The organism is Sphingobacterium sp. UGAL515B_05 (assembly GCF_033097525.1).
In the GTDB taxonomy this organism is placed as follows: Bacteria; Bacteroidota; Bacteroidia; order Sphingobacteriales; family Sphingobacteriaceae; genus Sphingobacterium.
The window spans coordinates 4,381,980-4,497,322 of the sequence record NZ_CP109907.1; the positions used below are offsets into that span (position 1 = coordinate 4,381,980).

94 protein-coding genes, 4 tRNA genes and 2 riboswitches (2 of these 100 cut by a window edge) are annotated in these 115,343 nt (G+C 40.5%); of the genes, 45 read left to right on the plus strand and 53 right to left on the minus strand.

The genetic code is table 11. From position 1 onward, the window contains the following. A protein-coding gene (locus OK025_RS17955; RefSeq protein ID WP_317665860.1) for a c-type cytochrome domain-containing protein crosses the window boundary here: on the plus strand, positions 1-191 show its 3' end. The gene continues 1,222 nt to the left of window position 1, outside the view; the window shows 191 of its 1,413 coding nt (coding positions 1,223-1,413); the start codon falls outside the window, past its left edge; the stop codon is at positions 189-191. A 375-nt stretch (positions 192-566) separates the two neighbouring features. On the opposite strand, the gene OK025_RS17960 is transcribed toward OK025_RS17955, so the two are convergent. From OK025_RS17960 to OK025_RS17970, 3 genes are read right to left on the minus strand one after another with little or no spacing between them, the layout of a single operon-like run. Then, positions 567-1,865 carry an amylo-alpha-1,6-glucosidase gene (locus OK025_RS17960; RefSeq protein WP_317665862.1) on the minus strand — a complete coding sequence of 433 codons (1,299 nt, stop codon included), beginning with the start codon at positions 1,863-1,865 and terminating at the stop codon, positions 567-569. A gap of 30 nt (positions 1,866-1,895) precedes the next feature. After that, positions 1,896-3,650, minus strand: coding sequence for a class I mannose-6-phosphate isomerase (locus OK025_RS17965; protein ID WP_317665864.1), 1,755 nt, complete (start codon positions 3,648-3,650; stop codon positions 1,896-1,898). A 53-nt stretch (positions 3,651-3,703) separates the two neighbouring features. After that, complete coding sequence (locus OK025_RS17970; protein WP_317665866.1) at positions 3,704-5,041, minus strand: sugar porter family MFS transporter; 1,338 nt, start codon at positions 5,039-5,041, stop codon at positions 3,704-3,706. Between the two features lie 90 nt (positions 5,042-5,131). Here OK025_RS17970 and OK025_RS17975 point away from each other — a divergent pair, with 90 nt between their 5' ends. Further along, positions 5,132-5,869, plus strand: a complete 738-nt coding sequence (locus OK025_RS17975; RefSeq protein WP_232475551.1) for a GntR family transcriptional regulator — start codon at positions 5,132-5,134, stop codon at positions 5,867-5,869. 76 nt (positions 5,870-5,945) lie between these two features. On the opposite strand, the gene OK025_RS17980 is transcribed toward OK025_RS17975, so the two are convergent. Next, positions 5,946-7,178 carry a hypothetical protein gene (locus tag OK025_RS17980; RefSeq protein ID WP_317665869.1) on the minus strand — a complete coding sequence of 411 codons (1,233 nt, stop codon included), beginning with the start codon at positions 7,176-7,178 and terminating at the stop codon, positions 5,946-5,948. Between the two features lie 453 nt (positions 7,179-7,631). Here OK025_RS17980 and OK025_RS17985 point away from each other — a divergent pair, with 453 nt between their 5' ends. Then, positions 7,632-9,962, plus strand: a complete 2,331-nt coding sequence (locus tag OK025_RS17985) for a GH92 family glycosyl hydrolase (RefSeq protein ID WP_317665871.1) — start codon at positions 7,632-7,634, stop codon at positions 9,960-9,962. 65 nt (positions 9,963-10,027) lie between these two features. On the opposite strand, the gene OK025_RS17990 is transcribed toward OK025_RS17985, so the two are convergent. The 4 genes from OK025_RS17990 to OK025_RS18005 all read right to left on the minus strand — a co-directional run bounded on the left by OK025_RS17990 (position 10,028) and on the right by OK025_RS18005 (position 16,210). After that, positions 10,028-11,209: a homoserine dehydrogenase gene (locus tag OK025_RS17990; protein WP_317665873.1), complete on the minus strand. Its 1,182-nt coding sequence runs from the start codon at positions 11,207-11,209 to the stop codon at positions 10,028-10,030. 37 nt (positions 11,210-11,246) lie between these two features. Further along, positions 11,247-12,290: an alpha/beta fold hydrolase gene (locus OK025_RS17995; protein ID WP_317665875.1), complete on the minus strand. Its 1,044-nt coding sequence runs from the start codon at positions 12,288-12,290 to the stop codon at positions 11,247-11,249. A 33-nt stretch (positions 12,291-12,323) separates the two neighbouring features. Next, on the minus strand, positions 12,324-13,634 hold the full coding sequence (locus OK025_RS18000; RefSeq protein WP_075993185.1) for an O-acetylhomoserine aminocarboxypropyltransferase/cysteine synthase family protein: 1,311 nt from the start codon (positions 13,632-13,634) through the stop codon (positions 12,324-12,326). Positions 13,635-13,889: 255 nt separating this feature from the next. After that, a riboswitch (SAM riboswitch) is annotated at positions 13,890-14,002 on the minus strand. A gap of 180 nt (positions 14,003-14,182) precedes the next feature. Further along, positions 14,183-16,210 carry an FUSC family protein gene (locus tag OK025_RS18005; protein ID WP_317665876.1) on the minus strand — a complete coding sequence of 676 codons (2,028 nt, stop codon included), beginning with the start codon at positions 16,208-16,210 and terminating at the stop codon, positions 14,183-14,185. A gap of 342 nt (positions 16,211-16,552) precedes the next feature. Between OK025_RS18005 and OK025_RS18010 the strand changes: the two genes are divergently transcribed. After that, complete coding sequence (locus OK025_RS18010; RefSeq protein WP_317665877.1) at positions 16,553-19,003, plus strand: TonB-dependent receptor; 2,451 nt, start codon at positions 16,553-16,555, stop codon at positions 19,001-19,003. A gap of 106 nt (positions 19,004-19,109) precedes the next feature. Here OK025_RS18010 and OK025_RS18015 read toward each other — a convergent pair whose 3' ends face one another. Both OK025_RS18015 and OK025_RS18020 read right to left on the minus strand, forming a co-directional pair. Then, positions 19,110-21,299, minus strand: coding sequence for a glutamine synthetase III (locus tag OK025_RS18015; RefSeq protein ID WP_317665878.1), 2,190 nt, complete (start codon positions 21,297-21,299; stop codon positions 19,110-19,112). A gap of 175 nt (positions 21,300-21,474) precedes the next feature. Further along, a complete protein-coding gene (locus OK025_RS18020; RefSeq protein WP_317665880.1) occupies positions 21,475-24,294 on the minus strand; it encodes a prolyl oligopeptidase family serine peptidase in 2,820 nt (939 codons plus the stop codon). 94 nt (positions 24,295-24,388) lie between these two features. Between OK025_RS18020 and OK025_RS18025 the strand changes: the two genes are divergently transcribed. The 8 genes from OK025_RS18025 (at position 24,389) to OK025_RS18060 (ending at position 33,697) form a co-directional block, all read left to right on the plus strand. Next, a complete protein-coding gene (locus OK025_RS18025) occupies positions 24,389-25,126 on the plus strand; it encodes an SIMPL domain-containing protein (protein WP_317665881.1) in 738 nt (245 codons plus the stop codon). Between the two features lie 114 nt (positions 25,127-25,240). Continuing rightward, positions 25,241-25,320 (plus strand) — tRNA-Leu (locus OK025_RS18030). Positions 25,321-25,928: 608 nt separating this feature from the next. Beyond that, on the plus strand, positions 25,929-27,242 hold the full coding sequence (locus OK025_RS18035) for a PDZ domain-containing protein (RefSeq protein WP_317665882.1): 1,314 nt from the start codon (positions 25,929-25,931) through the stop codon (positions 27,240-27,242). Between the two features lie 523 nt (positions 27,243-27,765). Next, positions 27,766-29,157 carry an RtcB family protein gene (locus OK025_RS18040; protein ID WP_317665883.1) on the plus strand — a complete coding sequence of 464 codons (1,392 nt, stop codon included), beginning with the start codon at positions 27,766-27,768 and terminating at the stop codon, positions 29,155-29,157. Between the two features lie 4 nt (positions 29,158-29,161). Continuing rightward, positions 29,162-29,785: a peptide chain release factor H gene (gene prfH / locus OK025_RS18045; RefSeq protein WP_317665885.1), complete on the plus strand. Its 624-nt coding sequence runs from the start codon at positions 29,162-29,164 to the stop codon at positions 29,783-29,785. A gap of 299 nt (positions 29,786-30,084) precedes the next feature. Next, positions 30,085-30,960 (plus strand): methylisocitrate lyase, encoded by an 876-nt coding sequence (gene prpB / locus OK025_RS18050; protein WP_317665887.1) that lies wholly within the window; start codon positions 30,085-30,087, stop codon positions 30,958-30,960. Between the two features lie 10 nt (positions 30,961-30,970). Beyond that, the gene (gene prpC / locus OK025_RS18055) at positions 30,971-32,122 is read left to right on the plus strand and encodes a 2-methylcitrate synthase (RefSeq protein ID WP_317665889.1); all 1,152 of its coding nucleotides are present in this window, start codon (positions 30,971-30,973) and stop codon (positions 32,120-32,122) included. A 123-nt stretch (positions 32,123-32,245) separates the two neighbouring features. Beyond that, on the plus strand, positions 32,246-33,697 hold the full coding sequence (locus tag OK025_RS18060) for a bifunctional 2-methylcitrate dehydratase/aconitate hydratase (protein ID WP_317665891.1): 1,452 nt from the start codon (positions 32,246-32,248) through the stop codon (positions 33,695-33,697). A gap of 189 nt (positions 33,698-33,886) precedes the next feature. On the opposite strand, the gene OK025_RS18065 is transcribed toward OK025_RS18060, so the two are convergent. Both OK025_RS18065 and OK025_RS18070 read right to left on the minus strand, forming a co-directional pair. Beyond that, positions 33,887-35,998 (minus strand): 3-hydroxyacyl-CoA dehydrogenase NAD-binding domain-containing protein, encoded by a 2,112-nt coding sequence (locus OK025_RS18065; RefSeq protein ID WP_317665894.1) that lies wholly within the window; start codon positions 35,996-35,998, stop codon positions 33,887-33,889. A 30-nt stretch (positions 35,999-36,028) separates the two neighbouring features. Further along, positions 36,029-37,204: an acyl-CoA dehydrogenase family protein gene (locus OK025_RS18070; RefSeq protein ID WP_317665896.1), complete on the minus strand. Its 1,176-nt coding sequence runs from the start codon at positions 37,202-37,204 to the stop codon at positions 36,029-36,031. 321 nt (positions 37,205-37,525) lie between these two features. Between OK025_RS18070 and OK025_RS18075 the strand changes: the two genes are divergently transcribed. Further along, on the plus strand, positions 37,526-38,704 hold the full coding sequence (locus OK025_RS18075; protein ID WP_317665898.1) for a thiolase family protein: 1,179 nt from the start codon (positions 37,526-37,528) through the stop codon (positions 38,702-38,704). Between the two features lie 121 nt (positions 38,705-38,825). Here OK025_RS18075 and OK025_RS18080 read toward each other — a convergent pair whose 3' ends face one another. Further along, positions 38,826-39,044, minus strand: a complete 219-nt coding sequence (locus OK025_RS18080; protein WP_046672939.1) for a hypothetical protein — start codon at positions 39,042-39,044, stop codon at positions 38,826-38,828. Between the two features lie 301 nt (positions 39,045-39,345). Here OK025_RS18080 and OK025_RS18085 point away from each other — a divergent pair, with 301 nt between their 5' ends. The 3 genes from OK025_RS18085 (at position 39,346) to OK025_RS18095 (ending at position 43,244) form a co-directional block, all read left to right on the plus strand. Beyond that, positions 39,346-40,086 carry a histidine kinase gene (locus OK025_RS18085; RefSeq protein ID WP_317665903.1) on the plus strand — a complete coding sequence of 247 codons (741 nt, stop codon included), beginning with the start codon at positions 39,346-39,348 and terminating at the stop codon, positions 40,084-40,086. Next, positions 40,076-40,798: a LytR/AlgR family response regulator transcription factor gene (locus OK025_RS18090; protein ID WP_317665905.1), complete on the plus strand. Its 723-nt coding sequence runs from the start codon at positions 40,076-40,078 to the stop codon at positions 40,796-40,798. Before OK025_RS18085 ends, OK025_RS18090 begins: the two co-directional genes overlap by 11 nt. Before the next feature lie 178 nt (positions 40,799-40,976). Then, positions 40,977-43,244 (plus strand): cation:proton antiporter, encoded by a 2,268-nt coding sequence (locus OK025_RS18095; RefSeq protein WP_317665907.1) that lies wholly within the window; start codon positions 40,977-40,979, stop codon positions 43,242-43,244. A gap of 63 nt (positions 43,245-43,307) precedes the next feature. Here OK025_RS18095 and OK025_RS18100 read toward each other — a convergent pair whose 3' ends face one another. Further along, complete coding sequence (locus tag OK025_RS18100) at positions 43,308-44,432, minus strand: DEAD/DEAH box helicase (protein ID WP_317665909.1); 1,125 nt, start codon at positions 44,430-44,432, stop codon at positions 43,308-43,310. A 187-nt stretch (positions 44,433-44,619) separates the two neighbouring features. Beyond that, on the minus strand, positions 44,620-44,811 hold the full coding sequence (locus OK025_RS18105) for a cold-shock protein (RefSeq protein ID WP_046672944.1): 192 nt from the start codon (positions 44,809-44,811) through the stop codon (positions 44,620-44,622). A gap of 575 nt (positions 44,812-45,386) precedes the next feature. On the opposite strand from OK025_RS18105, the gene OK025_RS18110 reads away from it, so the two are divergent. After that, positions 45,387-46,670 (plus strand): Gfo/Idh/MocA family oxidoreductase, encoded by a 1,284-nt coding sequence (locus tag OK025_RS18110; RefSeq protein ID WP_317665911.1) that lies wholly within the window; start codon positions 45,387-45,389, stop codon positions 46,668-46,670. A gap of 73 nt (positions 46,671-46,743) precedes the next feature. Here OK025_RS18110 and OK025_RS18115 read toward each other — a convergent pair whose 3' ends face one another. Genes OK025_RS18115 through OK025_RS18125 form a run of 3 tightly spaced genes read right to left on the minus strand, consistent with a single transcriptional unit; the run spans position 46,744 to position 48,658 of the window. Next, on the minus strand, positions 46,744-47,370 hold the full coding sequence (locus OK025_RS18115; RefSeq protein WP_317665912.1) for an alpha/beta hydrolase: 627 nt from the start codon (positions 47,368-47,370) through the stop codon (positions 46,744-46,746). A gap of 23 nt (positions 47,371-47,393) precedes the next feature. After that, positions 47,394-47,750, minus strand: a complete 357-nt coding sequence (locus tag OK025_RS18120) for a GNAT family N-acetyltransferase (protein ID WP_333575029.1) — start codon at positions 47,748-47,750, stop codon at positions 47,394-47,396. After that, complete coding sequence (locus OK025_RS18125; protein ID WP_317665915.1) at positions 47,732-48,658, minus strand: ring-cleaving dioxygenase; 927 nt, start codon at positions 48,656-48,658, stop codon at positions 47,732-47,734. The genes OK025_RS18120 and OK025_RS18125 overlap by 19 nt, the downstream gene beginning before the upstream one ends. Before the next feature lie 365 nt (positions 48,659-49,023). On the opposite strand from OK025_RS18125, the gene OK025_RS18130 reads away from it, so the two are divergent. The 10 genes from OK025_RS18130 to OK025_RS18175 all read left to right on the plus strand — a co-directional run bounded on the left by OK025_RS18130 (position 49,024) and on the right by OK025_RS18175 (position 63,021). Then, positions 49,024-49,509 carry an ester cyclase gene (locus OK025_RS18130; RefSeq protein ID WP_317665916.1) on the plus strand — a complete coding sequence of 162 codons (486 nt, stop codon included), beginning with the start codon at positions 49,024-49,026 and terminating at the stop codon, positions 49,507-49,509. Between the two features lie 136 nt (positions 49,510-49,645). Further along, positions 49,646-50,470, plus strand: a complete 825-nt coding sequence (locus OK025_RS18135) for a glycoside hydrolase family 16 protein (protein ID WP_317665918.1) — start codon at positions 49,646-49,648, stop codon at positions 50,468-50,470. Between the two features lie 164 nt (positions 50,471-50,634). Continuing rightward, positions 50,635-51,213: an XRE family transcriptional regulator gene (locus tag OK025_RS18140; RefSeq protein WP_317665920.1), complete on the plus strand. Its 579-nt coding sequence runs from the start codon at positions 50,635-50,637 to the stop codon at positions 51,211-51,213. A gap of 184 nt (positions 51,214-51,397) precedes the next feature. Then, positions 51,398-52,738 (plus strand): DUF5690 family protein, encoded by a 1,341-nt coding sequence (locus tag OK025_RS18145; protein WP_317665922.1) that lies wholly within the window; start codon positions 51,398-51,400, stop codon positions 52,736-52,738. Positions 52,739-52,770: 32 nt separating this feature from the next. Continuing rightward, positions 52,771-53,925 carry a TIGR03364 family FAD-dependent oxidoreductase gene (locus OK025_RS18150; protein WP_317665923.1) on the plus strand — a complete coding sequence of 385 codons (1,155 nt, stop codon included), beginning with the start codon at positions 52,771-52,773 and terminating at the stop codon, positions 53,923-53,925. 321 nt (positions 53,926-54,246) lie between these two features. Further along, entirely contained in the window at positions 54,247-58,167 is a 3,921-nt protein-coding gene (locus OK025_RS18155; RefSeq protein ID WP_317665924.1) for a response regulator, read from the plus strand. 4 nt (positions 58,168-58,171) lie between these two features. Further along, a complete protein-coding gene (locus tag OK025_RS18160; RefSeq protein WP_075993157.1) occupies positions 58,172-58,528 on the plus strand; it encodes a response regulator transcription factor in 357 nt (118 codons plus the stop codon). A 9-nt stretch (positions 58,529-58,537) separates the two neighbouring features. Beyond that, entirely contained in the window at positions 58,538-59,605 is a 1,068-nt protein-coding gene (locus OK025_RS18165) for a hypothetical protein (RefSeq protein WP_317665927.1), read from the plus strand. Next, positions 59,599-60,867, plus strand: a complete 1,269-nt coding sequence (locus tag OK025_RS18170; protein ID WP_317665928.1) for a glycosyltransferase family 2 protein — start codon at positions 59,599-59,601, stop codon at positions 60,865-60,867. Before OK025_RS18165 ends, OK025_RS18170 begins: the two co-directional genes overlap by 7 nt. A gap of 123 nt (positions 60,868-60,990) precedes the next feature. After that, the gene (locus tag OK025_RS18175) at positions 60,991-63,021 is read left to right on the plus strand and encodes an LTA synthase family protein (RefSeq protein ID WP_317665929.1); all 2,031 of its coding nucleotides are present in this window, start codon (positions 60,991-60,993) and stop codon (positions 63,019-63,021) included. On the opposite strand, the gene OK025_RS18180 is transcribed toward OK025_RS18175, so the two are convergent. The 8 genes from OK025_RS18180 to thiS form a co-directional block, all read right to left on the minus strand. Further along, positions 63,018-64,259: a YaiO family outer membrane beta-barrel protein gene (locus OK025_RS18180; protein WP_236582820.1), complete on the minus strand. Its 1,242-nt coding sequence runs from the start codon at positions 64,257-64,259 to the stop codon at positions 63,018-63,020. The two genes, OK025_RS18175 and OK025_RS18180, sit on opposite strands and share 4 nt — an antisense overlap. Positions 64,260-64,405: 146 nt before the next feature. After that, a complete protein-coding gene (locus OK025_RS18185; protein WP_317665932.1) occupies positions 64,406-65,116 on the minus strand; it encodes a HesA/MoeB/ThiF family protein in 711 nt (236 codons plus the stop codon). A gap of 4 nt (positions 65,117-65,120) precedes the next feature. After that, positions 65,121-66,245, minus strand: coding sequence for a 2-iminoacetate synthase ThiH (thiH, locus tag OK025_RS18190; protein WP_317665934.1), 1,125 nt, complete (start codon positions 66,243-66,245; stop codon positions 65,121-65,123). Between the two features lie 10 nt (positions 66,246-66,255). Further along, the gene (locus tag OK025_RS18195; protein WP_317665935.1) at positions 66,256-67,026 is read right to left on the minus strand and encodes a thiazole synthase; all 771 of its coding nucleotides are present in this window, start codon (positions 67,024-67,026) and stop codon (positions 66,256-66,258) included. Further along, positions 67,023-67,655, minus strand: a complete 633-nt coding sequence (thiE, locus tag OK025_RS18200) for a thiamine phosphate synthase (RefSeq protein ID WP_317665937.1) — start codon at positions 67,653-67,655, stop codon at positions 67,023-67,025. The genes OK025_RS18195 and thiE overlap by 4 nt, the downstream gene beginning before the upstream one ends. Then, positions 67,601-68,218 carry a thiamine phosphate synthase gene (locus tag OK025_RS18205; protein ID WP_317665938.1) on the minus strand — a complete coding sequence of 206 codons (618 nt, stop codon included), beginning with the start codon at positions 68,216-68,218 and terminating at the stop codon, positions 67,601-67,603. Before OK025_RS18205 ends, thiE begins: the two co-directional genes overlap by 55 nt. Continuing rightward, entirely contained in the window at positions 68,215-70,029 is a 1,815-nt protein-coding gene (thiC, locus tag OK025_RS18210) for a phosphomethylpyrimidine synthase ThiC (RefSeq protein WP_317665939.1), read from the minus strand. The genes OK025_RS18205 and thiC overlap by 4 nt, the downstream gene beginning before the upstream one ends. 51 nt (positions 70,030-70,080) lie before the next feature. Further along, positions 70,081-70,287: a sulfur carrier protein ThiS gene (gene thiS, locus OK025_RS18215; protein ID WP_317665941.1), complete on the minus strand. Its 207-nt coding sequence runs from the start codon at positions 70,285-70,287 to the stop codon at positions 70,081-70,083. Between the two features lie 59 nt (positions 70,288-70,346). Then, positions 70,347-70,442, minus strand: a riboswitch (TPP riboswitch). Positions 70,443-70,602: 160 nt separating this feature from the next. Here thiS and OK025_RS18220 point away from each other — a divergent pair. Further along, positions 70,603-73,239: an alpha-L-rhamnosidase gene (locus tag OK025_RS18220; protein WP_317665943.1), complete on the plus strand. Its 2,637-nt coding sequence runs from the start codon at positions 70,603-70,605 to the stop codon at positions 73,237-73,239. Between the two features lie 63 nt (positions 73,240-73,302). Here OK025_RS18220 and OK025_RS18225 read toward each other — a convergent pair whose 3' ends face one another. Then, the gene (locus OK025_RS18225; protein WP_317665944.1) at positions 73,303-74,718 is read right to left on the minus strand and encodes a PLP-dependent aminotransferase family protein; all 1,416 of its coding nucleotides are present in this window, start codon (positions 74,716-74,718) and stop codon (positions 73,303-73,305) included. Positions 74,719-74,829: 111 nt separating this feature from the next. Between OK025_RS18225 and OK025_RS18230 the strand changes: the two genes are divergently transcribed. The 6 genes from OK025_RS18230 (at position 74,830) to OK025_RS18255 (ending at position 79,860) form a co-directional block, all read left to right on the plus strand. Then, positions 74,830-75,720, plus strand: coding sequence for a DMT family transporter (locus OK025_RS18230; RefSeq protein ID WP_317665946.1), 891 nt, complete (start codon positions 74,830-74,832; stop codon positions 75,718-75,720). Positions 75,721-75,858: 138 nt separating this feature from the next. Next, positions 75,859-76,470, plus strand: coding sequence for a GrpB family protein (locus tag OK025_RS18235; RefSeq protein WP_317665947.1), 612 nt, complete (start codon positions 75,859-75,861; stop codon positions 76,468-76,470). 124 nt (positions 76,471-76,594) lie between these two features. Continuing rightward, positions 76,595-77,449, plus strand: coding sequence for a GNAT family N-acetyltransferase (locus OK025_RS18240; protein WP_317665948.1), 855 nt, complete (start codon positions 76,595-76,597; stop codon positions 77,447-77,449). A gap of 288 nt (positions 77,450-77,737) precedes the next feature. Further along, positions 77,738-78,376, plus strand: coding sequence for a hypothetical protein (locus OK025_RS18245; protein ID WP_317665950.1), 639 nt, complete (start codon positions 77,738-77,740; stop codon positions 78,374-78,376). Positions 78,377-78,546: 170 nt separating this feature from the next. After that, positions 78,547-79,011, plus strand: a complete 465-nt coding sequence (locus OK025_RS18250) for an SRPBCC family protein (protein ID WP_317665951.1) — start codon at positions 78,547-78,549, stop codon at positions 79,009-79,011. A 78-nt stretch (positions 79,012-79,089) separates the two neighbouring features. Beyond that, positions 79,090-79,860, plus strand: a complete 771-nt coding sequence (locus tag OK025_RS18255) for a hypothetical protein (RefSeq protein ID WP_317665953.1) — start codon at positions 79,090-79,092, stop codon at positions 79,858-79,860. A gap of 90 nt (positions 79,861-79,950) precedes the next feature. On the opposite strand, the gene OK025_RS18260 is transcribed toward OK025_RS18255, so the two are convergent. Then, positions 79,951-81,048, minus strand: a complete 1,098-nt coding sequence (locus OK025_RS18260) for a serine hydrolase domain-containing protein (RefSeq protein ID WP_317665955.1) — start codon at positions 81,046-81,048, stop codon at positions 79,951-79,953. 323 nt (positions 81,049-81,371) lie between these two features. Here OK025_RS18260 and OK025_RS18265 point away from each other — a divergent pair, with 323 nt between their 5' ends. Both OK025_RS18265 and OK025_RS18270 read left to right on the plus strand, forming a co-directional pair. Further along, a complete protein-coding gene (locus OK025_RS18265; RefSeq protein WP_317665956.1) occupies positions 81,372-81,953 on the plus strand; it encodes a hypothetical protein in 582 nt (193 codons plus the stop codon). A gap of 74 nt (positions 81,954-82,027) precedes the next feature. Next, on the plus strand, positions 82,028-82,234 hold the full coding sequence (locus tag OK025_RS18270) for a hypothetical protein (protein WP_317665958.1): 207 nt from the start codon (positions 82,028-82,030) through the stop codon (positions 82,232-82,234). A 160-nt stretch (positions 82,235-82,394) separates the two neighbouring features. Here OK025_RS18270 and OK025_RS18275 read toward each other — a convergent pair whose 3' ends face one another. Beyond that, positions 82,395-82,943 (minus strand): dihydrofolate reductase family protein, encoded by a 549-nt coding sequence (locus OK025_RS18275; protein ID WP_317665960.1) that lies wholly within the window; start codon positions 82,941-82,943, stop codon positions 82,395-82,397. A 72-nt stretch (positions 82,944-83,015) separates the two neighbouring features. Next, positions 83,016-83,753 (minus strand): helix-turn-helix transcriptional regulator, encoded by a 738-nt coding sequence (locus OK025_RS18280; protein WP_317665962.1) that lies wholly within the window; start codon positions 83,751-83,753, stop codon positions 83,016-83,018. A 246-nt stretch (positions 83,754-83,999) separates the two neighbouring features. On the opposite strand from OK025_RS18280, the gene OK025_RS18285 reads away from it, so the two are divergent. After that, positions 84,000-84,551: a dihydrofolate reductase family protein gene (locus tag OK025_RS18285; RefSeq protein WP_317665963.1), complete on the plus strand. Its 552-nt coding sequence runs from the start codon at positions 84,000-84,002 to the stop codon at positions 84,549-84,551. 141 nt (positions 84,552-84,692) lie between these two features. Here the strand turns inward: OK025_RS18285 and OK025_RS18290 are convergent, their stop codons facing one another. After that, entirely contained in the window at positions 84,693-87,020 is a 2,328-nt protein-coding gene (locus tag OK025_RS18290; protein ID WP_317665965.1) for a GAF domain-containing protein, read from the minus strand. A 152-nt stretch (positions 87,021-87,172) separates the two neighbouring features. After that, positions 87,173-88,975 carry an IPT/TIG domain-containing protein gene (locus tag OK025_RS18295; RefSeq protein WP_317665967.1) on the minus strand — a complete coding sequence of 601 codons (1,803 nt, stop codon included), beginning with the start codon at positions 88,973-88,975 and terminating at the stop codon, positions 87,173-87,175. Positions 88,976-89,318: 343 nt separating this feature from the next. Here OK025_RS18295 and OK025_RS18300 point away from each other — a divergent pair, with 343 nt between their 5' ends. Next, entirely contained in the window at positions 89,319-90,080 is a 762-nt protein-coding gene (locus OK025_RS18300) for a helix-turn-helix transcriptional regulator (protein ID WP_317665968.1), read from the plus strand. Positions 90,081-90,245: 165 nt separating this feature from the next. On the opposite strand, the gene OK025_RS18305 is transcribed toward OK025_RS18300, so the two are convergent. From OK025_RS18305 to OK025_RS18325, 5 genes are all read right to left on the minus strand, one after another. Beyond that, positions 90,246-91,313: a serine hydrolase domain-containing protein gene (locus OK025_RS18305; RefSeq protein WP_317665970.1), complete on the minus strand. Its 1,068-nt coding sequence runs from the start codon at positions 91,311-91,313 to the stop codon at positions 90,246-90,248. Between the two features lie 190 nt (positions 91,314-91,503). Then, the gene (locus OK025_RS18310; protein WP_317665972.1) at positions 91,504-92,175 is read right to left on the minus strand and encodes a phosphatidate cytidylyltransferase; all 672 of its coding nucleotides are present in this window, start codon (positions 92,173-92,175) and stop codon (positions 91,504-91,506) included. A 10-nt stretch (positions 92,176-92,185) separates the two neighbouring features. Further along, positions 92,186-92,896 carry a phosphatidate cytidylyltransferase gene (locus OK025_RS18315; RefSeq protein WP_317665974.1) on the minus strand — a complete coding sequence of 237 codons (711 nt, stop codon included), beginning with the start codon at positions 92,894-92,896 and terminating at the stop codon, positions 92,186-92,188. Between the two features lie 2 nt (positions 92,897-92,898). Continuing rightward, positions 92,899-93,480, minus strand: coding sequence for a CDP-alcohol phosphatidyltransferase family protein (locus OK025_RS18320; RefSeq protein WP_317665976.1), 582 nt, complete (start codon positions 93,478-93,480; stop codon positions 92,899-92,901). A gap of 1 nt (position 93,481) precedes the next feature. Beyond that, positions 93,482-94,603, minus strand: coding sequence for a hydroxymethylglutaryl-CoA reductase (locus OK025_RS18325; RefSeq protein ID WP_317665977.1), 1,122 nt, complete (start codon positions 94,601-94,603; stop codon positions 93,482-93,484). Positions 94,604-94,725: 122 nt separating this feature from the next. On the opposite strand from OK025_RS18325, the gene OK025_RS18330 reads away from it, so the two are divergent. Both OK025_RS18330 and OK025_RS18335 read left to right on the plus strand, forming a co-directional pair. Then, positions 94,726-95,679, plus strand: coding sequence for a hypothetical protein (locus OK025_RS18330; protein WP_317665979.1), 954 nt, complete (start codon positions 94,726-94,728; stop codon positions 95,677-95,679). Positions 95,680-95,820: 141 nt separating this feature from the next. Continuing rightward, positions 95,821-96,417 carry an FMN-dependent NADH-azoreductase gene (locus OK025_RS18335; protein WP_317665980.1) on the plus strand — a complete coding sequence of 199 codons (597 nt, stop codon included), beginning with the start codon at positions 95,821-95,823 and terminating at the stop codon, positions 96,415-96,417. Positions 96,418-96,505: 88 nt separating this feature from the next. On the opposite strand, the gene OK025_RS18340 is transcribed toward OK025_RS18335, so the two are convergent. The 16 genes from OK025_RS18340 to pfkA form a co-directional block, all read right to left on the minus strand. Continuing rightward, a complete protein-coding gene (locus OK025_RS18340; RefSeq protein ID WP_317665982.1) occupies positions 96,506-97,741 on the minus strand; it encodes an RNA polymerase sigma factor in 1,236 nt (411 codons plus the stop codon). Between the two features lie 5 nt (positions 97,742-97,746). Beyond that, the gene (locus tag OK025_RS18345) at positions 97,747-98,085 is read right to left on the minus strand and encodes a YciI family protein (protein ID WP_317665984.1); all 339 of its coding nucleotides are present in this window, start codon (positions 98,083-98,085) and stop codon (positions 97,747-97,749) included. 123 nt (positions 98,086-98,208) lie between these two features. Further along, positions 98,209-99,138: an SWIM zinc finger family protein gene (locus tag OK025_RS18350; RefSeq protein ID WP_317665986.1), complete on the minus strand. Its 930-nt coding sequence runs from the start codon at positions 99,136-99,138 to the stop codon at positions 98,209-98,211. Then, positions 99,135-99,566 (minus strand): hypothetical protein, encoded by a 432-nt coding sequence (locus OK025_RS18355; protein WP_317665988.1) that lies wholly within the window; start codon positions 99,564-99,566, stop codon positions 99,135-99,137. Before OK025_RS18355 ends, OK025_RS18350 begins: the two co-directional genes overlap by 4 nt. Next, a complete protein-coding gene (locus OK025_RS18360) occupies positions 99,563-102,244 on the minus strand; it encodes a DUF6493 family protein (protein WP_317665989.1) in 2,682 nt (893 codons plus the stop codon). The genes OK025_RS18355 and OK025_RS18360 overlap by 4 nt, the downstream gene beginning before the upstream one ends. 74 nt (positions 102,245-102,318) lie before the next feature. Continuing rightward, positions 102,319-103,227, minus strand: a complete 909-nt coding sequence (locus OK025_RS18365) for an SMP-30/gluconolactonase/LRE family protein (RefSeq protein WP_317665990.1) — start codon at positions 103,225-103,227, stop codon at positions 102,319-102,321. Between the two features lie 45 nt (positions 103,228-103,272). Further along, positions 103,273-104,346 carry an ACR3 family arsenite efflux transporter gene (gene arsB / locus OK025_RS18370; RefSeq protein ID WP_317665992.1) on the minus strand — a complete coding sequence of 358 codons (1,074 nt, stop codon included), beginning with the start codon at positions 104,344-104,346 and terminating at the stop codon, positions 103,273-103,275. Between the two features lie 22 nt (positions 104,347-104,368). After that, the gene (locus OK025_RS18375; protein WP_075992911.1) at positions 104,369-104,788 is read right to left on the minus strand and encodes an arsenate reductase ArsC; all 420 of its coding nucleotides are present in this window, start codon (positions 104,786-104,788) and stop codon (positions 104,369-104,371) included. A gap of 15 nt (positions 104,789-104,803) precedes the next feature. Next, entirely contained in the window at positions 104,804-105,373 is a 570-nt protein-coding gene (locus OK025_RS18380) for a DUF6428 family protein (RefSeq protein ID WP_317665994.1), read from the minus strand. Between the two features lie 39 nt (positions 105,374-105,412). Next, a complete protein-coding gene (locus OK025_RS18385) occupies positions 105,413-105,742 on the minus strand; it encodes an ArsR/SmtB family transcription factor (RefSeq protein ID WP_075992909.1) in 330 nt (109 codons plus the stop codon). A 190-nt stretch (positions 105,743-105,932) separates the two neighbouring features. Then, positions 105,933-106,017 (minus strand) — tRNA-Leu (locus tag OK025_RS18390). Positions 106,018-106,022: 5 nt separating this feature from the next. Beyond that, positions 106,023-106,095, minus strand: a tRNA-Gly gene (locus OK025_RS18395). Between the two features lie 50 nt (positions 106,096-106,145). Further along, positions 106,146-106,221: transfer RNA gene (locus OK025_RS18400), tRNA-Phe, on the minus strand. A 175-nt stretch (positions 106,222-106,396) separates the two neighbouring features. Beyond that, positions 106,397-107,395: a type I glyceraldehyde-3-phosphate dehydrogenase gene (gene gap, locus OK025_RS18405; RefSeq protein ID WP_317665997.1), complete on the minus strand. Its 999-nt coding sequence runs from the start codon at positions 107,393-107,395 to the stop codon at positions 106,397-106,399. A 4-nt stretch (positions 107,396-107,399) separates the two neighbouring features. Further along, complete coding sequence (locus tag OK025_RS18410; RefSeq protein ID WP_075992907.1) at positions 107,400-108,251, minus strand: hypothetical protein; 852 nt, start codon at positions 108,249-108,251, stop codon at positions 107,400-107,402. Between the two features lie 17 nt (positions 108,252-108,268). Then, complete coding sequence (gene pfkA / locus OK025_RS18415) at positions 108,269-109,246, minus strand: 6-phosphofructokinase (protein WP_411567705.1); 978 nt, start codon at positions 109,244-109,246, stop codon at positions 108,269-108,271. A 185-nt stretch (positions 109,247-109,431) separates the two neighbouring features. Between pfkA and OK025_RS18420 the strand changes: the two genes are divergently transcribed. From OK025_RS18420 to OK025_RS18440, 5 genes are all read left to right on the plus strand, one after another. Then, positions 109,432-110,103, plus strand: coding sequence for an NUDIX hydrolase (locus tag OK025_RS18420; RefSeq protein ID WP_075992906.1), 672 nt, complete (start codon positions 109,432-109,434; stop codon positions 110,101-110,103). A gap of 169 nt (positions 110,104-110,272) precedes the next feature. Beyond that, entirely contained in the window at positions 110,273-110,872 is a 600-nt protein-coding gene (locus tag OK025_RS18425) for a TetR/AcrR family transcriptional regulator (RefSeq protein WP_088161779.1), read from the plus strand. Between the two features lie 28 nt (positions 110,873-110,900). Then, positions 110,901-112,217, plus strand: a complete 1,317-nt coding sequence (locus tag OK025_RS18430) for a TolC family protein (protein WP_286733216.1) — start codon at positions 110,901-110,903, stop codon at positions 112,215-112,217. Between the two features lie 14 nt (positions 112,218-112,231). Next, complete coding sequence (locus tag OK025_RS18435) at positions 112,232-113,287, plus strand: efflux RND transporter periplasmic adaptor subunit (RefSeq protein WP_317666001.1); 1,056 nt, start codon at positions 112,232-112,234, stop codon at positions 113,285-113,287. A 64-nt stretch (positions 113,288-113,351) separates the two neighbouring features. Continuing rightward, positions 113,352-115,343, plus strand: the 5' portion of a protein-coding gene (locus tag OK025_RS18440; protein WP_317666003.1) for an efflux RND transporter permease subunit. It continues 1,191 nt past the right edge of the window; only the first 1,992 of its 3,183 coding nucleotides appear in the window; the start codon lies at positions 113,352-113,354; the stop codon falls past the right edge of the window.

Below are 115,343 nucleotides of genomic sequence, written 5' to 3' on the forward strand. Positions count from 1 at the left end.
ATCTGACAGGCACAAAAGTTACATCAAAAGGTCTATCAAAACTGAACGAGCTTCCGAGTTTAAAGAACGTCTATCTTTATAAGACGGTAAATCAGGAAGTCGCCGCAATAAAGCAGTTGAATGCTAAGATTAAGGCAGATACCGGTAATTATAGTTTGCCTTTTATTGAAACCGATACAATTAGGTTTTAAGCTGTTATTGGACCTGTTGACTACACGATGAAAATCCGCGATCCAAATGGAATGCTCTTGTACAATTTAACGATTGAGCGAGAAGGACAAGTAATTTAAGGAAAATAAACAGGATATTTTAGCGGATAGGAAACGACTATACAAAGGAGAATGCGGAAAAGGTTTTAGCGTAATATAAAATAGGAATGCTAAGGTGACGATTTCAAATAAAACCTTCATGACTTCGTAGACACCAACAGCAATGAAAGCAAACTGAAGGTTCTTTCTGGCCAATAAGATTAGACACTTTCAGAAAAAATGCCCCCAGAAAGTGTCTAACTTTTTGGAGGCACTGCAAATTTCCTGCTGCTCTTTTTACATCGCGATAAGCTGTTTTTATTTCGTGCCAGCATGTTCTAGTAATTCGATAGCATCGTAAAGCACACCTGCTTCACCTCTAAAAGTTCCTGAACCTTCTGGTTTATTATCTTTTGTGTACCATTCATAAAAACCTTTATTTTTGATAACACGGGCAAGCATCGGCTGTATCTGTTCATAAGCTTCCTGTTGAAAACCATTTTTAACGAGCTGCTGAATCATACGCCCACCGAACCAGGTCCAGTCCCCACCATTTTGATAACCATACGGATACATGCCTTTGTTTTTAAATGAACCTGCAGGATAAGTTGGGTACACGGTAAGTCCAATTGTTGCCGCACCAGCGTCTTTTACATTTTTAATCATTTTATCCAATGAAACTTTTATTTGCTCTTTGCTGAGCAAATTCGCTTCAATAGCGATAGCTGTTCCACCATGATAATAGATTTGATTTTCATCAAAATCAGCCGCAAATGGAGAGCCTTTGATATAAATATGGGGAATAAACTTCTGGTTCTTTTCATCCCAAAGGTGTTTCATCGTATTACTTGCTACGGAAGCTCTGATTTTTCCCCATTTTTCTTTTTTCTCAGGAAGTAGATCCATGTAGTTATCAAGGGCGATCAAAAACATCGCATTGTCGTAGATGTCCAAAGCAATATGCGAATTTTCATCGAGATGGACACCCCAGTCATGCTCGGGTTGAACGTCGCCCCAATCAACCGTGGTTGCGCCCCAAAGTAAACCATAAGTATCATTATAACGTTTGTCCAATAAAAATTGCAAAGCATGTTCCATGCGATCCTTTACAGTTGCATCACCAATTTTTTCATTGAGAAAAGCCTTGTCTTTAGTTGCAACGATATATTTATGTACCGCTTGAATTAAAGAGGATTCCTGGTCTGTTTCAACGGTGTTTTTATGTGCAGCATAATCAGGAGCCAAGGTGCTGGTGATTGTGTAATAGTCCGATACGCCATTTTTTAAGCTGGACTTTTTGACAAAACCATCGGCAATATTACCATCAGAACCTTGTAGTTTAAAGAACAAAGCCAATTGATCTTTGATCTGTTCATGGGGATGTACTTTTGTTGCTAAGGTGATAAATGTATTGTAGTCTCTAATCCATACCTCACTGTATCCATCCCCCGCATTGAATCCGCTTTTGATGATGTTCGTAGCCATATCTTTGACAATATGGAAGCTGCTATCTTTTTGGATGCTGTCTTGTAAATTGTTCGTAGAAACTTTACCGCCAGCATGTTGGCAGGACAGTAATAGGAGCGATGAAGATAATGCAAAAAATATAGTTCTCATTGTGCTGTTTGTTTATAATAAATGGTTTAATTAACATTTGGATTCTTTGACAAAAGATTGGATAACCTTTGCCTTACCGTTTCCTAAATTACGCAATGTATAGGACCCAGCAGCAGCAGGAACGGCAAAAGTCTCGGCATAATGGAAGACTTTCTTCATGCCATTTGCCGTCGTCAGCTCAATTGCCTCACCCTCGACAAGCATCATGATATGACACTGTCCCTGCGTTTCAATCGAAACATCCTGATCGAATTCGTATCTAAAAACATCGTAGAAATGATCTTCATGCGTTGGCAAATGTATTCTTGTTGTTTGCGCATCAAGGACTTTTTCACTGGGCTGAGCTAGCAGTGTGTTTTTTACGACATCACCTTTCCGGCTAAAATTGAGGTTAGCGAATGCTCTATCAATATTTAATGGACGTGGTTTCCCATCTAAATCGGGACGCACCCAGTCGTACATTTTAAAGGTATAATTATAAGGTGTCGCACTGATTTCGAGTACGAGATTATTCACGCCGGAAGAATGTACGGTACCATGTGGAATCAAATATAACTGGTGTTTCTTGGATTCGAATTTTTGAACGTATTGCTCGATATCCATAGCTATTCCGCTTTGGAAGCTCTCTTCTAAAGCGGAGCGAAATTTGCCGGCATCAATTGTTTGCTGAAAGCCCAGATACACTTGTGCGTCCTCTTTTCTATCAACGATATAATATGATTCGTCCTGTGTGAAGTTTTCTCCAAATTCTGCTTTTGCATAAGCTGGACTAGGGTGGCATTGAATGGATAGGTTGCCGCCATCAAAGGTATCCAGGAAATTGAAGCGTATTGGAAATTCAACATCGAAACGTTGCTGTGCATGACCGAGTACATTGGCACTTTCTTGAAACATCAATTGATCGAATGAAATTTCGAGTATATGTCCATCTGCTTCGAGCAAAATACCATTTTCGGGGACAATCATTTCGAAGGACCACGCATAGTTTTTGACATCCTGATCGATGCCTGTAAGGTGCTCTTTCATCCACTGTCCACCCCATACTCCGGGTTCAAAAGTTGGTCGTACGCGGAAGTAATTTTGAGACATGGTTTGCAATGTATCGCGTAGATCCTTCCCCGTAATCCATGGTAAGGTGTGGGACGATTGTTGATCGGCAAGAATTTCGACACGGGACAGGATGGACCTTTTATGTCTATTCAATATTTCCCAGTCGACAAAATAGTAACGTTTGTAGGTTTCCTTTTGATTGGTTTGTGTTGAAGAGCCTAAATTTAAAGCTGTGCCCCCACGCATGCGTTGAATAAGCACATTTTTGGGCAGATCAATATACATCAGCTGACTAGACGTATCGACTAATGATGCTCCAGGACCATAAAAGACGGTATACTCAACTTGTTTTGAATCGGAGCTCGCTAGTATTGATTGAAAATCCGCTAGTTTTTCGGTATCAAAGTATTCAATGAGCTGAATACCGGTCTTTTTTCCGAACAATGGGTCGTTGCCGCCTAGGTAGGGAGAGACAATATCCTGGATGGCTGATTCCGATTTTAAAGCAGAATCCATCGCAATAAATCGTGCGGATACACCCTGTTTTTCAAATTCCTGCTTCAGGTTGGGGATGATTGTGTCCCAGTTAACACCTACAAAACCATCAATGCTATGTATATTATGTGTAATGAGATGTGCAACAAGATCTTGGTAAGAATTTGATAAGGATCCTTGAACTGGAAACGTTGGCGCGATTTCGTACTGAAAAGGTTTTGTTTGAGTATTAGAATACATATTGATGTAATTTTTTATTGCAAATGAATGATGTTGGAATAAATAGCCTTTGCTTACTTGTTTGTTGATTTTTTGTTGTGTTTTTCAATCCAGAATTTTTCGATCTCCTCCAAAGGTTTGCCCTTCGTTTCCGGAAGGAATCCCAGTACAACAAGGAATGCGATGGCACAGAAAAATGCAAACAACCAGAACGTATAGCGGGCGCCCCAGGAAGCGAGAAGAATGGGCGTTAGCTGTCCCACGATCGCATCGGAAATCCACATCACCATAATACTGATACCCATGGCACGAGCCCGGATGGCATTTGGGAAGATTTCGGCTGCGACGACAAATTTTAGTGGGCCAATGGAAAAAGCAAAGAAAAATAAGAAGGAAAGTATAGCGATAATCAATGCGATATTATTGACTTGACCTTGATTAAAAAGATAACCAGTAACCAGCAAACTCACGGTAGCACCTACAGTTCCCAAAAGATATAAGGGACGTCTCCCCCAATTATCAACCTTCCAGATTGCAAAGAAAGTAAATAGCACATTGGCAGCTCCAAAGAATAACTGGGCATGATAGGAGTTGTTTAATGAAATACCGGATTCAAGCAATATGCTCGGACCATAATAAACAATTGCGTTGATTCCACTGAGCTGTGAAAATAAAGGGAGGAATAAGCCCAATAAAAAAGCCTTGCGATAAATGGGAGAGAACAGATCACGTAGATTTCCTTTCGAGGAAACATGGCTGACCTCTTGTATATCCGATAGCCCTAATGCGACACTGATCGCTGCAACTTCAGTATTTCGTCCATTTTTAGAAAGCCAACGTGGACTTTCAGGAATAAAGTAAACACCGATACATAACAATAAAGCTGGTATTGCACCAACTAAAAACATAGTTCGCCACAGTTCATTTTGCTGGGCCGAACTATATTCAAGAATCAGGTAGTTGCTGATATAGGCAAATAGGATACCGAATGTAATAGCGAGCTGGTAACAGGTTACTGATCTTCCTCTAAATTTGCTTGGCGATATTTCCGCAAGATATAAGGGCACAACAATTGAGGCTATTCCAACACCAAGGCCCCCAATGCTTCTACTTGCAATCAATATGCTGTAAGAAGGACTGAATCCACAGCCAATTGCTGAGAATAAAAAAAGCAGGGCCGCAGTAATAAAGGCGGGTTTTCGGCCGTATTTATCTGTTAATGGTCCTGTGAAAAATACACCAACAATACAGCCTAGCAAGGCTGAACTGACGAAAACGCCCTCTTGAGCAGGAGATAGTCCGAAAAATTGCTTCACTAACGGCAAAGCACCTGCAATTACAGCCATATCGAAACCGAAAAGGAGTCCTCCAAGTGAAACGATACATAAAATGATGATAAATTTCTTTGACATCTGCGGTTTATATTAATATGTATATACATACAAACATATATCTATTTTTTTAATTATGCAAAAAATCTTATTTTAGCACAAGCAATCCAAATGATGAATTTAAAAATAGATCATAAAAGTCCTGTTCCGCTGCATATACAAGCTGAGAATTTGTTACGCGAATTAATTAAGCAGCCTGAATATATAGAGGGGAAATTATTACCCAATGAAATTGAATTAGCAAAAAGATTGGCAATTTCCCGTTCTACTTTGCGTTTAGCGATCAATAAACTGGTATATGAGGAGCTGCTCATTAGAAAGAAGGGGATAGGAACGAAGGTGGCTAGTTCTAAATTCAGTTCAAAATCCAAAAATTGGTTGAGTTTCTCACAAGAGATGAAAAATCGTGGGATTGAGGTGAAGAATTTTGAACTTCACGTCAGCTGGGTTGTTCCGGATAAAGCTGTTTCGAAGTTTTTTAATGTAGATGAGGATCAGAAGCTGTTAAAACTAGAACGTCTGAGAGGAAAGAAAGATGACCCATTTGTTTATTTTATCTCTTATTTCCATCCGCGTATAGGTTTAAACGGCGATGAAGATTTTAAGCGACCTTTATATGAAATCTTAGAAGCAGATTATCATGTCGTCGCAGATCTTTCTCAGGAAGAGTTGGATGCAATGGCTGCAAATAAATTTATAGCGGATAAATTGGAGATTAATATCGGTGATCCTATTTTGTCCCGCAAGCGGTTTGTATTTGACCAATCTGGAAAGCCAATTGAATATAATTTAGGGTTCTACCGTGCGGAAAGTTTTACCTATACTGTTGAAAGCAGAAGAGATTATTAAGTAATTCACTCATCCTATTATCCATTCAAAAAGGACGATAGGATGAGTGAATAGCTCATTTATTTATTCTTTTCTTTTAATGATTCTTTTCTACGGTAGATTCTGCCCAGCTTTCTAGGAGCGCTATTGCTTTATTGAGCACTCCTGCTGAACCTTTGAATTTCCCTGATCCGCTAGGGACATTATTTTGACCATACCATTCGTAAAATCCTTTGTTTTTCACAACGCGATCGATCATCGGTTGAAGTTCTGCATAGGCTTCTTGATAAAAGCCGTTTAAAACGAGCTGCTGGATCATCCGTCCGCCAAACCAAGTCCAGTCACCACCATTTTGGTATTGGTAAGGCTGAGCCATTCCTCCGATGAAAAATCCAACCGGATAGGTCGGGTATAAGGTCAATCCAATACTCGGCATGCCCGATAACCGGACGTTTTCCAGCATTTGCGTATTGACTGTTTTTATTTCTGAAGCGGAAAGTAACCCGGCTTCTATCGCGATGGCGGTACCTCCATGATAATGAATCGTATTTTCATCAAATCCTTTTGGGATAGGGGATGTTTTAGGGTAGAGATGAGGGATGAATTTTTGTTTTTTCTTATCCCATAGATGACGTCTGCTGTTTGTTTCGAGACTCTTTTTTAATCCCTTCCATTCTGTCACCTTCGGAGCGTTGGGCTGAATATCAATTAATGTCTGCAATGCAATAATAAACATCGCGTTGTCATAAATATCGATCGCCTCATTGGAGAGCTCATTCCAGTCACAACCAAAGCTATCGTTGGGTTGTACATCTCCCCAATCTGCGGTCATCGCACCCCAAAGCAATTGATACTTGTGGTTGAATCGTTCTCTTTTCAAATAATCCAACATGAGTTGGATTCGATCTTTGACGGAAATTCCACCGATAGACTCCTCCAGGATACTGTAATCCTTTGTTTTCAGGATATATTTACCAAGCAGTTGGATGAGTGAGGTTTCCTGGTCTGTTTCTACTGTATTTTTAAATCCAACATGGCCGGGCGCATTTTCTGAATAATAAGGTGTATCATCGTGCCAGGTAAAATCCTTTTTAAGGACATAGCCGTCTACCATTTCACCATTGGGCTGTTGCATCTGAAAGAATACTAAAATGGCCCCTCTAATGTCCGCTTGGGACCGCTCTTCCAAGGCGGTTTCAATAAATGTATTGAGGTCCCTGGCCCAAATTTGCGAGTACCCACTTCCCGCATTGAAACCTTCTTTGATGACCTCTCGGGCAAGGCTGTCGACATATTTTAAGTTTTGATCCGCTAGAATGCTTTTTGCCAACTTAAGTTGAGTTATACTGTCGGGTTTTATTTGTTGTGCTGATAGTTGGGGTCCGAGTAACAGAAGTATTAGACTAAAAAATGGGGTGTTTTTTTTCATTTTGGTTTTATTGTAATTAATTAGGCTTGACAAGTGTATCTGTCAATAATTTGTATCTATTTCAGGGTTAATTTTCATCTACTTCAGGGGTTTGATCGAAGATCAGCCGTCTGATTAGTATTTTTTTTGAATTTATTTACTGGTTATATTTTAGTATGTATGTACAATCAAAGTTATGGAAAAATGTCAGTATTTAAGCTTTAATAACGTTTTATTTGGTTAGTATTTAAAATTTTACAAATTTAGGCATTATAGTGAGGCCTTTCCCGTAGTTAAATCGCGTAAGAAAATAGAGCTCATGTTTATACATACTATATTTTTTTGTAAGTTTGCTGTAGAACCTAATTGAAAACAATGGTAAAGCGTATCATTTATTATTTTTGTAGTTTATTTGTAAGTACGACGGCTGTTTTTGCACAGCAGAAAACAGATTTAACCGTTTTTGTAAAACCTAATATTGGATCCGTTCATAGCCGGTATTTCTTTTATACACCAGCAGCAGTACCTTTTGGAATGGCTAAGCTAGCGCCGAGCACAAATGGAAGCTATGGGAACAAGTCAGGCTGGGAAGCTGTGGGGTACGATGATAGGCATGGGTCAATAGAAGGATTCGCTAATTTTCACGAATTCCAGGTAGGCGGAGTGGTATTTGCACCGTCCGTTGGAAAATTGAAGACAACTCCTGGTCAACTTGATCGTCCACAAAGCGGCTATCGTTCTGCTTTCGATAAGAAAGATGAGTTTGCTACTTCTGGCTATTACCGCGTCAAGTTAAAAGATTATAATATACTTGCGGAGCTCACTGCAACCAAGCGCGTCGGTTTTCATCGGTATACTTTCCCAAAAACGGAAGAAGCCAACCTTATTTTCGATATTGGCCATGTTATGGGGGAAAGTGGCCCGGTCGTTGATGCTGAAGTGAATTATGACAAACAGCACGTCTGGGGATATGTGGTTACCAATCCTGTATACGTACAAAAATATCAGCAGGGTGCTCATGTTAAGATGTTTTTCTTCGCGGAGATAAACAAACAGCCTAAATCTTTTGGAACATTTAGCGATTCCACGACTTTCGATCAACATAGCCGTATAAAAGGAAAGGGGGCCGGCGTGTTCCTGAAATTTGATACCCAAGTAGGGGAATCTATCGAAGTCAAGACCGGCTTGTCTTATACATCTGTGGAAAATGCACAACTGAATTTGCTTAACGAAGCAAAGGATATGTCGTTTGATACTGCAAAGAAAAATGCCTTGCAAACCTGGAATAGTGAACTGGGAAGAATTTTGGTGGAAGGGGGGAAAGTGGACGACCGCATTAAATTTTATACTGGATTGTATCATGCTTTACTTGGTCGTGGGCTTGCAAGCGACGTCAATGGTGCATATCCCAAAAATGATGGCTCGGTAGGGCAGATTGCTCTAAATAAACAGGGGCAACCTATTCATCATCATTATAATACCGATGCGATCTGGGGTGCATTTTGGAATTTGACACAGTTATGGTCCATTGCTTATCCGGACTATTACAACGACTGGATTCAGAGTCAATTGTTGGTCTATCGCGATGCCGGTTGGCTAGGAGACGGTATTGCCAACAGTAAATACGTTTCGGGTGTAGGGACTAATTTTACAGGTTTGGCAATTGCAGCGGCGTATAATGTGGGTATTCGTGACTATGATGTGAATCTTGCCTATGCTGCGGTGCGCAAAAATGAATTGGAAGGGAAAGACCGTCTGCCTGGAGCGGGGAAGTTAGATGTGGGCGTTTTTGTCCGTAAAGGTTATTCTCCGTATATAAAAGATGATAATGGCAGTCCCGAATTAATGACCAATGGATCTCCTTTTGGTGCTTCGCATACCTTGGAATATGCTTTTTCTGCCGGTGCAGCCGCACAATTTGCAAAATCATTGGGGCACCAAAAAGACTACATTAAATTTCAGGGATTATCCGATGGATGGCGTAATCTGTACGATACCACAACGAAGTTTATGCGACCAAAGGATAGTACTGGGCGATTTATTTCAAACTTTAACCCTTATGAACCATGGCGTGGATTTCAGGAGGGAAATGCTTGGCAGTATACCTTCTATGTTCCGCATGTCCCACAGGAATTGGTTAAACTGGTTGGAAAGGATCTGTTTAATCAGCGGTTGGATAGTATTTTTACGGTGTCGCAGAAGAATGTGTTTGGAGGTGGTACACAAATTGACGCTTTCGCAGGGATTGAAAGTCTTTATAATCATGGTAATCAACCGAACCTGCATATCTCTTGGCTGTTCTATTTTTCTGGTAGACCTGATTTAAGTCAGAAATGGGTACGGGCAATTTGCAATGAGTTTTATGGTAATGATGCAATACACGGTTATGGCTACGGACAAGACGAAGACCAAGGACAGCTTGGCGCATGGTATGTCTTGTCGAGTATCGGCCTATTCGACGTACGAAGTCTCACCACCGAGAAGCCCGCGCTTCAGATTGGCGCGCCACTTTTTGATCGGGTAACGATACAATTGCCGGAGAAATTAAGAAAAAATAAATTTATCATTCAGGTGAAGAAGGAGCAGGCCAATAGTTATATTATTGATCAGGTTCGGTTGAATAACCGCCTGTGGAAAGGTTGGCAGCTGCCTTTTGAACGTCTGGTAGAAGGTGGGATTTTAGACCTCAAGTTGAAAGGCAACTAAATTTAAGCAATAAAAAAATAGCCCCATTCGGGGCTATTTTCAAGGTAGGTTGGTTTGTTGATTGCCTACGCGATTTCAGCAATAAAATTGCCTTCTTGATCCAAATCGGCTTTGTGAGCTGCGATTTGTTGAAGATTAATATGTCCTATGACATATTTGAAATCTGGTGCGTAATATCGTTCTGTGATTTCACCGAAATTTAACTTTTCAATCAGTGCATCATCGGTGTATCTCAAATAAACCTTAATTAAATAATCTTGGCTATAATTTAATGTGCTGGATTCCAAATGTTTTTTGTATTCATAGCGGTATCCATAGCGAAGGGCAGCGATATCCGATAGCACAGCAGAGCCCGTCGGGTGGCCACCGGCTCCTTTACCATAGAAAAATTGTTCGTCTGCAAAGGCTGCTTTTACCAATACACCATTGTTCTCATTTTCTACATTATAAAGCATGCTGTCTTTGCCTACTAGGCGTGGTAATACGTAAAGTACAACTTTATTGCCGTCGATCTCTTTCGCTGTTGGTATCAATTTGATCTTGAGGTTCTTTTCTTTAGCAAAACGAATATCTTGCTGTCCCAATTTGTCTATACCAATATTAAAGACATCGTCTGGTTTGACATAGATCCCGTACGCATGGGAAGCAACAATACATACTTTAAATTTTGGGTCAAACCCACCGACATCAAGGGTTGGATCTGTCTCTGCAAAACCAAGTTCTTGCGCTTTCTTTAAAGCATCTGTATATTGCTGGTTTTCATTGAAAACTTTAGATAAAATATAGTTGGACGATCCATTAAAAATACCGCTGACAGAATGAAGTAATTCATTGTCATAGTACTCTTCTAAATTCCGTATAATGGGAATACTTCCGCAAACTGCACCTTCGTACAATAAACTGGTGCCATATTCATGTTGAATATCAACTAGCTCTTCCAAATGGCTGGCAATCATTTTTTTATTGGCAGATACCACATTTTTACCTGATTTCAAGGCACGAACAGTTAGTTGATAGGCTGCTTCGGCATCATCTATCAGTTCGACAACAGTATTAATGTCTGGGTCACCTAAAATTGTCTCCGCGTCGGTAGAAAATAGATCTGCTGGTAGCGAGCGTTTTTTATCACCGTTTTTAATGACAAATTTCTTGATCTCCAGATTAAGATTTTTGGTTTTGATGATATCGTAAAGACCTTGGCCTACAACACCAAACCCAAACATCCCTATTGTTAATTTATTACTCATATCTCTTCTTAAATTCTCTTATATGTATTTTATTCTCTTATACTAATTCGTTGATGTACACTTTTTGTTCCTGCAGAAAGCTGCTGATAATTTTAGTGAGTTTTTTTGTTTCGATCAAAAATCCATCGTGGCCATAGGTAGATTCAATCTCCTGGTAGTGGGCATTGGGAATATGTTGAGCGATAAATTGTTGCTCTTGTGGAGGAAACAACAAATCTGTATTGACGCTCAGCACTAAAGTTGGGCAGTCGATGCTCGCTAAAGCGGATTCGATAGATCGTCTTCCACGACCCAAATTATGGCTGTCCATTGCTTTGGTTAGGAAGTAATAGCTGTACGCATTATAGCGTTTCACCAATTTTTCACCCTGATAGTTTTGATAGGAGGATGCTTTATAATGATCGAGTTTTTCGTTATCATCCTCCTTTTGTGTGTTGGCATACGTTGTATAGTTGCGGTAAGACAACAGTGCCATAGCGCGTGCAACTTTTAAACCCTTAGCTCCGCCATCGGGATGATTGGCGTATAAGGTTCGATCAGTTGTAATGGCAAGACGTTGACTTTCATTGAATGCAATACCCCATGGTGAATGGACGGCATTTGTTCCAACGACGATTAGATGGTTGATGGCTATACTGTGCGATACGGCCCATTCCAATGCTTGTTGACCGCCCAATGAGCCCCCAATAAGGATCTCTATTTGTTTGATATCCAGGTGGTCTGCAAGAGATTGATGGGCTTTGACCAAATCCCTTACTGTAAATTCAGGAAAAGATAAGTAGTAAGGTTGTCCAGTAGCTGGGTTTATAGATAGCGGATTACTGCTATTATATGCTGATCCGATGACATTGGCGCAGATAATATAATAATCGTTTGAATCAAACAATTCACCTGTTCCAAAAAGACCTGACCACCAATCCAGTACATCCGCATTGGCCGTTAGTGCATGGCAAACCCAGATCACATTACTGCGATCTGCGTTGGGTTTGCCAAATGTTTCATAACTGATTTGTAAATCAGTAAGCTCTCTTCCATTTTCAAATACAAAAGGCTCCGGGTGCAGATAAATATGCTTACTCATTTTACGTTTACGTTTTAAGCCGAAAAAATCTGATTATTTAATTTTATCAAAAGCTTGTTGTAAATCAGCTTTGATGTCATCAATATGTTCTATTCCTACAGAAAGACGTAATAAACCTTTGAACACTCCAGCATTTGCCTGATCTTCATCACTCAATTGTTGGTGAGTAGTCGCTGCCGGATGGATAATCAATGACTTCGTATCACCAACATTGGCCAGGTGACTGATTAATTCTAAGCTGTCGATAAAGCTATTGGCCTTTTGTGCTGCGTCACCTTTGAGCTGAAAAGAAAGCACTGCTCCATAGCCATTTTTAAGGTATTTTTGTGCGTTAGCGAAACTCGGAGAGCTTTTTAAGCCCGGATAATTTACTTTTTCTACCTGTGGATGCGCCTCAAGCCATTTAGCTACCTCTAAAGTGTTGTCTACATGGCGTTGTACCCGCAAAGATAGGGTTTCAAGTCCTTGTAATAATAAGAATGAATTGAAAGGGGAGAGTGCTGGTCCGAAATCCCGAAGCCCTTCCACACGTGCCCGAATGGCAAATTGGATATTTCCAAACGGTCCGCCTTCACCGAAAACTTCGGAAAAAACTAAGCCATGATAGCCTTCAGATGGTTCGGAAAATTGCGGGTATTTTCCGTTGCCCCAATTATAGTTTCCGCCGTCGACGATGACACCGCCAATGCTTGTACCATGTCCACCGATCCATTTAGTAGCCGATTCTACCACCACATTTGCACCATACTCCAAAGGTTTAAATAAATAACCTCCAGCGCCAAAAGTATTATCGACGATTAACGGTAGGTCATATTTTTTCGCTACTGCAGCAATTTTCTCAAAGTCTGGAATATTGAAACTTGGGTTTCCAATTGTTTCAACATAGATGGCCTTTGTTTTATCATCAATGAGGGCTTCAATTTTATCTGCCTCGGCGTCCGTTGCAAATCGAGCTTCGATGCCCAGGCGTTTAAAAGAAACTTTAAACTGGTTGAATGTACCGCCGTATAAGTTGGATCCGGCAACAAAATTGTCACCACTTTCCAAGATATTATTTAATGCAATAAACTGTGCCGCCTGGCCAGATGCAACAGCAACAGCCGCGACTCCACCTTCCAGTGCCGCAATACGTTGTTCGAAAACATCCGTAGTAGGATTCATAATCCGTGTATAAATATTGCCGAACTGCTTTAATGCAAATAAGTTTGCGCCGTGTTCGGCATTTTCAAATACAAAGGATGTTGTTTGATATATAGGAACTGCTCTAGATCCCGTAGTAGGGTCAGCGACTTGGCCAGCGTGAACCTGAAGAGTTTCGAATTTTAAATTTTTGTTTGAAGACATAATATATCAGATTTTAAGGGTTCAAAAAGAAATTGTTAAGTAAAAAGAGAAGCATACACACCTCCTTGAAGGGTCTGTTAAATCTTTATCCAAGAAAAAGGAAATGATTTTTAACAAGCGTGGAAGTGCATATGCATACGCATTCGCATCAATACAGTGGTATGATGGCTTACACTTTCGCTTATCGTGCGGCTCACTTGTGTTGAACCTGAATTTTTAATGGACTTCAGTAGTTTAATAATCATTGTCTTATGTTATTTATATGCTCCAAAACGATATTGTTTTGGACAGGAATTGGCACCTTTTCAAACAAATTGAAGGTTGCCAGTGGGTCATTGAGCCAGTCTCTCGCCACTTCTTTATAAATCAAGACCTACTGATTAAGGGAGGTGTTGATTAGAATCTTCTTTCGAAGACGATACAAATATAAATTCTTTTTTTATTAAAGCAAAAGAAAAGCTATTTTTTAGTTAAAGGAATTTTGAATAACATACCGATTGGATCACATATTGTCCCATGAAACTAGATAAGTAACTGCCAATCGGGTATTATGATTTCTTTAAGTTGATCCGTTCTGCAATTTGATTTAAATCTGTTAAAAGAGGTTTAAGTGCATCAATTCTACTATGGATATCATACGTCAGGTGGTGATTCGTCTTTTTGTTTAACGATAGCGAAAGACCCACCAAATGGGAGTTGACCTGATAAGAGAGTGCCTGAAAATGGTGGATATGTGACCAATCCATCCATTTGTGTTCGGGTTCTTTTTTCATTTGATTGATAGCGTCTGAAAACAGGGCCATGGCAGTCTGTGCTTTTTTGCGAGCCAGTCGTATATCAAAGGAACTTTGTCTTTCGTCCGACAGACGGTTATTGATGATCTGGAAATAATGTTCGTTGTAAAGAGATACCTCTTTTGCCAGCTGAACCATGCCAGTGCTCTGGCGTACAGGTATCAAGAAATAACCTGCTATAGCCAAGAATGCTCCAATAAGTGTAAAAAGCATTCGGCTGCCTAAAATGAGATTGATATTGCCTTCAAACAAATTGAGCGCAATCACAATTCCCAAGGTAATAAAGATGACACTGACCATGTAATTAGATCGATTGAATAAAAAGAATCCGAAAAGACCTAATGCAGCTATGGTAAGAAGAGCCGGGAGAAAATGAATAGCAATTAAGCAGAATATGCCAACTATTATACCCGAGAATGTGCCTACAATACGCTCTATATTACGCTTTTTTGTCATTGAAAATGCTGGTCTGGCAACAATAGCGATCGTTAGTAAGATCCAATAGGTATATTTAAAATCCAAAAATAGAATACCAATCAATGCACCTGTTCCAAAAAGAAGAGCCATCCGAACGGCAAAGCGAAAAAGCGGGTTATTCAGATGGAGTTTACTTTTTAGATCAGCGAGATTGCGCAAAGGTCGATTGATAAATTGTTGGTACTCACTACAGTCAATCTTATCCTGGATTTCCTGATTTTGATAAAAAGCCACCTGAATTCGGTTGAGTACATCAATAATTGCTTCGATGTTGCTTATGATCGAACATAATATACTTTTTGCTTGACCGGCCTGCTCTTCTTGAATTTCTTTTAAATCCTGTAAGAGGGCATTAATTTTAAAGTTATTATGATATAATTGATGTGCATACCGAAACCTCTTGTTAGGTTGTGAAAAGCTATCAATTTCTAAAGCTAATAATTTGATTGTTTGACGAATTAAAGGGAGGCTGCCCGTATCTGCAAGGTTTTTGCGAATCGCATCATAGTCGTGATCGAGTGCAATAATTAACTCATGGAGGTCAATTAACCCATAAACTTGACTGAGCCAATAATTGCTTTTATGCCACTGTTGACTTATGATTTTTTTTTCTCGAAAAAGAAGGGACCTGATTTGTTCCTGTTGTTCGCTGATCTGGCCATGAATTTTGCCTACGCGACTGTACGTTATATTCAAAGGAATATCGGGATCGTAAGACTGAGATCGTATCAATAGAAATTGGGACAATCCATGAAAACCATTGGCCATCGCATGTTTTAGCGAGCGATAAGGTTGTATATAGGCCTGTAAAAGGCTAAAAAAGTAATATATAATGGATCCTGTTGTAATCTGTAAACTAACAGCAAAGGGCTGTTGTGGGGCCATTCCGATCACAAAACTCATGAGAATCAATGTCATGTTTCCAATTGCAGCATAACGAGCTCCAAAAATACCGTATAACGTACAGATAAAACCCGCCGCCGCTAGCAATATCACCAAGGGCCAATGATATGGAAATACAATCGCTGTAAACAATGAGGCAACAAAGAAGGTGGGGATGCAGACAAGAGCCGAAGAAAGTTTATCTTTTCTGTTTCCAGGAGGATCTGTGAGTGTTGTTAACAACGATCCGACACCGATTCCAATTGCCGTGCTCGCTTGCGCTCCCAATAAGTAGAGAGCTAAACTTGGGATGATACTGATGAAAACATTACGTAAAGCGTCTCCAGAATGCTCGCCTTGCATAAATCGTATCATTAGGATATAAATACGGTAGAGTCTTTTCTTCAAGGATACAGTGTTCATCAATCAGTTTACTAATTTTCTGTGCAAAAATACAAATATTATGCTTAATATTTTTTATATACAATTTATTTGTTTTGATTTTTGTTTATTTTTTGAATTTTTATTTTGATTCGATGTGCTTCTCTTGCGCTGTGCTTTTTGGAGATTCAAGATTAGCTGGGATAATTTACCGGCTTTAACATCGATCAGTGAGGGATATGGTTTACCGATGTTATTGGGTTGTCTACCGAGTAAATTGGACGATCGATCTATTTCCACTGGTGTAGGTGTAATGAATACACGAGGTTTGTTGTCATTATTATGAAGTTGACTATCTAATCGATAGCCTAAAGAAATTACATTATGAAACCACAAAAAATTAATTTGCTCTTATTTTCACTTGTTTTATTCCTGTTTTCTATGGGTAGGACTGTCTCTGCACAATCTGACGGAGGGAAATTACGTACAGTCGTTGTTGGAGAAAACAACCAGCCTATTGCGGCTGCAAATATTTCACTGTTTCGTAAGCCCAATGATATCTTGTTAAAAGGAACATTATCCAACGAAAATGGAGAAATTATGTTGTCTGCGATACCCGAAGGGAAGTACAGCCTACAGGTGTCCACGGTGGGTTACGCTATTTATCGTTCAGGGGAAATGGCGCTGAGTGCGGGCGATCTCAAGGTGCTGGATACGATTCGTTTACAGATGGAGACTAAAGTGCTGAGTGAGGCACAGGTGGTCGGAAAGAAACCATTGATTGAGAGTCATCTCGATAAAGTTGTCCTCAATGTGGAAAACAGTATTTTGGCGACAGGGAATAATGCATTGGAACTCTTGCAAAAGGTTCCAGGGGTAACTTTAGACAACAAAAAGATCAATTTGCGTGGAAAAAGTAATGTGATTATCATGATTGATGGTAAGCCGACCTATCTTTCTGCGGATGAAGTATCGCGATTATTGGAAAATACGGCTTCCAATGCAATAGCGTCGATCGAAGTGCTCACCAATCCACCCGCAAAATACGATGCGGCTGGGAATGCAGGGATTATTAATATTAAGACAAAGAAGAATACGCAATTTGGAAGTAATGTTAGTTTAAACCTCAATTTAGGGCAGGGTAAATATACAAAGGCGGATGGTGGTTTTCTAATAAACCATCGCAACAATTGGGTGAACTTATTCTCTTCCTATAACTACGCAAATACCTTAGGCTTTAATGATTTAGATATCGATAGGGCTGTAGATACCAAAAATGGAACGACTTTTTTCAATTCGGATTCTTATTCGAAATTCCGCTATCGAGGCCATAATTTCAAATTTGCGGCAGATTTTAACCTGGGAAAACAGGAGATCATTGGATTTGTGGTTAATGGTAATGTAAGCAATGGCCATTCAACACGCGAGGGAAGTAATCTGATCGCCTCTCAAAAAGGTAAGCTTGATTCGATTGTATTAGGAAGCAATTTGTCAGATTTTAAATACCATTACCTCACTTATAATCTTAACTACAAAAAGACATTTGATACTTTAGGGACTGAATTGACCGTTAACGGGGATTATTCATATTCGAAAAATAATGACAATAGCACCGTTGGAAACCGTTTTCTGGACGCAAATTGGGAGGAATTTAAATCACCGAATATTTTCCGAAATGATATGCTTTCTAAGACAAACATATTAGTTTTTAAAACTGATTTTGTGCATCCTTTTAATAAAACGACGAAACTTGAGGCGGGCTTAAAATATAGCCGCGTAAAAACAGATAATAATTTGTTGTATGAAGATCAGGATCAGCAAGGCGAGTTTGTGCAAAATAATGGTCAAAGTAATCAGTTTTTGTATAATGAAAATATAGCTGCAGCTTATTTCAGCCTAAATAAATCGTTCGGAAAGTTTTCCGTACAAACTGGACTGCGTGTTGAAAATACGAGCTCCATGGGAAATTCGGTGACGCTAGGGCAACAAACAAAACGGACCTATACCGATTTTTTTCCATCCATATTTGTACAGCAACAGATTAATGATAATCACAAGCTTGGTGCGAGTTATAGCAGACGTATTGACCGCCCTGATTATGGGTCATTGAATCCCTTTGTGTATTATTTGGATCAATACACGTATCAGTATGGCAACCCTTATTTAAATCCACAATATACTAATTCGTATGAAGTAAATTATACTTTTAAAGAACGCTATTTATTGAGTTTGGGCTACAAGAGGACCAACGATGCCATCACTCAGATCATAGAAAGCAATTCGGAGACCAAAGCTATTGCACAGACAGACCGAAACCTGGCTTATTTTGATTATTACAACATGAATGTCAATATACCAGTTAAGCTTTTTAAATGGTGGAGTATTTCTAACAATGCCAGCGCTTTTTATAATAAGTTTAGTTTTGATGAGCAGTCCGGAGCGCAACGCCAATTGGAAAAGTTATCGTTCCAGGTAAGTTCCAATCATGATATTCGAATTGGGGAAACAACAAACCTGGAGCTGACAGCTAATTATTTTTCGCCGGCAGTTTATGGGGTATTTAGTTTTCAGTCTTACTATGGTATCGATCTTGGTGCTGGAAAAACATTTCTTGACAAAAAATTGAATGTGAAGTTGGCTGTAAATGATGTGTTGAATACAAGAGGTCAGCGCAGATTGTCGAGTTATCAGGAAAATGGATACTATCGTATCCGCAATGGATATGATAGTCGGGTTATCCGATTGTCAGTTTCTTATCGTTTTGGTAATATGAATATTAAGTCAGTCAATAAGAAGGCTGGTAATAATGAGGAAGATAATCGGTTAAAAAAATAGGAGCTACTGTTGTGAGGGGAGATAAGGAGCGAGAGATAGCGAACGTTTCCCTAAAACACAAAGAGCCTGCGATATCGCAGGCTCTTTGTGTTTTAGGGAAGTTATCTTAACTTAAAAATAAGATCTCTCTCAATTTTGGAAGAGGCCATTTTTTGTCATCAACAATTTTCTCCAATTTGTTGACATGATAACGGATCACATCGAAATATGGTTTAACCGATTCATCGTAAGCGATTGATTTTTCGCGTACGTCATCAATTTGATTTGCTTTTTTACGTTCTTGACGCATTGCTTCAGCTTGCTCCAAGATGGTATTTACGTGTGTCGAAATACGTTCTACAAAGTTCAATTGAGAGCTGAATGCTGCCTGTGCTAGACCAAGGTCTTTTAATCCTTTGACGTTTTCAATCAATTCGTTTTGATAAATGAAACATGCAGGAGCAATTTGGTTGTTAACCATTTCTTCAATGACGCGCGCCTCAATCTGTAATTTTTTATAGAAGTTTTCAAGCAAGATTTCGTGGCGAGCTTCTGATTCACGTTTGGTATAAATACCTAATGATTCAAATAAAGCTAAAGATTCTTCTTTTACATAAACATCTAATGCTTTAGGTGTAGATTTGATGTTAGAAAGACCACGTGCTTCAGCTTCTTTTTCCCATTCTTCGCTATATCCATTGCCTTCAAAGCGGATAGCTTTTGAATCTTTGATGTATTTGCGGACAACATTTAAGATCGCAAGATCTTTTTTGGTGCCTTTTTTGATTTGTTTGTCTACTTCTGTTTTGAACTCGATCAATTGCGCTGCAACGATTGCATTCAACACGGTCATCGGTAGAGCCGAGTTTGCAGAAGAACCAACAGCGCGGAACTCAAACTTGTTACCTGTAAAAGCAAATGGCGAAGTACGGTTCCGGTCTGTATTGTCCAATTTTAATTCAGGAACTTTAGGAATACCATGCCATAAGTTTGCCTCTGCTTTTACTTTTTTAGCAACACGAGCAGATTCAACTTCTTCTAAAAGCTCATCCAATTGAGAGCCTAAGAAAATTGAAATAATTGCTGGCGGAGCCTCATTTGCACCTAGACGGTGATCGTTACTTGCACTAGCAATAGAAGCGCGCATTAAATCAGCATATTCATAAACAGCTTTAATGGTATTGACAAAGAAAGTCAAGAACATCAAATTGTTTTTAGGCGTTTTTCCAGGAGATAATAAATTTACACCGGTATTTGTGATTAAAGACCAGTTGTTGTGTTTACCAGATCCGTTGACACCGGAGTATGGTTTTTCATGCAACAATACTTTGAAGTTGTGTCTTAAAGCAACTTGTTCCATGAGATTCATCAACAATTGGTTGTGATCGATAGCCAGGTTGATTTCTTCGTACATTGGAGCACATTCAAATTGAGAAGGTGCAACTTCGTTGTGACGAGTCTTTAAAGGAATACCTAATTTTAACGCTTCATTTTCCAAATCCACCATGTAAGCTAATACGCGCTCTGGAATTGCACCAAAATAGTGGTCTTCCAATTGTTGGCCTTTTGCCGACATGTGGCCAAATAAGGTACGGCCAGTTAACTGAAGATCTGGACGAGCATTATATAAGGAAAGGTCAACCAAGAAATATTCCTGTTCAATACCAAGAGAAGCGTTTACTTTAGTGACCGATTTATCAAAATATTGAGCGACATCTGTAGCAGCTTTATCTACAGCGTTGATCGCTTTCAATAAAGGAGCTTTATAGTCTAATGATTCACCCGTATAGGAAACAAAAACCGTTGGGATACATAAAGTTTTACCAGCGCCTGTTTCGTAAATGAATGCAGGGGAAGATGGATCCCAGGCTGTATAACCTCTAGCTTCGAACGTATTACGGATACCACCATTTGGGAAAGAAGATGCATCGGGCTCTTGTTGAACCAGTGCGTCAGCTGTAAACTTTTCAATGGCTTCACCGTTTTCGTCTGGCTCAAAAAAAGCATCATGTTTTTCAGCAGTCGAACCTGTCAGCGGTTGAAACCAGTGTGTGTAATGAGAAACGCCGTGGTTAAGTGCCCAAGTTTTCATGGCCTGTGAAATGTGTTCAGCCAAATCTCTTGAAATAATCTGTCCCTCTTCAATGGATGCAACTAACTCCTTGTATGAATTTTTAGGAAGGTAGTCTTTCATTTTGTTTACGGAAAAAACATTCTTTCCGTAGATGTCAGTTGCTTTTTTAGTTTCAACTTTTTCAAATGAAGCAATTTGGCGTGAGCCTGCTGCTTCTACTGCTTTGAATCTTAGGTTCGACATTTGTATTTTGTAGTTAAATTACAGTTTTGTTGATTTTGTTTTTCAAAAATATTGTGTTTTTATTGAAAACTGAAATTTTTTTTGATGTTTTTTGTGAAATAATTCAAAAATTATGGTTTTTGGCCAATAAAAAAGGTGTGATTTGTATAAATCACACCTTTTTTATTGTTTTGTGTTATAATTCGAATCCCCAGTCTATTCCTTTTTCGGTGGCAGGTACTCCTTTCTTCATCCAGGCAGGAGCGGGGGCACCTTTTAGGAAATGATCGAAGAACTGCTGCTCGCGAATTTGTATATCCTTGCGGTTTTGTCGCAGCATGAGGTTATGTTCATCCCCGTTATAATTTAGCATCCATACGGGTTTGTTCAGTCGGCGCAATGCAGTAAACATTTCAATACCTTGATACCATGGCACAGCCCCGTCATTGTCATTGGCCATAATGACAACAGGAGTTTTAACTTTATCTAAATGGAATAAAGGTGAATTTTCGATATACAGTTCCGGAGCTTCCCATAGGGTTTTTCCGATGCGGCTTTGTGTATGTTCGTATTGGAATTGGCGCGACATACCGGTCTGCCAGCGTATTCCGCCATAGGCAGAGGTCATGTTGACAACAGGAGCGCCAGTCCACGCTGCAGCATACATATTGGTCCGCGTAATGAGGTGAGCAACTTGATAGCCGCCCCAACTTTGCCCCTGTATCCCCATCTTCGTGCTATCAACCCAGGCATTCTGAGCGAGGTATCTCATTCCGGAATTGATATATTCTTCAGCTGATTTACCCGGGTGCCCTGTTTTGTAGCTTATATTTGGTGCAAATACAAGGTATTCGTTGCTTACAAAATAGGGGATGTTCAAACGTGATGGTGTAGGGGCAGGAGGTTGATACGTATATAATCCATCGGAAAGCTTTTCATAGAAGTAAGCTATAATCGGATATTTTTTTGCAGGATCAAAATTTTCTGGTTTATAAAGAATTCCCTCTGCCTGATTTCCTTCAGGGGTTGTCCAGTGAACAAGCTCCGCTGTACCCCAATTGTAATTAGCCTGTTGCTGATTAATATTGGATAACTGTAATTCGTCTTTGAACTTGATGGTATTGGTGTAGATATTCGGCGAATTTATATAATCCTCTTTACTGTACAGTATCGTCTGTTGATCTGCTGATGAGCTGATATTCTTGAACGTTTTTGCCGCTACCAAAAGACTTTTTGGATCGTTATGCTGTCCCTTGAACTGGTAGAAACCAGATTCTTTGGTTTTATTGTCAAAAGAAGTTAGAAAACCACCCTTTTTATAGTCAAGTGTTGTGGCTTGTTCGCGATCTTCTTCTCTTTTTAAAGGCAAGTAGCGAAAAGTTGTTTGTGATGCAGCTCCATAGCCGTTGGTCAAGATGGATTTGCTGGAACCGTCCAAATTAAAATACCAGATATCATACCTCGAATTGACATAAATGCCTTTAAAGTCTGGACTCCATGCGGCCATTCCGTATCCTTGCGCGGAAGTAGGCATATCATTTTCCTCATCGGCAAAGGACGCCGGTATGCCGTCATTTAGCACTGTCTTTTTCTTTGAACTAACCTGATAGGAATTCCAGCTTCCTTTATCTTGGTCGAAATATACGATGTATTTTGCGTCAGGACTTAAGATTGCATTTCCCGAAAAGTTTGAAAGGATTAACTCTTTATTTCCTGTTTTTGTCGAAACCAGATAGATGTCGTCTCTTGTACTGCCTTCCCATTGACTTGCGATGCGCTTGCCAAAATCAGTGCGCGCTAAGATGTACTCTTCATTTCCGTCCGGTGTAAGTGCGGTGGAGTTAAATGTTTGGTCCGTCAGGGGTATAATGTTGCGGTTGTATTTGGGGTAAGTAACCGCTAAGAAGTTTCTTGCAAGGTCTTTCTTTAAATTGACCAACTGCATGGGTTGTAAATAATCGTCTTGCCAGTTCCAAACGTCTACTTTAGCATGTTCAAAATCAACCAAAGTGGTGTCTTTGACACGCGGTATTGGTGCTATGCCGAAAAATAACTTCTCTCCATTTTTGCTGAAACGGATATCACCATCCCCACTAACGGCCCAGTTTTTAGGTATACCATTGCTGGTTTTTGTTGCGAGGTATTGGGCTGTATCTATACCATTTGTATAGTAATACAAATTATAATTTTTCAGCAATGCCTTTTCATTGGAGAGATCCCCTAGGTAAGCGAGCTGATTGCCTGATTCATCAAATTTGAAATTTTTATAATTGCCTTTCCCATTTGATATTTTTTTGAGCTTTTTAGTTGCTATTTCGTAGAGGTAGACTCCGGAATCTTTTGACAGGCTATCTTTAGAATCTGTTTTTTTTGAAAAAACAATTTTTGATCCGTTTTTATTCCATTCGTATTGGTCTACGGATGAAAATTGTACCGAATCGCCGGAATTTAAATCATATAGAGCCAATGTTGCAACTGTTTTTTTCTTTTTATCGCTACTTTTCTTTGCTGTTGGGGCATCAGTGGCGGTTTTTGAATCAGATTTTTCATTTATTTCCTTGTCAAAAAGAAAAGAAACGAAATTGTTGTTTTGGTCTGCGATTTTGTAGGACTTTACCTGTGCAAATTTGACAAGGGATGAAGTCGTTAAATTGTAGATCGCCAATGAATCTTTTGGGAGTTCTTCCGCTTTCTTCTTTTTGATTTTGGCTTCGCGGGTTACGGCAAATGGCGCTTTCACCAAACTTAGCAGATGGTTTTCGGTATCTGTCAGTTTTCCATTATATCCGCGGGGAATTTGAATGAGTTCTTTGTTTTCTTTGGTTTTGAGAAAAAGCTGATTATCGCCTTCTTGTGGGACGACCTGAAACAGGACAAATTTTCCCGATTTACTGATATAGGGCGATGATACGCTTTGCCAACTATCATATACCGTATGATCCAATGGTTTCTTTTGTGCATGGGCAGCGAATGCTGCCAGAAAACAAAATGGAATACAGATACTTTTCTTATTCATATTTTAAACCTTTTTGTCGCAATTTATTCATAAAAAATAAATAAACATCGATTTTTTGGTATATTCATTGTTACGTAAACATAAAAAACTGGTTATGAAATCATCATCCGCTGTTATTATTTCGATTGTAATGGGCGCTGTGCTCTTGCTTTGTACCTGGATATTGGGTACAGCTTATCGCTATAAGTTTAAATCGACGCAGACAATCACTGTTAATGGTAATGCCAAAAAAGATTTCGAATCTGATCTAGTCAAATGGAGTGCTACTTTTAGCCGAAAGAATTATGAATTGAGTGCCGCTTCAGCACAATTGGCTACGGATCGTGATTTGGTGCGGGATTTTTTAGTGCAACAGGGGGTTAAAGCCGACGAGATCCGTTTCGAGGCCGTTAATATTGCCAAAGATTTCGAATATCATACAGATGGAAAGGGGAATGGTTATAATACTTTTTCCGGTTATACCTTATCGCAGGCCGTAAGTGTCGAATCAAAAGACTTAAATAAAGTAGACAATGCCTCACGAGAAATATCGACATTAATTTCCAAAGGGATAGAACTTAGCTCCAGCACCCCCAATTATTATTACTCTAAGCTAGAGGATCTGAAATTGGAACTTATTTCACAGGCTTCAAAAAATGCACATCAACGTGCAGACAATATTGCAAAGGAATCGAATGCCGGATTAGGTAATCTGGTAAAGGCCGATCTCGGAATTTTTCAGATAACAGGACAAAACGACAACGAAGAGTACTCTTCTGGCGGTGCATTTAATACAAGCTCGAGAAAAAAAACAGCTAATATCACGGTTAAAGCAAGTTTTTTGAGTAACTAATGAAAAATTATTCGACTGAATTTCAGTTCTATATTGGTTTTCCTTGAAAATTTGTTCAAAAAGTTTTCTCCTTTTCAATAAAAAACCTACTTTTGCATCATCCCAAACGGATATGCCCGGATGGCGGAATTGGTAGACGCGCTGGTCTCAAACACCAGTGGGAAACCGTGCCGGTTCGACTCCGGCTCCGGGTACTAAAAAGCCTCTTTACTTACAGTAAAGAGGCTTTTTTTGTGCGTCTATGTTGCATCTTACCTGAAGATTGCCACAAGTTCCGGATTATAACTGATCAAGGTAGGTACTAAAACAGATACATCCTAACATCAACTTATACGTAGTAACAATTTTCGATCAATTTTTAGACAGTGCTTGTTCAGTGATTATTCAGTTTGTACTGAATGATCACTGAACAAGCACTGAACGAGCACTGAATAAGCATTGTCTTAAGATCTAACTTGGTCACTATTTGATTCTAAGTTGCTGCAGCTATTGCTTGTTCTTTGGTGTTTCTTCGCTTATTGTAGCTACTTTCATTAGACCTTCCTCGGTATTCGTTTGCCGTTTCTTTGATGTTTCTTTGGTGTTTCTTTGTTTATTCTTTGGTATTTTAACGATAAAACAGCAATAAAACAGCAATAAAATAGCACAGAAACGGTAACGAAGGTGTAATCTTGAACCAGACTTGTAGATAAGAAAGATAAATTAACTACTGTCGAATTGGCAATAAGATGGGCTTTTTTTTATAAACTTTCTTTAATCTGAATTTTCTTGTTTAAATTGGAAATACCAAATATAAACTTGGATGAAAACAGTTTTTTTATCGCTGGCACTGTTGTGTTTTTTCATTACTAGGGGGCAAGTGGGGTTTGTCTTAAACGGAAAAAAGAATGTTAAAATTCCTTTTCTTTTCGTACATAATCTGGTCATCGTACCTGTGCAGGTGAATGGATATATGATGAACTTCCTGTTGGATACGGGGGTTAAAGAAACCATGATATTTGGGGAAACATTAAAGTCAATTGATAGTGCTGTTTTTGTTAATAAATTCCAGGGATTGGGTAGGGACGAGGGCCTAGATGGTTATCTATCCATACATAATCAGGTGAATATTGCTGGGGTATATGAAGATTTAGACCAACCGATCTATATTCTTCAAAATGCGCATATTGATATTTCTACAAGGATAGGAGTGGAAGTTAATGGAATTATGGGAAGTCGTTTTTTTGAAAACCAAATGATAGAAATGGATTTTCAAAAACATCGCATCACCTTATATCCTAAGGGTAACTTACCTAAGGGCCTCGAGAAGATGCAGCGTTTGCCACTCGACATTCTGAATAGCCGGCCTTATGTTTCTGTTGCTTTTAAACAGGGTGATGTTTCTATTGATGGTCGTGTATTGATCGATATGGGAAATAGCGATGCCTTAATGCTTATTCCTTCAAAGCTAAACAATTTTGATATTAAGCCTCCATTTATTGATGACTACATAGGGCAGGGGTTTAACGGTGAGATTTATGGAAAAAGAAATCGAATCCGATCGCTCGAACTTGGGCCGTTTGCAATGAACTACCCCTTGGTAGCCTATCCCGAATTGAGCTCGTTACAGCATGCAACATTTGTGAGCGAAAGAATAGGTTCCATTGGAAACGAGTTGTTACGCCGATTCAAGGTCGTATTCGATTATCCCAACAAGTCGATATATCTTCATAAGAATAAAGATTTTGATCGCTTTTATTATCTGAATATGAGTGGACTGGAAATTATCCATGATGGTATTAAATACGAAAAAGAAGAAATACCTGTCGTTCTGCAAAAGGATGGCGGTACCGAGGTAAGAATGGGTAATAGCGTGCAGTATCGCTTTGTACTTCGAAATATGTACAAAGTTGCGACTGTTCGTGATGGTTCACCTGCAGCAATCGCAGGACTACTGCCGGGAGATAAAGTTGTGAAGATCAACGGTCGATCTGCATCTTCATTTTCCCTGGAATCGATTCATAATCTTTTTAAATCAGAAGAGGGCAAGGATATGCGCTTTCGTGTGACAAGGGATGGAAATATACTTGACTTTAAATTTGTGTTAAAAGATCCACTGCCATTTAACTCGGATTAAATTTTAGCACATTTTTCTATTTTAAACTGAACTTACTTATATTTGCGCTTGATAATACTATTTTAATAATTTAAACACGAGAAGATATGTTGGTCGCTAGAATAATAACACAGCAAGCTTTTAAGGCAAATGGATTTGCCGAAAGCAATCTTCGTGCTTTTCGTCCTATTTAAGATACTCTTCAAAATAGGAGCGCATCGTGTTTGTTCAATCCGCTGGAGTGAATAATCAGGTCGCTTTACTTCTTTTGAAAACACCAATTTATACAGATGAAAAAGCCGAAGTTCATTCGGGCTTTTTAATTTTCCGGATTTTCGTTTCTATTTAGACAATCAAATCTCTTCAGGGCTGCAGCGTTTCTGAAAAACAGGTGCGTTCGACTCTTTAGGAGTAATTGACTGTGCATTAAGAAAAAATGCTTAATAGAATCGTAATCCCAAAAGAACATTCCCGAAATTTTTTCAAAAAGGCTGCCGATTTCCAAGAGGAAATTGATGGTTAATAATTAATATTTTTTATAAAAATGGGAAGTAAATTATCTGGGAAAGATCTCGTAAAAATAGGTTTTCCACAAAATAATATAGTTAATACAGCTTTAGGACTGATCACAAGATATCGAAAAAAAGAAAAGAAAGAAACCATCCTTCTTGAACTTACCGAGTTGTTAGAAGCTCCAGAGCGATTTATGGGGCATAATATATGGGGTAAAGTCTCCGAAGGCTTAATGCAACCCATAGAGATACGTATGCGGGAGCTTCAATCACATTGTGCTCCATTTAGCATATTTGGTGAAAATGAAATTGATGAGCAGGCAAAAAGACAGTTGTATGATGCACTGAGATTGCCTATTTCAAGACAAGGTGCACTTATGCCGGATGCACATACAGGTTATGGACTTCCCATAGGCGGGGTACTGGCCACAGAAAATGCCGTTATACCCTATGGTGTAGGCGTAGATATTGGTTGTCGGATGAGCCTGTCGATATTCGACTTACCAGGCAGTTATTTCAAAGGGAGGGAGTTCCAACTGAAAAATTTATTGAAGAAAAATACCAAATTTGGTTTAAATGACACACATCGTGATAAGCATGACCATGTTATTTTCAGTAAAACTGAATTTCAGGAAATCCCACTATTAAAATCCCTGTTGGGTAAAGCTTACAGGCAATTTGGGACTTCTGGTAGTGGGAATCACTTTGTCGAATTGGGCATTGTTGAGCTTCAAACGGTGCGGGAGGAATGGGGGATAAATCCAGGACAGTACTTGGGGATTTTATCCCATAGCGGCTCTCGAGGTTTGGGGGCGAATATCGCTAAGCATTACACAAGCCTTGCGGCGCAACAATGTCCATTACCACGTCATGTCCAACATTTGGCCTGGTTGGATTTAGCAAGCCAAGAAGGACAAGAATACTGGATGGCAATGAATTTGGCTGGAGAGTATGCCCAGGCCTGTCATGCGGACATCCACCGACGTCTGGCTAAAGCACTTGGCGGTAATCCTGTGGTAACGATCGAAAACCATCATAATTTCGCATGGAAGGAATTCGTGAATGGTGAGGAATGCATTGTTCATCGGAAGGGAGCAACACCTGCAGGCAAGGGCGTGCTGGGGGTGATTCCCGGCTCGATGACAGCACCAGGGTTCATTGTTGAGGGAACGGGAAACCCCTTAAGTTTACAGTCTGCATCCCATGGAGCTGGGCGTGTCATGTCGAGATCTGCCTGCAAAAATAATTTGACAAAAAGCGCTATGCTGAAAGATCTGGAAGCACATGGTGTGGAATTGATCGGCGGCGCGTTGGATGAATCACCACGTGCGTATAAAGATATTCATCGGGTGATGAAATTACAGCAGGAGTTGGTAACTGTTCTCGGAACGTTCAGTCCGAAGATTGTACGTATGGACAAATAAGGTTATGAAAGAAAGGTATTTACAAATTTCTTCAGGACGAGGTCCTAAGGAATGTAATATGGCCGTTAGGTTAGTAGTCGATAGAATCTCTTTTGAAGGGAGTAGAATAGGAGTTGAAGTTACGGAAATAGAAACAGAAGAAGTTGATGGACTTCCTTGTTCGTTAATCGTCAGATTGAGAGGAAAAGATATAGATCAATTGATTGATCATTGGATTGGTACAGTCTGTTGGGTGTGTAAAAGCCCTTTTCGTCCTTTACACAAACGGAAGAATTGGTTTGTCGAAGTTAAAACGTATCATCTGTGTGAAAAGGAAAAGGCGTTGGATGTGAAGGATGTATATTTCCAAACGATGCGAAGTAGCGGTGCAGGTGGACAGCATGTCAATAAAGTAAGTTCTGGCGTTAGAGCGACGCATGCTCCGACAGGAATAAGTGTTCAGGTGATGGATACGAGATCACAATTGCAGAATAAAGAGATCGCAATGCTGCGCTTGGCTGCACGTCTGCGGGATTTGGAAAGCGTTGAGTTAAATACGGCCAAAGAACAAAAATGGAAAAACCAAATCGAGGTGACTCGAGGACAGGCGAAACGGGTCTTTGTTGGACGTAATTTTGTCGAAAAATAATATTTCTTGAGCATTGGATCCCAATTGGCAATCCATGAAGTCAATTGGGTTTTGATAGGGGCTTTGAACCATAAGTTCAAGGCCCCTTGAATTAGGGGGTATGCTGGTTTTGTTTTTTAGCCGTATTTTCTTCTGTGATTTACCTTTAGTGTAGAAAATAATTTGCTTTATTGCGTTGATAATTCCTATCTTTAAGAGGAAGGGTCTAAAAAGGAGTTCTTCAGACTAAGTAAACTTAAGTAATGCTGTAGCCTGTATCTAGAGAAGGCTATAACGCTTGGAATTTCAAATTCGATATTATGATAAAATCCCCTGGCTTCCTTTTTAAGGAAGCGATCAAGAATGAAAAACCATTACAAATTGTTGGAGCGATTAATGCTAATCATGCGCTTTTGGCTGAACAGGCTGGTTTTAAAGCTATTTATCTTTCCGGAGGTGGTGTTGCAGCAGGTTCACTTGGAATTCCAGATCTTGGGATAATAACACTTCAGGATGTTTTGATTGATGTGGATCGCATTACAAATGTGTGTAAGCTTCCTTTGCTGGTGGATATTGATACTGGCTTCGGTCCTTCGGCATTCAATGTGGCACGTACAATAAAGTCTTTAATTAAAGTGGGCGCGGCGGCAGTTCACATGGAGGATCAGGTGGGGGCTAAACGTTGTGGTCACCGGCCTGGGAAAGAGCTCGTTTCTCGATCTGAAATGGTTGACCGCCTAAAGGCGGCGGTGGATGCACGAACGGATGAGCATTTTGCCATTGGTGCACGTACAGATGCACTTGCTTCTGAAGGCCTTGAACTTGCTTTGGAAAGAGCGGTGGCTTATAAAGAAGCTGGAGCGGACTTTATTTTTGCTGAAGCGGTACATCATCTGGAGCAATACGTTCAATTTAGTGCGGCAACTGGCCTTCCTGTTTTGGCGAATATCACCGAATTTGGACAAACACCGTTGTTTAGCCTAAATGAACTACGTCAAGCCGATGTTTCTATTGTCCTTTATCCGCTATCTGCTTTCCGCGCAGCTAATAAAGCGGCTACAAATGTTTATCGTCACATTCGGGAAGACGGTGGGCAGCTTAATGTGATCGACGACATGCAGACGAGAGCAGAGTTATACAGAAGTATCGATTATTATGCCTATGAAAATCGATTGGATCAATTGTTTAACAAATAATTATATTCAGATGGAAGAGACAAACAGCACAGGTTTTAAGCCCAAAAAAAGTGTAGCACTCTCTGGCGTAGCAGCTGGTAATACGGCTTTGAGCACTGTCGGAAAAAGTGGTAATGATCTGCATTATAGGGGCTATGATATTTTGGATCTGGCAAATCAGGCAAGTTTTGAAGAGGTCGCTTATTTACTTATTTATGGAAGTCTACCAACACAGGCCCAGCTCGTCAATTATCAAAGTCAGCTGATCAGTCAACGTGGTCTGCCTATTACTGTTCAACAGGTCCTCAAGCAATTGCCATCGACGGCACATGCCATGGATGTTTTACGGACTTATGTTTCTTTTTTCGGCAGTGTTTCGCCCGAGAAAGACAGTCATCCCGTTGCTGGTGCCCGTGACATTGCAACTCGCCTGATGGCTTCGATGGCCTCAGCACTGTTATACTGGTATCATTTTAGTCAGCATGGACGTGAGGTGCAGGTAGAGACAGCAGATGCAACGTTGGGCGGTCATTTTTTGCATCTGCTACACGGAAAATCGCCATCGTCTTCTTGGGTAAGAGCGATGCAGATTTCACTCAATTTATATGCCGAACATGAGTTTAATGCATCTACATTCACCGCTCGGGTAATTGCCGGTACAGGATCAGATATGTATTCCTGTATAGCAGGGGCAATAGGTGCGCTACGGGGGCCTAAGCATGGCGGAGCCAATGAGGTCGCTTTCGAAATTCAGAGTCGTTATGCAAATGCTGATGAGGCGGAAGCGGATATCCGGAAGCGATTGGCAAACAAAGAAGTCATTATTGGTTTTGGCCATCCTGTATACACAATCTCGGATCCAAGAAATCAAGTGATAAAACAAGTGGCAAAAGAGCTGTCGGAAGAAGCGGGCGACATGACGCTCTACCTGATCGCTGAGCGGTTAGAAAAAGTCATGTGGGAAGAAAAGAAAATGTTTCCGAACCTGGACTGGTATTCTGCAGTGTCCTATCATATTATGGGCATTCCAACGGAGATGTTTACGCCGTTATTTGTACTCTCACGTATTACTGGCTGGTCAGCGCATGTTTTCGAGCAGCGCCAGGATGGAAAAATTATCCGGCCAAGTGCAAATTATATTGGTCCTGAGGACAGACCTTTTGTACCAATTTCCGAACGGTAAATTTGGATCGGGAAAAGGCGTTAAAAGGTGCTTTTTGAACAGGGGGCTTTAAGGAAGAATTTAGCGCAGGAAAAAACGAATTATATTAATAAATAGAACGAGAGTCTTATACGAAATACACGAATGAGTTCAGCAATATCAAATGAAAGACCACAACCGGATCAGGTTTTAGTGGACATTGTGGACTATGTCCTAAATTATAAAATTGAGGAAAAGGTCGCTTGGAATACGGCGTTTTACTGCTTTCTTGACACAATAGGCTGCGGCTTGGAAGCATTAACCTATCCTGCCTGTACTAAATTGTTGGGGCCAGTTGTGGCTGGGACCATTGTGCCGAACGGTGCTCGGGTGCCGGGTACAGATTTTCAATTGGATCCCGTTCAGGCAGCATTCAATATCGGCACGATTGTTCGATGGTTGGATTTTAATGATACCTGGCTGGCAGCAGAATGGGGCCATCCATCCGATAATCTGGGGGGAATTTTAGCTGTGGCAGACTGGTTGAGCCGAACGAATATTGCGAATGGTCAAAAACCGCTGAAGGCTAGGACGGTACTCGAGGCGATGATTATGGCTCATGAGATACAAGGTGTTTTAGCACTTGAAAACTCGTTTAATAAAGTGGGGCTAGACCATGTTATTTTGGTGAAGGTAGCTTCAACAGCGGTCGTGGGTAGGCTCATTGGCCTCACAAGAGAAGAGCTGCTCAACGCGGTTTCTTTGGCTTTTGTCGATGGGCAAGCTTTACGCACTTACCGGCATGCACCAAATACCGGTAGCCGAAAATCTTGGGCAGCCGGCGATGCAACTTCGCGTGCTGTCCGATTGGCCTTGATCGCAAAAACTGGAGAAATGGGCTATCCATCTGTTTTGACAGCACCAGTTTGGGGATTTTATGATGTGTCTTTTAAGGGAAATCCATTTAAGTTTCAGCGGGGATATGGATCTTATGTGATGGAAAATATTCTTTTCAAAATTTCATTTCCCGCAGAATTCCATGCACAGACAGCAGCGGAAGCGGCTATGCAACTTCATCAACAACTGAAAGAATTTGGAAAAAGCAGTTCAGATATCGCCCGTGTAACCATTCGTACACATGAAGCTGCTATCCGGATTATTGATAAAAAGGGACCTTTACATAACCCTGCAGACCGTGATCATTGTATCCAATACATGGTGGCTGTTCCGTTGATCTTCGGCCGTTTGACGGCTGATGACTATGAAAACCATATCGCTTCGGATCCAAGAATTGATGCACTGCGCGATAAGATCTCCTGCGTGGAAGATGCTCAATTCACTGCTGACTATCACGACCCACAGAAACGTGCCATATCAAATGCTTTAACAATTGAACTGATTGACGGCACAATATTGCCTGAATTGGTCGTTGAATACCCGATAGGCCATCCTAGACGTAGGGCGGAGGGAATCCCTAAATTAATCGAAAAATACAAAACGAATCTTGCTCGGGTATTTTCCGAAAAACAGCAAAAGGAAATACTTACAGCTACTTTGGACTACGATACTTTTATCGAACAGGATGTTTCACAGCTGATGGATTTGTTTGTGCGCTAATGATATGGAGAGGACGGGGTGATCAAACTATTTGTTTGTCACCCCTGCTTTCGTTTCTATTACAGCGTTAACTACACCAAATATTCTTTTTGAGGTTGCAACCTTTTGTTTTTATGATTACCTGATACTTTAATGCACTTAAACAGCTCATGCACGCTTCTTTAGTCGAAAGAACATAGATTGGCTAATCTATCGCCAATTTGAGTCAAAACCACTATAAAATCTGAAATTCTTTTTTGCCAGTTCTCTTAAAGATTCTGGTATTTCCCATTGCTCACCTTTGGCCTGAAAGTCTTCGCATTCCGCAATGAAAATAGGAAGCGTTGTGCGGTCGATATGTCCAAATACGCCACCTGTATAGGATGCATACCCTACACCTAAAATAGAACCAATATCGCCATCGATGGGTTGATTGAGTACGCCTTCTGCGAGACACCGATAGCTGTCCAATGCCATGACATGCAACAACCGTTTCCGGATAATTGAAGGTGTTACATTTTCTTTTGCAGCTGCAATTACAGGGTTTTTCCAAATGGTTTTCTTTTTGGTTTCAATGTCATAATCGTAGAACCCGGCGCTTGATTTTTTTCCTTTTCTCCCTTGATCAACCATATCTTTGAGGTTATTGTAAGCGCGCTTTTGACTGGCATGAAGTTGTGGGAGTTGATCATAAACATGGAGCATCAATTCCAATGATATCTCATCCAATACTGCCAATGGGCCCACGGCAAATCCTGCAGCCATCGCTTCCTCTTCGACCAGTGTCGGTGAGATGCCTTCCAGTACCATTGTAATACCTTCGAGTAAATAATTGAAGAAAATACGCGAGGTGAAAAAGCCCGGACCATCCTGCACGACTATTGGAATTTTATTGAGGCGTAAAGCTGTGCTAAGTGCTTTCTCTAAGGTTTTTTGCTCAGTTTGTTTACCGCAGATGATTTCGACAAGGGGCATGCGGTCAACAGGGGAAAAGAAATGCATCCCTATAAAATTTTTAGGATCGTTGGTTGCTTTAGCAAGCTCAGTAATAGGCAATGAAGTGGTATTTGTAGCGAAAAAGCCATTTTCGTCTAAATAGGGTAGGCTTTCTTTTGTCACCTCAGCCTTTAGATGAAAATCTTCAAATACAGCTTCAATAATGCAGTCAGATCCATAAAGGTCATCGACTTGGTTAGTTGGTTTTATGCGTGCAAGCAATTGCTCCCGTTGTGATGGGGTCATGGCCCCTAAAGCCAGTAATTTTTCACAAACCTGGCTAGAATAAGCTTTGCCCCGTTCGGCTTGGGGAAGTGTAACGTCTTTTAAAGCAACTTCTATTCCTGCTCTGGCGGCCTCATAAGCAATTCCCGAGCCCATCATTCCGGCGCCCAGTATGCCTATTTTTTTTGGGCTATAGTCCCCAATATGTTTTATTCTGTTGGGTGATTTTGCCAATTGGACAGCGTAATGAAGTGTACGGACCATGCTGAGTGGCTCGGGGCGATTTAAGACTTGCAGGTATAAATTTGCTTCCTTTTCGGCGGCCTCAAACGGTGTACATAATAGTCTTCTTTGTAATAATTCAATAACTGCGTTTGTACCGGGGTATAAACCGCGTGCTTTTTTTTGGATGGTGAGAATTGCCTCGGGCGTCAATTCGTCCATTTGTTCTGTGTGATGGCCAGCATTGGTACTGGGTAGATTAAGTATCCAGTTTATTGCCAGTGATAGGCTATCGCTGGGATTCTGCGTCAATTCATTGATTAAGCCAAGTTTATGGGCTTCTTCACTGCTCAGAAGTTTGCTTTGTGTCAGCAGATTTAGGGCATTTTCAGTACCTATCAACGCTGGTAAATAGATCGTTGTACCAAAAGCTGTAAACAAACCATACTTACTCTCCGGAAAGCCAAACAGAAGTTTTTCGGAGGCAATACGACAATTAGACCACAGCATGGTCGCTAAGGCAATAGCTGTACAATTGTCTGAAACAAGAGATACAATGGGTTTTTTAAACGTTTCCCAATGCAATACTTTTGATGTAAGCTTGTATAAGTCCGAAGGTCTTGAGCGGCTTGAAGAAAACTGCTCAAATAATTGGGTATATTCGATTTTTTTGTCTTGAATCGGGCAGCTGTATACGACACCTATGGTATCTTCCCGTTCGAGAATGAACGTAACCAAATCAACAAATTGCGTGAGATAGTCTATAATATCCAACTGCTCGGGAGCTGCTGTCGATATAGGATGGATTGTAATGATGTGATGATTATCCTGTTCTACACGAAAGAGCGTGTGGGTCATATAAGATTTATTTTCATCCATTGTACTTGGTGATAATTTTTAAAAAGCTTTCTATTGTTTGGACTTTCCTGATTGATAAGTCACATGATCTATTGTCATTTTCGCGATAATTTCAAGCATGATTTCTGAGGTTCCCCCGATGATTGTGCCGACACGGACATCGCGATATAAACGTGCGATTTTATAATCTTCTGTAAACCCATAACCACCAAATAATTGGAGACATTGGTTTACAACATTGACGGCGAGCTCACTCGCTTGTAGCTTCGCTATGGAACATTCTTGGACAGCATATTCGTCTAGGTCCTGGAGATCACAACAATGGTAGACAAAGGCTTTCGTGGTAGCGATATCTGCTGCCATTTGTGCGATTCGGTGCCGTATTGTTTGAAATTCCTGGATTTTTTTTCCAAAGGCTTCACGTTGTGCGATATAATCAAGTGTATACTGAAATGCCGATTCTGCGGTAGCGAGACTATGAATAGCTGCGGTAAGCCTTTCCAATTGAAGTCCATCCATTAAATAGCGAAATCCTTCTCCCTCTAAGCCGATGAGATGAGAAATAGGGACTCGTACGTTATTAAACCCTAGCTCCGCAGTGTCAGAGGCGTGCCAGCCTAATTTATTGATTTTGCTTGACGAGACTCCAGTTGCATTTCTGTCAATAAGTAATAAGCTTATACCTTTTGTTCCCTGGTCAGAAGCAGTTTTGACTGCTGTAATAAAGAAATCACCATAATAACCGTTGGTAATAAATGTTTTAGATCCGTTGACAATATAAAAATCACCATCCCGGACAGCTGTTGTTTTGATTTGCTTTACGTCAGAACCAGCCCCGGGTTCAGTAATAGCAACAGCACTGACCATATCACCGGCAATAACCGGTTTAAGGTAGCGCACTTTCAGATCTTCTGATCCATATTTCAGTAGGTACGGAGCCGACATAAACTGAATGACAAGCGCCGAAATGGTAAATCCTCCAGAAAAACAATAGGATAATTCTTCGCAGAGTATTAAGGAATAATAAAAATCGAGTTCTAGTCCACCATACACTTCTGGGTAATTGAGTCCCATCAACCCCATATCACCCATTTTCTTCCACACATTTCGGTCGATCTCGCCCCGTTTTTCCCAATCATCGACGTAGGGTGTAATTTCTTTTCGAATAAATGTGCGAAGTGTATCGCGAAAAATCTGATGTTCAGCTGTAAACTTGATTGTCTGCATAATCGTTTATCTTGCTTTTGGTTATCTTATGTCAGGCGGTCTTTTGAATGACCGTCTAGTAGGATTTTATCTAAACGAATTTAACGAAAAGCCTTGGCTTTTTGCAAATTTTTATTCTTTATTTTTCGTTCAATTGGTTAAGTAGGGAAGTTTTTGCGCTATTTTTTTTCTATTTATTCTGTTTTGATGAAAAAAATAAAACCGACTTGTTGTGGGTTATCTGTTATATTTTTTATCTTTAAGATGAGGAAGGGTTGTTGGGGAATATGCTAGCGATAGGCCTTCAAAATTTTAGCAGAACAATTATAAACTTTTTATATCATGTCAAAGAGTGTATTTATCGTTGCAGCGAAACGCACACCAATTGGAAGTTTTGGGGGTGCCTTGTCATCTATTTCGGCGCCAAGTCTCGCGGCCCAGGTTGTTGGGGCTGTAGTTGATGAGGCGGGTATTTCCCGCGATATAGTGGATGAGATTATTATTGGTGCTGTTTTGCAAGCTGATTTGGGACAAGCGCCTGCCCGACAGGTAGCGCGGTTAGCAGGTTTGTCGGATCATACCGCTGCAACTACCCTTAATAAAGTATGTGCTAGTGGAATGAAAGCAATAGCTGTTGCTGCGCAAAGTATTCTATTGGGAGATGCTGATATAGTGATTGCTGGTGGGATGGAGAGCATGAGTAGGGTGCCATATTATACGAATAGTATGCGTTGGGGAGCCAAATTTGGAGCCCAGAGTCTGGTTGATGGTTTACAACGTGATGGTTTGAGCGATGCTTATTCGAATGATGCAATGGGAATGTTTGCAGAGTTGTGTGCCGAGAAATATCATATTGGCCGTGAAGCACAGGATGCTTATGCGATAAGTTCCTATAAAAGAAGCCTAGACGCGTGGCAAAAAAATAAGTTTTTAAACGAGGTTCAACCTATAACGATACAAAGTCGTAAAGGAGACGTCGTCGTTTCGCGGGACGAAGAGTTTTCGCAGGTCAATTTTGATAAGATACCCGAGCTTAAGCCTGCCTTTAAAAAAGAGGGGACTGTAACTGCCGCAAACGCATCGACAATAAGTGATGGGGCTGCTGCGGTGCTGCTCATGTCTGGCGAGAAATTGGAAGAGCTTGGACTTGTCCCCTTAGCAGAGATTATTGCTTATGCTGATGCTGAACAGGCTCCGGAATGGTTTACGACTACACCGAGTGTAGCCACAGAAAAGGTGTTAAAAAAAGCGGGATTGACACTAGAAGACATTGATTATTTTGAATATAATGAAGCTTTTTCCGTGGTGGCTTTGGTGAATGCACAAATTTTAGGTTTACCCATGAACAAAGTAAATGTTTATGGAGGAGCGGTATCTTTAGGGCATCCATTGGGATGTTCGGGCGCTAGAATTGTTGTAACACTCAGCAGCATATTAAGACAGGAGGGGGGATCAGTGGGACTGGCAGCGATATGTAATGGTGGCGGTGGTGCCTCGGCAATGATTATTAAGAAGATTTGATGCTTCTTCCAGATAAGATTGCTTTAATTTTATCTGGAAGAAGCTCAGGCTTATCGAATTCGGTTGTTTTTAACCACATAGCTTCCAGGGAACTTATTTAATGTGTTATCGAGTTGTCTATCTACTCTTCATATAGACGACTTGCTTCGACACCATGGAGTGCAAGCTCCGATTCGATTTCTGTCGGATTTAATCGAATACCTTCTATGGTTAACAGATTATAAATAGAATCCAAGTCGATTTTCCATTCGTGGATGCCATTCAGTTTTTCAACAGCTTGTTTAATTTTGTCTACAAGACTGGGGTGTTGTGCATTAGTTTCGAAAATGAGCTTTTCCATAGTGTTTCATATTAGGCCCGATTAAAAATCAGGCGGGTTTAACCAAAATAGCGTAGACAATCATTTGATCGGCTAATTACAATAGTCTCAATATAAGGATAATAATCTGAAATTAATGTTTTAAAGTGACTAAATTGTAATGAAACTGTTAATTTTTGTAATAAATAGATGGGAATTTCACAGTCGTGTATTTAGTCCGGGGACACTCAAATTTCATTTTATCGCAAACGATAAATGGTTTGGTCAGTCGGGTTTTCTGAAGCTGCTTTTTCGTTCATAATAAAATTTTAACTAAGTTTGGATGAACATGACGACTGAGATCTCGAATATAATCATTCTGTTATTGCTGACTATTGTTGCTGTAATATTGGCTTTGTACCTCTTCTTAAGACAAAAATACCGGAAACTTGAGGTAGAAAATAGACAACAAAAAGAGCTTTTTAATCGTATGGACAATCAAAAGATAGAACATTTTCATCGGGCTCAATTAAATCCGCATTTGCTTAAAAATTCGTTAAACGGAATACTTTCGCATGCTTATCAAACCTATTATACGATGGACAAATTGGCCATGGTGTTAGACTACGTTTTATACGAAAGTGAAGATGAACTTGTTTCACCGAAGGCTGAAATTGAATTTGCACGTAATCTTATTGAGATAAATAAAGTAAAACTGAGCCCCTTATTTGATATCCGCGTTAAATTTGACATTGATGAACTAAATAGTTCCTTGTTGAATACACCTTCATTGGTTCCTTTGATGTCTGTGGATTTAATTGAAAACGCATTTAAACATGCAGATTTCCATGGCCCTGATTCTTTTATTTCTATCATGCTGACCTTTAAGAATGGTTTGCTGGAGCTCATTGTAAGCAATCGAATTTCAAAACGTTCACCCCTACAAAAGGCCAAAAGTGGAATAGGCAGCAAAACTTTGGAAGAGCGGCTCATGTTGTACTATCCCGGTAGACATCAACTGCGGCGGTTTGTAGAAAACGATGTCTATACTGCCAACCTTCAAATCAGATTGTATGCGGATTGAAAGAAATTTGAAATGTATTCTTTTGGATGATGAAATACCAAGCTTGAGGTTTCTGAAAATGCTCTGTGAGCAAATTCCAGGGGTAGAGGTGGTGAAAACCTTTAATGAACCAGCAGCATTGTTGAGAGAATACCGTTCACTAAGTTTTGATTTTTGTATTCTGGATATTGAAATGCCGGAATTTAATGGATTTGATGTCGCCAGAGAACTCAAGGATTTTCCGATCGTGTTTTCTACCGCATATAAACAATATGCGAGCGATGCTTTTGATATTAATGCTGTAGATTACATGCGTAAACCACTTTCTCTGCAACGTCTTCAACAGGCCATTATGAAGGTGGAGCAGCTAATCAGCAAGCGAGCTGAAACTGTCCAGTTTGCGCAATTTAATACAAATAAAGGAAAAACAGTATTGTATTTCGAACAGATTAACTATGTGCAAATAGCTGAAGTAGACAGCCGCGATAAAACAGTTTATTTGGCAGATGGTTCGTTTATTTTATTGAAAAATATAAGCTTTGATAAGCTGATGGAGATCTTGCCTGAACAGGATTTTATCCGTATCAATAAAAAAGAAGTCATTGCAACCAAGATCGTCAAGTTTTTCTCCGCGGATGAAATTATAAGCAATTTGTCGGACGACCAAGATCTACCACTTCTTTTTAATTTGGGCGAATCGTACAAGAAAATGTTTTTCGAGAAATTCAGTTGATTACAAAATTCATTTGGTTCATTACATATTTTCGTAGACCTACCTGCTGAAAGGCATTAAAACTGCAACGGAATTATATTTTTGTTGAGACTGTATTTTATCTCCCCTTATTTATTTGAGTATTGGTCGGGGACTTAGTATGCTATTGTCATTATATTTATTTTAATTGCTATTGGAGATGAGGAAATATAGGAATACAATTTTCTACGTAATTTTGGTTGGTACATTACTTGCCGTAATGTATTGTGTGATTCATTTGGGGGCACTGCTGGAAGCTCCAGAGCTTCTGCGAGGGGAGAAAACAAGTCAAGGTGCCTGGAAGGATTTTACATCAACTTTATTCCATAGTCTGCAGCATCCGTTAGCGATATTATTGGCTCAAATCGTGACGATCATTATCGCGGCACGTATTATGGGCTGGATTTGCATTAAGATTAAGCAGCCTGTGGTAATCGGAGAGATGCTCGCCGGTATCATATTGGGACCATCATTGCTGGGGCTCTATTTTCCGGAATTTTCGCATACACTTTTTCCTGTAGAGTCGCTCAGTAATTTGCAGTTTTTAAGTCAAATTGGGCTGATCTTATTTATGTTTATCATTGGAATGGAGCTGGATCTGAATGTGCTGCGAAATAAAGCGCATGATGCCGTTGTCATTTCTCATGCAAGCATTGTGATCCCATTTACGTTGGGAATTTCATTGGCTTATTTTTTATATCTATTCCATCCACCTACAAATGTAGAGTTTCTATCCTATAGCTTGTTTATTGGTATTTCCATGAGTATCACCGCATTTCCTGTCCTTGCCAGAATTATACAGGAAAGAGGATTGCAAAAAAGTAAGCTAGGTGCAATGGCGATTACCTGCGCGGCTGCAGACGATATTACGGCTTGGTGTATACTCGCTGTCGTAATTGCAATCGTCAAAGCCGGTGATTTCGCCAGTGCGTTGTATACAATAGCGCTTGCTGTTGCTTATGTGCTCATTATGATTAAGATCGTGCGCCCATTTTTGATGCGCGTTGGAGAGGTGAAAGGGAGTAAGGAAGCTTTGAGTAAACCTGTTGTTGCTATTTTCTTTATTGTGCTGTTATTGTCTGCTTATGCAACCGAAGTAATCGGTATCCATGCGCTTTTTGGTGCATTTATGGCGGGAGCAATCATGCCCGAAGGAAGTCGATTCCGAACAGCATTCATCGAAAAAATCGAAGATGTCTCTACTTTGTTGTTGTTGCCTTTATTTTTTGTCTATACTGGACTGCGTACGCAGATCGGTCTACTTAATGATCCTCAGTTATGGATGATTACCGTTGGTATTATTTTGGTCGCGGTTATTGGGAAATTTGCCGGTAGTACATTGGCGGCGCGTTTTGTCGGTCAAAGCTGGAAAGATAGTTTGAGTATCGGCGCGTTAATGAATACACGGGGGTTGATGGAACTTATCGTCCTCAATATTGGATACGATCTTGGCGTTTTAAGTGCTGAATTATTTTCGATGATGGTCGTTATGGCCTTAGTGACCACCTTTATGACAGGGCCATCCTTAGATCTCATCAATTTTCTCTATCGACCAAAGAAGAGTTTATTACAGGAAGATCTCCAGGATAAATCAAAATTTAAGATTCTATTGTCTTTTGCGAAAAGTAATACCGGGATTTCACTGTTGTATCTGGCTGATGCATTAACCTTAAAATCAAAAAAGAATGCTGAAATTACAGCTTTACATATTGAACCTGCCAACGAATTACATCATTACGAAGTGGAAACTCAGGAGTTGGATAGTTTCCGTGAAATCAAGCAGGTAGCACAGCAGCTCGAGCAACCTATTCAGACAGTCTTTAAAATCTCCAGTGATATCGACAGTGAGATTGTTCAAACTTCCAACGAACGCAATCAGGACTTATTACTGTTGGGCGTTAGTGAATCAATTTATGAAGGAAGCTTACTGGGACGTTTTTTAGATTTTACTACCCGGATTGTGAATCCCGAAAAGTTATTCCATACGGTTACAAATGCCGAATCTCCTTTTATGACATTTGATAGAAATCAACAGATCAATGCCAAAGTGAACGCGATGGTAGGGATTTTGATTGATAAAGACTTTGTGAAGGCGAAGCGAGTGATTGTTCCCGTCGTCTTAAAAAATGATGAATTTCTGTGTGAAATGATAAAACGTCTGATTCAGCATTCAGATGCTCAGATCATAGTTTGGGATCTCAATCAAGTGCTGAAAACCAATGAAAGCTTCAAGGAGAAATTGAGGCAATTGGAACAGCTTGTTCCAAACCACCTTACAATAACGGAAAAAGAGTTAAACAGTGATACCTGGCAGGACCAGGACTTAATGTTGATCAGCCTGCCTAGCTGGAACAAAATTGTCAATAAAAAAGTACATTGGCTTCCTTTCACGCCATCTACACTGTTGATGGCGGATCGCAAACCATAAATAAAACGTAAAAAGCCCCTAAATCAATAATCTAGGGGCTTTTACTTAAGGTGTTATCAAGATCTATTTATTGATCTTTTCTATCTTGATTTTTAGTCCGATCAATTTTTCGATATCAGCCAAATACGGTCTTTCTTCTACATCGCAAAAAGAAATAGCTTTTCCTTCCTGACCAGCTCTTCCTGTTCTACCAATGCGATGGACATAGGTTTCCGGTACATTTGGGAGATCATAGTTGATGACAAGCGGTAGTTGTTCGATATCAATTCCTCTAGCCGCAATATCGGTAGCGATCAAAATTTTCAGATGACTGTCCTTAAATTCACCTAAAGCTTTTTGTCTTGCATTTTGCGATTTATTTCCGTGAATGGCTGCTGCTCTCAAGCCATTTTTTGCAAGCAGCTTAACGATCTTATCGGCACCATGTTTTGTTCTGGAGAAGACAATGGTGCGCTCATGCTTCAGCTTTTTTAAGAGGCTCGTCAATAATTTGATCTTTTCCTTCTTTTCAACAAAAAATACAGATTGATTTACTTTCTCGGCTGTTGAGCTTACCGGGGTGACGTCAACCTCAAAAGGCTTGTGTAATATGCCATGTGCAAATTTACGGATATTGGGTGGCATCGTTGCCGAGAAGAATAAGGTCTGTCTTTTTGAAGGAATTTTGGTCAGGATCTTTTTGATATCATGAATAAAGCCCATGTCCAACATATTGTCCGCCTCGTCCAATATCAAGATCTCGATTTTATCTAGAGAAACTATTTTTTGATTCATTAAATCCAGTAACCGGCCTGGGGTAGCAACAAGAATATCAACACCTTTTTTAATTTCTTTAACTTGCTTTTCTTGGCTTACGCCACCGAAAATAGTACAATAGTTTAGTTTTAGATATTTTCGGTATAAGTTGATATTGTCTCCAATTTGAATGGCCAGTTCACGCGTTGGTGTAAGGATCAAAGCCCTAATCGGCACGAGTTTACCAGGTGTCTTAGTTTCTTCAAGCCGTTGTAAAAGCGGAAGTGCAAAGGCGGCCGTTTTTCCGGTTCCCGTTTGTGCACAACCGATAAGATCGTTGCCTTGCAATACAATTGGAATGGCTTTTTGTTGAATTGCTGTAGGGTGTGTGTATCCTGTTTCTGTTATTGCTTTTAAAAGCGGAGCTATTAAACCGAGTTGTTTAAATTCCATAAATGGTATGTTCGAATTTGTCTTAAATAAAACCTCTGAGAATCCTTTTTATGCTTTTTATTTGAAAACTAAAAGTCTTCAACGGAAAAGTAAAAGATTGCTGAAAAATTGTAAAGGAAGAATAGGAAAAAGAAATGGGATAAGTCATTAAGAATTACCCCATTAACAAGAAAGTGTATTTTTTGGATTACGCCAATTTTACATTTGTAGCGCTGATCCCCTTTGGAGTTCTTTCTACATCATAAGTAACAACGTCGCCTTCAGATACTTGATTTTTAAGCGCAGAAACGTGTACGAAAACATCTGCACTACCATCCTCTGGTGTAATAAAACCAAAACCTTTAGTTTCATTGAAAAATTTAATTTTACCTGTATTCATTATTTTTAATTAAGTGCGACAAGGTAGGCATAATAAATGATTAATCTTTTATTTTTTTTTAATGAATTGTAAAATGTGGTGTGTAACTGAGCGTTTTTTTGAACGGGATATTGATTGAAACAGCGTTAGAAGGAGGAATTTATCGAACAAAAATGTATAATAAAACACGATCTCGCCAAGCAATGTAACATGGTCAACTCATGATGTTGTTATTAATGGTATTATTAATTATTTAGATAAATATTTTTTCTAAATGTTTGTTCTTAGTGAAATTAGTATTAACTTCAACCGCCCCTCCCAAGGGCATGTTTTTCATAGGTAGATGTATGGTCGAGTGATTCTAACTCGACCATTTTTTTCGTTTTTTTCATAGGGTTACGCTAGGTTTGTCTATATATATTTTACAATGCTTTTTGCGAGCACCTAAATTCATTTTTGTATTTTCATCGAAGCAATTTGTTTTTAATAATTAAGAAAGCAGTTCTTATTTAGGGTATTCATCCAAGCGTATGTATTCTATTCGTATTGAGAATTTAGATGATATCCAGTAAAAACAAAACTTAAACCAATATCCAATGAATAGAAAAGATTTTATCAAAACGTCTACTGTTTTAGCGGCATCATCATTTTTTTTTAATGCTAAAGGTTCAAACTTTTTAAATCAATCCATCCGGGTTGGATTAATTGGTGTAAATGGTATGGGCTGGTCTGATTTGAATGCATTGTTAAAGAATGATGGTTTGGTGTGTACTGCTCTTTGTGATGTGGATGAAAATATTCTTAAAAAAAGAGCTGAAGAACTTCAAAAAAGAAATATACAGGTCGAAACGTTTGTAGATTATAAGAAGATGCTCAATAGCTCGATTGTGGACGCGGTCATCATTGCCACACCCGATCATTGGCATTGCCTGCAAATGGTCGATGCCGTAAATGCTGGAAAGCATGTATATGTCGAAAAGCCCATCGGTAACTCCATTGTTGAATGTCAATTAATGGTTCAGGCAGCAAAAAAGAATAAGGCTATTGTTCAAGTCGGGCAATGGCAAAGAAGTCAGCAACATTTTAAGGACGCCATTGATTTTGTTCATTCCGGTAAATTGGGCAAAATAAGATTGGTAAAAGCTTGGTCTTATCAAGGGTGGAAAAGTGCTATTCCCATCGTGCCCGATGAACCGGTTCCCGCAGGTGTACATTATACGGAATGGCTAGGTCCGGCACAAAAAAGACCATTTAATTCGAATCGATTCCATTTTAATTTTCGATGGTTTTGGGACTATGCTGGAGGTTTGATGACAGATTGGGGCGTTCATATGTTGGATTATGCGTTACTTGGGATGAAGGTTTCCGATCCAAAATCTATTATGGCCTCTGGAGGTAAGTTTGCGTTCCCGGACGATGCTGGACAAACACCTGATACGATGACTGCTGTGTACGAGTTTGATGGCTTCAATATCCAATGGGAACATGCCAAAGGAATTGATCTCGGACCTTATAGCCGTAATCATGGCGTCGCATTTATTGGTAACAATGGTACGCTGGTCTTGAACAGGTCGGGCTGGGAGGTTATTCCAGAAAAAGGGAGGATGGAAGCGGTCACTATCCAACCTTCTTTAGATAATGGACTGGACAAACATATGGAAAATTTTGTAGCAGCAATTCGCCAACGTAATCCAGAAGTACTGCATGCACCAATTGAAGTGGGGGCGCATATTGCCATCTTTTCCCAGCTCGGAAATATTGCATTCAGGACTGGACAAAAACTCTACTGGGATAAAGATAAACAGCATTTCACCGATCAGAAAGCAAATAAATACTTAGCTTCGGTTTATCATAACGGCTATAAATACCCAAAAGTATAATGCCTTAAAATTGGTTGTTGATTAATCATTATAATCAACAACCAATGGATCACTGTTTACCAATGGATTATTTCTATATTCCTTGAAGAACGAATTCGTTTGCGAGATCGATCTCTTCGCGATTGATGGTGTGTCCCGCGTCTTGATATACCATGAGCTTTACATTGGCATTCATTTGTGCTAAGATGGATACCGTAGCTTCAACCCGCTCAAGAGGAACATGGAAATCGGGATCGCTCGTGCCAATAAAAATAGGCGTTTGTGCAAAGTCCCCCATGTAATTATCCCTGTTAATTTCTTCACCGATTACCCCACCTATAATTGCTATAGCCCCACCATAGCGCTGCGCATGCCGTGCAAGGTATTCTAGTGTTAAACAGGCACCCTGAGAAAATCCAAAAAAATAGATGTTTTCGGCGAGTATCCCACTCTTTAAAGCTAGTTTAACCGTATGATCGATCAGATCAATTGCGGAACTCAACCAGGGTTCGTTCTCTTGTACGGGAGCAATAAAAGAATAGGGATACCAAGTGTGATTTTTTGCCTGCGGTGCAAGTAGTGCAAAATTATCGACATGAAGATAGGATGACATGCCAAGGATGTCTTCTGCACTCCCCCCACGACCATGGATCATCACAATGGCTTTTTCTGCCTGTTCTAAATTTTTACCAGCTGTTTTAATATTTATTGAATGACTCATTTTATCCTTTCATGTAGGGTAATTTATACCGTTTTTTTAAACCAAACGTCTTGATATAGTTCTGGATGACGATGAAACTGCGCATTTACATAAGGGCATAATGGAACAATTTTCATGTTGTTTTCGCGCGCATGAGCTACCAATTTCTCGAGCAGTATTTTTGCAAATCCTCTTCCCTCATAGGCTTCGTCCACCTCTGTATGGTAAACAACGAGATTACCGTCAATGATAGCGATACTCATTAAGCCTGCTTTGCGTTCATCGGAGAATAATTGAAGCTCTCCACGTTGATTTTTGTCTAATACAATTTCAGTTCTTTCCATAACTTCCTTGTTTGTATAATGATGTTTATATATTTTAATTAATCGATTTTTGGCAATGTCTGTTCAATCTGCGAACGGTAGCTTTCATATTGCTTTGGCAATTTGAGTGCCGATCCTAAGCTGGATAGCGGTTCGTCTACCGTAAATCCGGGATTGTCCGTGGCGATTTCAAATAAGACACCACCAGGTTCACGAAAATAGAGTGAGAAAAAGTAATCTCGATCTATTTTTGGTGTGATATCTAACCCTGCTGAAAGTACCTTTTCACGATACTCCATCAAAACATTGTCGTCCTTTACCCGAAATGCGACATGATGATTTGTACCGGCTGCATTTTTGCCGTATGGCAGATTTTTATCCGCTATTATGTCAACAATGTTAGCCGTATCAATGCTATCCGTTGTTAACCTATAACGATTATCATGCTGTTGTTGGAGCGAATAACCCAAAATATCGGTCAATACTTTTAGCGTCGGATCTGCTTCTTTTAAAGAAAGCGTGATATTATGGAAGCCTTTTAGTGCATGTTCGCCATTGATGTCAGTCGTTGTCCATGCTTTTCTATCATCTTTCGTTTCAATAAACTGAAGCTGCAATCCATCGGGATCATTAAATGAAATTAGCTTCTCTCCAAAAATTTCACTTTCCTGTAAACTAATCTGATGTTCCCCTAAGCGATTTTTCCAAAAATCCAAACTCCCTTGAGGTACGGCATAGCCAATATGAGTCGCCATTCCTGCTCCTGCGGTACCTTTTCCGATACCTTCCCAGGGGAAAAAAGTGAGGATCGTTCCTGGTTCGCCCTGTTCATTGCCGAAGTAGAAGTGGTATGTGCCGGGGTCGTCGAAATTAACTGTTTTTTTGACAAGGCGTACACCCAATACTTTCGTGTAAAAATCGAGATTTCGCTTTGCATTGTCTGCTATCGCAGTAATGTGGTGTAACCCTAATATTTTATTTTCCATATCTGATAATTTTATTTTCTTAACTAATGTAAAGTTACGCCGACCAACAGGGAATTTTATTGAACTAGATTAATAAAAGCAATAATGGCAATTTTGTTTTTTAGGGAATAGTAATTTTCGAAAATATATAAAAAAACACCTGAAGTTGGGGACTTCAGGTGTTTAACCTAACCAATTATTAACCTAAATTTATGAAATGTATATTCTGAATATTATACTATTAACAGTAAATCCAATTATCATGCCAATATTTAATAGTGTAAATGAACTCAGATAAAAGCCTTATATATGGTATAATTTCGGTAAATTGGATTGTACTAATGTGAGGTGGGAATCGAAGACTTCAATTAAAAATAGATTAAAAGATGAAAAATAGAACAATAGTTAAGGTCATGACTTTCTCTGTTTTATTGCTAACGCTGGGCTGTCAGCAGCCACAGACAAATGAATCAAAGGAGGCTGCACAAAAACAACTTGACGAAAACAAAGAGAATAAAAGAATCGTTTTAGATTTTTATCAGCAAATGTTTGGTGATAAGGATGTTTCTGCAGTTGATAAGTACATTTCTCCCGGATATATCCAACATAATCCCTCTGTTGCGGATGGAGCAGCAGCATTTAAGCTCGCTGCGGCGAAATGGTTTGAAGGGCAGCCTAAAACGAAGATTGATGTGCAACACATTGCTTCGGATGGAGATTTGGTCTTCATACACCTAAAGAATAAGAATCCAGATGGTCGTCTTAAATCAACTATTGATATCTTCAGGCTAGAAAAAGGTAAAATTGTGGAGCATTGGGATGCACAGCAAGATGTTCCTAAAAATGCAGCAAACGCACATCCTATGTTTTAAGGATAGTAAAAAATTACATTTCCTTTTTCCGTTGCGTTTTAGTCCCTCTTAATTGTTCGGGAAGCTGTCAGGTATGGTAAATTATATATACATTTAGACCTAAATCATTTTTCTGAGCAAACCATTAATTTTAATCATGAAAAGAGTCTTAGGCCTAAGTTGTTTTTATCTGTTGTTTTCTGCATGTAGTGTTCATTATAGTCCCAAAGATCATCCTTATGTATATGTGCAAAAGAAAGATCGAGAGATTAAGGAATGGAAGCTGGTATGGGAAGAGCACTTTAATTCCCCTAAGCTAGACAGTAGTAAATGGTCCCGGATTCCAGCAGGCGGAGCCGACTGGAATCGACACATGAGTACAGATGACGCCTGTTTTGGATGGGAAAATGGAGAGTTGATTCTTAAAGGAATTAAAAATACAGACAAAAATAGAGATTCAAGACCATTTTTGACAGGTGGGATATGGAGTAAGGGAAAGTTTGCTTTTCAGTACGGACGCATAGAAATCCGAGCTAAACTTGGAAGTGCAAAAGGGGCATGGCCTGCCATGTGGATGCTGGCGGAGTTAGATAAGTATGGGAAGTATCCGAGAAACGGCGAAATCGATATTATGGAACATCTTAATTTTGATCATATCATTTACCAGACAACACATTCATACTATACCTTAGATCTGGGGCAAAAGGAGAATCCTAAACATTTTGGTACCGCTTCGATCAAATCAGAGGAGTACAATACATATGGTATAAGCTGGTATCCCGATCGTATTGTATTTCAGGTGAATGGAGTTGATACCTTTACTTATCCAAGGGTTAATGGAGTAGACCCCACTCAGTGGCCTTATGATCAACCCTTTTATCTATTGATTGATCAACAGTTGGGCGGGAGCTGGGTTGGTGAGGTAAATCAAGACCAGCTGCCCGTTGAGATGCGTGTCGACTGGGTTAAAGTTTACCAATAGTGCTCCACCAATTCTCGGAAGGGTAAAAGATGAAAATGATCGCCGACTATTGAACTGCAGTTTTCTGATAACAATGAAAAATTACCATTTATAGATGACCTATGATTAAGTGATAAAAACTTAATATACACGACATAGGAAAAATGTTTACTTTTGGCCAAATTATGGAAGATAATACGATATTCAAGATTAGCAATAAGATTAAGGAAATTCGAAAAGAAAAAGGAATTACCATACAGGAAGTTGCTGATAGAGCGGGGGTAAGCAAGGGACTTATTTCGCAGATTGAAAATAACAGAACAATACCCTCCTTACTCGTATTGATTAATATCATCAATGCACTGAATATTGATCTTAATGAGTTTTTTAAAGATTTTAATTCTGAATTGGATTCAGGCCCAGTGGTCGTTCGGAAAAAAGATACTTATAGTCCGTTTGAAAAAGAGTCGGCGATTGGTTTCCATTATAAAAGGATTTTTACATCTGCGATGGATAGTTCGACCATGGACATTGTTCTTTTGGAGTTGCTTCCAGATGCACAGCGACCAATGGTTGAGACCGAAGCTTATGAATATAAATATATCATTAGCGGACAGGTTGAGTACATCTTCAATGATCAAATAATTAGCTTAGAAGAGGGCGATTCGATCTTTTTTAATGGGCGATTGTCACATACACCGCGTAATGTTGGAAGTGAAAAGGCCGTCATGCTAATTGTATACTTTTTTGAAAATAAGAAATAGAGGACAACATGTTAATTGTCAGAGCATCATTGAATCATTCAGTGATGCTTTTTTTATTTTATACTTTTCGTATCGCAAAGGGATGCTTATATTTGTTTATAAATACTTAACAAAAGTTTAGTCTTGTGTTAATTTCCAAAATTTACTTTTGATTGCGGACAATGAGGTCTGTTAACAAGTTTAAATGATGGAGTTAAACCAACGAATAAAAAGACGCATAAATAGACTGGATGAGAAATCTGTGGCTATTGTTTTGGCTGTAACAGCATTTTTATGTTACACGAGTATGTATTCATTTAGAAAGTCATTTACGGCATCTGCTTTTGCAGATGATACTATTTTTGGTGTCGATTATAAAGTCTGTATGGTGGTCATTCAAATGCTGGGGTATTTGTTGTCCAAGTTTTATGGCATTAAATTTATCTCTGAAAGTAAACAGCGAAATAGAGGGCGGTATTTAATCGGTTTGATTTGTATTTCATGGATAGGGCTTTTGGCATTTGCAGTTTGTCCGAGACCTTGGAATGTTGTCTTTCTTTTTATCAATGGTTTTCCATTGGGAATGGTTTGGGGCTTGGTATTTAGTTATTTAGAAGGAAGGCGGTTTACAGAGATTATGGGGGCAGTGATGTCTGTGAGCTTGATTTTCGCGTCAGGACTGATAAAAACGGTTGGGCGGTGGTTGATGTCTTCTTTTCATATTGATGAGTTTTGGATGCCATTTTTGACAGGTTTACTTTTTTTTCTACCCTTTGTTTTGTGTGTATGGATATTGGAAAATGCTCCAGGGCCAACAGAAGAGGACAAGAAGCTACGGACGGAGCGCATTGCGATGGATAGTAAAATGCGAAAACACTTTTTTAAAACCTTTATGCCGGGTATCGTTTTGACTATTATCGTTTACACCATGCTTACTATTTTACGTGATGTACGCGATAATTTTGAGGTTGAAATCTGGCAGATGTTACATGTGAAAGGGGCGGGCATTTTTGCAAAAGTTGATGGGACTATCTCCTTGATTGTACTGCTGCTGGTAAGTTGTCTAATCATGGTTAAAAATAATCTTAAAGCATTTAAGTTGATCCACTATATGATCATTATAGGTTTTCTGACTGCAGGTATTTCTACCTATTTGTTTACGAAACAATGGATTGACGGTTTAAGTTGGATGTTGCTTGTCGGTTTGGGCTTGTATATGGCATACATTCCTTACAATGCCATATTTTTTGAGCGAATGATCGCAACATATCGTATGAAAAGTAATATTGGTTTTGTTATGTATATGGCTGACTCAATCGGTTATTTGGGTAGTTTTCTGATATTGGTAAACAAAGAATTTATGCCAAATTCTGTTACTTGGGGAAATTACTTTATTCAATTGGTCTTTTTAGCCTCTATTATCGGCGCTATTTTGGGTATCTTCTCTCTACTCTATTTTATTCGAAAAAAAGAACAGATGAAAGGAAGTGATGATGAATTGTTGGCCCCTTGGCATACCACAAAAGGAGAAGTGCAAATTAGTTAACTATACTTTTTTATGATATTCTATTTATAAAGATGAAAACAAATACATATGATTTAATTATTGTTGGGGGCGGGATTTTAGGGACCTTTCATGCCTATCATGCGTTACAAATGGGATTACGCGTGCTCCAACTCGAAAAAGATAATTTCCCCGTGGGATCTACTGTTCGTAATTTCGGACAGGTAGTGCCATCGGGGATGGCCGGAGAATGGTTTGATTATGGTGTACGAGGACTTGAAATATATCAATCCATTCAGCGGGAGATGGATATATCTGTTAGAAATAACGGCAGCATCTATATTGCTTCGGATAGTGATGAAGTTCAGGTGCTTCACGAGCTGTCTAAGCACTATCAGGGAAAAGGATATGATCATGAACTTTGGTCAAAGGAACAGGTTTTATTGAAATATCCCGTAATGAATGCTGATTATGTTAAAGAGGCTATCTTTTTTCCGCAGGAACTCAGTGTAGAACCCGAGTTAATGATTAGACAGCTGCATATTTATATGCAAAATAAGTTTGTGGACTATACGTTGAAATACGATACGACAATTGTGGCCTGCGAGGATAAAAATGATGCTGTTGTTGTCACGAGCAGTACGCTAGAAAACTTTGAAGGGAAAAAATTGCTTATCTGCAATGGATACGAGTTTAAAATTTTATATCGTTCCTTGTTTGATAATAGCGGGCTTGAAATTAGCAAGCTGCAAATGATGCGTACAAAGCCTTTGGCTCATATTCATCTTCCCGGGAATATCTTAACTGGGTTGACCATTCGTCGATACGAGAGTTTTGAAGAATATTGCCCGTCGTTTCAGACAATTCCAATGCCTGATCACTATCAGGAGCTACGCAATTATGGAATTCATATCCTATTTAAACAGGCCACGGATGGTAGTATTATTATTGGTGATTCGCATGAATATGCAGCGGGCAACAGACTGGATGAACTGGGCTTCTCCGTAAGTTCCTATATCAATGAATTGATGATTGCGGAAGCCAACCGTATCCTGCCAATGGAGCGTAGCTGGATTTCATCTTCCTGGGCAGGTTATTATTCGCAGCACAAAGATCATATTCTTGAAATCGACGTTAGCCCAAGAATACATGTTAGAACCGGTATTGGAGGGAAGGGAATGACCGCAAGTGCTGGCTATGCCGAGCAGAGTATTGAAAAACTTTTTTAATTTAACCCTATTAAATAGCCCCGCTACCACATCTAGCGGGGCTATTTCGTTTTTAAGCTATTTATTTGATCAGTTTGTACAGACTTCCTAAAACGTACAGTTGTCTTTCTTAATAAGGTCAAGCTTTATAAAATTCAATTAGTAAATAACTAAATTATAAAAAGGATCTCTGGTAAATCTTTTTATTGCATCAACTAATTGACCAGTTGTTTGTTCTTTATAAAACATTATCTGATCAATATTTCCTTATTGTTTAGGCGTTAAACAATGTTTTTATTAACTTCACGGTCACAATAAACCAGATCTAAATATTAGAAGTGAATGGCAAATAATGTTTTTCCTGAAAATGAGTTAAGAAGGATAGAAAAATTAAAGTCCTATGAGTTAATGGGACTCGGGAAAGACCCTGAGCTGGATGTTTTTGCGCAGGCAGCCTGTCTGATTACAGATTGCCCTGCAGCTTTAATTGCCATGATGGAAGAAGAAACACAACGTATTCAAAGTTGTGTTGGGATGGAGCTGGATACCGTTGAAAGGAAGAATACGGTCTGTCAGTACACCATAATGAGCAAGGAGGTCCTTGTTATTGAAGATACTTTTGAAGATCCACGCTCGTCTTCCAATCCATTGATTCGCGAAGGAAATATCCGTTTTTATGCCGGAGTTCCTCTTTTGGATGATGATGGCGATGCTCTTGGAACAATCTGTGTCATTGATTTCCATCCGAAAAAGCTTTCGGATAAGCAAAAAGACTCGTTGGAGGAGCTAGGCAAGGCGGTGACCAAAATATTATTGGGAAAAAAACGAAAAGTACAGGCTGGTTATTTCTCCGAAATTTTTCACTTGACGAACAATATTATTTGTGTATTGGATGAGACACGAAAGGTAAAAGAAGTTAACCCTGCATTTAGTAAAGTCTTGGGATTGTCCAGATCGAATAGTTTAGGCAAATCTATTTTTACATTATTGGGAGACACTGAAAGGGAGTTAGCGTCGGACTTAGGTCGAGTTGAGGAAACAAAGTACGGCGTTCAATCTACAAGTAGGACTAAAACAGAAAATGGTCAAGTTGTCGAAATTGAATGGCATTTCAAATATGATCCGATAAACCATGATATTCTGGCCTTTGGCAGAAACGTAACAAAAGAACGCGAAGAAAAACTCAAGTTGGAGAATTCCGAACGTAGATTTCGTAGTTTTTTTGAAAATGCGATTGGCCTCATGAGTATGCATGATTTGGACGGTAATATTCTATCCGTCAATGAAAAAGGAAGAGAGATATTGCGGTATGCCAAAGAAGAGGTAAAAGGACTTAATCTCAAGAAATTGGTTCCGTCTCATCATGTGGGTCTGGTTGAAGAATATCTCAAGCGCATTGCCAGCAATAAAGAGGATTCCGGAATGATGGTTCTCCAAACAAAAGATGGAGAAGACATTTCTTGGCTATACCACAATATGTTGGAAACGGATGAAAATGGACGTTCTTATGTTGTCAGTACGGCCTTGAATATGACGGATCGACTGCGGCTTGAAAATGATCTTTTGCATACCAAACAAATCCTGGAGCAGACCAATGCTGTTGCTCAGGTTGGCGGATGGGAGGTCAACTTAGCCGAAAACAAGGTCTATTGGTCCGACTCTACGAAGCTAATTCATGGTGTGGCTCCCGATTTTACACCTGATTTTGAACATGCAATCGGATTTTATGAGCCGGAAAGCCAGGTTATTTTGCGTGGAATTTTTGAAGATGCCATTACATCAAGAACACCTTACGATACCGAATTGCGTCTATTAAAGCAAAATGGCGAATCAATTTGGGTACGCGTAAAGGGTATTCCCGAATTTGAAAACGATGTGTGTAAGCGTGTTTTTGGAATTATTCAGGATATCGATCAAAGTAAATCGCTATTCTTGGAGCTGGAACGTAAAGAATCGATGTTACGTGCGTTTGTGGATTATGTTCCTGCTTCGGTTGCTATGTTTGACCGAGACTTTAACTATATTTCGGTCAGTAATCAATGGCTGGAAGATTTTCACGAAGGGGTAAGTTTGCCGCCAAATAGTAACTTTTTTGAACTTTTTCCAAATATCCCGGAAAATCGAAAAAAAATCTACCTTGATGCACTGGAGGGAATACCTTATAAGAATACGGATGAGGTCATACAGGCTGGTGGACTTGCCGAAGCGCAACATTTCAATTGGGAGGTAAGACCTTGGCATCTTGCGGATGGAAGTATAGGCGGGATCATTATTTTTACACAAAATATCACGGAATCGGTAAAAATAAATGATGAATTAAAGTTGGCAAAGGAACTGGCCGATCTGGCGAGTAGAGCAAAGTCCGAATTCCTTGCCAATATGAGTCACGAAATTCGAACTCCTTTAAACGGTGTGATCGGATTCTCCGATTTGTTGTTAAAAACACCATTAAATGATACACAGGTCCAATACCTCGGCTATATCAATGAATCTGGAAATAGCTTACTCAATATTATTAATGACATTTTAGACTTTTCAAAAATTGAATCGGGTAAACTCGAACTATTTGTCGATAAGTATAACGTATATGATGTAGCCAATCAGGTTATTAATGTTGTTCTCTATCAGGCACAACGAAAAGAAGTCGAACTGCTTTTGAATATTGAGCAGGGACTGCCAGCTTTCGTTTGGATTGATGAGGCACGTATTAAGCAAGTGTTGGTGAATTTGTTAGGTAACGCCGTTAAGTTTACGGAAAAAGGCGAAATCGAATTTAAGATCAGTAAACTTCGCAATGATGAGAATAAATTAACCTTACGTTTCGCGGTTAGAGATACCGGAATAGGAATTCCGCCAGAGAAACAACAACGCATCTTTGATGCCTTTACGCAAGAAGATAGCTCGGTAAGTAAACGATACGGCGGCACGGGGCTCGGTTTGACAATCTCTAACAACCTCTTGAAATACATGGGAAGTAAATTGAATCTGGAAAGCGAACCGGGTGTCGGATCGACCTTCTATTTTGATATCGAGGTTCGATGTGAAGAAATGGAGGATGAAGATTCAGCTTTACCTTTAAATCGTGTTCTCGTTGTCGATGACAACGCCAATAATCGGATTATCCTGCAGCATATGCTGGCCTATAAGAACGTCGAATCTGTCCTCGCAGAAAACGGCATGGAAGCCTTACAGTTGCTGATGAAAGGGGAACGTTTCGATGTTATTTTAATGGACTACCATATGCCGATCTTATCGGGACTCGAAACGATAGAAAAAATCAAAGAACTCTTTAAAAAACAGGAAGAAGGTATCCCTTTGATCGTGTTGCACACTTCGTCTGAAGAGCATGAGGTAATTTCAGCATTTAGACAAGAGGAGCGTTCATTCTGTCTACTTAAGCCGATTAAATCTGAGGAACTGTATTCGACTTTAAGAAGGGCGATACAACAAAATAGGGAGGATGCCGTGCAATTAAAGGCGAATGCAAACTTATCGTTATCATCGGATTCGTACGGTCAAGACGTTCAGGTGCTGTTGGCAGACGACAATGCCGTTAATATGGCCCTTAATTTACGCATGATGGCAAGCATAATGCCTGGAGCACATTTAACCGAAGTTTCTGATGGAGCACAAGCCATTCAAGCTTGCAAAGAAAAACAATTTGATTTTATTTTGATGGATGTTCAGATGCCCGAGGTCGATGGGATCGAAGCAACCAAACAGATCCGGCAAATGGCAGCTTATGCTGAAACACCTATTATCGGTGTTACTGCAGGTAATATTTCAGGTGAAAAGGAACGCTGTCTTGAAGCGGGGATGTCGGACTTTCTCGCTAAACCTATTCGACAACAGGATTTGTTCAAGGCCCTGGAAAAAGCGATGTTATCGGTAAAACCTAGTGCTGCCGAAGCTTCGGATCTGGAGGATTTGGATGAGCATTTGGATATGCAGCGCCTGGAAGAACAGGCCGGTGATGATCCCGCATTTTTAACCTTTTTTCTGGATTTGGTCGTCCGGGAAATCACGGGGTCTAGAAAGCAGTTAAAGGAGGCAATTGATACAAACGATATTGTACGCATCAAAGAACTCCTTCATAAGTTGCGGGGTACTTCATCGACAGCCGGACTGATCAAATTGGCCCAAATGACCAAAGACTTGGAGACCAGCCCAACAATTGAAACAGACCTTGCGACTGCTTTTGTGGCAATCGAACAGGAAATGGATATAGGATTGGAATTAATTGCAAAAATCTTAAATAAATAATGATATGTTGATTTTAATAGCGGAAGACGACGAATTGATACTACGTACTGTTGAACACAAATTAGTAAAAGAAGGACACGAAGTGGTGCTGACCAGAAATGGCCGTGAAGCCATCGAGAAAATTAATGAGCTGGATTTGGATTTGGTTGTAACGGATATTATGATGCCTTTTGCTTCCGGTATTGAAATTCTTTCAGCAATAAAGACTATTGGAAAGAAAATCCCGGTCATCGTATTATCGAGCATGGGCCAAGAGGAGGTCGTGGTCGATGCATTTGATCTAGGCGCATCTGATTTTATGGTTAAGCCGTTTAGTCCAAACGAACTGATTCTTAGAATAAAACGCCTAATAAATAAATAAAATTAAATTATGCATCACAATATCGAGCTACATGAGCTTATTCTGGCGATTGTTATCGTATTGATTTTAGTACTATTGTTGATTATCACGGTACTGGGATATAGCTTTTATAGCTATAGAATCCTTCATAATAGGCAATCGTGGCGACAGATCATCGAGTACAAAATTATGGAGACTATTGTTGGTGGCGATGAGAATAGCGATCGAGACCTGCAGTTTGCAGAGTATTTGAAAGAACCTTCTTTTCGAGCTCTTTTTTTGGATGTATTAGTTGACTCTGATAGAAAATTTTCTGGTGGAGCTAAACAATCGATCAATAGGTTGTTTCAAGATTTTAAATTGGAGGATGAAGCTTGGCGAAAGCTTCGGCATAGAAAAGCTTATTTGGTTGCCGGTGGGGTTCAGGAGCTTGCTGCGATGAATGTCGAATCAGCAATTCCTGAGATAACAGCCAAGCTTAATGATTCCCGCACTGCGGTATATCAAGAAGCACAATACGCAATCGTAACTTTTAAAGGGTATGAGGGACTTGGTTTTTTAGATCATTTTGATCGCCCCTTATCCGACTGGCAACAATTACGTTTATTGTTTTCTATTCATGAAATACCCGAACTTTCGGAGTTACATGTGGACACCTGGCTTAAGAGTTCAAATGATTCTGTTGTCATATTTACATTGCGCTTGATCCGAAAATTTAGATTGATGACTTTCTATACGGAAGTTTTTAACCTATTAGATCATCTATCTACGAAGGTTCGTATACAAGCCATACGAACATTGCAGGCCATTGAGAACAGTGGCACAATTCAGCAATTTATACAAAATTTTGATCTGCAACCCATCGAAGTCCAGATTGAAATCCTTAAAGCGATGAAAATTGCCAAAAGTAGAGAAAGTGAGCATTTTTTGAAAGATCAGCTGTGGAATCAGACCCCGGTGTCAATTAAAATTTCTGCTGCAGAAGTACTCGTTGTGCTGGGAGAAGAACATTATCTCCGAGAAATTTCACAACGTGAAGATACATACGACGAACTTACACAAATTATTAAACACGCATTGCAAGAGAAAAAATGTTAGAGTTTTCCCATATCGTATACGAAATTATAGTTTGGTTATTTTTGCTTTATTCGGCAGCAGTATTCATTATCTATACTTGGATAGGGCTATACGCTTATGGAGCGGTGTTTCGTTACAAACACAATAATACGTTTACGGATTATAGTATTATCGCGACCAACCCCAACGCGCCTACATTCAGTCTGATTGCTCCAGCCTACAACGAGGGGATGACCATCGTTGAAAATGTGCGTTCTTTATTGTCGCTATATTATCATAATCTGGAAATTATCATCGTTAATGATGGTAGTAAAGACGACTCAATTTTGAAATTGATCGCCTCTTATGAACTCGAACCAACCTCTTTTTTTGTTCAGGGAAATATTGAGACCAAAGATATACGCGGAATCTATAAGAGCAAAAATCCAGCATTTAAGAAGCTGATTGTCGTCGACAAGGAAAATGGCGGCAAGGCTGATGCCCTCAATGTCGGCGTTAATATTTCTTCCGGAGATTATATCGTCTGTATTGATGTAGATTGTATTTTGGAACAGGATGCTATTCTAAAATTAGCAAAGCCATTTTTGGAACAGACCGACAAACGCGTTATTGCTTGCGGCGGAGTTATACGCCTGGCAAATAACTGTAATGTCGTGAATGGTTCTGTCGTGGACGTTAATCTTCCAAAATCATGGTTGGGGCGTACGCAGGCTTTAGAGTACATCCGTGCTTTTATTTTAGGTCGAATGGCTTGGTCAAGGGCTTCGGGTTTAATTCTTATTTCCGGTGCATTTGGCGCTTTTGATCGGGAGATCGTATTGGCTTGTGGAGGGTATGACCGAAATACGGTGGGAGAAGATATGGAGCTTGTTGTTCGTATGCGCCGTTATATGGAGGAGCAAAAGCAAGCCTACGAGGTGGTCAACATTCCTGATCCATTGTGTTGGACCGAAGTACCCGAGTCAAAAGAAGTATTACGTAAACAGCGTAATCGTTGGATGCGGGGTACCATGGAAACCTTATGGAAACATCGGAAACTCATGTTCAATCCGAAATATGGCCGTTTTGGTATGGTCAGTATGCCTTATTGGTTTTTCTTTGAATTCCTGGGGCCCATTGTCGAATTTACCGGCTATATAGTTTTTATAATCTTCTTTATTCTGGGAATCATCAACTGGCCATTTTTCTTTGCGCTATTTGCATTGGTGATTGCTTCCGGAATTTTGTATTCGATCTATGCAATCTTGGTTGATCTTGTTAGCCATCAGGTTTATTCTAAGTAACGAGATCTCTCCACGCTAATTACTACGGCGATACTAGAACCTTTATACTTTCACCCTATTGTTGTTAAAGCTGGGGTACAGGGGGTTGTTGATTACTTTCGGAAGCAGCATGGCTGGGGAGAAATGACGCGACAAGGCTTTCAACAAAAAGATGCGAACGAGTCGGTTTGGAAATACCTCGGTCAGCGATTAAATCTGTCCTTGCAGAGCTTAGGGCCTGTTATGTTGGTTGTTTTTGCCTTGTATATGTTGTCTGTTGGTGTAGAATGGTGGTGGTACGGTCGTCGATTTGTTCAGCTTTCGGAGTCACATGCCGGGAAATACCTGTTTTTGGATAACATCCTGTTCATCTTTCAAGCCTTGGCCTGTTTGGGAATAGGGTATTTATTGCTTCAATTCCTAAGCAGTTTTTGGGCAAGACTTCTGCTGGTCATATCCTTCACGTTTATTGTCGTTATGCAATTCATCTTGTTTCTGTATTTTGGCGAATCGAGAAATTTGCTTGGAGCTGATATGTTCTATTACAGTTCGGAAGAGATGAAGCAAATTTTGGAGGCTAGCGGTATGTTGAGTTTTACCAATATTGCCTTGCTTTTATTATTGATTGTAATCGCTTGGGTCCCCCTTTGGATTGCCAATAAGCAGACATTCAAAAAGTCCTATGCTAGTATTGCACTGTTATCTTTGGGGATCATATCGTTTTTCATCTCCTCGGCTTCGCTTTTGGGAGGTCGCGCCGAAAAAGATGAATTCGTAGCCAATGCAAGCCGGAGTAAATGGCGTTATTTTTTCGACTCCAATTTATCCAATTACGTGGATGAGCACCCAGGGATGCTCGCGATGTTCAGTAAAGACGACGATGATGCAAAAGTGTTAGATACTAAATTTCCTTTTTTGAAAAAAGAGGACACGAAAGATTTCCTGGGGACATACATGCAAAAAACAGCGAAAGTACCCAATTTGGTCATTCTTGTTATCGAGGGTTTAGGACATGCCTATAGTGCTGAAAATGGTTATATTGGCAACTTTACACCTTTTATAGGTACATTGAAGCAACAGTCTTTGTATTGGGATAATAATATGAGTTCCTCGGGTCGGACATTTTCCGTTTTGCCGACCATAACAGGTTCGTTGCCTTTTGCGACACATGGATTCCTGGAACAAGACACCTTGCCAGATAACTTCAATCTATTTAATATTCTGAAGAGTAATGGATTCAATACTGGATTTTTCTATGGTGGTCATTCTAATTTTGATTTCATGAAAAAGTTCATGGATTATAATAAAATAGATATGCTCATGGACCAAGCGGCATTCGGACCTCCCTATAAAAAATTGCCCGAAAAGGGAGGGGAGAGCTGGGGATATGAAGATCAGGCTGTCTTTGGCAAACTCCTTGAAGTACAGAAAGTACAGGAACACCCTTATTTCCATGTGCTTTTAACGCTATCAACCCACAATCCGTTTTTGATCAATAATGCGGCTCATTATGAACAAGTGTTTGATCAACGTATAGCAACATTGAACCTTACACCGGAACAAAAAAAGTGGGCTTTGGAAAACCGTACCCAACTTGTTTCGGTACTGAATTTGGATGACGCGATGGAGCAGTTCTTTAAAGAATATAAAAAGAGACCAGATTTTGCAAATACTATTTTTGTCATAACTGGAGACCACGCGATGCCTGAGATACCCTTACAAAGCAAAATCGATCGTTATCATGTTCCCTTGTTGATTTATTCACCACTTTTAAAAGGGCCAAAGACTTTTCATAATTTTGTTAGCCATTTTGATGTCGCGCCTTCTATATTGGCCTACTATCGCGAGAATTTTGGGCTTAAAACGCCTACCCAGGTTACATGGATCGGTCAGGGGCTCGATAAGGGCGCTTCGGCACAGGGTGATGGTATAGCCATGATGCAGAGTAAAAATCAATTGATTGATTTTGTGAAAGGCAGTTACCATCTTTCCGATGGCCAACTGTATAAACTGGATGGTGTGCTCAATGAAGATGCTGCCGCGAATAATGCGAAAGAAGAATTGTCCAAGCGCTTTGAATTATTTAAGCGCAAGAACAAACTTTTTTATACGCAAAAGCGACTTCTTCCGGATAGTGTTTATACAAATTACTTTAGTCGAACAAAGAAGAACTAGAATTTTCGAATATAACCAAGGATGATGTCCAATTGATTTCCTCTTTCTTTTGGCCTGAATTCTTGGTTATAATAGGTGCCCGAAATTGAAAATAGGTTACTTTGCTTAACGGAGAAATTATACTCAGCACCTACTTTGAATGTTTTTAATTTATAGGAAGCGTTGTCCAATAGATTATTTCGGTTTTCCTCGGGACTCAGACCCGTTCCGGCGCTAAATCCGAAGTAATCGTTTGCTCCCTTCGTGTAATAGCGGACTGTTCCGGTATAGGATTGGGAAATATTCTTTTCGCCCGGTGTAAGGTAAGTCCTCAGATTGAACCAAAAGTTTTGGTAATATTTTCCGACTGAAGCCGTGTACATCCAGATGTTGTCACTAAAATAAAGCTGACGATATCCGATTTCCCCCTCAAAGCTGTTCGGAAGATTGGCATAGAGAGAAACACCAGTTCTATATTTCGCAAAAATGCCCACATTATTGGAATATCCAGCACCGACATATAGGTAGAATATCTTTGAAAGCCGCGGATAAGCCTCCATCTCAAATTGGACGCCATTTTCTGCAAATTTATTCGCATAGTTCGTTCTGAAAATAACGGATCCTATTGGTGTTGCCCGTTTATAACTTAATCCAACAATGTGCCAATTATGATCAAACTGTTTGTCAAAGTAGACAAAATTGTACGTTAGACCGATTGCATTTTTAGCCGTATATTCTTCAATATTTTTTGCCAGCGCTCTTGCTTCCGTATTTTTAGGATTTATTGCCAATAAACTATTAATTGCCTTTTCGGCAGCCTCATAATGATCATTGCCATAACTTATTTTGCCTTTTAACAGCAGTAGATCCTGAGACTGCGGATGTATACTAAGCCCTTTGTCCGTAATTGCAATAGCTTTGTCGGTCTGATCATTCCAGTATTCCAATGAGGCGTAGGCCAAAAAGAAATCTTCATCACTTGTATTCTTTTTATCCAGTTCTGTAAAGATGGTTCGTGCCGAATCAATCTTATCCGACCAGGTATAAAGGCGTCCGAGAAAAATGCTAATATCTGTGTAATCTGGTGCTTGAAGTAGGGCCTGTTTAGATAATTGAATGGCTTGCGGATAATCTTTTGAATCAAAAGCTACCTTTCGTGCTTTTACAAAGAGATCATCAGCGGTGAGTTTCGTCTCTTGCGCGATAGAAAATAAGGGTAATAAAGAGAGGGAGAGTAATGGATAAATTACTTTTTTCATTCCAGATCGTAAATTTGACATTTAAGCTTGCTAATATATAAACTAAAATTAGGAAATTTTGTTTGTCACTAGTTGTTTTAAAATAAATTTTTGAGCTCTTTTAAAGCGTTCGATCTCATTTTGTGGGACGTCTTCCGAAATCATCCTTAGAATAGGAGTTTCGAAAAACGCCAATGAAATGTATCAACAACCGTTAACTGGTTGCTATCTACGGGTAATCCGGTTACTATTTTAAGTACCTGCATCGCCATCATGCTGCCGATAATACCGGGCAAGGGGCCCAGCACCCCATTTTTATCGCAATTTGGAACCTGCTCCGGATCGGGGGGCGTTGGAAAGATATCCAACAGGTTTTTACTACCCTGATAGTTAAAGACAGCCAGCTGCCCTTCAAAGCCATAGATGCTGCCGTATACCAAAGGTTTATCGAGTTGTAGGCAGGTCTGATTAAGCAGGTAGCGCGTTGCAAAGTTATCACAGCAATCGACAATAATATGATAGGGAGCGAGCATTGCTAGCGCGTTGTCAGCATCTATTTTTACCTGAAAGGGCTCAAAATCAATTGTGCTATTGTGCTGTCGTATATAGGCTGCGGCACTTTCTGTTTTTGCTTGGTTTATATTATTTTCGGAATGAATGATCTGTCTATTAAGATTGTGGATTTCAACCCGGTCAAAATCAACCAGCCCAAGTTTGCCTATACCGGCCGCGGCTAAATATTGAACGACAGGGCTCCCGAGTCCGCCTGCACCGACGACCAATACCTTGGCATCCATAATCTTCCGTTGTCCGGCAACGCCAATCTCTTCGATAAAAATCTGTCTGCTATAGCGATCAAAAATGTTATCTTTTTTCATGTATTTAACGTACAATACCCGCGTAATTACTTTCCCAGTCTTTCATCACTGGAGAATAGCCCATTTTTCGGATTTGATTTTTTATTGTTTCCATATTTCTTTCATCACTTACTTCAAATTGTTCCAAAGCTTGGGGATCGACAACATAGCCTCCAGGATTGGTTTTTGAAGCTGCACTCATGGTGGTTACGCCAATGGGTATGATATGATCCCTGAAGGTTTGGTTTTCTCTGGTTGAAATCGAGATTTCTAAATTTTCATTCCACAGACGATATGCACAGATCAACTGCAGCAGATCACGATCTGCCAAATGAAAATTTGGCTCAACAGAACCTGCGGCTGGTCGTAAGCGTGGAAAGGAAATGGAATAGCGTGTCTGCCAATATTGTTTTTGCAAATAGGCAATGTGTGCCGCGGTGAAAAAGCTGTCCACCCGCCAGTCCTCTAGCCCAAGTAATACCCCCAGACCGATTTTATGGATTCCGGCCCGGCCTATACGGTCAGGCGTATCTAAACGATAGTCAAAATTGGACTTCTTTCCTTTCGGATGATATTGTTTGTAAACTTCTCGATGGTAGGTTTCCTGATAGACCAAAATTGCATAAACCCCTGCGGCTTGTAGTAGTCGGTATTCGGATTCTTCCAGGGGCTGTACCTCAATGGATATCTGTGAAAAATGAGGTTTTAAAAGTCGAATAGCGTTTAGGAAATAATTGATCTCGACAGTTTTGTTGGCTTCTCCGCTAACGAGTAAAATATGGTTGATTCCCATGGATTTAAGTGCCATCGCCTCCAGTAATAGTTCGGTGTTGCTGAGGGTTTTGCGTTTAATTTTATTGTCCATGCTAAAACCGCAATATGTACAGATATTTTGGCACTCATTGCTCAGGTAAAGAGGGGCATAGAGCTGTATGGTTTTACCGAAGCGACGTTGGGTGATTTGTTGTGTTTTTTGTGCCATTTGTTCCAGATACGGTGCTGCAGCCGGTGAGATGAGCGCCCTAAAGTCAGCGAGCGTTAAATGGTCTTTTTCTAACGCATGTTGTACATCCTGATTGGTAGCGTCATAAATCTGCGTGTGGACGTCATTCCAGGAGTATTCATCGAGTATCGTTTTGAAATCTGTCATAAGTGAATCATCAATCAAATAAAAATGAAGTTAAGGGACTCGAACCGAATGCTTGTGATCCGATCTTTCCTAAACCGGCCTCATAAGCCTTTCGTCCAGCGATAACGGCCTCTTTGAATGCTTCGGCCATACGTATCGGATTATTTGAGACCGCAATTGCCGTATTGACCAAGACTGCATCCGCTCCGATTTCCATGGCTTTGGCAGCATCGGATGGAGCTCCGATCCCAGCATCTATAACCACAGGGACATTACTCTCCTCAATAATAATTTCGAGAAAGTCCAGTGTGCGAAGCCCTTTATTACTACCAATAGGAGCACCTAAAGGCATAACAACTGCTGTACCTGCATTTTCCAATCTTTTACAAAGTACTGGATCTGCGTGAATATAGGGCATGACAACGAAACCCAGTTTGGCCAGCGATTCAGTTGCACGCAGGGTTTCAATAGGATCGGGCAGTAAATAACGGGGGTCGGGATGAATTTCCAGCTTTACCCAGTTGGTTTCCAATGCTTCCCGTGCAAGTTGGGCCGCGAGCACAGCTTCTTCAGCAGTTCGTGCTCCCGAAGTATTGGGAAGCAAATGGATCGCCGCCAGATCGAGCGCACTGATGAGACTGTCGTCTGCGCTGGTCTGGTCGATTCGTTTGAGGGCAACAGTGACCAATTGGGAGGCCGAAGCCACAATGGCATCGCTCATTTCTGTGAGATTACCGAATTTGCCCGTACCCAGAAATAATCTGGATTCAAATACGCGATCGGCTATATGTAGGTTGCTCATAATAAAATTTTATTGATGGATGAAACAATGTTTGGAGTCTTGGTTACGATTCCGGAGAGTGCTACACCGTAAACTCCAATTTCTAATAGCTGTTGGATATCTTCAAGTTGGCTTATACCGCCAATTGCGAATATTGGAATAGGGGGCAAGCCTGCTAGGCGGACTTGTTGGATGATGTTCTCATATCCTGCAATCCCCAATAGGGGACTTAGTTTTTGTTTTGTTGTGGTATAGTTGAATGGTCCGAGTCCGATATAGTCACAGTTTTCACTTATTCTACGTTTTACATCCGCAAAGCTATTGGCAGTACCGCCGATTATTTTTCCTGCACCCAATAGGTGCCGGGCAGCTGTGACGCTGCAGTCATCCAATCCCAAATGTACGCCATCAGCGTCTACCGCTGCTGCAAGTGAAGGATGGTCATTGATGATACAGCTGGCACCAAATTCGGAACAGGTTTGCTTGATCTGTTCTGCAAGCGTGTAGCGGCTCTTTTCATCGGCTTCCTTCCATCGGATCTGTATCCATTTGGCCCCCGCATCCAGCGCTTTCAGTATGTTATTTTTTTGTTCAGTTAATGTTTGTCCCTGCGATATATATTGGAGTTTTTCCATAGTTTTTGTTTGCATGCTATAAAATTTTGAACTGGATCAGGGTGCTTCCATAAAGTACCATATAAGGCAATTCCATCTGCACCTTGCTGCATCGGAATAAGGCAGTTGTCTTGGTTTATCCCTCCAAGACCGATGAGACCAACAGTAAAGTTGGAGCGTGACGGGAGCTGATCCAACCTTGCATTATACACTCCATACCCGACTTTTGAGATGCTCGGAAATAATGGACTTAGAAAAGCATAGGCCCAACATTCATCAAGGCTATTGAATTGATCGATATCATGCACAGATGTCGAACAGATTGTTGTAGAGAGCATTTGATTTGTTGATCTATCCTTTCTATTCTTTTCGTTCATATGAATACGTGCGATTCCGAGCTCAGCCGATAGGTGAGGGTGGGAATGTAGGACCAATCTGTCCAGGTACGTTGAATCTATAGATTCAACGTACCTGGACATTTGTAGGTCCGTAAAATGATACTTGCGCAAATGCAGGATATCAAGTCCTTCTTTGAACAAAGCATCTATAATCCCTTTTTCAGAAGGGATCGTTTCTGCTGCTGTCAAAGCGATGATCATAAATAAATCTCTTTTCCTTGTGCGATGAATTCCTGCGATTTTTCCCGCATTCCTTGTGCGGCACTATCTCTGATTTCCTGCGTAATTTTCATCGAGCAAAATTTGGGACCGCACATGGAGCAGAAGTGAGCCACTTTGGCCGCATCCGCAGGCAACGTTTCGTCATGATATTCACGCGCTGTATCTGGATCGAGGGAAAGGTTGAATTGATCTTCCCATCTAAATTCAAATCTCGCTTTACTCAAGGCATTATCACGGTATTGTGCACCCGGATGTCCTTTGGCCAAATCGGCCGCATGGGCAGCTAGTTTATAGGTGATTACACCGTCTTTAACGTCTTTTTTATTTGGTAAGCCCAGATGTTCTTTTGGGGTCACATAGCAAAGCATCGCACATCCATACCATCCGATCATCGCAGCTCCAATGGCTGATGTGATGTGGTCATAACCTGGAGCAATATCAGTTGTTAAGGGTCCCAAGGTATAAAATGGTGCTTCGTCACAACAAGCCAATTGCTTATCCATATTCTCTTTGATCAATTGCATAGGAACATGGCCCGGACCTTCGATCATCACCTGAACATCGTGTTTCCAGGCGATCTTGGTGAGCTCGCCCAGTGTTTCTAGCTCCGCAAATTGAGCAGCATCGTTTGCATCTGCAATGGCTCCAGGACGGAGACCATCGCCAAGTGAAAAAGCAACATCATATCGCTTCATAATCTCACAGATCTCCTCAAAATGCGTATAGAGAAAGTTCTCTTTGTGGTGGAAAAGACACCATTTGGCCATGATAGACCCTCCTCTGGAGACAATTCCCGTTACTCGAGACGCGGTGAGATGGATATAACGAAGCAGTACACCAGCGTGTATGGTAAAGTAAGAAACACCCTGTTCGGCCTGTTCAATCAAAGTATCTTTGAATATTTCCCAGGTAAGGTCCTCGGCCACCCCCTTCACTTTTTCGAGCGCCTGATAGATCGGTACTGTACCGATTGGAACGGGCGAGTTACGGATAATCCATTCGCGGGTTTCGTGAATATTTTTGCCAGTGGATAGGTCCATGATGGTATCGGCTCCCCAACGACAGGCCCATACTGCTTTCTCAACTTCTTCCTCTATACTTGAGCTTACAGCACTATTGCCAATATTGGCATTAATTTTAACAAGAAAGTTGCGCCCGATAATCATGGGTTCACTTTCAGGGTGATTGATATTATTGGGGATGATTGCTCTTCCGGCTGCGATTTCCTCACGGACAAATTCTGGTGTAATTGCTTTATCGTGTGTTCTGGCACCAAAATTCTGTCCCTTATGCTGATGATCCATTCCGGGGGTACTGGTCGTGAGCTGCTCGATACGTTGGTTTTCACGGATAGCAACGTACTCCATTTCTGGGGTAATGATGCCTTGCTTTGCATAATGTAATTGGGTAACATTACTACCGGGAGAGGCTACTTTCGGTTTATGGCTATACGCGAATCGGAGTTCATCCAACGTTGGATCAGAAAGGCGTTTTTGCCCATATTCAGAGCTGGTGCCAGGCAGCTGTATGACATCTTGACGATCTAAGATCCACTGTTCGCGAAGGCGCGGGAGGCCTTTTCGGATATCGATATGGACGGTGTCATCGGTATATGGTCCAGAAGTATCATAGACTGTTACCGGGGGATTAATTTCTACTTCTCCATTCGTTAATTTGGTTGGACTCAAGGAGATTTGACGCATAGCGACTTGAATAGGAAATAGTTTTCCGGATACAAAAATTTTCTTTGCATTTGGAAAGGGCGATTGCGTAATTTTTTCAGCTGTCATTTTTTTCTTATTGGGGTGAATTACTCGGTTCGATTGATTTTTGGGGAATAGCTATCCGCCCTGGGACGCGGTGATTAAAATAATCTGATCGTGCGGTTTTAGTGGTGTCGTAGCCCAGTCCTTTTTGGGTATGACTTTGTTGTTAATAGCTACAGCCACGCCCTGAGTTTGGCCGGATAATTCCAAAAGCAACAAGCTTTCCAATGAAGTAAGTGTGGGGTCGAAAAATCGAATCTGATGGTTTATTGTAAGTTCCATTCCTTAATTTTTTTGGTAAAACTTTAGGAATGGCTACACAAAGGCACAGCAATGCACCTTGTAGACAGCTCACTTTTCCCTACGCCAGTATGATCCGGATCAGGTTCTAAGGGTAAAATCTCAGCCTGCACGAGCAGACACCCCTAAAGTTGCGACTAAGATAAGGTTATTTTTATGAAAGTTGCAAGAATTTTATTTTGCAGACTTGGGTTTATTGCACAGGACAGTGCAGGTTAATATGTGGGAAATAATTGATATATTAGTTTTTTGAATCAGCTAAAACAATTTAATAACCACCAAGAATAGTATCTTTCAATGCGTAAGATTTTATTGACAGCACTGTTGTGTATCGCTAGCAACACTTATGCCCAACCTAAAAACAACTGCAGCGCCGTGCAGCTGACATGCGAACATTTGGTCAATCCATTGGGTATCGATGCAATCCACCCAAGACTTAGCTGGCGACTTGATGATCAACGTAAAGGTGCGGTACAACAGGCTTATCAGATCTTTTTAGGGCAAGATTCGCTGGCACTGCTGCGAGAGACCAAAGATAACTGGGATAGTGGCAAACAGTTCAGCTCGGCTATGTTAGTGCCCTATAACGGCGCACAGTTAAAGCCACAGACCAAGTACTTCTGGACGGTTAAAGTATGGGATAAGGATGGTGTATCAACACGTTCGGCAATAGCGTCTTTTGAAACGGGCATGATGGGACAAAACCTTTGGAAAGGAAAGTGGATCAGCGACAATAAGGATATTCATGCGCGGGAAACGCCTTATTTTAGAACCGAATTTAAGGCAAATAAGCAGATAAAATCTGCCCGCGCATATATTGCCGCAGCAGGATTATATGAACTTTCCATTAATGGCCAGCGCGTTGGCGACCATCGTCTGGATCCCATGTACACCCGATTTGACCGACGTACGTTGTACGTCGTGACGGATGTAACCCAACAGCTTCAAAAAGGAGAGAACGCCATTGGCGTTATTTTGGGGAACGGCTGGTATAATCACCAACCATTGGCCGTTTGGAACTTTGATAAAGCACCATGGCGGGCCCGGCCAACCTTCTGTTTAGAACTGAAAATCGTTTATACAGATGGAACTACGGAAACCATTGTTTCGGATAAGCAGTGGAAGACTGCTTCGGGGCCAATCACCTATAATAATATTTACACTGGTGAGCATTACGATGCAAGATTGGAAATACCCAACTGGGATAAACCAAAATACGATGATTCGGCCTGGCAGGTTGTTCAGTATAGAAATGCACCATCAGCACATATCGTTTCCCAACAGCTGGTTCCGATTCGGCTCGTGAAGTCCTATAAGCCAAAATCAGTGACAAAGATAGACCAACGTACCTATGTGTTCGATATGGGCCAGAATATGGCGGGGATTACAAAAGTTAAAGTGAAAGGAGCTGCGGGTACTATTCTGCGTATCAAGCATGGTGAGCGATTGCAGGCCGATGGGCATCTTGATCAGTCCAATATTGATGTATATTATCGGGGCGATAAGGAAAAGGAGCCCTTTCAGACCGATATATTGACCTTAAGTGGCCGCGATGATGAGTTTATGGCCAAGTTCGGTTACAAAGGGTTTCGTTATGTCGAAGTTAGCAGTAGTGCCGCCATTGCATTGGATAGTTCGGCTGTGACCGCCTATTTTATGCATAGTGATGTGCCTGTTATTGGACAGCTCAAGACATCATCAGCCTTGGTTAACAAACTATGGAAAGCGACTAACAATGCCTACTTGTCCAATTTGATGGGCTATCCTACAGACTGTCCGCAACGGGAAAAGAACGGCTGGACAGGGGATGGGCACCTTGCGATTGAAACAGCTTTATACAATTTTGATGGGATAACAGTTTATGAAAAATGGATGGCGGATCATCGTGATGAACAACAGGAGAATGGTGTCTTACCCGATATTATTCCAACTGGGGGATGGGGCTATGGTACCGCAAATGGTTTGGATTGGACAAGCACCATTGCCATCATTCCGTGGCAGATCTATCAGTTTTATGGAGATCCACATGCATTAGAAGAATGCTACCTAAATATCAAACGCTATGTCGATTATGTAGACGGAATCAGCCCATCTGGGTTGACAACGTTTGGGCGTGGAGACTGGGTACCGGTGAAGTCACAGTCCAATCTGGAGTTGACCTCATCTGTTTATTTTTATGTAGATGCGAGCGTCTTGGCTGCTGCTGCCAAATTGTTTGGTTACACAGCAGATCAACAAAAATATGAACTGCTGAGCAGAAAAATTAAGACGGCCATCAATGCTAAATTTTTAGATGCTTCCAAGGGTGTTTATAGCAATGGAACACAGACCGAACTGAGTGTACCACTCTATTGGGGTGTTGTACCCAATGAAATGAAAGCCCGTGTTGCAGCTAACCTGAATAAGAAAGTGGAAGAGACCAACTTTCATTTGGATGTAGGCGTATTGGGCGCTAAAGCATTATTGAATGCGTTAAAAGATAATGGTTATGCAACGACAGCCTATAAGGTCGCGGTACAAGATACCTACCCGTCTTGGGGATGGTGGATTGTAAATGGAGCGACAACATTGTTGGAGAACTGGGATTTAAAAGCAACACGGGATATTTCAGACAACCACATGATGTTTGGCGAAATCGGTGGTTGGTTTTTTAAATCTATCGGCGGGATTCTGCCAGATCCTAAACAACCTGGATTTAAACATGTGCTCTTAAAACCGATCTTCCCCCAGGAACTGAAAGAATCTTCTATTTCTTACGATTCACCCTACGGTAAAATTATTTCCGAATGGAAGTTAAAGGATAAAATGATCGTATATAATATCCAAATACCGGCAAATGCGACGGCAACATTTTATCCACCGGATAATGTTAGAAGCAGCGATATCGTTCAATTGGAGGCCGGTAAACACAGGTTGGAGCTGGAACTCAAGTAAGCATAGGCTGCGACCTCTTGTTTCGTTGTCTTGACTGTTGGTTTTATTCTTTTATGTTATAACCTATTGGAACGCTTTTGCGAGTTTACCAAGCTGTTTTAATTTTAAGGCGAGTTCATTGCTCCAGGGCAAGCCAATACAGAGCCGCATGCAATGGTGAAATTGATCCTGCAAGGTGAAGATCCTTCCCGGTGAAATGCTGATCTGTAGTTTAAGCGCATAGTTGTATAGCATGCCTGTATCAATGTGTTTTGGAAACTCAACCCACAGCGCAAGCCCACCTTGTGGGCGGCTGATTTTAGTGCCTTCCGGAAAATGTTCCGCGATAATAGCGGCATACTGCTGGTAGTTTTCTGATAACGATCTACGGAGTTTACGCAGGTGGTTTTCATATTTTCCTGTTAAAAGAAAATTTCCCACCGCCTCGTTGATAATGGTTGTAGATGATAGGGAATGGATTAGTTTTAGTTTGATAATCTGTTCCTTGTATTTTCCAGGGGCAACCCATCCGACACGGAAGCCCGGAGCCAATGTCTTTGAAACTGACCCGCACCAGAGTACATTGCCGTCGAGGTCGAAAGATTTGCAGCATTTGGGACGTTGGGTGCCAAAATGGAGGTCGCCGTAGGTGTCATCTTCGATCAGCGGAATATGATGTTTTGCTAACAGTGATACAATTTCCCGCTTGTTCTCATCCGGCATACAATAGCCCAAAGGAGTGTTAAAATTGGGGACCAGTAAACAGACTTTGATTTCGGGCAATAGCTTTTTGAGGGCTTCAATGTCTATTCCCGTAATGGGGTCCGTGGCTATTTCCAGCACCTGAAGTCCCAGGCTAACGGCAAGTTGGAGGATGCCCGGATAGCAGGGGCTTTCAAGAGCCAGCGTATCTCCAGGTTTGGTTAAGGCCATCAGACATAAAACCAGAGCATTCATACAGCCGTTGGTGGTAACGACCTCATCTTCGTTTAGATTTCCACCCCAGGCCAATGAACGTACAGCTACCATACGACGTAATTTTATATTGCCCTGCAAGGGCTCATATGCTGTGCCACCATCGCTGAGCTCCTGTGTAGCGAGAACGATTTCTTTTTTCAATTTTGCGGTAGGCAGGAGACTTCCCGAAGGAACACCGATCGAAAATAAGGTTAAATCCTGACGCCCCATGGTAGAATACACCTTATTCATTAATTGATCTGGTTCTCGGTTATTGGCGATTGGAATAGGTTGACTGGCTGCGGCCAATGGAAGCTGCAAATAGTTTGGAGGACTAACAAAGTAGCCGGACTGAGGTTTGGACCGTATAAGTGAACGTCCTTCCAGCGCTAGAAATATCCTTTTCGCAGTATTTATACTGATACCGTGTTCAGCACTTAGATTTCTCACTGAAGGTAGTTTCTCGCCGGCTTTTAAGACACCTGAATTAATCTTATTGGCAATATTGTCTGCTATTTCATTATACAAATAATCTTTTTTCATAAAATAAGGATTAATGTCCGTCTTCAAAGGTAACTGTGTCCATTGAATTATCAAAAACTGTGACTGTGCTTAGTTCTTGTAATGGACGAACTTTGTGTAAAAGGTTGAAACATGGCAGAATTAAGTATAAGTAAATTACAGGAAAATACCGCGAGCGGTTGGTTAAACGGTTTTATTGGGGTGCTATTATTTAGTGGTTCGTTGCCGGCAACACGAATGGCGGTTTTAGCATTTGACCCTGTATTTGTGACATTGGCTAGAGCTTCGATTGCAGGTATATTGGCACTGGTAACATTGATGGTTTTTAAGGAAAAACGCCCAGAAAGAAAACAATTATGTTCGCTATGCATCGTTGCAATAGGATGTGTCGTTGGATTTCCCTTACTGAGTGCTTTGGCCTTGCAGCATATCACCTCTGCGCACTCTATCGTTTTTATCGGTATTTTGCCCGTATCGACAGCCGTATTTGCTATTATACGCGGTGGCGAACGTCCGAAGCCAATCTTTTGGCTGTTCTCTGCTTTAGGGAGCCTACTGGTAATCGGCTATGCGCTGGAACAGGGGCTAACAGCCTCACCTTTAGGTGACGTTTTAATGATTTTGTCGGTCATTCTCTGTGGTTTGGGCTATGCCGAAGGCGCTAAATTGACCAAGACGCTGGGTGGTTGGCAGGTCATTTCCTGGGCCCTGGTTTTGTCGCTGCCGCTGATGTTGCCACTTACTTTTATCTATCTTCCATCGTCGTTTGATGCAGTACCTATAGGGGCTTGGGCTAGTTTAGCCTATGTTTCCTTGTTCAGTATGTTTATTGGTTTTGTTTTTTGGTATAAAGGACTCGCCCAAGGTGGCACAGCAACCATCGGACAGTTACAGTTATTACAGCCATTCTTTGGTTTGGCCTTAGCCGCCTGGCTTCTTCATGAACAAGTCAGTGCCGGCATGCTTGCCGTAACAGTTGGTGTTATCCTCTGTGTCGTAGCCACGAAGAAATTTGCCCAATAAATGCATTAGAAAAAGAGAACTGGTTTATAGGTTCTCTCGGAAAATCATAAAGTTATTAACTTTAAATTTTTGGGCATCGTTCGAGGCGTATTTGATCGAATGATGTCTATTATCTTATGTTGACAAAGACAATAGCGTATGATTTTACCGTTTGAACCTTATAATCCGATATGGAAAGCGAATTTTGACAGCATTCAACATGAACTTCTTGCATTGTTGAAACCTATAAGGTCGAGGGTAGATCACATAGGCAGTACGGCCGTTGAGGGATTGTCTGCCAAACCAATCATTGATATATTGATCGGTCTTGAGGAAGAAAATGACCTTGATCGCATTCCGTTCCTGTTGCAGGGTAAATGCTATGTATATTATGAAAAATATAATGAGGAGATGCCTTACAGACGATTTTTTGTCACCCTAATTGATCGGCCTGAAGTAATGGGGTTGCCAGAGCACATTGCACCCGACGATGAAATTCCAGCACGATTGCATGATCATTCGCTACGGATAGCGCATATTCACAGCATACCCTTGCAATCAGAACACTGGTTGCGCCATATAGCGTTTCGCGATTATCTGCGTGTACATGAAGAAGTAAGAGATCAGTATCAGGCGATCAAAGAAAAGTTGGTACTACAGCAATGGAAAGATGGGAACGACTATAATGATGCGAAAGATGAATTTTTGAAAGAGCATGAAGCAAAAGCTGTGGAATGGTACAAAAAGGGTCACGGAACAATGGAACCGTAGGACAATGGGAACCTTTCGGATTAAATTGGTACTAACTTTTGACCTAATGAAAAATTTAATAGAGGATAGCATGAGAACTCTTTGTTCAGGCATAAATAAATTTAATAGTCCTAAAAAATAAGGGATGGAGATACGGAAATTGACAGGGCTGGATAGGGCTGACTTATTAACTGCAATTAATGGAGCTTTTGCCGACTATATTGTACCATTTCAGTTAGACGCATCGCTATTGGAGTTAAAGATCAGAGGTGAGGATATTTTAATGGACTGGTCAGTTGGCGTTTTTGACGGGATACAACTGATAGCATTTATCTTGCATGGCATGCGCGAAATCGGAGGCAGTAAAGTTATCTACAATGCTGGTACAGGCGTTTTGCCCGCATATAGAGGCAGGGGATTAGTCGTTGAAATGTATAGATTTATGCAGCCATACTTCAAAGCGCATCATGTGAAGAAATTATTATTGGAAGTCATCGAGAGTAATCTGCCTGCTATTCGGGCATATGAAAAAAATGGCTTTGTTAAAGGCCGTAAATTACTGTGCTTTGGGGGAGAACTTGATTTAAATGCGGGGGCCTTATCTGGCCGAATACAGCCTATCCATATACAGTCTATCCATGACTTTTCTTGGGATATTTTGCAGTCTTTCTGGGACGTTAAACCCAGCTGGCAAAATAGAATTGGGCGTATTGAATTAATTCAGCTTAAAGGGTTGGGGGCGTTTATTGGCTCGGATTTGGTGGGATATATTTTGTTCAATTTGTCTAATAAGCGAATCTACCAAATTGCGGTAGCAAAGCAGCATAGGCGGAAAGGTATTGCAACACAGCTTTTATCCGAACTGAAAGCGCATGTGTCCAGCGCAAAAGTACAAATCACTAACGTTGATGAAAAAGCCAGTAACTTGCGGCTATTTTTACAAAGACAAGGGCTGGTCAACACAATCAACCAGATTGAAATGTTCAAGATAATGGATTAGCATCCACACGAATGCAAGGTCCATCAACCGAAAGATTTAGAAGCTATCACGCTCATGATATATGCAGCGCTCTCCAAGTATATTTCCTGGTAATATCAATTAAGAATTAAAGTATTTCATTTACGATCAATAATTGTGAAAACAAATGTGGTTGTAAACTTGTTGTTTAGTAAAAGGAAAGTATGTGCTATTAGACTGTTTATTATAGATCCATTTACTGTTGTAATTTTACCATCCCTCGGAAAAGACGCTCTTCTACAATTTATACGACACTAATTTTTAAAACATATGAAATCGAAGTCATTTTTAACCGCAATTGTCACAAGCTTTCTATTGCTGGCTTGTAGTACCTCGACAAGGATAACAGATGTCTATAAAAATAAAGATCTGCCCCCAAAACAATACCAAACAATATTCATTATTGCGATGACAAACCATGCCAAAGCAAAGGAAGTCATTGAATCCAATTTAGCAGAAGCAGCTTCCATGCATGGCTACAAGGCTATTAAAAGCAGTGATGTTTTTAAACGGACGTTTACCAAAGACGAAAGTCAAAACAAAGATTTAGTGATGAAAGCAGTACACAGTCTGAATGCGGATGCTATTTTCACTGTTACTCTGATCGATAAAACCAGTGAAACCCGATATGTACCGGGAAGTGGACCTTATATGCCTTATCCGAGGTTTGGATGGTATGGTAATTTTTGGAGCTATTACTCGCATTGGTACCCAATAGCATACGATCCGGGATATTATACCACGGATAAAATGTACTATTTGGAAAGCAATCTATATGATGTTAGCTCCGAGCAACTGCTTTGGAGTGTGCAGTCAGAAACGATCAACCCTTCCAGTTTAGAAGATTTTTCTAAAAGCTATACGAAGTCGCTCGTGAAAGCATTGGAAAAGGATATTGCTGCTAAATAGCCATTGATAAAGGTATGCTTTAAAGCTACCTTCAATTCAAGTGCTGTATTTGTGTAAAAATATTCTTTATGCCAACGATTTAGTCCCTAAAATGTATTTTATGGTTTAAAAATAAACTAAATTGTGTTAATATTGTTATATTGGCAAACAATAAAGTTAGCTTAAATCAAATGAGGTACACATTGTATAGAGAACAGCAATTGACCTGCGATTTGGATACCGCATGGGCGTTTTTTTCTTCACCCATGAATCTTTCAGAAATTACACCAAAAGATATGGGGTTTGTTGTCGTCTCAGACTTTCGTCGGCAAGAAATTTCTGAAGGAATGATCATTGATTATTTGGTATCTCCGATTCTTCGGATTCCGCTCAAGTGGAAGACCAAAATAACGCAGGTGGAAAATGATAAAAGTTTTACTGATTTTCAGCTAAAAGGACCTTATGCCTATTGGAATCATTTTCACGAATTTATTCCAAATGAAAAAGGGGTGCTCATGAAAGACAGGGTTGATTATGAATTGCCTTTCGGGATTCTAGGCAAAATTGCGCATACAGTTTTCGTTAAAAAGAAGTTGGAGCGAATCTTCGATTACCGTTATCAGGTTTTAGAAAAATTATTTAATCAAACCAAGTGATAGCTATTCTATTGCAGTTCACATGACCGCTGAGAAGAAAGTCAGATGAGCTTTTCAACATATTTTATGCTGTATACAATGAAGAAAATTTATCAAATAATCAATGGAGTTGCTTTGGTCATCACGGTGATCATTAATTACCTATCCAATACGGGAATTTTTAATGGGGAGACCATGGCAACGGTTTCTGCTAAATATCAAAATTTATTTACACCCGCGGGATATGCCTTTTCCATATGGGGTCTTATTTATTTAGGGTTGTTTGGATTTGTCGTTTATTTTGGTCCTTTTGTCAGACAGACAAATGAAAAAGAAAAAGTAGTTTTAAAAGTAGGATGGTGGTTCTTGATTTCTTGTCTAGCAAATAGTTTATGGGTCATGACCTGGTTGTATGACTATACCTTTTTAACTATTTTATTGATGGTCTTACTTTTTGTGTCGCTATTAAAGATAATTCATCATACACAAGCTATTGCGTTTCTTGCTACACGCAGCAAGTGTATATTTCTTAAAATCCCTTTTCAACTTTATGCGGGGTGGATTTCTGTCGCTTTGATTGCCAATATTGCAGCCTATCTTACGAAGATAGGCTGGGACGGTTTTGGATTATCAGCTACCATGTGGGCTATTATCATGTTTGCAATTGCATTAATCATTCATTTATTGATGATCTGGCAGGCTCAAATGCCGGTATTTGGACTTGTGGCTGTATGGGCATTAATAGCTATTGCAGTTGCTAATAAATCGGTCAATAACACGGTGTATACAGCGGCTGTAATGGCAGCCTTTATTGTTTTGCTAAATGTAATTGTATACTATATGCAGTATCGTAAGCGACAGCCTGCCTAGTCGTTCCTTAATCCCTTACATAGTAGTGGTTCGGCAATCGTATTTTAAGCTTTCATAGTAATGTAGCGAAGCTGCTTACTATTTTATTTTTTATTCCGCAATTAATAGTTTTTGAAATTCTTTTCCGATAAATGGATTGATAAGGTGCTGAAATTCTTTTTGCAGTGTAAAGACAGCGATCGTTGCATCAGACTCCGGCGAATAGATCACATCTGTTCCCCACCAACCGCCATGATAGTAGGCGTTGAATCCCAGATCGAAGTGATAAATTCCCAAACAATATTTAGATTTATCTGGAGGCAAAACGTAGGTATGCATTGCTTCAAGTAGCTGTTTATCCTGAATGATTTTCCCATCAAATACATATTGAAAAAACAGGGCAGTCTCTTTGGCGGTTGAAGCGATTCCACCACCTCCATATAGATCCCAAGATGGATCAATCGTGTATGAATCCCAATTGTACTTGTCCGCATATTGATGGGCAAGTGGTAGGGTATTTTCGGGATCGTTTTCTAAGTTTATGAACCATGTCCTCGTCAGATTTAATTCTTTGAATCTAAGTAGTTGCCGAACAGCTGCATAAAATGGTAGGTTTGTCCTTTGCTCAATAATTTCGGTAAGGAGTAAATAATTGATATCTGCATAACTAAATTTTTCTCCGACAGGCTGAAGGCTGCCGATATCGATGGATCTTTTGATCTGCTCTTCTTTTTTCCATTTATATTTGGGATGCTGATTAACGAATTCAAAATAATCTTCATCAACGTAATCCTGGATGCCCGAGGTATGTGAAAGCAGGTGCTTTATTGTAATTATCTCCAGATTATAACCATCATTTTCGAATAAATGGCGTGTTTTTTTCGATAATAGACTTACAATCGGTTGATCTAAAGTAAATTCACCTTTTTCAACTAATCTTAAAATTGCCGCAGCCACATATGGTTTTGTATTGCTTGCAATTAAAACAGGTTGTTGATGTTCTAAGGTTTTGTTTGTGCTCTTGTTTGTTATTCCTTTTGCATAACTCCATGAAATATTTTTTTTCGGTGCTTCTACATGAACAATAATACCGATAGCATCCTTGTTTTTATCATAGATAGAATCTACTTTATGCTTAAAAACTGTCTGTAATTGACCAAATCCAATCAATGGAATAAACAAAGAGTTTAACAACACTATTTTTTTCATATATTTTTTTCTAAACACTATGCACCTAGATACAAAAATTGTCTGAATACTTGCAAGTCTACTTTACTATGAATAATGCAAAGCTGTAGGTGATACAATTTCTAGGAAACGGATTTTGAAATCTATTGACTTTGTGAAAATAAGAAATAAAATAATAATCCTTATGATTAAATATAAAAATTATATCTAAGGAACATTTAATGAACGGAACCCGTATTTATGTTTTGTTTTGCGGTTAAATATCTTAAGAAATAGCAATGGGGGTAGCGTTTTTAGATATTACTTATTTTAATATCTTTGCGGCATCAAATTATTAATTATTTATGAAAAGAAATTATCTTACCATTCTTATGATGGTAGCTTTGAGCTCTGTGTCTTTTGCGCAAACGAATACAGTATCTGAAGCCAAAGTTGAGGATCATCAATTTGCTTATAACATCCTTACTAATTTGTCTTACGAAATGGGGATTGGAAATAAGACAACATTGCGCTTTTCAGGGCCTCTATCGGGGGCTGTATTATACAGTCAAACATCGATAACGATTAACGATTATCATCATGAAGATTCTGAGTGGGGATATGCATTTCGCCCAACGGTCGATATGCAAGTGCGACATTATTATAATTTAAATAAAAGGCTTCAGAAAGGAAAAAAAATAGCACATAATTCGGGCAATTATATTGCAGGCGTGGTTGGAGCTGCTGGTCCTTCTATATTGAAGAGTGATAATGTGTATGTCGCTGATTTTACTTTAACGCTAGGAGCGTTGTGGGGTATTCAGCGAACTTATGGTGAGCGTTTTATGATGAATGTTGGTATTGGGCCGGGTGTGAGTTTTTACGATAGCCAAAGCGAATTTACACCGGTTGGTGGGATCACGGTTGGATTTAGGTTGGGGAAATAAGTATAGCTTTCCCATTTCTTTCCCATATTGATGTTTAAGTTTAGATTTTTATAACATTTTAAAGCTTAAATCATATGGTCAATTGGAATTTAGTAGCCGGAACGGATGGAAAACTTGCTTCACAGGATATCAGACGCAACATTTTGACTTTTATTATGAAAAATCATCCCGGGAGCCTGATTGAGTTTATTGAAAAAGATTGTAATTCGTATAGAATCGATATTAGGGGGGGAGATGCGCTTATTTTCGATTTCAAAGGTGAATTTGTAAAAGTAGTATGAGGATAGTCGGTGCTTTAATAGAAGGGCGGTGACTTTTAAGTCTTATTAGATTATCAGAGGGGCAGCTGCTTTGCTTTGTGCCCCTCTTCATGGTAATCACCCTAACGTATAGTGACAGCTGCCTTTATTGGCAAATGTATTTGATAATTGGCGCATTCCACTAAATCTCCTCTTGCTGGAGTTTTTTGATGTAGTGTAATTGGGTTAGTCCTGTTTCAAATGCCTTTGCTGTCGTAAGTTTAAGTGTTTGTTCGGGTCTCCCTTCATTGAACAGTCTTGTTCCATCGCCCAGTAAAACTGGTACAATCGAAATTATCAACTCGTCTATTAAATCATTCTTCAGCAATTCATTGATTATCTCGGCTCCGCCATCACAGTAAATATCTTTTCCTTGCCGGGACTTTAGTTTTGTAAGCAATTTGACCAAATCTCCGGTATAGAAAATCGTTCTGCCTACATTGGGCCTTTCTGTTCTTGTTATTACATATACATCCCGTTGTCCATTGTCATAATGGGATGAGCCAACATTTTTAAGGACATATTCATAAGTCTTTCTACCAACAATTAAGGTATCAATGGTATCTATAAACTCTGAATAGCCGTAATCCTCGCCCTCCTTTTCTACAAGCCCTAAAAAACTGAGATCGTCATTGGGTTTTGCAATATAACCATCTAAACTCATTGCAATGAAAAGTGATATTTTTCGCATTTGTATTCAATTTAAAGTTTTATACAAAATTAGCTGTGGATAAATATCGAACTTTGGAAAAATACGACAATTTTAAATTTGTGATGGTGCCATCCCTGTATTTCTCTTAATTTCATTGCTGAGGTGTGCATGGTCATAGTAGCCACATTCAAAGGCAATATCTGATAAACTCTTATTTTCATCTGAATTTTTGATGATACTTAATGCCCGTTGAAAACGGATAATATTCGAATATTCTTTCGGTGACAAACCAATATGCTTCTTGAAGCTCCTTTCAAGTTGTCTAACGGTTGTGAAATTACGCTTCGACAGAGCAGATATACCAATTTGCCCATGCGTTGAATTTATATCATTGAGAACTCCTTGTAGTAAGTTGGTCTTGTTTACTATTTTATCCGAATACAGTCGGTTAAAATAATCGATTGGGTTAAGAAGCACTTTATCAAGCTCAAAGGAATTGGATTTTTCAAATTCAATTGTATCATTAATCAATACTTTTTGCGGTTCATATTTATAGAAATTAGCGAAAGCTGCGGGTTTGAAGCAAACGCCCAGTAAGTGAGTTTCACTTTCGATGAAGCTATCTTTATATGAAGTCATGGCGCCAACTACGTAAGTTTTACCAAATTCCATGGAAACGGAACCGTTGTCAGTTACACAGCTATCTCCCAAATTCATGATTAAACCCACACAACCATCGGGGAAGACTCGTTCACATTGCCGACCCAACTCATTACTTCCTTTTAGTTCCCAATAGAAATGAATAAAGGGTTCCAGTTCTTTGTAAGGTTTGATTTTTGTATATTCCATTTTTACTTGCCACCTTGTGCTCTAGTTGAGCATACATGCTATCGTAAAATTCAATTAGTAAAAGCCGAATGATGTTTATTGTCTCAAGCTGTTTATATTAAGTTTATTAAAATTAAAAATTTAAAACCATAAAGTTTGATGGAATAGGATTTAAATAATTACTTATTCTTATTTCTTGTCTTAGGGGAAGCCCATTTTGTATTTTAAATTTTAAATTTATTGTGGTAATAATCTTACGATAAGGATATGAGAAAAGTAATTGCAGCATTCAATATGACACTTGACGGGTTTTGTGATCATACAGCTGGTATTCCCAATGCGGAAATACATACGCATTATACGGATCTTTTAAATGGTGGAGATGTCATTCTATATGGTCGAATTACCTACCAGCTAATGGAATATTGGCGTTCTTTTGTGAAAACTCCTGTAGGAGAGAAATCAATGGATGACTTTGCGTCGGCTATCGATAAAATTCCAAAACTCGTTTTTTCAAATAGCCTAAAAAACATAGAATGGGAAAGTGCAAAGTTGGCCAATGGAGCACTTGAAGATGAGATATTGAAGCTTAAACTGCAATCCGGTAGTAATATTTTGGTAGGGAGTCGAAGTTTAATTATACAGCTCCTGAATCTTAACTTAATCGACGAATTTCAATTGTGCATTTATCCCATTGTTTTTGGACGAGGGTTGCCATTATTTGAAGAAATAGATGATAGGATTATTTTTAAGCTGGTAAAAACTAAGGTTTTTACTAATGGTTCTGTCCTGTTATACTATCGACCCATCCATCCTTAATTAGACTATAAGATTATCGCCCAGCACCTGACAATTCTATGTCGTCTATCTATTGGTTGCACACAACAAAACTGATCGATGACCGGGTTCTGTTGGAGGAAAAGAAATCGCTTGAATTGGGCTTACTTGTAAAGGAAACGGCTATGTATCTCCAAACTTAAACCTAACGCGGATCGCTTTCAATCCGACCAATCCCTGAAGATCTTCTACCTCAAAGTGTTCTATTTCGCTGTCTATTAGCCCTTTGTGCTGCAATAGGTTAATATAGCTGAGGTATTCAGCCTCTTCGTGTACATTGGAATAGACAATGACCAATTTGCCTTTTTGGGTAATGCGCTCTGTAGAACCCTTGATCTTGGCTTTGTCAATTCGTTTCTTAGCAATCTCGTAGCGTACATTGTAGGATCCATCGATATCGAACTGTTTCTCGTCCATGCGGAAACGGATGGAAATGGGAGTAGCGAAGACTAGGATCAGGGAGGTTACCTCCAGCTGATGTGGTAACTCGGGCTGCAGCTGCCTAAACTGACTTTCCATCTCACACATGACCTGCAATTGCCATAAACGTAAATTCCTTAAGTAATAGAGGTCAAAATTTTTGTCGGGAGCGATGGAGGCCCCGATATACATGTTGTGCTCGATACCATCTGTCTTGTAGCGCTCGTAATAATGAGGAAAGTATTCTTGGGCTTCCACCTGCTTTTCGTCGAGGATCGCCACCAGCCTTTTGTTGATCAGCGTGATGGAGTTGTCATAATCCTGTCGGGCCTCATAAAAACCGCCGATAGAGAGGTTGATCCGCTCAAAATAGCTGTCGATGGCTTCGGTGGCGACGCTATTTTTGTTGTTTTTCCTGAAATTCTCCAAAATAGGGTGAATATCCTGGTTAAAATAATCGAGCATAAGCTGTTCCGTATCGGTCAGCAGCGCTTGCTGCAGCGTCGTCAGGTTTCTTTCCAGGTCGAAGACCTTCTGCTCAAAGAGCGGTAATCGCTGCGTTTGGTTGACCGCCGTGAACAATGCGATCAGTTCCTTGCTCTGATTGATCAGATCTTGGCGGATGGCCTGATTGCGGGATTCTGAGGAGCCCTGTACGTCGATCTGCCCATAGAGCGGATAAACATGGTCAAAGACAATTTCCTGCAGGGCATAGTCTTTTCCAAAGGCGCGGTCGTTGAGGAAATGCATGGCTTCTTCCTGAAATCGCCATTTGACACTCGGGTGTATAGCGGTATATTCCTTTTGGATCACCGCTTCGATCTGATTTTCAGTTTCTGCAAAGGCTTTCGAGACTTTATCTTTGATAAAGGGCAAGATGAAGTTGAGCTTGTTGGCATTGACCGAATTGAGTTCCCGAACCTTGGACGAGGACATTTCCAGTAGACCCAGCACTTTGTCGCCTTCGACCAGGGGAACAAAAATAAAGCTCTTTACTTGTTGCTGCTTGAGTTTGTTGATAAAATAGGCCTGCTTTGGATCATCCAACGGCAGCTTGTCAATATCCGGTACAACAAAATATTCGTCCTTAGTGAGCAGGTTCTCCAAGGTCTCGCTGCAGAGCATGTTTTCACATTCCTCGATCGTCGAATCATAAAGCAGATGACTGTACAGCTGTTTTTCGACAATCCGTAAGTTGTATTCGTTCCTGACCTTTTCAAAGGAGGTCAATCCGATGCGCAGATCATTTATTTTATAAATCGACCGGAAAATGCTTTCTATTTCTGCAAGTTGGACAGCACTTTTTTCGCGCAGCAGATTGCTCTTGAAGCTGGATACCGCATTTTCAATAGTGGCATCAAAAAGCGTCATAATGGAAAATCCTTTCAGGATCCAGCTCTGCTCGGGGAATTTGGACTTCCATAGGGCAATATCCGAAAAGTTGTCGATCAGTTCGATAATATCTTCTTCCGAAAGTTCGAGCGCCCGTTCTGTCGGAAGGACATCGATAAAATCGGCATTGAATAGGACGCGGTAATGATGGATGATATTATCCTTGTCTGGAATATCCAAAAAGAGGGGGGCATCCATGGCATCCACCTTAAAGCCATAATACTGGCTGATGATAACGCAGCAATTGAGAATATAATAGGTATCGGGCGAGATATCACGAAGGCTAAATTCATAGTGATCGCCGGCATCCGCTAATATTTTTTCCAGTCTTGCGGTATGGTTGAACGTATAGAGATGGAAGGGAATGGTAATGGCCTTAATCTCATTATGTGTCAGTGAGCTTGGGAACAGGTCGGCCAGCAGCACCTTGATAATAGGCTCATAGCGCAGCAGGTCTTCTGCTTTTTCGACCCCATCGATAAGTTCGGGGTATTTGCTGATTTCTTCCAGCAGCGATCGGGCATAGCTGGCCTGAAAGCCAACCGGCGATAGGGCCGCTGCTTCAAAGGATGGTATAATCTTATGAAAAGCGATCAGGGTTTTAAACGGACTGGAATCAAAGGCGAAGTTAAACTGCATAATGGTTGTTCCCGAATAAATTAGATTATTGCTGGAAGATGTACAAAAATATAAAATAATCGGCGAAAAGAAAACCCAAAGCGGACGGATAAAAACGTCGCGCTTCGGGTTTCGGGAAGGACGGTTTTATGGGTACCCTTATTTTGGATACCCTATTTGAACTGAATTTTTCGTATAGATCCGTCATCAGATGCCACGTAGAGCATATTGTCCTTATCGACTGCAATGGCATTGACGCCATTAAACTGTGCTGCTTTGCCGATACCGTCTTTGCTGCTGTTGGTCGGGTTGTTGCCACCAGCAATGGTGGTCACTACACCATAGCTATTGACAACCCGGATACTATAATTGTGGTTGTTGTAGTCGTTATCACAGACGACAATATACTGGTCTGAGTACAGGGCTATACCCATCGGACTGCCAAATAATGCTGCATTGCCCTGACCGTCCTGGGCGGGTTTATGGTTGTTATTATTGGCTCCGGCAAGGAGGTAAAGCCCATTTTGATCTTTTTTCCATATACGTTTACCAGTACCATCAGCAAAGTAAAAGGTACTTGCGTTTTTCATTTTTGTCATGCCCAGCATCGTGGCAGATTGCTGGTAGGTAGGGTCTACATTTAATAAGTTGATATTATACAACCAGCCCATAATATTGTCGCCAGCAATCCTGTTGACCACATATTGCTGATTGCTAAAGTTATTTGCATACAGGATCGTCTCGCCATCGGCTAAAAGGGCAATTGGACTCATGCCCGTATTTAAGCGGCGCCCTTCTAGATTTAAGTCGCTGCTACCGGCCCAATGTTCGGTTTGCTTTGGCGTATTGGGGCTGAAGCGGAATATGCCGGGGATTTCGTTGTTTTTTCCGCCCACATATATTTTTCCGTCGTTACCCAAGGTAATCGCCCAGGGATCCGTGATGATAAGTTCGGCATCATTGGCATCAATAATTCCGTCGCCGTTGATGTCTTTTACGGGTGGGCTCAGTGGCTGATAGATGGCGGCATGCCCATTTGCATCGTAGGATAGGGTGCGGTGGTTGGACGGATCGGTGAAGTACAGGGTATTGTTGTTGTCGACAGCGATGCCCTGAATATGCTGACATCCCAAAGCTTGTATGCCGCTGACTGTGCTTACATTGGGAAATAAGACGGGGATAGCCGACAGGCTGCTCACCGTTTTATTGTTGACAGCTACTGTCAGCAATCCCGTCGTGGCTTCTGCGGGAATGGTGATAACCAGCTTATTTTTTGAAGCTTCATTTACCAGGGCATTTTTGCCGTTGAGTGTTACGAGGTTTTGCTCCGGTTTCTCGCTGAAATTCTGACCTAAGATCGTTAAGATGCCCCCAGGTATGCCTGGTGCTGCTTTGGCGAGTGCCTGGTTGTCCAGCGCGAGCATACTACCATAGTTAATAAAGGACGATAAGGCAAATACAGCAAATGCACTGTTGTTGCTGATGGGATTATTGAATACCTGTACCCCGTTTAAGTAGACCATACCGTTGAGGACCTGAACGGTAATGGTTTTGCCGCTTAGTGTAGTCAATTTCTTGTCGGCTGTTAAATCGCTTAATGAAAAGCGGCCCTTGACAATATAGTCCTTGATGGAAGAGCCATCCTTAAAATCGGATCCATTGGCTTCATTTGCTGCCCTTAGCCGGGGTAGATCTTGACCTCCCGCGGTCACAGGTTGCAGGTTATTCTTTGCCACAGACACATCGGCAAGGATCCGCTCACTCAGGGTAAAGACTGTGATACCCTGACTAAGCTCTTCCTCAGTAAGTGAAGCGCTTTTAAAGTCGGCGGTAAAAGATTTCAGTGAATCTATTCCTGTTAGTACATCCTCGAGTTTCGATTTGGTACTTTGTTCCGGTGGATTGTCTTTATCCTTATGACAGGCTTGGATACCCAAAACAATGAATATTCCAAAAAAAATAACGAATCTATTCATGGTATAAGTTTTAAATGTTGATCTTTTTCTGACTGGAAACAGTCGGGTTTTGATGGCTTCATGTTAAGTAGGTAATGATGACTATTAAAATTACCAGTCCTGATGAACTGTTGAAATACCCACTTGTGGGTATTTATAATCGTATCGATAGTTTGTTGTGATAGCTGTAATCTGTTGTTTTTTTAATGTTTTATATTTGTTTTGTGGGGGGCAATTGGTTTTGAAGGTATTCATCGGGCGCGAATCGTAGCGAATCGTGGCGGGCCGCAGGGGCGGATGGCGGAAAAGTAATTTTGTTGGTATTGCAAATAATGGTTAAATTTAATAAAGTCAATATTGGCCTATGGAACGCCTTTTTAGATCAGAGAGCCTAGCCATGTATTACGATGAAGATCGCGATATTTTTATGGGTAAGTGGGATAACTGCAATGTAGCGGAAAAGCTCATCGCAGGAATCAAAGAGTACAAGGGAATTTTTGAGAAAATAGTGCCTGAAAAGGTAATCTGGGATCTCTCTTCCATGAGTTATATCATTCCGACGGAACTACAAAACTGGATTCTTGATTTCCTGGATATACCTGCCTGTCGGCATGGTATAGACTATAAGGTTGCGCATATCTTAAGTTCCGATATCTACACGAGCATCAGCGTGATGAATATGTACGTGGATGGGAAAACGACCTTTAGACCCCATTTCTTTTCGCATGAAAATACCGCGCTGGACTGGGTTAACTTAACGAACAATGGACCTATTTCCGAAACAGAAACCCTGCCGCCCTTACTGAAAGTCGAGTCTTTGCTCAATGAGAACAAGGGGCGGATTACCCTCGATGTGGACAGTGCGGAAGTTCCGGAATATCTGCTAGATATTCTTAAAGTTATCAAAAACCGGCGTTTTTTTTCAGCGGGGATTCGAAACTATATGCTGCTTACTGCAAAGGAGAAAGTGATCCTGACGCTGATCTTGCAGGGAAAAGCCAATAAAAATATTGCGGATATCCTGAGCATATCCTGCGAAACGGTAAAGACTCACCGGCGCAATTTGCTTCGAAAACTGCAGTGCAAGAATATGAACGAACTGATGCGGTTTCAAATATTTTTGTAGACCCATCGGGACAAATGATAATTTGAAAATTAGCCGTATAATTTTGACATTAAAAGCTGTTTTTCTGTAAGCCGATAAAAAATAAGCAACCTTTTTTACTTCGGTTGAATCTATGCGCAAGCCGGACGGCGGCATTAGTTATTCGTAAGCCTAGTCCGTGTCATGTTAGTGCGTTTGAAACGAATTTGAATTACGGAGTTTTAGCATATTTGTGAGCAGTGTATCCTTCAGTTCAGCTAATCTGTCCTGGCCGCTACTATCGTTTGCAAGGATGATAATAGCGGTATTCTTTTCGGGGTATAGGTAGCATAGTGCAGTGAAGCCACAGCCGTCGCGCCCTGTGTGCATAAGGTAGGAGAGACCATTTTCCTCCTTATCCATCATCCAACCCAATCCCATGTGCATACCGTCGGGCCTTGTAAACGTAGTTTTATGGCTTAGTGCGATGGCTGCATGGTTGTTCTTTAGATTAGCGGATGCATACTCGAGCATATCACCGAGTGTTGAAAACATGGAGGGAGCAGCTCTGTAACCATAGTCTGGAATAAAGGGCAACACTTTTCCTCGGTCATCATGACCGGCGATGAGCCGCTGCTCATCCTTTGCCGAGAGCTGTGGTTTTGTATCCTTCATGCCCAGTTGATCTTTTAAATATGAAGTGACCAGATCGTTGTAGGGTTTGTGATAAACGCGTTCCAATTGGGCAATCAACACCATCATCGCATTTCCATTGTAGCGGAATTTTGTGCCAGGAACCGTATCAAGCACAAAATTGCGCATATCCCGGAACAGGCTGTCGGCGGTATAAACACGGTAAAACTCCCGAAATGCTTTCTGGGGCAATTTGGTGATGCTATCGAGATATTTATCATCATAATTTCTCGACATCGATGGTAGGGCTGAAGTGTGGTTTGCCAGATCTACCAGTCGAACAGGATGCCCCTTATACTGCAAATTTGGATAATCCCCAGGCAAATATTTTCGGATATCATCATCAAGATTTACTTTCTTTTCGATGACGGCCTGCGCAAGCATTATGCCGACGAACGTTTTTGCAATGGAACCTAAACCGAAAATGGTATTGGTACGACTCAAATTGCCCTTACCACGGTGAAAATGGTATTGCTGTGCTAAATCGCCTGTTATTATTCCGATTGATAGGTCAACGGTAATCGGGGATAGTAGATAGTGTTTTGCCGACCGTTGAACTAAGCTATCCAGCGAAGTTTTCAAAGGGTTGCTGCTTAAAATTGAGTCCTGAGAAGTTTGTCCGAAACAAAATTGTATCGTGAGAATGAAAAAAAAAAATAACTTTTAAAGGAGTTGATTTCATATAGATCTAACAATGATAGCATAAATATAGCCAAAGAATTCGTATTCAATAACTTTGCAAACGAAATTAAGATTTTTGGACTGTTCGCTATCAGGGAAATAGCATATACAGACTGAGCATGCTACTGACCGGAATGCTTATATTGTCGTAACCGTCTTTGCTACATGCTTCGGCTATGGTCACGACGAGAGCCAGGGTACATATCATGGTGATTTCGCTCATGTGCAGGCTTGGCTCTTGCATACAGTGTCCAATTACAACGACGGTAATCAAAGCGCATACAAAGAACACTGCAGATCCTAGTAGTGTTTTTCGTGCACCAAATAGACGGTAAGCACCATAAGGCCATTTTTTGCCAGATAATGCTGCCATCGGATCACATATTGCCAAGGTGAGCAAGGGCAAATAATAAAAAATAGCTCCTTTGTCTAACAATGTCTGTGCGAGAAAGCAAAGATAGACTCCAGCAGGATAGGCCAGGCTACCGACAGATTTTCGGTCGATTGCATGGATAGAATTCAATAAATCGAACTTGATGGACAGCAATAATATCCAAGTGAACAATCCGCATAGGATGAAAACAGACCAGTGACTGCTGATCAAAATCGGAAATGATATGCAGATTATCCCCGTACCTACATGAACGAGTTTTCGGGTAAACTCTGCTTTGACCTTAAACTGTTGATACAATAGTTCAGCAAGTCCGAATAGCAACAAGAAAAGGGTGCCTAACAGGAGCATGTTCTCTAAATCGTTTTTCATAATCTTGTTTTTAAAGATAAATTAGTCCGTACATAGCTCCACTGAATATAAAGCTGTCAAATCGATCCAGTATTCCGCCATGCCCTGGAATGAGGGTGCCGTAATCTTTAATTTGACAGCTTCGTTTGTACCACGAAGCCAATAGATCGCCCAGCAATGCGGAAATGCAAATAAAAAGGGCGGTCTTTAAAGTTTGCGTGATGGACAGGTCGATGGATGGAAAGAGGAAAAGGCTGGTACCAGTAGCAATGACCAAAGCGCCAATTAAACCTTCAACAGTTTTATTGGGACTAATCGAGGGAATAAGTTTCCTTTTACCGAATAATTGACCGCAGAGCTGGCTGAAACCATCAAAAATTACCACCATAAAATAGATAAAACAAACCTTTTCTGTCGATGCCCTATGCCCGAAGTTTATAAACGCCGCTATAAGAGCGAGATAAAGGACCACTACAGGACATAAGAATAGCAGCGGTCGTTCTGAATATAGGTGGGCCTTGACAATTTCGTAAAAACCGACTATTCCAATGCAAATAGCCAAAAGCCTGACATAGTCCATATAAATGGAAAAAAAGACAAGGATCAAAATCAGGAAGTAAAAACCTAGTTTTAACCAGCGTTCCCTGGCTTGTGCAACTTGACTATTCTTATTGAGATAGCCCGTGACCAATGCCCCGATACCAAAAAATAACAACACTATATTCGCCATCAATACATACATAATTAAGCTTTTTTTTGTAATTGGATAAGGAATATACTTTTCAGATTGGATTGCAACCTCGGGAGAATAATCACGAGGATTAATTCTTCCAGGTAGGCCAAATAACTTACGGTTAGCATTATGTGGAAATAAAAGCTGTTAAATCCGAGTACAAAATAGCTAAAGATAAATATGCCCTGAAGATAGCCTGTTAATTTATAGGACCATAAATGGAAGCTGGGAAAGCGTTTAAATCGGATAAGAGCATAGATCTGGGGAACAATCCACAGGGCAATAAGTAGGATAAATTCGATTTTATAGGCCATTACAAATCCTTTTTCCAATGTTATCATGCCGATGAATGCCATGAGGTATGTTCCGATATCTGCGATCGAATCTATTTTGGCGCCAAATTCTGTCTGAAGGTTAAATAGCCTGGCGATTAATCCATCGAGGATATCGCTAATCAGGTTGATGGACAGTAATAGGATAAAGAGATCCCTGTCTGCTGTTAAAAAGGCATAGCTGATAAAGGGTAATGCCAGTATACGGTAGGCCGAAAGTGCATTGGGCACATTCCATCTGTTTTCTTTTTTAGTTTCCATTTTATAGTGATTTTTTTCTGCCTAATTTTTGATGTGCCTGTGTAAAATGACCTGCCGAAAGGGCCGCGGCAATAGATAATTCTCCGGCGAGTGCAAGGGCTGCAGCTATTTCGGCATATTTTATGGCATTCCCTTCGCCATAACAGTCCATCATTTCCAGGCACTCTCTTTGGGTCGGAAGTGCTGTTCCACCACCAATAGTGCCGACAATAAGATTGGGTAAAGTCACGGCAGCATAGAGGGAGCCGTCTTTATTATGCTCCATTCGCGTGATACCCGTTGCCGCTTCGGCGACGCAGGCGACATCCTGACCCGTTGCCAAAAACAAAGCGGCCAATCCATTGGCATAATGCCCCTGTGCACCTATAGCTCCACTTTGGATAACACCCATGGTGGACGTACGCCAATAACGATCCATCAGCTCGGCTGAAGTTTTGAGAATTTCGGACACGATGTTGGCCGGTAATGTTATTTCAGCTGTTACCTTTTTACCTCTGACATGATTGAAAGCCGCGGCGGTCGCTTTTTTGTCTCCCGAGCTGTTTCCCTCAATAAACCAGTGACTGGGCTTAATAGGACAAGAGTCAATCATAAACCGGCAGATGGCCTCTGTGCAGATGGTAACCATATTCTGGCCAGCCGCATCGGCAGTGAAATATTCAAAGGATATGGTTAAATGGTTGCCTTCAATCTGTATGCGGGTATCGGTTAACTTCGCAAATCTGCTTGTGCGTTTGACGATTTCCTGAAAGTTTTCTTTCTCTGCGAGGAACCAGGAAACAAAAAGACTTAAATCCTTGATATTCTCAAATTTGAATACAGGGCTTCTCTGAACTCCTTCTTGCAGACAGATCGATGTAATCCCGCCGGCGAGCAAACAGGCTTTAGATCCGCGATGATAGGATGCAACCAATGCACCCTCAGTTGTCGCAAGGGGAATATGGTAATTTCCGTTGGCTGAAGTGCCATGAACTTTAAGGGGGCCGATGACCCCTGTAGGGACTTGACTCATGCCGATGAAGTTTTCAATGTTGCCCTGGAAGAGTGATGGCGATAGACGGGTGTCTGTCAAGATCGGGAATCGGCTTGCGAATTCCTCTTGTTTATTTAATGGGGTTTTCATAGCTGGCTTTTAATAAAATATATGTTTATCGTCTTCCAAAGTTATTGTGATAATCGCAGTTAAAATTGTGGGAAACAATAATATAAATTTTTATTTTTGTGATTATCGCAAATAATTGGCTTATGTATCAGGAAAAGTTGATTCAGGAAATACAGCGGAAAATTGATCCCTCGAAATCTCTTATTGAGGTGATTGCAGACGCGCTTGATATTAGTTATGATGCGGCGCACCGTAGAATTTCAATGAAGAGCAAATTTTCAATAGGAGAGACGGTGCAGCTTGCAAATCGCTTTTCACTTTCTTTGGATAAGCTATTTCAGCAAAGTGACCGCATCCTAGTAAAAAAAACAGCGGAAATCCAGTCCTTTAATGATCTGTCAAATTATCTGGAGCATTCGTTTAAATCGTTAACGGAGTTTGAACCGAATCTTCAGACTTACCTGTATTACTCGGCAAAGGATATTCCGATCTTTTATACCATCAATACAGGGCTTTTATCCATATTCAAAAAATATGTATGGCTCAATTTATTGAGTCCAGACGGTTTGGAATTGTCTTTCGAATCTTTTTTGTCGAAAACACCGATCGATAGTAGAGGCCAGAAGCTTTACGATTATTATTCGTCCATCCGGGTGAAAGAGATCTGGAATGATACCACAATTAACAGTACACTCCAGCAGATCATCTATTTTTCCCAGGCCGGCTTACTGACCGCCGAAAACGGAAAGATGCTCTGTGAGCAGCTTAAAGAACTGCTGTTTTCACTAGAGAAAAGTTGTGTGCCAAACAATGACCAGTACCAGCTGTACTACCATGAGCTATTGATTTTAAACAATAATGTCCTAGTTGGAAATAACGACAGAAAGTCATTATTCGTTCCGCATACGATGCTGGGCTATTTCATTACCAATGATAAAGACAGCTGTCGACACGCCTTCAATTTCTATCAGCATCAGCTCAAAAATTCCAGGTTGTTAAATACGGCCGGAACACGGGACAAGAAAATGTTTTTTAACAAGGTTTACCAAAAGATTGATCGCTATAAAGCACAGGTAAGTGCGGATAATGAAATGTAAGAAGAGAGAGCGATTGGTACATTGTTAAGGTTGAATTGGGTGATCGGAACGAGAGTGATGTTCGGATTGGATGTTATTTCGAAGAATGGAGTGTCCCCTTTTGTTTTTCTTGGTCGTTAAGTCGTAAAATCGTTAAAACGAATGAAGACCATTTTACACATTACATCAAGTGCAAGAGCAGACAGCTCCTATAGCACAAATTTGGGCAAAGAAATTATCGATCGTATCAGAAAAAAATACGGTTCAACCTCGGTTGTCACATGGGATCTGGTTGATACACCTCCGCCTCTGTATACCCATGAGATGATTCAGGGATTTTATACCCCAGTAGATACGCCAGATTACTGTTCGATTGAGTCATTGGTTTATGCGAATGATTTAATTGAGCGAATTAATGCGGCGGACACGCTCGTCATCAGTACGCCAATGCATAATTTCGGCATTTCTGCTCACCTTAAAGCATGGATCGATCAACTGGTTCGTTTTGGTGTTACCTACACGTATAATGACACCGGAAATCGTGTTGGACTTATCGCGGATAAAGATGTCTATTTGGCTATTGCTTCCGGTGGAATGCAAAGTTCATCGCCGGTACAAGACTACATAGCGGATTATCTAGCTGCTGTCTTCCGAACCTATGTTGGGATAACGAAAATTCAGACGTATCGAATAGAGGGTACGGCTTTCCCTAATTTTTCGCCCGATTACAACGCGATATTGGCTGACTTTCCCCACTGAGGTCAACACAAGGGAATAAAGCTGATACCTAAACCGTTGTTTTAAGCCCAGATCCCAAGTCTTTTGCCTTGGGATCTGGTATCGATTATCACTGGAGCGCAAGGATTTGTTTTTGGTAAACATCCTGTTCAGTTAATGAAGAAGCTAAATTTAGCGCTTTAGTGTAGTTATCAATTGCTTCGGCTTGGTCAAGATCCCGATAGAGGTAGCCCAATAATCCAAAATAATGGGACATTTTAATAAGATTAAGTTTTTTTGTTTCCTCGATACCTGCCTCTGTGCCATAGACCTTGGCATAGGCAAATGCCCGGTTGAGGGCCGTCACGGGGGAGTATTCGATCAGAATCAACTGATTATAAAATTTTAAAATATATTCCCATTTTGACTGGTTATCCACCACGGTGTGCCAATAAGCGATGGCTGCTTCTATATGGTATTTGGAGGTCTCCTGCGTATCGGTCGCCTGTACCATGTAGAAATTACCTTGATCGATCATATCGCTATTCCATTGTTGCACATCCTGTTGTTCAAAAAGTACGATTGTCCCATTCTTATCCATTCGGGCATCAAGCCGCGAGCTTTGGTAACACATTAACGCGATTAAAGCGTTGGTCTGTGGCAGGTTTGTTGTTTCATGTGCTGTCAACAGGAGAGCTAACCGTATGGCCTCCATGCATAGTTCTTTTCGAATGATGTGATTTTCATGTTGAGCATAATATCCTTCGTTGAAAAGAAGATATATCGTTTTCAATACAGTTGCTAGGCGAGCGCTTATTTGGCTATCTGATAATTCTTTTAGTTCAAATTTGCTATCCCTTAAGGCTGTTTTTGCTCTAAATATGCGCTTCTTTATGGTTTCTTTATTTGTAAGCAGCGCCTGGGCGACCTCTAGGATACTAAATCCGCATAAGATCTGCAATGCTAAACTAATCTGCCCCGCTATGGGTATTATCGGGTCACAGATGGCAAATAGCATCGCCAATTGGCTGTCGCTAATGGTACGTTGGTCTATATCGTCTGGTAGTGTCTTTTCATTCAGTTCCTTTAAGATATTGTCTTTGACTTTAAGTTCAAAGACAGCCTTATGTTTAATGTAATCTTTTACCTTGTTTTTGGCGACAGTGTAGAGCCAGGCTTGTGGGTTTGGAGGGATGCCGGTAACCGGCCAGACTTCCGAAGCTTTTAAAAATGTATCGCTGGAAATATCTTCCGCAAGCTGGATGTCGGACAATCCAAAATGACGGCATAATACAGCCGTCATTTTGGCGTACAGGTCACGAAACAGACCTGGTATCAACTCAGCTGTTGATGTAGGCTTTTCCAACGGAATTAGGATCTTAGGAGCTCACGCACTTCAATACTTCCGCCAATTTTAAATATTGGATTCTGTTTCGCAATTTCTACAGCTTCATCAATGTTTTCGGTCCGCACCACAATAAAGCCACTGACGTATTCCTTTAATTCAGTAAAGGGGCCGTCGGTAACCACTTGGTCAGCGGATATATGTCGCCCACTGTCAATCGTCGGTAAAAGCGTTTTCCCTTTATCTACCAATTTTTCCTGAGCAGCGATACTGGCTAGCCAGTTCATACGCTCCTGCATTTGTGCTGGAGAAGGCTTGAAATCAATGCCGGCCTTTAATCTGAAGATTAGCATAAATTCTTTCATGGTTTTTAAATTTTAGTATTTACCATCAAACGATCGAGCATTACAAAAGGGGACATCTGTGCTGATAATTGAAAAAATAACATAGGAAAAAGTCCATTTTAAAATACCGCGGTGTATTTCAAGTTACGAAATATCACTCAGCTTCATCTTTACCGCCAGGATGTGTTTGCAGAGCCCCCTATTTGTCCTGTTGTTCGTAAACCAGCTACAGGTACATTGCAGATCATTCCCTTTACCTACGACAATATGGCTCAGGTTCGCACTACCTTTTACTTCGGCCTTAATACCATTTTTGTCATGTTGCAGGAGCAGCACAGCATCTTCATCAATCAACTTAACGGCATTTTGCAACCTTGGATTAAAGCGTTTTAAGCGTGAAAGTTTGAAGGGAAGCTTTCTGTAAAAATAATTGTTGCTCCACAAATCGTAACCCAATAATCCCATACTGGATAATGAGGCTTGCATGGTTTCCATGGTGCCGAGCTGAAGGTTATGCTCTATGGAAACTAGCGTAGGTTGAAAAATCTCATTGGTTTTAAAATAATTATTGATACCCAAGATCCATTCTTCCGGCAGTTGAACAAGCAGGTTTTCGATATGCTTACTTTCACCTGAAAAACCGCGATAGACGCTTTCGGAAAGTAGGAACAGCATTTGTATTTCCTTAAAATCAAGCACTATCGCTGTACTTTGCTGATCTTCGTGATTATAGAATGAGACACTGTCTACATGTATAAGTAGGTTTTCGATTAGATTGAGTCGATGAATGCCACCTATTTTTAAACTGTTGGGCTTGGCAACAGCAGAAAAAGTATAGCTGTTGCCCGATTTAGATAAAAAGTATTCGGGCTTAACCGCGCTTTTAGGTATAGCTTTAAAGAGCTGCAAGGCTTCAATTCTGTTCAATTGAAAGGCAAGTTCCATTTGCGATAAGTAGACTTGGACATTGCCCAGTCCTTTAATCCAGCGATCGGGTAGACTCACTTTTTTCTCTGTAGTCTCTGCGCGCGCAGTGATGACTTTAAGCTCATTGGAACCAACGCCTACAATCAATTATCGGTGCGGCCAACAGTATTGAAAGCTCGGATCGTTACATCGTTAAAATCAACATTGGTACAGCCAGCTTGAATAAACTCCCCGTCAATTCCTGTTTGCAGCACGTCAATGCGCGCGTAAACACTGTTGCAGGATGAAAATGCTTCAAAATGAAGCTGGCCATTACCGACAGAAACGATCGGGTCGCGCATATTGACGCGCTGATCTGGGCTAATTGCAAAATGAGAACGTACCGTTTTACCGAGTGTACTTAAACATTTTGAAGCAACAAATGAATTGATAATGCTGCCATGAAAGAAGCAGTGAACCTGATTGTCCTGTTCGATTTCAGAACAATGTGCCAGGATGAACGATTTATCCTTACTCCCCATAGCGATCGTAGAAGTATGTTGATACTGATACTGATAATCAAAGTCTACATTCATTTGTGTTTTACTTTACTTAAAAATACCTGATTTACTTCGCTTTGAAGTTGGGCCGAAACCTCAACATAATGAGCGACCAATTTCTTGCTGTTTACAGGGAGACGCTCGCCATCCAGATGTTCCAAGGTTTTTTCCAGACATACGAATTGGAACTTTTTGATCTGCTGCGCTACAAATGGGCGATCTAAATATTCGATAAACCTGTTAACAGGTGCATATCCGGCAGCAAGTAGCCTACCGATGATATCAGCAAGGTAGGAAAGATCCTGTTTTTTATTTAAAAGTGCAAACTGCACATATTCTGTCGCCAGATCTCTCGAGATCTTCTTTTCAAACAATAAACAAACAGCAATATAGAGCCATCCGCTGCCGCGTACCTCCAGGCGATTATCCATCACGAACTGCATCGGGTATAGGCAGTTTTCCATTTCCGGGACTTCATTGCCTGAAGCGGTGTCTGGGATATAACGGCATAACAGCGGACCAATGTATTGAGGTGTTAAGCTGAGTTGAAAGGCTATGGCTTCTCGAAATGTCCTCGAAAAAGGTGCTGTATGATAGAATAACGGCGGGTAATGTTTGGTTTCTTCCCGTCTACACCAGGTATAATTCCAGTTGTGTTCCAGAAACATTCTGTGCCAGGTTGCGTATTCGTTTTTGTCGACGACAATTTCGAATGTGATCTCAAATGGATTTACGACAGCGGGATAGCTTTTGGCTGAAGTATGTTCAAATTTCGGAAATACCTGATCGGGCTGTTTGATCCGTGTTACTTGCGCCCAGAGTGCCAATACATCTGCTGTGGGCCTAACCTGGTCTTTAGCTCCCAGAAAGTACTGCATCGCAGAAGCGTAATTTCCCTTTAAGGTCTTTACAAGACGAATAGTCTCTTCATCTGTCTGTTGATATAACAATCTGTTACAGGCGACGATTAGATCTTCTATTTCAATGGCAACCTTTTTTTGTTCATACGCGAGTAGGCGTTTTATCAGTACGTTAGGGTGCAGGTAAAAGGGGAGGTGACTCGGTGTCGACAGAAATGGCAAGCAGTTGTTGCTGGCGAGTTTTTGTCGCATCCAATCTAGCTTATGCTGTGCAAAGGGAATACTATCACTTTTATGGCCAGTTTTTTCGCCGCTATTTTCGCCAATCCAATAATGCATAAAATCAGCGAAAGAGCGCATGTAGTCAATGTCCCAAAAACGACTGAACAGCTGTTTGCAATAGGGTTTCAATTGCCTTTTGTAGTCGTTAGGGATATCGTTCTGCAACTGATTCAGCCCTTCGAGGAAGAGGTCGAAATCTAGAGCAGACTTCGTTCTGATGAAATGACCGATCTGAAATAACAAAGCATCCCAAGTTGAAGGAATCGTGACCTGCACCAGTTGTTCTGCCAACTCTTCAAACGCGGGGTCTGCCATGGCGGTATCTGCCACGAAGGGAGTCGCCTGCGCCAAGCCGAGAATTTCGAGGGTCTTAAGTTTTAAATTACTGCGGTGGGGTTCAACGAGATCTTTCAAGACTTCCGGATCAGCCTGTTTTACTAAAAGCTGAGCACCTTTTTCCTGTACTTTTGAATCAGTCTGGAGTAACAGCATGGATAGATCTGCGGAAATGTCAAGCGATCTATATTCTTCTTTTTTCAGCAGGTGTTCGAGGATATCCAAGCACAGCAGCAGTGATTTTTCTATTTTCTCCTTTGGGAAAATAGTACTCACATGATCAATAAATCCATTTTCATCAAAACCTTCCATTTTATAGATTGTCTTGATCTGTCTGACCGAAAAATTAATAAGGCTTGTATTCGAGGTATTCAGTAGCGAGAACAAGAGCTGTTGTTGCTGTAGGTAATCCTGTTGTGTTGTATTAAATATGCCCAAAAGTCGGATATGCCAATCTAAATGTGGCTTCTTCCAGTTATTGAGTAAGGATTCCATTAAATCTGGAATAATAGCGCGGTCAAATACATAGCCCTTCTCCTGCATGATCTGTATGACTTCGGTCCAATATTCGGTCACTTTTTTACAGACATATCCCGTACGTGCTTCCCATTTGGAAAGGTCGAGTACTGGAATTTCATAGCGTTGGAATTGTAGAAATACGTTGTCGATTACCGCAGGATTTTTCAATAAAAAATCGGCCTCCTCTTCTGTATTTCTGTCATAGGTATCTACTGTCAACAAACGAGCAACAAAATAGCTTTCATCAAAGGTGATCCAACCTTGTTGGTAAAATGCCCATAGTACCTTGAAATCAATACCGTCGAAACGTTCCTTTTGTGAAACCTTAACGATCTTGTGCAGATAGTCGGGCAGAAAAAGCCGATAAAAGGCCATTAAGGGTTCTACGCCGATGGTTGGATTGCTTAAGTAGGACCTCAATGGGCACAATTGCCAAGTTCCATTTAAGCGTTTAATTTTAGCGATATCCTCAAATTGGCGGGTACAGGCAATAAGTGCAAAATTGAGCGTGGCGTAGACCTGTTGACGGTTCTCATAAAAATCAAGTCGTGCCGGTCCTTGTAAACTACCGTCATCCTTTGCTAAAATATCGCGATCAATATCCAAGGCATGTAAATATGCTATAGTTGCTGTACGTTCATCGGGATTGAGCACTTTACAGTGGTTCAGTACTTCTACCCAATTTTTGTCTCTGATATACTGTTTGAGGTTATTCATACGGTTAATTAAACATTCAAAAATATCATAAATCTGACGAGCTCCTATAAAAAATGTTTTTTCTTTCGTTGGTATTAATCCACTCCCTGGGTATACATGGGGATCTTATAGATGGCTGTTGAAGCGGTGATAAATAAAACCGTACGATCTTTACCCCCAAAACAGACATTGGATGTCCATGGTTCATTTACTTTAATATGGCCGATCAGCAGGCCTGTCGGACTATAAATAAAGACGCCTTTGCCTGTCAGGTAAATATTTCCTTGATGGTCCAATGTCATCCCGTCAGATCCTTTATCGATAAGCGCTGTCTGTCCGCTGAGCTTGCCGTCAGATTCAATGGTGTACCTATACGTTTTATTCCGTTCGATATCTGCGACATAGAGGTATCTTCCATCTGGCGAGCCGACAATGCCGTTCGGCTTGCTTACATCATCAGCTACTACGATGGGTTTTTTCGCTTTTCCTGGAGGAAGGTAGTAGACTTTCTGCCCCGCTATTTCTGGCTTTTTCCGGGTCCAATAATCGCGCAGATAAAAGGGGTCTGTAAAGTAGATGCCCCCTTTCTTGTCTGCCCATAGATCATTTGGACCATTCAGTTTCTTTCCGTCGATAGCGGTCAGCAGGACGGTAACCTGACCATCTTTGCTGATTGACCAGATCTCGTTCTTTTCGTCGGCACAGGCAAGGAGCTGACCCTGATGGTTAAAGTAAAGTCCATTTGCGCGGCCTGCAGAATCTTTAAAAAGCGAAAGTTGCCCTTTGGTGCTATATTTCCAGATTTTGTTATTGGGCTGGTCGGTAAAATAGATGTCCCCGGTCTTGTCCACTGCCGGCCCTTCGGTAAAGGCAAACTGTCGGGCTATTAATTTTAAGCTGTCCTGATGAAACAATTGTGCGCTGAGATCTAAGCCATTTAAGGAGAAGAGTACGGACAGCAGGAGTGTAGGCCAGTGCCTGCGAGAATGAGCTGAATGGAACATATCAACTAATTTATCAATTTTCTGGCAATAAATAATTTTCTTGGGCTATACCACCTGGCCTTTGTAATATTTCTTTCTTAACCAAAAAGCTACATTGACCAAGGCAATCAATGCAGGCACTTCCACGAGTGGACCTATAACACCGGCAAATGCCTGGCCACTGTTGATGCCGAAGACGCCAATAGCAACTGCAATAGCCAACTCAAAATTATTACCGGAAGCTGTAAAAGAAATGGCTGCATTTTTGGAATAATCTGCGCCCATTCGTTTACCGATAAAAAAGCTCACCAGGAACATAATGGCAAAATAGATCACCAAAGGAATCGCAATTCTGACAACGTCCATAGGAATCTGAACGATCAGTTCACCTTTCAGGCTGAACATGACTACAATTGTAAATAATAATGCGATTAAGGTGATGGGAGAGATCAGCGGTACAAATTTGCTTTGGAACCATTCTTTTCCATTTAACTTAATCAGGCCATAACGGCTGATTATGCCCATTGCAAAGGGAATGCCCAAATAAATTCCGACACTTTCCGCAATCTGACCGATCGAAATATTGACATCAAGACCTTTCATCCCAAATACTGGGGGCAGAACGGTGATAAAGATATAAGCATAGACGCTGTACAATAAAACCTGAAAAATGCTATTGAGGGCGATGAGTCCTGCAGCATATTCGCGGTTTCCTTCTGCCAGCTCATTCCATACAACGACCATTGCAATGCAGCGGGCTAGCCCGATAAGAATAAGGCCGATCATATATTCGGGGTAGTCCCGCAGAAATACAATAGCTAGGATAAACATTAAAATAGGCCCTATGATCCAGTTCAGGAGTAGGGAAGCCCCCAGTATCTTTGTGTCCTTAAATACCTTGCCCATATTTTCATATTTCACCTTGGCAAGTGGTGGATACATCATCAGGATCAGGCCAATGGCAAGTGGAATATTGGTGGTGCCGCTGGAGAAAGAATTGATAAAATCAGACGAAGACGGGAAAAGGAATCCAATAGATACTCCGATTGCCATCGCCAGGAAAATCCATAAGGTAAGGTATCGGTCGAGGAAACTCAATTTTTTCCTTTCATGTGCTGGGGCGCAGTTGTTGGCTGACATATTTTTTTGTTAGTGGGTATGTTTATTTATCGAGATTTTCCGCTACAAATTCAGCACTGTATGTTTTGATAAGATCACGTACCCTTCTGAATTCATTCATAACTTCTTCCTCCGTCCCGGTAGCTTTTGCCGGGTCTGGGAAATTGTAATGTAGTTTTTTAGCCCTTGAAGGAAAATATGGACAACTCTCTTTGGCATTATCACAGACCGTAATTACATAGTCAAAGTCTATTGCCGCATATTCATTGACATGATTAGAGGTGTGGGATGAGATATCAATGCCGGCTTCAGCCATAACCTGAATGGCTTTTGGGTTAACGCCATGCGTTTCTATGCCGGCGCTATAAACCTCGGCTCGGCTACCTGCGAAATGTCTTAAAAATCCTTCTGCAATTTGGCTGCGGCAACTGTTGCCGGTGCAGAGTACCAATATTTTTTCCATTTTTTAAGTTCTTGATTAGCAGCAGCCGCCACCAGGTTTACAAACTGGACCATCAGCAGCCAGATTAACCATTTCCAGCTTTACAGGTTCGGCTTTGGCAACGGGGGCGCAGCATTCTTCTCCAGCTGACGTGGTGCCACAACTTCCCCCGCGGTTAATGGCTTTGCACTGGGTATAATCTGGAGTAAGGTTAACTATTAAATCTTGTCCGGACACGGTAAAATTACCCGGATACATTTGGCGTGTATCGAACTGCGAGTTGCCAAATTCAATTTTTACAATAGCATTGGGATTAAGCGGTAATTTCTTTTCAACGATATCCACGATAGACATCGCTTTACTTGCTTGCATTGCACGGCCTTCTTCTGATTCCCTTGGTTCCCATAGTTGGACAATGATTTCAGTCCAGGAGTTCATTACGCCACCACAATCGACGGATACGATCGGAGCCTGTTTGATTTCTGTGATATGGTAGGAGGGATCTACCCATTTACCTGCTGCATATTCAAATTGTAAAATTTGATTCGGGTTTTGCTGGAGCTGCGTTTTAAACGTTTCCCAGTTGATAAATGCGGAGTTGTTCATGTTATATTGCAATTTAACGATTAATTGATATAAATTTTTTTAGCAACAGTTTGTGTTCTCTTTATAAGAGTCAAAGAAAGCTGCCAGGTTTGTTTTCAATAATTTCCAGGCTTTCGGTTCAATACAATAGCATACCCGTACACCCTCAATGGTGCCCTGTATAATACCCGCATTCTTCAATTCTTTAAGGTGCTGGGAAATTGTTGGCTGTGCCAATCCTAGTTCCTCAACCAGATCACCACAGATACACGAATTTGCACGGATGATGGATTGAAGAATCGCAATACGGGCAGGATGGCCCAACGCTTTGAGCATTGTGGCGAGCTGATTCTGCTCTTCTGTGAATATTTCTGTCTTAGTAAGTCCCATAATGTTATTGCAATATTACGATTAATTTTTCTAAAAACCCAAATTGGAAACATAAAAATTATGCTACGATGATATTAATCGAAGTATTGCGCTCAATTCGAACTCGAAATGGCCTAATATCAACTTTTGGAGCAAAGGGTTATATTGGTGTAAAAAAAAAGAGACAACCGATACTCGGCGTCTCTTTTTGTACCTAGGGCGGGAATCGAACCCGCACTCCCTTAACGGGAACAGGATTTTAAGTCCTGCGTGTCTACCAGTTCCACCACCTAGGCAGGTGAGCGAAAAACGAGATTCGAACTCGCGACCCCAACCTTGGCAAGGTTGTGCTCTACCAGCTGAGCTATTTTCGCATTGGAATTATTATTCTTTCAATCTGTCAGAACCTTGCGTTCTTCCTTTTTGGTGGTGCCAGCTGGATTCGAACCAGCGACACAAGGATTTTCAGTCCTTTGCTCTACCAACTGAGCTATGGCACCTTTTCAATTTAGCTGTCTGCCTTATTGATGATGCAAATATAGACGGATTATTTGAATTACGAAAGCTAAAAGTGCTTTTTTTTGCGTTTAAACGCCAACCTACTGATTTTTAAGGAAAAAAAATAAGGGGCAATTCTACACGAATAGCCCCTTTATAGGATATTGGTCGAGTTGATTAAGACAATTTACCAACTTCTAATACCAAGTCAACGATTTTGTTTGAATATCCCCATTCGTTGTCATACCAAGATACAACTTTAACGAAGTTATCATTCAATGAAATTCCTGCTTTTGCATCGAAGATTGATGTACGTGCATCACCTAAGAAATCTGAAGAAACAACTTCGTCTTCAGTATAACCTAAGATACCTTTCAATTCGCCTTCAGAAGCTTCTTTCATGGCAGTTTTGATTTCTTCATATGAAGCACCTTTGTTCAAACGTACTGTTAAGTCAACAACTGAAACGTCTGCTGTAGGAACGCGCAATGACATACCTGTCAATTTACCTTTCAATTCTGGAAGAACCAAACCTACTGCTTTTGCAGCACCCGTAGATGAAGGGATGATGTTTTGGTATGCACCACGACCACCTCTCCAGTCTTTTACTGAAGGACCGTCTACAGTTTTTTGTGTTGCTGTAACCGCGTGTACTGTTGTCATCAAACCTTCAACGATACCAAATTTATCGTTTAATACTTTAGCGATAGGCGCTAAACAGTTTGTAGTACATGAAGCGTTTGAAACGATGTTTTGATCAGCTTTCAATTTTTTGTGGTTTACACCCATTACGAAAGTAGGGGTGTCGTCTTTCGCTGGAGCAGACATCACTACTTTTTTAGCACCTGCATCGATGTGTTTTTGAGCCAACTCTTGAGTCAAGAAGAAACCTGTAGATTCGATGATTACTTCAGCACCTACTTCATTCCATTTCAAGTTTGCAGGATCTTTCTCAGCTGTAACACGGATAGTTTTTCCGTTAACAACCAAATTACCGTCTTTTACTTCTACAGAACCGTCAAATTTGCCATGTGTTGAATCATATTTCAACATATAAGCCATATAATCTGGTTCAACTAAGTCATTGATACCAACAATTTCAATTTCTGGACGATTGATAGCCGCTCTAAATGCTAAACGACCAATACGGCCAAATCCGTTAATTCCAATTTTCATATTCTTAATTTTTATTGATATAATATTTAATTAAATTATGTATCGGTTCTTTTACAACAGTACCAATACTGATATTAAATTCGTCTGTGGCAACTTCCCGAAGCAAGTGCTCATAATTAAACGCTACTGAACCCGTAAAGTTTACGTCACTGTCCGGATATTCTTTCATTAAGGGCTTGATGTAGGTTTTTATAAACGTGCGAAGCCCATTTTTAACCAATTGACTAATGAATAGATGATCTTTATTTTCGAGGACAAAGTCGGTAAATGAATTCAGAAAATTTGTCGGTTGTGGGGAAATATACACCCTTTCCAAAATGGTTTTCTTATCGATGTTAAATTCTCTTTCCAATTTGTCCCGCAGATCAACAGGTAAGGTATCCGTCATATAATGTTTGAGTAACTGCTGGCTATTCCAGTTTGTCGCCCCCTCATCGGCCAGAATATAACCTAGACCATAGTTATTGTCAATGATTTTTTTCCCTGTATAATAAGCTGCATTTGATCCACTTCCAATGATGCCAATAATTCCTCTTTCGTCGCCAAAAGTGGAAATTGCCGAAGCAATGACATCATGATCAACCCGTACGCGCGCATTGACGAAAAAACGTTCGAGGACGTTCTTTATTTTATCCTTACGTTCCTTCGACGAAGATCCTGCTCCAAAAAAATAGATCCGTCTGATTTTTTCGGCGTTGTTGATCAGGTTGGTGTTTTTATGCAAATGCTGTAGTATGGAGCGCTCATCTTGAAGATAAGGATTGATCCCGTTCATGCGAAACCCCGTGGTAATCCGACCTTTATCGGCCAATCGCCAGTCTGAAAATCGAGATCCACTATATACTACTGCTATCATGTCTGTTCAATTAATGATTATAAAATCTCAGCCATTTCCAATAAATCAGGGCTAAGTTTAATTTCCTTATTGCTGATTGCTTCTTCAATTGGAGTTGTCTTGATTTCATTACCACGAAGCCCAACAGTAACTCGTGTATTTCCTGCTAATAATTCATTGACAGCGGCAAAGCCCAATCTACTCGCAAGCACGCGGTCGAAACTCGTCGGAGCACCACCTCGTTGCAAATGCCCTAATATACTAACTTTCGTGTCGTAATGATCAAACTTTTCTTTTACTTTTTTTGCAACGTAATAAGCACCGCCATTTTGATCGCCCTCTGCAACAATAACAATAGACGACGATTTCTTCTTAATGGCACCGTCTTCCAAATGGCGGATTAAATCGTCAATGGCAGTTTCTTTCTCTGGAAGTAAGATTGCTTCGGCTCCGCCGGCAATACCTGCATTCAAAGCTATACAGCCTGAATCTCTTCCCATCACTTCAACAAAGAAAAGGCGTTCATGCGAAGCCGCAGTATCTCTGATTTTATCAATAGCTTCAATGACTGTATTGTTGGCCGTATCGTAACCGATGGTATAATCAGAACCGTAAAGGTCGTTGTCTATCGTACCGGGTATACCTATAATAGGTATCTCGAATTCTTTGGAGAAAAAATTAGCCCCTGTAAAGGTACCGTCACCACCAATAACCACCAATGCATCCACACCGGCAGCGATCAGGTTGTCATATCCTTTTCGACGGCCTTCCGGCGTCTTGAACTCCATGCAACGCGCTGTTTTTAATATGGTACCACCACGCTGTATAATATTGCTGACCGAACGCGTATCCATTTCTATGAAATTTGCATCGATCAGACCTTGGTATCCCTGATAAATACCCGTTACTTGCAATCCCTTATGTAATGCTGTTCGAACAACAGCACGAATACAGGCATTCATACCAGGAGCATCACCTCCTGACGTTAACACACCTATTTTTTTAATTTCTTTTATCACACGCTATATTTTAGGTTTTACGAATATAAGATTTTTATAGTGTATATTCTACACTTTGAATAAATTTTTCAATATTTTTTTGCGCATCACGTTTAGGAAGCGTATAATTGTTACAGATAACCCGATGATTAGTAACCGCTAAATTTAGCTCAGTATATTGCACATAAATAAATTTAGAAGTTTTGTATAGTAATTTTACCGTTGACTGTGTCATATTAGGCTTTCACGAAGGAGAATTAAAAGTTCTTTTGGCCGAAAGAAATGAATATCCTTTTAAGGATTGGTGGGCATTGCCAGGTTTTTTCGTGGATAATGACGAAGAGATGGAAGATGCCGTAAAACGAATTTTGTATGAGAATACAGGTTTGAAAGATGTATTTATGGATCAGCTGCATTCCTTTGCGGGCTTAAAAAGGCACCCAAAGGGGCGCATTCTGACGGTGGCCTATTACGCCCTTGTGCAGCTGGATAATACCAAATTGAAAACCAAGCCTGTTACAAACTATATGAAACAGGCGAAATGGTTTCCCGTTCGAAATGTACCTGAACTGGCATTTGACCATAAGCAGATTTTGGACCTCTGTCTAGAAAGATTGCAGCGGCGCCTTGCTTATAAGCCGATTGCTTTTGAGCTGCTACCCGAAAAATTTACCCTCACCCAGTTACAGCTGGTGTATGAGGGAATCTTGAATAAACCACTCGATAAACGCAATTTTAGAAAGAAAATGCAGAATTATGGCTTTCTAAAAGAGCTTGACGAAGTGCAGACCGGAGTTGCCTATCGTGCAGCACGGCTCTATAAACTGGATAAACGAAAATTCTTAAAACATTTTCAGAACACGGTCGCATTCTAATAGATCTGTTCGTATAACATAAGGCAAACTCGAGAGTTTGCCTTTTTTGTTGTCAGTTTAATATCAAAATTATTACAATTTCAAAATTTATTTTGCCCAACATGTTACTTTTTATATTTTTGAACAATTTTTGATAAAAGTCAGAAAGTAGAAAGGAGTTTTTTGAAGAATGGAAGATAGAAAAGATCAAATCATTCATGCGGCGATAAGACGCTTTATGCATTACGGTTTTAGTAAGACTACAATGAATGAAATTGCGGAGGATATAAAAATTACCAAAGCGAATTTATACTACTATTATTCGGAAAAGAATGCACTTATACGGGATGTGATTGTGCGTTTGACGGATGAATATAGGGAAGAGGAGGAGAAGATGGTGGCTGTGCACGTGGGTACCACTTACGAGCTGATCATGAAAATACTGGAACTGCGCGATGCATTCGTCCGTAAATACTATATGTTGCACATGAACGAAAATCTGGAATGGATCAAGGGACTTTCCATGCAGGATTTTTTTCAATGTCTCCACGACCGCGATGTGAAAGCCTTGTTTGAGATCCTTCAGATCGGTGCCGAAAAAGGTGAAATAGATGGGGAGCATCTCTATGAAACAGCCGAAATCTATGTGGAATTGATGAAGAGCTTATCCTTGATGTGCAATATTTCCGATATCATTTCGGGGATTCCAAATCAGGATCGGTTTGATGAAGTATTGCAAAAACAAAAGCTGGCTACCAAGCTGTTTTTTAATGGTATAAATAAAAAGTAGATATAAAATTAGGACAAATAAATTAGGAATGAAAACAATCAGAATACTAGCCAGCCTTTTATTAGGTACGATGGTTTTCCAGAGTCATGCACAGCAGCAATTGAGCTTAAGTGATGCGATTAAATTTGCTTTGCAGAACAAAAAGGAAGCTAAAAAGGCAAAGTTAGATCTCGAAAACTCGCAATACCAGATTGATGAGGTTAGGGGTAGCGCGTTGCCACAAATTACAGCAAATGGTTCCTTAAAATACAATGTGTTAATTCCAGAAATGGTATTGGAAGCCGGTGGTCAGACTCAAAAGATTAAAATGGGACAACCCTGGAATTCAACAGCAGTGGTTTCTCTGAATCAGCAGCTTTTTAATCAATCGATCTTTACAGGGTTGAAAGCTGCTAAGACAACAAAAGAGTTTTACCAAATAAATGCGCAGTTAACAGATGAACAGGTAATCGAAAAAGTAGCAAATGCTTACTATGATATCTACCAAGAACATCTGAAACTTCAAACGATAGAAAATAACTTGCAAAGTACCACAAAAACGAAAGATGTGACGGAAGGACTTGTGAAAGCTGGGCTTGCAAAAAAAATAGATTTGGATCGCTTGGTGGTCAATGTGAATAACCTGGAGGCACAGAAACAACAAACAACCAACGCCGTACAGATCAAAGAAAATGCATTGAAATTCGCAATCGGGAAGCCGATCGAGGAAGACATTGAATTATCTGAAGAGACTTTTGATATCAATGCAGCATTGGCCGTGGAATCGGATAATGTAGAAAATAGGACCGAGGTGCAGTTGATGAAGAAGCAAATTGAACTTTACGAACTGAATAAGAAATCGAAAGTTGCTGATCTATACCCTAAATTATCCTTAGGTGGAGATTTTGGTTTTAATGGATTTGGTAAAGGGTTTCCTATTGGTGGTGATTTTAGCTGGCCAAAGACCTCGAGCATAGGTTTAAATCTTTCGGTGCCAATCTTCACGGGAGGAACAACAAGAGCAAGAATCAACCAGGCGGATATTCAGATTAGACAAGCACAGGTTGATCTTGAAGATACCAAACTTGGCCTAAATCTAGCGAAAGAAAATGCCAAATCACAGATCAAGATCAGTTTGCTGACGATCGACAACAATCGCCGGAATGTTAAATTGGCTAAAGGTGTTCTAGATGATACAAAAAACAATTTTAACAATGGTTTAGCAACTTTAACAGAATTACTTGACGCTGAAAAAGCACTAGCTGATGCAGAAAATAATCTAAATACAAGTTTGTTGAACTATAAAGTAGCCGAAGTACAGATTATTAAGGCGAACGGCGAATTAAAATCACTAATTAAAGAATAATTGACTAATACAATATGAAACGCGGAATTATTACCTTACTTATTATTGCTGCTGGTTTAGCAGGAATATTTTTTGTGTTAAATAAGAATAAAAAGAAAAATGAGGCAGAAACTGCGGAAGTAGCCAAAAAAAATGTGGCTATTGCTGTGCGTATCGATACAGCAAAAGTATCTTCCATGGATTTACGCTATACTGCTAACGGAACATTTTCTCCGAAACAGGAAGTAACTGTTTCGGCTGAAACTGCTGGCCGGGTAGTGAAAGTATTGGTTGATGAAGGTTCGCATGTGAGTGCGGGACAGACTTTGGCGATCATCGAGGGTGATAAACTGAATGTGAACGTGGCGAATGCGCAAGCGGCATATACCAATGCGCAGGCTGATCTGCACCGCTTTGAAAGTGCTTTTTCTACGGGAGGTGTAACCAAACAACAGTTAGACCAGGTGAAATTGCAATTTGAGAATGCGAAAAATAACTTAAAAGCTTCTAAATTAAATGCTGGCGATGTAACCATAAAAACGTCGGTATCGGGTATCGTCAATTCACGTAAAATCGAACCGGGGACTTACCTGAATGTCGGTGCTGCGGCCTTTGATATTGTGAATGTTGCCACCTTGAAATTGCGTGTCAATGTAGACGAAAAGAATGTAGCGACCTTAAAGATCGGTCAATCTGTTGATGTGACAGCGAGTGTGTATGCAGATCAACGCTTTACCGGTAAAGTAACATTTATCGCACCTAAATCGGACGGTAGCTTAAATTTCCCTGTTGAAATCGAGGTAAATAATGCATCGAACCAATTGCGTGCTGGTATGTATGGTACGGCCATCTTCGGCGAAGGTGTTGCCAGCAATACATTGATCGTACCACGTAACGCTTTTGTGGGTAGCGTGAGCGACAACAAGATCTTTGTGCTGAAAAACGGTAAAGCAATCGAAACAAATGTCAAATCGGGTAGAAACTTTGGTGATTACATCGAGATCTTAGGCGGTTTGCAAAATGGCGATCAGGTGATTGTTTCGGGTCAGATCAATCTATTTGACCAAAGCCCTGTAGAGATTATTAAATAGAGCATACTGTAATCAGTAGCAGATGCAACCCCGGTTGCATGGCTATTAAAAATAAATTATTCGAATGAAAATTACCGAAATATCGATAAAACGCCCCAGTATAATTATCGTATTATTTATAATACTGACATTAGGCGGGTTGTTTTCTTATACGCGATTGGGCTATGAATTGGTCCCTAAATTTGAAATTAACGTCATTACGGTACAGACGGTCTATCCGGGAGCTTCACCTGCAGAGGTTGAAAGTTCGGTGACCAAAAAAATAGAGGATGCCATTTCATCCCTGGAAAGTATCAAAAAGGTGGAGTCTACTTCATTGGAAGGGGTATCGATTGTCATGATTACCCTAAATAACGGTGCGGATGTCAACTTCCTGCTTACCGATGCTCAACGGAAAATCAATGCCGTGATCAACGATTTGCCGGATGATGTAAAGACACCTTCACTCTCCAAATTCTCCCTGGATGATGTGGCTATCATGAGTTTGGCCGTCACGTCCAACTTATCGGAAAAAGAACTCTATGATCTTTTGGATAATAAAATCCAACCGGTCTTTGCGCGGATCAATGGTGTTGCAAAAGTAGACCTGATCGGTGGTGAGGAACGTGAAATCCAGATCTCTGTGGACCCGAAGAAAATTGAAGGTTATGGACTGACAATTTCTCAGGTACAGCAAATAGTAGCTGCATCCAATCTCGATTTCCCGACAGGTAACGTAAGTACCCGCGATAACCGGACAACCATCCGTCTTTCGGGTAAAGTAACTTCGATCGAGGAGCTGCGTAACCTTCCGATCACAACGCCGGCAGGGGTGCAGATCTATCTGCGCGATATCGCCGATGTACGGGATGGTATCAAAGAGATTGAAAAAGTAGCCCGTCTGGACCGTCAGAATACAATCTTATTGCAGGTCTTTAAACAGTCTGATGCAAACGCGGTAGCGGTGTCCGAAGCGGTCAAGAAAACGATTGCTGTACACGATAAAAACGGAAAAGTAATTAGCGGTGTAGAGAAGGATTATGCGGCACAGAATATTAAAATTTTGGTGGCCAATGACTCTTCAGAATTTACATTGAATGCGGCCGATAACGTGATCCATGATTTAATGATTGCCATTGCCTTAGTGGGCTTTATCATGTTGTTCTTCTTGCAGAGTTTACGGAATGCGGCGATCACCATGGTGGCGATTCCTTTATCTTTGATTGCAACCTTTATTGGTTTGCTTTTAATGGGCTATACCCTGAACTTGATGTCTTTATTAGGTTTATCTCTGGTGGTAGGTATCCTCGTGGATGATGCGATCGTTGTTATCGAGAATATTCACCGCCACATGGAGATGGGTAAAAACAAGGTGCGTGCGGCATTTGATGGTGCTTCGGAAATTGGATTTACGGTAACGGCGATCACCTTAGTTATTGTGGTGGTGTTCCTACCGATCGCGATGTCTACGGGCTTGGTGGCCAATATCCTGGCGCAATTCTGTGTGACTGTAATTATCTCGACTTTATTATCCTTATTGGTGTCATTTACGGTAGTGCCTTGGTTATACTCGCGTTTCGGTAAATTGGAGCACTTGAGCAAAACTTCTTTCTTTGGCCGTATTATTCATGGTTTTGAAAGCGGTTTGAACAACTTTACACATTGGGTGGCAGGATTGTTAGTTTGGGCCTTAAGAACCTGGAAAACCAAGCTAGCAACTTTATTTTTAGCAATCGGTTTACTTTTTGCATCATTTATCCTGATCGCTAAAGGTTATATCGGTTCGGATTTCTTCCCGAGTATCGACCGTAAAGAATTTTTTATCCAGTTGGAACTCGATAAAGATGCTTCGCTGGAGAAGACCAACTTATTGACGCAGAAAGCGGAAGCTTATATTAAATCGAAACCCGATGTCAAAGAAATTATTACGACAGTGGGACAGTCTTCGGATGGTATGGCTTCGACAACGGGTTCACGTTACAAATCGGAGATCCACGTGATCCTCGACAAAGAAAACTTTGAAGGCAACTCACAGGTATATTCAGCGACATTAAAGCGGGAACTGGAAAATAAACTG

What these genes read in the sequence shown, in the direction of transcription:
- OK025_RS17990 (WP_317665873.1), bottom strand. Translation starts at nt 11,209, where the DNA reads ATGAGTAATAAATTAACAATAGGGATGTTTGGGTTTGGTGTTGTAGGC.
- OK025_RS17970 (WP_317665866.1), bottom strand. Translation starts at nt 5,041, where the DNA reads ATGTCAAAGAAATTTATCATCATTTTATGTATCGTTTCACTTGGAGGA.
- OK025_RS18335 (WP_317665980.1), top strand. Translation starts at nt 95,821, where the DNA reads ATGAAGACCATTTTACACATTACATCAAGTGCAAGAGCAGACAGCTCC.
- OK025_RS18145 (WP_317665922.1), top strand. Translation starts at nt 51,398, where the DNA reads ATGATGGAGTTAAACCAACGAATAAAAAGACGCATAAATAGACTGGAT.
- prpC (WP_317665889.1), top strand. Translation starts at nt 30,971, where the DNA reads ATGGAAGAGACAAACAGCACAGGTTTTAAGCCCAAAAAAAGTGTAGCA.
- OK025_RS18080 (WP_046672939.1), bottom strand. Translation starts at nt 39,044, where the DNA reads ATGGAAAAGCTCATTTTCGAAACTAATGCACAACACCCCAGTCTTGTA.
- OK025_RS18300 (WP_317665968.1), top strand. Translation starts at nt 89,319, where the DNA reads ATGGAACGCCTTTTTAGATCAGAGAGCCTAGCCATGTATTACGATGAA.
- OK025_RS18260 (WP_317665955.1), bottom strand. Translation starts at nt 81,048, where the DNA reads ATGAAAAAAATAGTGTTGTTAAACTCTTTGTTTATTCCATTGATTGGA.
- OK025_RS18355 (WP_317665988.1), bottom strand. Translation starts at nt 99,566, where the DNA reads ATGAATGTAGACTTTGATTATCAGTATCAGTATCAACATACTTCTACG.
- OK025_RS18170 (WP_317665928.1), top strand. Translation starts at nt 59,599, where the DNA reads ATGTTAGAGTTTTCCCATATCGTATACGAAATTATAGTTTGGTTATTT.
- OK025_RS18175 (WP_317665929.1), top strand. Translation starts at nt 60,991, where the DNA reads ATGACGCGACAAGGCTTTCAACAAAAAGATGCGAACGAGTCGGTTTGG.
- OK025_RS18035 (WP_317665882.1), top strand. Translation starts at nt 25,929, where the DNA reads ATGAAAACAGTTTTTTTATCGCTGGCACTGTTGTGTTTTTTCATTACT.
- OK025_RS18015 (WP_317665878.1), bottom strand. Translation starts at nt 21,299, where the DNA reads ATGTCGAACCTAAGATTCAAAGCAGTAGAAGCAGCAGGCTCACGCCAA.
- OK025_RS18360 (WP_317665989.1), bottom strand. Translation starts at nt 102,244, where the DNA reads ATGAATAACCTCAAACAGTATATCAGAGACAAAAATTGGGTAGAAGTA.
- OK025_RS18250 (WP_317665951.1), top strand. Translation starts at nt 78,547, where the DNA reads ATGAGGTACACATTGTATAGAGAACAGCAATTGACCTGCGATTTGGAT.
- OK025_RS18245 (WP_317665950.1), top strand. Translation starts at nt 77,738, where the DNA reads ATGAAATCGAAGTCATTTTTAACCGCAATTGTCACAAGCTTTCTATTG.
- OK025_RS18265 (WP_317665956.1), top strand. Translation starts at nt 81,372, where the DNA reads ATGAAAAGAAATTATCTTACCATTCTTATGATGGTAGCTTTGAGCTCT.
- OK025_RS18235 (WP_317665947.1), top strand. Translation starts at nt 75,859, where the DNA reads ATGATTTTACCGTTTGAACCTTATAATCCGATATGGAAAGCGAATTTT.
- OK025_RS18320 (WP_317665976.1), bottom strand. Translation starts at nt 93,480, where the DNA reads ATGGAAACTAAAAAAGAAAACAGATGGAATGTGCCCAATGCACTTTCG.
- prpB (WP_317665887.1), top strand. Translation starts at nt 30,085, where the DNA reads ATGATAAAATCCCCTGGCTTCCTTTTTAAGGAAGCGATCAAGAATGAA.
- OK025_RS18330 (WP_317665979.1), top strand. Translation starts at nt 94,726, where the DNA reads ATGTATCAGGAAAAGTTGATTCAGGAAATACAGCGGAAAATTGATCCC.
- thiC (WP_317665939.1), bottom strand. Translation starts at nt 70,029, where the DNA reads ATGACAGCTGAAAAAATTACGCAATCGCCCTTTCCAAATGCAAAGAAA.
- OK025_RS18010 (WP_317665877.1), top strand. Translation starts at nt 16,553, where the DNA reads ATGAAACCACAAAAAATTAATTTGCTCTTATTTTCACTTGTTTTATTC.
- OK025_RS18435 (WP_317666001.1), top strand. Translation starts at nt 112,232, where the DNA reads ATGAAACGCGGAATTATTACCTTACTTATTATTGCTGCTGGTTTAGCA.
- OK025_RS17985 (WP_317665871.1), top strand. Translation starts at nt 7,632, where the DNA reads ATGGTAAAGCGTATCATTTATTATTTTTGTAGTTTATTTGTAAGTACG.
- OK025_RS18085 (WP_317665903.1), top strand. Translation starts at nt 39,346, where the DNA reads ATGAACATGACGACTGAGATCTCGAATATAATCATTCTGTTATTGCTG.
- thiS (WP_317665941.1), bottom strand. Translation starts at nt 70,287, where the DNA reads ATGGAACTTACAATAAACCATCAGATTCGATTTTTCGACCCCACACTT.
- OK025_RS18000 (WP_075993185.1), bottom strand. Translation starts at nt 13,634, where the DNA reads ATGTCTTCAAACAAAAATTTAAAATTCGAAACTCTTCAGGTTCACGCT.
- OK025_RS18295 (WP_317665967.1), bottom strand. Translation starts at nt 88,975, where the DNA reads ATGAATAGATTCGTTATTTTTTTTGGAATATTCATTGTTTTGGGTATC.
- OK025_RS18100 (WP_317665909.1), bottom strand. Translation starts at nt 44,432, where the DNA reads ATGGAATTTAAACAACTCGGTTTAATAGCTCCGCTTTTAAAAGCAATA.
- OK025_RS18365 (WP_317665990.1), bottom strand. Translation starts at nt 103,227, where the DNA reads ATGTTCCATTCAGCTCATTCTCGCAGGCACTGGCCTACACTCCTGCTG.
- OK025_RS18385 (WP_075992909.1), bottom strand. Translation starts at nt 105,742, where the DNA reads ATGGGACTTACTAAGACAGAAATATTCACAGAAGAGCAGAATCAGCTC.
- OK025_RS18325 (WP_317665977.1), bottom strand. Translation starts at nt 94,603, where the DNA reads ATGAAAACCCCATTAAATAAACAAGAGGAATTCGCAAGCCGATTCCCG.
- OK025_RS18060 (WP_317665891.1), top strand. Translation starts at nt 32,246, where the DNA reads ATGAGTTCAGCAATATCAAATGAAAGACCACAACCGGATCAGGTTTTA.
- OK025_RS18095 (WP_317665907.1), top strand. Translation starts at nt 40,977, where the DNA reads ATGAGGAAATATAGGAATACAATTTTCTACGTAATTTTGGTTGGTACA.
- OK025_RS18025 (WP_317665881.1), top strand. Translation starts at nt 24,389, where the DNA reads ATGAAATCATCATCCGCTGTTATTATTTCGATTGTAATGGGCGCTGTG.
- OK025_RS18345 (WP_317665984.1), bottom strand. Translation starts at nt 98,085, where the DNA reads ATGAAAGAATTTATGCTAATCTTCAGATTAAAGGCCGGCATTGATTTC.
- OK025_RS18275 (WP_317665960.1), bottom strand. Translation starts at nt 82,943, where the DNA reads ATGCGAAAAATATCACTTTTCATTGCAATGAGTTTAGATGGTTATATT.
- OK025_RS18220 (WP_317665943.1), top strand. Translation starts at nt 70,603, where the DNA reads ATGCGTAAGATTTTATTGACAGCACTGTTGTGTATCGCTAGCAACACT.
- OK025_RS18135 (WP_317665918.1), top strand. Translation starts at nt 49,646, where the DNA reads ATGAAAAGAGTCTTAGGCCTAAGTTGTTTTTATCTGTTGTTTTCTGCA.
- OK025_RS18130 (WP_317665916.1), top strand. Translation starts at nt 49,024, where the DNA reads ATGAAAAATAGAACAATAGTTAAGGTCATGACTTTCTCTGTTTTATTG.
- OK025_RS18270 (WP_317665958.1), top strand. Translation starts at nt 82,028, where the DNA reads ATGGTCAATTGGAATTTAGTAGCCGGAACGGATGGAAAACTTGCTTCA.
- OK025_RS18070 (WP_317665896.1), bottom strand. Translation starts at nt 37,204, where the DNA reads ATGCAGACAATCAAGTTTACAGCTGAACATCAGATTTTTCGCGATACA.
- OK025_RS17995 (WP_317665875.1), bottom strand. Translation starts at nt 12,290, where the DNA reads ATGAGTAAGCATATTTATCTGCACCCGGAGCCTTTTGTATTTGAAAAT.
- gap (WP_317665997.1), bottom strand. Translation starts at nt 107,395, where the DNA reads ATGAAAATTGGAATTAACGGATTTGGCCGTATTGGTCGTTTAGCATTT.
- OK025_RS18065 (WP_317665894.1), bottom strand. Translation starts at nt 35,998, where the DNA reads ATGGATGAAAATAAATCTTATATGACCCACACGCTCTTTCGTGTAGAA.
- OK025_RS17965 (WP_317665864.1), bottom strand. Translation starts at nt 3,650, where the DNA reads ATGTATTCTAATACTCAAACAAAACCTTTTCAGTACGAAATCGCGCCA.
- OK025_RS18105 (WP_046672944.1), bottom strand. Translation starts at nt 44,811, where the DNA reads ATGAATACAGGTAAAATTAAATTTTTCAATGAAACTAAAGGTTTTGGT.
- OK025_RS18230 (WP_317665946.1), top strand. Translation starts at nt 74,830, where the DNA reads ATGGCAGAATTAAGTATAAGTAAATTACAGGAAAATACCGCGAGCGGT.
- OK025_RS18005 (WP_317665876.1), bottom strand. Translation starts at nt 16,210, where the DNA reads ATGAACACTGTATCCTTGAAGAAAAGACTCTACCGTATTTATATCCTA.
- OK025_RS18185 (WP_317665932.1), bottom strand. Translation starts at nt 65,116, where the DNA reads ATGAAAAAAGATAACATTTTTGATCGCTATAGCAGACAGATTTTTATC.
- OK025_RS18160 (WP_075993157.1), top strand. Translation starts at nt 58,172, where the DNA reads ATGTTGATTTTAATAGCGGAAGACGACGAATTGATACTACGTACTGTT.
- OK025_RS18205 (WP_317665938.1), bottom strand. Translation starts at nt 68,218, where the DNA reads ATGATCATCGCTTTGACAGCAGCAGAAACGATCCCTTCTGAAAAAGGG.
- OK025_RS18115 (WP_317665912.1), bottom strand. Translation starts at nt 47,370, where the DNA reads ATGAGTCATTCAATAAATATTAAAACAGCTGGTAAAAATTTAGAACAG.
- OK025_RS18180 (WP_236582820.1), bottom strand. Translation starts at nt 64,259, where the DNA reads ATGAAAAAAGTAATTTATCCATTACTCTCCCTCTCTTTATTACCCTTA.
- OK025_RS18410 (WP_075992907.1), bottom strand. Translation starts at nt 108,251, where the DNA reads ATGATAGCAGTAGTATATAGTGGATCTCGATTTTCAGACTGGCGATTG.
- OK025_RS18255 (WP_317665953.1), top strand. Translation starts at nt 79,090, where the DNA reads ATGAAGAAAATTTATCAAATAATCAATGGAGTTGCTTTGGTCATCACG.
- OK025_RS18280 (WP_317665962.1), bottom strand. Translation starts at nt 83,753, where the DNA reads ATGGAATATACAAAAATCAAACCTTACAAAGAACTGGAACCCTTTATT.
- thiH (WP_317665934.1), bottom strand. Translation starts at nt 66,245, where the DNA reads ATGACAGATTTCAAAACGATACTCGATGAATACTCCTGGAATGACGTC.
- OK025_RS18075 (WP_317665898.1), top strand. Translation starts at nt 37,526, where the DNA reads ATGTCAAAGAGTGTATTTATCGTTGCAGCGAAACGCACACCAATTGGA.
- OK025_RS18430 (WP_286733216.1), top strand. Translation starts at nt 110,901, where the DNA reads ATGAAAACAATCAGAATACTAGCCAGCCTTTTATTAGGTACGATGGTT.
- OK025_RS18155 (WP_317665924.1), top strand. Translation starts at nt 54,247, where the DNA reads ATGGCAAATAATGTTTTTCCTGAAAATGAGTTAAGAAGGATAGAAAAA.
- OK025_RS18140 (WP_317665920.1), top strand. Translation starts at nt 50,635, where the DNA reads ATGGAAGATAATACGATATTCAAGATTAGCAATAAGATTAAGGAAATT.
- OK025_RS18110 (WP_317665911.1), top strand. Translation starts at nt 45,387, where the DNA reads ATGAATAGAAAAGATTTTATCAAAACGTCTACTGTTTTAGCGGCATCA.
- OK025_RS18315 (WP_317665974.1), bottom strand. Translation starts at nt 92,896, where the DNA reads ATGTATGTATTGATGGCGAATATAGTGTTGTTATTTTTTGGTATCGGG.
- OK025_RS18285 (WP_317665963.1), top strand. Translation starts at nt 84,000, where the DNA reads ATGAGAAAAGTAATTGCAGCATTCAATATGACACTTGACGGGTTTTGT.
- OK025_RS18380 (WP_317665994.1), bottom strand. Translation starts at nt 105,373, where the DNA reads ATGAACAACTCCGCATTTATCAACTGGGAAACGTTTAAAACGCAGCTC.
- OK025_RS18125 (WP_317665915.1), bottom strand. Translation starts at nt 48,658, where the DNA reads ATGGAAAATAAAATATTAGGGTTACACCACATTACTGCGATAGCAGAC.
- OK025_RS18290 (WP_317665965.1), bottom strand. Translation starts at nt 87,020, where the DNA reads ATGCAGTTTAACTTCGCCTTTGATTCCAGTCCGTTTAAAACCCTGATC.
- OK025_RS18150 (WP_317665923.1), top strand. Translation starts at nt 52,771, where the DNA reads ATGAAAACAAATACATATGATTTAATTATTGTTGGGGGCGGGATTTTA.
- OK025_RS18310 (WP_317665972.1), bottom strand. Translation starts at nt 92,175, where the DNA reads ATGAAAAACGATTTAGAGAACATGCTCCTGTTAGGCACCCTTTTCTTG.
- arsB (WP_317665992.1), bottom strand. Translation starts at nt 104,346, where the DNA reads ATGTCAGCCAACAACTGCGCCCCAGCACATGAAAGGAAAAAATTGAGT.
- OK025_RS18375 (WP_075992911.1), bottom strand. Translation starts at nt 104,788, where the DNA reads ATGGAAAAAATATTGGTACTCTGCACCGGCAACAGTTGCCGCAGCCAA.
- OK025_RS18195 (WP_317665935.1), bottom strand. Translation starts at nt 67,026, where the DNA reads ATGAGCAACCTACATATAGCCGATCGCGTATTTGAATCCAGATTATTT.
- OK025_RS17975 (WP_232475551.1), top strand. Translation starts at nt 5,132, where the DNA reads ATGATGAATTTAAAAATAGATCATAAAAGTCCTGTTCCGCTGCATATA.
- prfH (WP_317665885.1), top strand. Translation starts at nt 29,162, where the DNA reads ATGAAAGAAAGGTATTTACAAATTTCTTCAGGACGAGGTCCTAAGGAA.
- OK025_RS18240 (WP_317665948.1), top strand. Translation starts at nt 76,595, where the DNA reads ATGGAGATACGGAAATTGACAGGGCTGGATAGGGCTGACTTATTAACT.
- OK025_RS17960 (WP_317665862.1), bottom strand. Translation starts at nt 1,865, where the DNA reads ATGAGAACTATATTTTTTGCATTATCTTCATCGCTCCTATTACTGTCC.
- OK025_RS18040 (WP_317665883.1), top strand. Translation starts at nt 27,766, where the DNA reads ATGGGAAGTAAATTATCTGGGAAAGATCTCGTAAAAATAGGTTTTCCA.
- OK025_RS18225 (WP_317665944.1), bottom strand. Translation starts at nt 74,718, where the DNA reads ATGAAAAAAGATTATTTGTATAATGAAATAGCAGACAATATTGCCAAT.
- OK025_RS18425 (WP_088161779.1), top strand. Translation starts at nt 110,273, where the DNA reads ATGGAAGATAGAAAAGATCAAATCATTCATGCGGCGATAAGACGCTTT.
- OK025_RS18090 (WP_317665905.1), top strand. Translation starts at nt 40,076, where the DNA reads ATGCGGATTGAAAGAAATTTGAAATGTATTCTTTTGGATGATGAAATA.
- thiE (WP_317665937.1), bottom strand. Translation starts at nt 67,655, where the DNA reads ATGCAAACAAAAACTATGGAAAAACTCCAATATATATCGCAGGGACAA.
- OK025_RS18020 (WP_317665880.1), bottom strand. Translation starts at nt 24,294, where the DNA reads ATGAATAAGAAAAGTATCTGTATTCCATTTTGTTTTCTGGCAGCATTC.
- OK025_RS18165 (WP_317665927.1), top strand. Translation starts at nt 58,538, where the DNA reads ATGCATCACAATATCGAGCTACATGAGCTTATTCTGGCGATTGTTATC.